This is a genomic window from Fictibacillus phosphorivorans, from assembly GCF_001619875.1.
GTDB lineage: Bacteria > Bacillota > Bacilli > Bacillales > Fictibacillaceae > Fictibacillus > Fictibacillus phosphorivorans_B.
Genome location: NZ_LRFC01000002.1, coordinates 1 through 97806 on the forward strand (window position 1 = coordinate 1; position 97806 = coordinate 97806).

At 38.4% G+C, this 97806-nt stretch carries 104 protein-coding genes, 4 tRNA genes and 1 riboswitch; of the genes, 22 read left to right on the top strand and 86 right to left on the bottom strand.

Features of this window, described 5'->3' with window-relative positions; genetic code table 11:
• Nucleotides 1-45 precede the first annotated feature (45 nt).
• From AWM68_RS04290 to AWM68_RS04315, 6 genes are all read right to left on the bottom strand, one after another.
• A tRNA-Ile gene (locus tag AWM68_RS04290) sits at nucleotides 46-122 on the bottom strand.
• Between the two features lie 25 nt (nucleotides 123-147).
• Nucleotides 148-223: transfer RNA gene (locus AWM68_RS04295), tRNA-His, on the bottom strand.
• A gap of 25 nt (nucleotides 224-248) precedes the next feature.
• Nucleotides 249-325, bottom strand: a tRNA-Met gene (locus AWM68_RS04300).
• Between the two features lie 4 nt (nucleotides 326-329).
• A tRNA-Asn gene (locus tag AWM68_RS04305) sits at nucleotides 330-404 on the bottom strand.
• Nucleotides 405-554: 150 nt separating this feature from the next.
• Nucleotides 555-1037, bottom strand: coding sequence for a DUF456 domain-containing protein (locus AWM68_RS04310; RefSeq protein WP_066237812.1), 483 nt, complete (start codon nucleotides 1035-1037; stop codon nucleotides 555-557).
• A 64-nt stretch (nucleotides 1038-1101) separates the two neighbouring features.
• Nucleotides 1102-2706 (bottom strand): Na/Pi cotransporter family protein, encoded by a 1605-nt coding sequence (locus AWM68_RS04315; protein ID WP_066237815.1) that lies wholly within the window; start codon nucleotides 2704-2706, stop codon nucleotides 1102-1104.
• Between the two features lie 190 nt (nucleotides 2707-2896).
• On the opposite strand from AWM68_RS04315, the gene AWM68_RS04320 reads away from it, so the two are divergent.
• A complete protein-coding gene (locus AWM68_RS04320; protein ID WP_066237515.1) occupies nucleotides 2897-3436 on the top strand; it encodes a DUF1189 family protein in 540 nt (179 codons plus the stop codon).
• Between the two features lie 244 nt (nucleotides 3437-3680).
• Here the strand turns inward: AWM68_RS04320 and AWM68_RS04325 are convergent, their stop codons facing one another.
• A complete protein-coding gene (locus AWM68_RS04325; protein WP_066237520.1) occupies nucleotides 3681-4556 on the bottom strand; it encodes a DUF1002 domain-containing protein in 876 nt (291 codons plus the stop codon).
• A gap of 179 nt (nucleotides 4557-4735) precedes the next feature.
• Between AWM68_RS04325 and AWM68_RS04330 the strand changes: the two genes are divergently transcribed.
• Nucleotides 4736-5065, top strand: a complete 330-nt coding sequence (locus AWM68_RS04330) for a LysM peptidoglycan-binding domain-containing protein (protein WP_066237522.1) — start codon at nucleotides 4736-4738, stop codon at nucleotides 5063-5065.
• A 93-nt stretch (nucleotides 5066-5158) separates the two neighbouring features.
• Nucleotides 5159-6271, top strand: a complete 1113-nt coding sequence (gene ispG, locus AWM68_RS04335; protein WP_066237525.1) for a flavodoxin-dependent (E)-4-hydroxy-3-methylbut-2-enyl-diphosphate synthase — start codon at nucleotides 5159-5161, stop codon at nucleotides 6269-6271.
• Between the two features lie 384 nt (nucleotides 6272-6655).
• Here the strand turns inward: ispG and AWM68_RS04340 are convergent, their stop codons facing one another.
• The 9 genes from AWM68_RS04340 to AWM68_RS04380 form a co-directional block, all read right to left on the bottom strand.
• Nucleotides 6656-7033 carry a DUF4190 domain-containing protein gene (locus AWM68_RS04340; protein WP_066237533.1) on the bottom strand — a complete coding sequence of 126 codons (378 nt, stop codon included), beginning with the start codon at nucleotides 7031-7033 and terminating at the stop codon, nucleotides 6656-6658.
• A 115-nt stretch (nucleotides 7034-7148) separates the two neighbouring features.
• Entirely contained in the window at nucleotides 7149-7361 is a 213-nt protein-coding gene (locus tag AWM68_RS04345) for a DUF1540 domain-containing protein (RefSeq protein ID WP_066237539.1), read from the bottom strand.
• A gap of 70 nt (nucleotides 7362-7431) precedes the next feature.
• Nucleotides 7432-7845, bottom strand: coding sequence for a Fur family transcriptional regulator (locus AWM68_RS04350; protein WP_066237819.1), 414 nt, complete (start codon nucleotides 7843-7845; stop codon nucleotides 7432-7434).
• A gap of 8 nt (nucleotides 7846-7853) precedes the next feature.
• A complete protein-coding gene (locus AWM68_RS04355; protein ID WP_419865571.1) occupies nucleotides 7854-8702 on the bottom strand; it encodes a metal ABC transporter permease in 849 nt (282 codons plus the stop codon).
• 12 nt (nucleotides 8703-8714) lie between these two features.
• Entirely contained in the window at nucleotides 8715-9491 is a 777-nt protein-coding gene (locus AWM68_RS04360; RefSeq protein WP_066237541.1) for a metal ABC transporter ATP-binding protein, read from the bottom strand.
• 132 nt (nucleotides 9492-9623) lie between these two features.
• Nucleotides 9624-10277 carry an HAD family hydrolase gene (locus tag AWM68_RS04365; protein ID WP_066237544.1) on the bottom strand — a complete coding sequence of 218 codons (654 nt, stop codon included), beginning with the start codon at nucleotides 10275-10277 and terminating at the stop codon, nucleotides 9624-9626.
• Nucleotides 10278-10381: 104 nt separating this feature from the next.
• The gene (locus tag AWM68_RS04370; RefSeq protein ID WP_066237548.1) at nucleotides 10382-11302 is read right to left on the bottom strand and encodes a metal ABC transporter substrate-binding protein; all 921 of its coding nucleotides are present in this window, start codon (nucleotides 11300-11302) and stop codon (nucleotides 10382-10384) included.
• A gap of 13 nt (nucleotides 11303-11315) precedes the next feature.
• Nucleotides 11316-12188, bottom strand: coding sequence for a metal ABC transporter permease (locus tag AWM68_RS04375; protein WP_066237549.1), 873 nt, complete (start codon nucleotides 12186-12188; stop codon nucleotides 11316-11318).
• Entirely contained in the window at nucleotides 12185-12934 is a 750-nt protein-coding gene (locus AWM68_RS04380; RefSeq protein WP_066237554.1) for a metal ABC transporter ATP-binding protein, read from the bottom strand. Before AWM68_RS04380 ends, AWM68_RS04375 begins: the two co-directional genes overlap by 4 nt.
• 290 nt (nucleotides 12935-13224) lie before the next feature.
• Here AWM68_RS04380 and AWM68_RS04385 point away from each other — a divergent pair, with 290 nt between their 5' ends.
• Nucleotides 13225-14484 carry an NCS2 family permease gene (locus AWM68_RS04385; protein ID WP_066237557.1) on the top strand — a complete coding sequence of 420 codons (1260 nt, stop codon included), beginning with the start codon at nucleotides 13225-13227 and terminating at the stop codon, nucleotides 14482-14484.
• Nucleotides 14485-14652: 168 nt separating this feature from the next.
• A complete protein-coding gene (locus tag AWM68_RS04390) occupies nucleotides 14653-14913 on the top strand; it encodes a DUF2624 family protein (protein WP_066237560.1) in 261 nt (86 codons plus the stop codon).
• Between the two features lie 67 nt (nucleotides 14914-14980).
• On the opposite strand, the gene AWM68_RS04395 is transcribed toward AWM68_RS04390, so the two are convergent.
• Both AWM68_RS04395 and AWM68_RS04400 read right to left on the bottom strand, forming a co-directional pair.
• Nucleotides 14981-15874 (bottom strand): deoxyribonuclease IV, encoded by an 894-nt coding sequence (locus AWM68_RS04395; protein ID WP_066237562.1) that lies wholly within the window; start codon nucleotides 15872-15874, stop codon nucleotides 14981-14983.
• Nucleotides 15875-15899: 25 nt separating this feature from the next.
• Nucleotides 15900-17183, bottom strand: a complete 1284-nt coding sequence (locus AWM68_RS04400; protein WP_066237566.1) for a DEAD/DEAH box helicase — start codon at nucleotides 17181-17183, stop codon at nucleotides 15900-15902.
• A 176-nt stretch (nucleotides 17184-17359) separates the two neighbouring features.
• On the opposite strand from AWM68_RS04400, the gene vrrA reads away from it, so the two are divergent.
• Both vrrA and AWM68_RS04410 read left to right on the top strand, forming a co-directional pair.
• Nucleotides 17360-17980 (top strand): VrrA/YqfQ family protein, encoded by a 621-nt coding sequence (gene vrrA, locus AWM68_RS04405; RefSeq protein WP_066237568.1) that lies wholly within the window; start codon nucleotides 17360-17362, stop codon nucleotides 17978-17980.
• Nucleotides 17981-18099: 119 nt separating this feature from the next.
• A complete protein-coding gene (locus tag AWM68_RS04410) occupies nucleotides 18100-19044 on the top strand; it encodes a 4-hydroxy-3-methylbut-2-enyl diphosphate reductase (protein ID WP_066237571.1) in 945 nt (314 codons plus the stop codon).
• A 70-nt stretch (nucleotides 19045-19114) separates the two neighbouring features.
• Here the strand turns inward: AWM68_RS04410 and AWM68_RS04415 are convergent, their stop codons facing one another.
• The 37 genes from AWM68_RS04415 to gpr all read right to left on the bottom strand — a co-directional run bounded on the left by AWM68_RS04415 (nucleotide 19115) and on the right by gpr (nucleotide 56572).
• On the bottom strand, nucleotides 19115-20236 hold the full coding sequence (locus AWM68_RS04415; RefSeq protein ID WP_066237574.1) for a Nif3-like dinuclear metal center hexameric protein: 1122 nt from the start codon (nucleotides 20234-20236) through the stop codon (nucleotides 19115-19117).
• Entirely contained in the window at nucleotides 20233-20934 is a 702-nt protein-coding gene (locus AWM68_RS04420) for a tRNA (adenine(22)-N(1))-methyltransferase (RefSeq protein ID WP_066237579.1), read from the bottom strand. The genes AWM68_RS04415 and AWM68_RS04420 overlap by 4 nt, the downstream gene beginning before the upstream one ends.
• A 106-nt stretch (nucleotides 20935-21040) precedes the next feature.
• Complete coding sequence (cccA, locus tag AWM68_RS04425) at nucleotides 21041-21385, bottom strand: cytochrome c550 (RefSeq protein ID WP_066237583.1); 345 nt, start codon at nucleotides 21383-21385, stop codon at nucleotides 21041-21043.
• Between the two features lie 222 nt (nucleotides 21386-21607).
• Entirely contained in the window at nucleotides 21608-23221 is a 1614-nt protein-coding gene (locus tag AWM68_RS04430; RefSeq protein WP_066237586.1) for an AMP-binding protein, read from the bottom strand.
• A gap of 30 nt (nucleotides 23222-23251) precedes the next feature.
• Nucleotides 23252-24391: an acyl-CoA dehydrogenase family protein gene (locus AWM68_RS04435; protein ID WP_066237590.1), complete on the bottom strand. Its 1140-nt coding sequence runs from the start codon at nucleotides 24389-24391 to the stop codon at nucleotides 23252-23254.
• Nucleotides 24392-24643: 252 nt separating this feature from the next.
• Nucleotides 24644-25774 carry an RNA polymerase sigma factor RpoD gene (gene rpoD / locus AWM68_RS04440; RefSeq protein ID WP_066237593.1) on the bottom strand — a complete coding sequence of 377 codons (1131 nt, stop codon included), beginning with the start codon at nucleotides 25772-25774 and terminating at the stop codon, nucleotides 24644-24646.
• A gap of 42 nt (nucleotides 25775-25816) precedes the next feature.
• On the bottom strand, nucleotides 25817-27625 hold the full coding sequence (dnaG, locus tag AWM68_RS04445) for a DNA primase (protein WP_066237596.1): 1809 nt from the start codon (nucleotides 27623-27625) through the stop codon (nucleotides 25817-25819).
• Between the two features lie 58 nt (nucleotides 27626-27683).
• The gene (locus AWM68_RS04450; protein ID WP_066237599.1) at nucleotides 27684-28151 is read right to left on the bottom strand and encodes a YaiI/YqxD family protein; all 468 of its coding nucleotides are present in this window, start codon (nucleotides 28149-28151) and stop codon (nucleotides 27684-27686) included.
• Between the two features lie 418 nt (nucleotides 28152-28569).
• On the bottom strand, nucleotides 28570-29385 hold the full coding sequence (locus AWM68_RS04455; RefSeq protein WP_066237602.1) for a pyruvate, water dikinase regulatory protein: 816 nt from the start codon (nucleotides 29383-29385) through the stop codon (nucleotides 28570-28572).
• Between the two features lie 19 nt (nucleotides 29386-29404).
• A complete protein-coding gene (locus tag AWM68_RS04460; RefSeq protein WP_197468127.1) occupies nucleotides 29405-30040 on the bottom strand; it encodes a helix-turn-helix transcriptional regulator in 636 nt (211 codons plus the stop codon).
• A gap of 115 nt (nucleotides 30041-30155) precedes the next feature.
• Nucleotides 30156-30899 carry a DNA repair protein RecO gene (gene recO / locus AWM68_RS04465; RefSeq protein ID WP_066237608.1) on the bottom strand — a complete coding sequence of 248 codons (744 nt, stop codon included), beginning with the start codon at nucleotides 30897-30899 and terminating at the stop codon, nucleotides 30156-30158.
• 42 nt (nucleotides 30900-30941) lie between these two features.
• Nucleotides 30942-31085, bottom strand: a complete 144-nt coding sequence (locus AWM68_RS20965; RefSeq protein ID WP_077359092.1) for a YqzL family protein — start codon at nucleotides 31083-31085, stop codon at nucleotides 30942-30944.
• A 334-nt stretch (nucleotides 31086-31419) separates the two neighbouring features.
• The gene (era, locus tag AWM68_RS04470) at nucleotides 31420-32328 is read right to left on the bottom strand and encodes a GTPase Era (protein ID WP_066237611.1); all 909 of its coding nucleotides are present in this window, start codon (nucleotides 32326-32328) and stop codon (nucleotides 31420-31422) included.
• Complete coding sequence (locus tag AWM68_RS04475) at nucleotides 32321-32719, bottom strand: cytidine deaminase (RefSeq protein ID WP_066237614.1); 399 nt, start codon at nucleotides 32717-32719, stop codon at nucleotides 32321-32323. Before AWM68_RS04475 ends, era begins: the two co-directional genes overlap by 8 nt.
• A 25-nt stretch (nucleotides 32720-32744) precedes the next feature.
• Nucleotides 32745-33122 carry a diacylglycerol kinase family protein gene (locus AWM68_RS04480; RefSeq protein ID WP_066237617.1) on the bottom strand — a complete coding sequence of 126 codons (378 nt, stop codon included), beginning with the start codon at nucleotides 33120-33122 and terminating at the stop codon, nucleotides 32745-32747.
• Nucleotides 33119-33556, bottom strand: a complete 438-nt coding sequence (gene ybeY / locus AWM68_RS04485) for an rRNA maturation RNase YbeY (RefSeq protein ID WP_419865572.1) — start codon at nucleotides 33554-33556, stop codon at nucleotides 33119-33121. The genes AWM68_RS04480 and ybeY overlap by 4 nt, the downstream gene beginning before the upstream one ends.
• A 26-nt stretch (nucleotides 33557-33582) precedes the next feature.
• Nucleotides 33583-35703 carry an HD family phosphohydrolase gene (locus tag AWM68_RS04490; protein ID WP_066237623.1) on the bottom strand — a complete coding sequence of 707 codons (2121 nt, stop codon included), beginning with the start codon at nucleotides 35701-35703 and terminating at the stop codon, nucleotides 33583-33585.
• A gap of 248 nt (nucleotides 35704-35951) precedes the next feature.
• Nucleotides 35952-36914, bottom strand: a complete 963-nt coding sequence (locus AWM68_RS04495) for a PhoH family protein (RefSeq protein WP_066237625.1) — start codon at nucleotides 36912-36914, stop codon at nucleotides 35952-35954.
• Between the two features lie 5 nt (nucleotides 36915-36919).
• Nucleotides 36920-38110, bottom strand: a complete 1191-nt coding sequence (yqfD, locus tag AWM68_RS04500) for a sporulation protein YqfD (protein ID WP_066237627.1) — start codon at nucleotides 38108-38110, stop codon at nucleotides 36920-36922.
• 23 nt (nucleotides 38111-38133) lie between these two features.
• On the bottom strand, nucleotides 38134-38415 hold the full coding sequence (gene yqfC, locus AWM68_RS04505) for a sporulation protein YqfC (RefSeq protein ID WP_066237630.1): 282 nt from the start codon (nucleotides 38413-38415) through the stop codon (nucleotides 38134-38136).
• A 183-nt stretch (nucleotides 38416-38598) separates the two neighbouring features.
• On the bottom strand, nucleotides 38599-39015 hold the full coding sequence (locus tag AWM68_RS04510) for a hypothetical protein (protein ID WP_066237633.1): 417 nt from the start codon (nucleotides 39013-39015) through the stop codon (nucleotides 38599-38601).
• Between the two features lie 2 nt (nucleotides 39016-39017).
• On the bottom strand, nucleotides 39018-40028 hold the full coding sequence (gene floA / locus AWM68_RS04515) for a flotillin-like protein FloA (protein ID WP_066237637.1): 1011 nt from the start codon (nucleotides 40026-40028) through the stop codon (nucleotides 39018-39020).
• 15 nt (nucleotides 40029-40043) lie between these two features.
• A complete protein-coding gene (locus AWM68_RS04520) occupies nucleotides 40044-41372 on the bottom strand; it encodes an NfeD family protein (protein WP_231868368.1) in 1329 nt (442 codons plus the stop codon).
• 176 nt (nucleotides 41373-41548) lie between these two features.
• Nucleotides 41549-41992, bottom strand: a complete 444-nt coding sequence (locus tag AWM68_RS04525; protein WP_066237639.1) for a GatB/YqeY domain-containing protein — start codon at nucleotides 41990-41992, stop codon at nucleotides 41549-41551.
• Between the two features lie 20 nt (nucleotides 41993-42012).
• Entirely contained in the window at nucleotides 42013-42186 is a 174-nt protein-coding gene (gene rpsU, locus AWM68_RS04530) for a 30S ribosomal protein S21 (RefSeq protein ID WP_066237650.1), read from the bottom strand.
• Between the two features lie 145 nt (nucleotides 42187-42331).
• Nucleotides 42332-43006: a deoxyribose-phosphate aldolase gene (gene deoC / locus AWM68_RS04535; protein WP_066237652.1), complete on the bottom strand. Its 675-nt coding sequence runs from the start codon at nucleotides 43004-43006 to the stop codon at nucleotides 42332-42334.
• Between the two features lie 200 nt (nucleotides 43007-43206).
• Nucleotides 43207-44559: a tRNA (N(6)-L-threonylcarbamoyladenosine(37)-C(2))-methylthiotransferase MtaB gene (mtaB, locus tag AWM68_RS04540; protein ID WP_066237654.1), complete on the bottom strand. Its 1353-nt coding sequence runs from the start codon at nucleotides 44557-44559 to the stop codon at nucleotides 43207-43209.
• A gap of 5 nt (nucleotides 44560-44564) precedes the next feature.
• Nucleotides 44565-45317: a 16S rRNA (uracil(1498)-N(3))-methyltransferase gene (locus AWM68_RS04545; RefSeq protein ID WP_066237657.1), complete on the bottom strand. Its 753-nt coding sequence runs from the start codon at nucleotides 45315-45317 to the stop codon at nucleotides 44565-44567.
• 20 nt (nucleotides 45318-45337) lie between these two features.
• Nucleotides 45338-46279, bottom strand: coding sequence for a 50S ribosomal protein L11 methyltransferase (prmA, locus tag AWM68_RS04550; protein ID WP_066237660.1), 942 nt, complete (start codon nucleotides 46277-46279; stop codon nucleotides 45338-45340).
• Between the two features lie 328 nt (nucleotides 46280-46607).
• Entirely contained in the window at nucleotides 46608-47720 is a 1113-nt protein-coding gene (gene dnaJ / locus AWM68_RS04555; protein WP_066237662.1) for a molecular chaperone DnaJ, read from the bottom strand.
• 171 nt (nucleotides 47721-47891) lie between these two features.
• Nucleotides 47892-49727, bottom strand: coding sequence for a molecular chaperone DnaK (gene dnaK / locus AWM68_RS04560; RefSeq protein ID WP_066237664.1), 1836 nt, complete (start codon nucleotides 49725-49727; stop codon nucleotides 47892-47894).
• 31 nt (nucleotides 49728-49758) lie between these two features.
• Nucleotides 49759-50331, bottom strand: coding sequence for a nucleotide exchange factor GrpE (grpE, locus tag AWM68_RS04565; protein ID WP_066237668.1), 573 nt, complete (start codon nucleotides 50329-50331; stop codon nucleotides 49759-49761).
• 26 nt (nucleotides 50332-50357) lie between these two features.
• The gene (gene hrcA / locus AWM68_RS04570) at nucleotides 50358-51383 is read right to left on the bottom strand and encodes a heat-inducible transcriptional repressor HrcA (protein WP_066237670.1); all 1026 of its coding nucleotides are present in this window, start codon (nucleotides 51381-51383) and stop codon (nucleotides 50358-50360) included.
• A gap of 80 nt (nucleotides 51384-51463) precedes the next feature.
• On the bottom strand, nucleotides 51464-52609 hold the full coding sequence (gene hemW / locus AWM68_RS04575) for a radical SAM family heme chaperone HemW (protein WP_066237672.1): 1146 nt from the start codon (nucleotides 52607-52609) through the stop codon (nucleotides 51464-51466).
• Between the two features lie 73 nt (nucleotides 52610-52682).
• On the bottom strand, nucleotides 52683-54518 hold the full coding sequence (gene lepA, locus AWM68_RS04580) for a translation elongation factor 4 (protein ID WP_066237675.1): 1836 nt from the start codon (nucleotides 54516-54518) through the stop codon (nucleotides 52683-52685).
• A gap of 522 nt (nucleotides 54519-55040) precedes the next feature.
• Nucleotides 55041-55391 (bottom strand): DUF3679 domain-containing protein, encoded by a 351-nt coding sequence (locus AWM68_RS04585; protein WP_066237677.1) that lies wholly within the window; start codon nucleotides 55389-55391, stop codon nucleotides 55041-55043.
• A gap of 71 nt (nucleotides 55392-55462) precedes the next feature.
• Nucleotides 55463-56572 (bottom strand): GPR endopeptidase, encoded by a 1110-nt coding sequence (gene gpr / locus AWM68_RS04590; protein WP_066237681.1) that lies wholly within the window; start codon nucleotides 56570-56572, stop codon nucleotides 55463-55465.
• 158 nt (nucleotides 56573-56730) lie between these two features.
• Here gpr and rpsT point away from each other — a divergent pair, with 158 nt between their 5' ends.
• The gene (gene rpsT / locus AWM68_RS04595; protein ID WP_066237684.1) at nucleotides 56731-56997 is read left to right on the top strand and encodes a 30S ribosomal protein S20; all 267 of its coding nucleotides are present in this window, start codon (nucleotides 56731-56733) and stop codon (nucleotides 56995-56997) included.
• A gap of 291 nt (nucleotides 56998-57288) precedes the next feature.
• Here rpsT and holA read toward each other — a convergent pair whose 3' ends face one another.
• A complete protein-coding gene (holA, locus tag AWM68_RS04600; RefSeq protein WP_066237686.1) occupies nucleotides 57289-58314 on the bottom strand; it encodes a DNA polymerase III subunit delta in 1026 nt (341 codons plus the stop codon).
• Between the two features lie 288 nt (nucleotides 58315-58602).
• Here holA and AWM68_RS20970 point away from each other — a divergent pair, with 288 nt between their 5' ends.
• Complete coding sequence (locus AWM68_RS20970; protein ID WP_082820577.1) at nucleotides 58603-58734, top strand: YqzM family protein; 132 nt, start codon at nucleotides 58603-58605, stop codon at nucleotides 58732-58734.
• Nucleotides 58735-58770: 36 nt separating this feature from the next.
• On the opposite strand, the gene AWM68_RS04605 is transcribed toward AWM68_RS20970, so the two are convergent.
• The 3 genes from AWM68_RS04605 to AWM68_RS04615 form a co-directional block, all read right to left on the bottom strand.
• A complete protein-coding gene (locus tag AWM68_RS04605; protein WP_066237689.1) occupies nucleotides 58771-61059 on the bottom strand; it encodes a DNA internalization-related competence protein ComEC/Rec2 in 2289 nt (762 codons plus the stop codon).
• On the bottom strand, nucleotides 61056-61517 hold the full coding sequence (locus AWM68_RS04610) for a ComE operon protein 2 (protein WP_066237692.1): 462 nt from the start codon (nucleotides 61515-61517) through the stop codon (nucleotides 61056-61058). The genes AWM68_RS04605 and AWM68_RS04610 overlap by 4 nt, the downstream gene beginning before the upstream one ends.
• Nucleotides 61518-61588: 71 nt before the next feature.
• Nucleotides 61589-62224, bottom strand: a complete 636-nt coding sequence (locus tag AWM68_RS04615; protein WP_066237695.1) for a helix-hairpin-helix domain-containing protein — start codon at nucleotides 62222-62224, stop codon at nucleotides 61589-61591.
• 92 nt (nucleotides 62225-62316) lie between these two features.
• Here AWM68_RS04615 and comER point away from each other — a divergent pair, with 92 nt between their 5' ends.
• A complete protein-coding gene (comER, locus tag AWM68_RS04620; RefSeq protein WP_066237698.1) occupies nucleotides 62317-63153 on the top strand; it encodes a late competence protein ComER in 837 nt (278 codons plus the stop codon).
• Nucleotides 63154-63212: 59 nt separating this feature from the next.
• On the opposite strand, the gene AWM68_RS04625 is transcribed toward comER, so the two are convergent.
• The 13 genes from AWM68_RS04625 to AWM68_RS04685 all read right to left on the bottom strand — a co-directional run bounded on the left by AWM68_RS04625 (nucleotide 63213) and on the right by AWM68_RS04685 (nucleotide 76044).
• On the bottom strand, nucleotides 63213-64265 hold the full coding sequence (locus AWM68_RS04625) for a ribonucleotide-diphosphate reductase subunit beta (RefSeq protein WP_231868369.1): 1053 nt from the start codon (nucleotides 64263-64265) through the stop codon (nucleotides 63213-63215).
• Nucleotides 64255-66480, bottom strand: coding sequence for a ribonucleoside-diphosphate reductase subunit alpha (locus AWM68_RS04630; RefSeq protein ID WP_066237701.1), 2226 nt, complete (start codon nucleotides 66478-66480; stop codon nucleotides 64255-64257). The genes AWM68_RS04625 and AWM68_RS04630 overlap by 11 nt, the downstream gene beginning before the upstream one ends.
• Nucleotides 66481-66607: 127 nt before the next feature.
• Nucleotides 66608-66811: riboswitch (cobalamin riboswitch) on the bottom strand.
• Nucleotides 66812-66877: 66 nt separating this feature from the next.
• Nucleotides 66878-67663: a 3-hydroxybutyrate dehydrogenase gene (locus AWM68_RS04635; protein WP_066237703.1), complete on the bottom strand. Its 786-nt coding sequence runs from the start codon at nucleotides 67661-67663 to the stop codon at nucleotides 66878-66880.
• Nucleotides 67664-67692: 29 nt separating this feature from the next.
• On the bottom strand, nucleotides 67693-69087 hold the full coding sequence (locus AWM68_RS04640; RefSeq protein ID WP_066237707.1) for a GntP family permease: 1395 nt from the start codon (nucleotides 69085-69087) through the stop codon (nucleotides 67693-67695).
• A gap of 316 nt (nucleotides 69088-69403) precedes the next feature.
• The gene (locus tag AWM68_RS04645) at nucleotides 69404-70771 is read right to left on the bottom strand and encodes a sigma-54 interaction domain-containing protein (protein WP_066237710.1); all 1368 of its coding nucleotides are present in this window, start codon (nucleotides 70769-70771) and stop codon (nucleotides 69404-69406) included.
• 232 nt (nucleotides 70772-71003) lie between these two features.
• Nucleotides 71004-71744, bottom strand: a complete 741-nt coding sequence (locus tag AWM68_RS04650) for a class I SAM-dependent DNA methyltransferase (protein WP_066237713.1) — start codon at nucleotides 71742-71744, stop codon at nucleotides 71004-71006.
• On the bottom strand, nucleotides 71745-72113 hold the full coding sequence (rsfS, locus tag AWM68_RS04655; RefSeq protein ID WP_066237716.1) for a ribosome silencing factor: 369 nt from the start codon (nucleotides 72111-72113) through the stop codon (nucleotides 71745-71747).
• 14 nt (nucleotides 72114-72127) lie between these two features.
• Nucleotides 72128-72700: a bis(5'-nucleosyl)-tetraphosphatase (symmetrical) YqeK gene (gene yqeK, locus AWM68_RS04660; protein WP_066237719.1), complete on the bottom strand. Its 573-nt coding sequence runs from the start codon at nucleotides 72698-72700 to the stop codon at nucleotides 72128-72130.
• On the bottom strand, nucleotides 72687-73271 hold the full coding sequence (locus AWM68_RS04665; RefSeq protein WP_066237722.1) for a nicotinate-nucleotide adenylyltransferase: 585 nt from the start codon (nucleotides 73269-73271) through the stop codon (nucleotides 72687-72689). The genes yqeK and AWM68_RS04665 overlap by 14 nt, the downstream gene beginning before the upstream one ends.
• A 15-nt stretch (nucleotides 73272-73286) precedes the next feature.
• Nucleotides 73287-73577, bottom strand: a complete 291-nt coding sequence (gene yhbY / locus AWM68_RS04670) for a ribosome assembly RNA-binding protein YhbY (RefSeq protein ID WP_066237725.1) — start codon at nucleotides 73575-73577, stop codon at nucleotides 73287-73289.
• A gap of 2 nt (nucleotides 73578-73579) precedes the next feature.
• Nucleotides 73580-74407, bottom strand: coding sequence for a shikimate dehydrogenase (gene aroE / locus AWM68_RS04675; protein ID WP_066237728.1), 828 nt, complete (start codon nucleotides 74405-74407; stop codon nucleotides 73580-73582).
• Between the two features lie 12 nt (nucleotides 74408-74419).
• Nucleotides 74420-75523, bottom strand: coding sequence for a ribosome biogenesis GTPase YqeH (yqeH, locus tag AWM68_RS04680; protein ID WP_066237832.1), 1104 nt, complete (start codon nucleotides 75521-75523; stop codon nucleotides 74420-74422).
• A complete protein-coding gene (locus tag AWM68_RS04685) occupies nucleotides 75520-76044 on the bottom strand; it encodes a YqeG family HAD IIIA-type phosphatase (protein ID WP_331710029.1) in 525 nt (174 codons plus the stop codon). Before AWM68_RS04685 ends, yqeH begins: the two co-directional genes overlap by 4 nt.
• A gap of 563 nt (nucleotides 76045-76607) precedes the next feature.
• Here AWM68_RS04685 and AWM68_RS04690 point away from each other — a divergent pair.
• A complete protein-coding gene (locus AWM68_RS04690; RefSeq protein ID WP_066237834.1) occupies nucleotides 76608-76751 on the top strand; it encodes a sporulation histidine kinase inhibitor Sda in 144 nt (47 codons plus the stop codon).
• Between the two features lie 16 nt (nucleotides 76752-76767).
• Here AWM68_RS04690 and AWM68_RS04695 read toward each other — a convergent pair whose 3' ends face one another.
• Nucleotides 76768-77178: a hypothetical protein gene (locus AWM68_RS04695; RefSeq protein ID WP_066237734.1), complete on the bottom strand. Its 411-nt coding sequence runs from the start codon at nucleotides 77176-77178 to the stop codon at nucleotides 76768-76770.
• A gap of 182 nt (nucleotides 77179-77360) precedes the next feature.
• On the opposite strand from AWM68_RS04695, the gene AWM68_RS04700 reads away from it, so the two are divergent.
• The 7 genes from AWM68_RS04700 to pssA all read left to right on the top strand — a co-directional run bounded on the left by AWM68_RS04700 (nucleotide 77361) and on the right by pssA (nucleotide 83319).
• Nucleotides 77361-79703 carry a Na+/H+ antiporter subunit A gene (locus AWM68_RS04700; RefSeq protein WP_066237737.1) on the top strand — a complete coding sequence of 781 codons (2343 nt, stop codon included), beginning with the start codon at nucleotides 77361-77363 and terminating at the stop codon, nucleotides 79701-79703.
• On the top strand, nucleotides 79703-80041 hold the full coding sequence (locus AWM68_RS04705; protein WP_066237739.1) for a Na(+)/H(+) antiporter subunit C: 339 nt from the start codon (nucleotides 79703-79705) through the stop codon (nucleotides 80039-80041). The genes AWM68_RS04700 and AWM68_RS04705 overlap by 1 nt, the downstream gene beginning before the upstream one ends.
• Nucleotides 80034-81509: a Na+/H+ antiporter subunit D gene (locus AWM68_RS04710; RefSeq protein WP_066237742.1), complete on the top strand. Its 1476-nt coding sequence runs from the start codon at nucleotides 80034-80036 to the stop codon at nucleotides 81507-81509. Before AWM68_RS04705 ends, AWM68_RS04710 begins: the two co-directional genes overlap by 8 nt.
• A gap of 4 nt (nucleotides 81510-81513) precedes the next feature.
• Nucleotides 81514-81990, top strand: coding sequence for a Na+/H+ antiporter subunit E (locus AWM68_RS04715; protein WP_066237746.1), 477 nt, complete (start codon nucleotides 81514-81516; stop codon nucleotides 81988-81990).
• Nucleotides 81987-82277: a Na(+)/H(+) antiporter subunit F1 gene (locus AWM68_RS04720; RefSeq protein WP_066237749.1), complete on the top strand. Its 291-nt coding sequence runs from the start codon at nucleotides 81987-81989 to the stop codon at nucleotides 82275-82277. Before AWM68_RS04715 ends, AWM68_RS04720 begins: the two co-directional genes overlap by 4 nt.
• On the top strand, nucleotides 82249-82602 hold the full coding sequence (mnhG, locus tag AWM68_RS04725) for a monovalent cation/H(+) antiporter subunit G (RefSeq protein ID WP_066237757.1): 354 nt from the start codon (nucleotides 82249-82251) through the stop codon (nucleotides 82600-82602). Before AWM68_RS04720 ends, mnhG begins: the two co-directional genes overlap by 29 nt.
• Before the next feature lie 171 nt (nucleotides 82603-82773).
• On the top strand, nucleotides 82774-83319 hold the full coding sequence (gene pssA, locus AWM68_RS04730) for a CDP-diacylglycerol--serine O-phosphatidyltransferase (RefSeq protein WP_066237759.1): 546 nt from the start codon (nucleotides 82774-82776) through the stop codon (nucleotides 83317-83319).
• Between the two features lie 336 nt (nucleotides 83320-83655).
• Here pssA and AWM68_RS04740 read toward each other — a convergent pair whose 3' ends face one another.
• The 3 genes from AWM68_RS04740 to sigK all read right to left on the bottom strand — a co-directional run bounded on the left by AWM68_RS04740 (nucleotide 83656) and on the right by sigK (nucleotide 86905).
• Nucleotides 83656-85437, bottom strand: coding sequence for a M3 family oligoendopeptidase (locus AWM68_RS04740; RefSeq protein ID WP_066237766.1), 1782 nt, complete (start codon nucleotides 85435-85437; stop codon nucleotides 83656-83658).
• Nucleotides 85438-85838: 401 nt separating this feature from the next.
• A complete protein-coding gene (locus AWM68_RS04745; protein WP_066237769.1) occupies nucleotides 85839-86120 on the bottom strand; it encodes an alpha/beta-type small acid-soluble spore protein in 282 nt (93 codons plus the stop codon).
• Between the two features lie 77 nt (nucleotides 86121-86197).
• Nucleotides 86198-86905: an RNA polymerase sporulation sigma factor SigK gene (sigK, locus tag AWM68_RS04750; protein ID WP_066237772.1), complete on the bottom strand. Its 708-nt coding sequence runs from the start codon at nucleotides 86903-86905 to the stop codon at nucleotides 86198-86200.
• 171 nt (nucleotides 86906-87076) lie between these two features.
• On the opposite strand from sigK, the gene AWM68_RS04755 reads away from it, so the two are divergent.
• Together AWM68_RS04755 and AWM68_RS04760 are read left to right on the top strand one after the other, a co-directional pair.
• Complete coding sequence (locus AWM68_RS04755) at nucleotides 87077-87406, top strand: hypothetical protein (RefSeq protein WP_419865570.1); 330 nt, start codon at nucleotides 87077-87079, stop codon at nucleotides 87404-87406.
• A 19-nt stretch (nucleotides 87407-87425) separates the two neighbouring features.
• Nucleotides 87426-87821 (top strand): DUF350 domain-containing protein, encoded by a 396-nt coding sequence (locus tag AWM68_RS04760; protein WP_066237777.1) that lies wholly within the window; start codon nucleotides 87426-87428, stop codon nucleotides 87819-87821.
• 27 nt (nucleotides 87822-87848) lie between these two features.
• On the opposite strand, the gene AWM68_RS04765 is transcribed toward AWM68_RS04760, so the two are convergent.
• The gene (locus AWM68_RS04765) at nucleotides 87849-88295 is read right to left on the bottom strand and encodes a hypothetical protein (protein WP_066237780.1); all 447 of its coding nucleotides are present in this window, start codon (nucleotides 88293-88295) and stop codon (nucleotides 87849-87851) included.
• Between the two features lie 77 nt (nucleotides 88296-88372).
• On the opposite strand from AWM68_RS04765, the gene AWM68_RS04770 reads away from it, so the two are divergent.
• Complete coding sequence (locus AWM68_RS04770; protein ID WP_066237783.1) at nucleotides 88373-89614, top strand: glutathionylspermidine synthase family protein; 1242 nt, start codon at nucleotides 88373-88375, stop codon at nucleotides 89612-89614.
• A 38-nt stretch (nucleotides 89615-89652) separates the two neighbouring features.
• Here AWM68_RS04770 and AWM68_RS20975 read toward each other — a convergent pair whose 3' ends face one another.
• Nucleotides 89653-89805 (bottom strand): YrzI family small protein, encoded by a 153-nt coding sequence (locus tag AWM68_RS20975; protein ID WP_082820580.1) that lies wholly within the window; start codon nucleotides 89803-89805, stop codon nucleotides 89653-89655.
• A 514-nt stretch (nucleotides 89806-90319) separates the two neighbouring features.
• On the opposite strand from AWM68_RS20975, the gene menA reads away from it, so the two are divergent.
• The gene (menA, locus tag AWM68_RS04775) at nucleotides 90320-91210 is read left to right on the top strand and encodes a 1,4-dihydroxy-2-naphthoate octaprenyltransferase (RefSeq protein WP_066237786.1); all 891 of its coding nucleotides are present in this window, start codon (nucleotides 90320-90322) and stop codon (nucleotides 91208-91210) included.
• A gap of 38 nt (nucleotides 91211-91248) precedes the next feature.
• Here menA and AWM68_RS04780 read toward each other — a convergent pair whose 3' ends face one another.
• The 8 genes from AWM68_RS04780 to AWM68_RS04815 form a co-directional block, all read right to left on the bottom strand.
• On the bottom strand, nucleotides 91249-92040 hold the full coding sequence (locus tag AWM68_RS04780; protein WP_066237791.1) for a glucose-1-dehydrogenase: 792 nt from the start codon (nucleotides 92038-92040) through the stop codon (nucleotides 91249-91251).
• Nucleotides 92041-92055: 15 nt separating this feature from the next.
• Nucleotides 92056-92910 (bottom strand): GRP family sugar transporter, encoded by an 855-nt coding sequence (locus tag AWM68_RS04785; RefSeq protein ID WP_066237836.1) that lies wholly within the window; start codon nucleotides 92908-92910, stop codon nucleotides 92056-92058.
• A 142-nt stretch (nucleotides 92911-93052) separates the two neighbouring features.
• The gene (locus AWM68_RS04790; protein WP_066237794.1) at nucleotides 93053-93289 is read right to left on the bottom strand and encodes a YrhC family protein; all 237 of its coding nucleotides are present in this window, start codon (nucleotides 93287-93289) and stop codon (nucleotides 93053-93055) included.
• A 366-nt stretch (nucleotides 93290-93655) separates the two neighbouring features.
• Nucleotides 93656-94789 (bottom strand): bifunctional cystathionine gamma-lyase/homocysteine desulfhydrase, encoded by a 1134-nt coding sequence (locus AWM68_RS04795; protein WP_066237795.1) that lies wholly within the window; start codon nucleotides 94787-94789, stop codon nucleotides 93656-93658.
• A gap of 1 nt (nucleotide 94790) precedes the next feature.
• Nucleotides 94791-95714, bottom strand: a complete 924-nt coding sequence (locus AWM68_RS04800) for a PLP-dependent cysteine synthase family protein (protein ID WP_066237798.1) — start codon at nucleotides 95712-95714, stop codon at nucleotides 94791-94793.
• A 12-nt stretch (nucleotides 95715-95726) separates the two neighbouring features.
• Nucleotides 95727-96194, bottom strand: coding sequence for an S-ribosylhomocysteine lyase (locus tag AWM68_RS04805; protein ID WP_066237801.1), 468 nt, complete (start codon nucleotides 96192-96194; stop codon nucleotides 95727-95729).
• A complete protein-coding gene (mtnN, locus tag AWM68_RS04810; protein WP_066237804.1) occupies nucleotides 96191-96895 on the bottom strand; it encodes a 5'-methylthioadenosine/S-adenosylhomocysteine nucleosidase in 705 nt (234 codons plus the stop codon). The genes AWM68_RS04805 and mtnN overlap by 4 nt, the downstream gene beginning before the upstream one ends.
• 15 nt (nucleotides 96896-96910) lie before the next feature.
• Nucleotides 96911-97549: a class I SAM-dependent methyltransferase gene (locus tag AWM68_RS04815; RefSeq protein WP_066237807.1), complete on the bottom strand. Its 639-nt coding sequence runs from the start codon at nucleotides 97547-97549 to the stop codon at nucleotides 96911-96913.
• Nucleotides 97550-97806: the final 257 nt, after the last annotated feature.

Sequence of the window (97806 nt, forward strand, 5' to 3'; positions counted from 1 at the left end):
AGACCGATCCCTTCAGCCGGACTTGGGTATACCTCCTCGATTATATGGTGGACCCTGTAGGACTCGAACCTACGACCAATCGGTTATGAGCCGACCGCTCTGACCAACTGAGCTAAGGGTCCAAAGATGAAACTTATGTAAGTGTTATGGGGCGGACGAGGGGAATCGAACCCCCGAATGTCGGAACCACAATCCGATGCGTTAACCACTTCGCCACGACCGCCATCGTGATTAAAATATAAACATTTTGGTAGCGGCGGAGGGAGTCGAACCCACGACCTCACGGGTATGAACCGTACGCTCTAGCCAGCTGAGCTACACCGCCAAAATGGCTCCACAGGTAGGACTCGAACCTACGACCGATCGGTTAACAGCCGATAGCTCTACCACTGAGCTACTGTGGAATAACGTCTTAACTTTGTTAAGGACAAGAACTACTATATCACGTTACCGTAATTAATGTCAATAACATTTTTAAAATGCATGTGTAACGAACACATGTTTTTTACAACAAAAATAATATAACACGCTTAACAGCTTTAATCAATGACGTTTTATAATACTTGATAATAAAAGTAACCAATCATTAAAGCTTGAGTAAAGACTTTGATCAGTGTTGTTCCTACGAAAGCAAGCACTGTACCAATACCGACAGAAACGGCTGACTTCATTCCTTTTCTTTGAAAAAGAAGTTCTGCGATTACAGCACCTAGAAATGGACCAATGAGAATCCCGGCAACAGGTATTACAAACGGCCCAGCAATCAATCCAATCGTACTTCCCCATAAAGCCGCTTTAGATCCTCCTTTTTTCTTTACTGCATATGCATTTCCTAAGTAGTCAACAACAAACAAACTAATAAACAATAAAATCTGCACCGTAAGAAATAATGGCGTAAACGGCTCAAAAGAAAAAGCGAATCCATAAATTAAAAAACCAGCAGCTAAAAATAACACTCCAGGTAGGATTGGATAGATTAAAGCAATAAAACTGATAACAAACGCTAAACCAATTAAAAACCAAAATAAATAGTCCACTTCTTTCTCCTTTCGCATTAAAGACCAAATAAATAGCCAGGAGGATTTGCCTCCTGGCTTCATTTTACTTTTCTAATACAGCTTCTGCAATGTTAACGGCGTGGTCCCCTATTCTTTCTAGGTTACTTACGATATCAACAAACACAATACCGGCATTTCCGTCACAAAGTCCTTCGTTCATACGCATAATGTGCTGTTTACGAAGTGTACGTTCCATTTTATCGATTTTATCCTCTAATCCGAGTACTTCGTTAGCGAGTTCAATGTTTCCTTCTTCTAATGCTTTAACGGCCTTATCGACTGTTGAAACCGTAAGAGCAAACATTTCATCTAAATCTTGTTTAGCCGTGTCTGTCAAACGAACATTATTACGCAGTTGATAATCAACAAGTTCAATAATATTCTCCATATGGTCCCCAATACGTTCAATGTCACGGGATGTGTCTAGCAACATTGAATGTTCATTTGATTCTTGAGGTGTTAACGGATGTGCAGAAAGTTTAACAAGATAAGATGTTATCTGGCGATCTAAATTATTGATTGCTTCTTCATATTGAAGAGCAAGATCAGAATTCTTTTTATCTTTTTCATTTAAATAGGCGATAGCTTCTTTCAATCCTGCCTGAGAATAGTTAGCCATACGAATAATTTCTTGTTTAGCTTGTCTGATTGCTAATGATGGTGAAGTCTCTAATACGATCTCGTCAAGATGTTTCGCTTTGTACTCGATCAATACATCTTCACCTTTAATTAATTTTGTTACGATTATAGCTAATAATCCTATGAACCAGAATTGTATCAAAACGTTCGTGATATTGAATGTACCGTGTGCAAATGCAATTTGCATTGCTGGTTCCAAGTTAAGCTTCCCTGATAAGAATTCAATATAGTGCCTGAAAGGAACAAGTACGATTAAAAAGATAACTGTTCCAAGCAAGTTGAAGATTACATGCGTAAGAGCAGCACGTCTTGCTGCAACTGTAGTACCGATAGCTGCTAAAATTGCCGTAATCGTAGTACCAATATTATCACCGAACAATACAGGCAGTGCCGCTTTAAGGTCAATCATATTTTGAGAATAAAGTTCTTGCAGTATTCCAATGGTTGCACTTGAAGATTGAACAATTACAGTGAATAGCGTACCAATCACAACCCCAAGTATTGGATTGTCACTCATTGAGACTGTTAAATCTTGAAATGCTTGAAGGCTGCGTAGCGGTTTCATTCCGTCACCCATAAGTTCAAGACCTAAGAATAACGCACCAAAACCAAACGTAATCTGCCCAAAATAGTTAAACTTCGGATTCTTAAAGAAAAAGATTAAGATGGATCCTACTGCGATAATTGGTAATGCATACTCACCAACATCGATACCGATGATAAAGGACGTAACCGTAGTACCAATGTTTGCTCCCATGATAACACCGATCGCTTGCCTTAAGGTTAAGAAACCTGCGTTTACAAGCCCAACTGTTAACACGGTCGTTCCTGAGCTACTTTGTATTAATACTGTTACAAATATCCCTGCTAAAACTCCCATAAAAGGATTTGTTGTTAATTTATCAAGTATTTCTCGTAATCGGTCTCCTGCTGAATTTTGAAGGCCATCTCCCATGTACTTAATACCAAATAAGAAGATCCCCAGTCCTCCGATAAATTGAAATAACATTTCTTGATAATTCAATGTTTACAGCTCCTTATTAACTATCATTTATCAACCTTTGCCATTATCTCTATTTGTATAGTTTGTGTAAATAAAAAAACGCAATTTGTAACATTACCTTTACAATTGATTCTTATTGTCGAAAGGGAAGGGTTCATGTAAACTATTTAAGGTCAGTAAACAAAGGAGTATTTTGATGAAACTACATATCCGTTTTGTTAAAAGTTTATATTCATTTACGTCGATCGCTCAGTTAAGATTAGTTGGCGTAGGCAGTACGATTCTTTATGTCTTATTACTTACTTTATTATGTATCGCACCTGTATTAATCGTTTTCTTATTAACCCTTTTTTCCGATAAACAGCCATTGTCCAATTTTGATAGCTTTGGCTTAAATCCAGATCAAATGCAAAATTTCGCTTCTTCACTGGATGGTATTTTTCCTATTATCGTTGCCGTTATATATGTAGTAATGTATGTTCTATTCTCTGGTCTATTGTTTACAGGTTCTTCTATATTAGCGGGTATTGCAATTCCTGCAGCAAAATTTTTTGGTAAAAGACTTTCGTATAGACATCTTTGGGTCATGTCCTGTTACTCCATTACCTTGCCATCTGTTTTGTTAACAATACTTTTTACTCTAAATGTACAGATTCCTTACTCTTTTATCTGGTTTTGGCTCATATCACTCGTTATTTGCATACTTGCTATTTCCAAGACACCTTCAAAAAAATGAGGGCTTGTAGACACATCATGTATGGCCAGAAAAATCATTTATAGGTCTTCAAAATTATTTATAGGTCTTCAAAATTATTTATAGGTCTTCAATTTTTTTTATAGGTCTTCAAAAAAATTTATAAGTTTTCAACACATTTTATAGGCTTTTCGACAAAAGGTTGAACTGGAAAAACGAGTGTGTTGTATGCATTTAGAAATAAGAAAATAAAAAAAGCGGCCACGAAGCCGCTTTTTTTTACTGTCTATTTAAAGAGTGATTTTACCGCATCAATCAGTGCGATAAGAAAGTCGATGATTTTTTGAATGAACGATTGTGTCTCTTCCTTGTTTAAGAAGTCTCCAAGGTTTTCACTAATGTTCTTAAGATCGCTCTGAACTTGATTCCAGTCAATGTCTAACTCTTTCATCTTATTGAATAGCGCAAGAAGCCCATTTAATTCATCTTGAGTCAGTTCAATCCCCATATCTTTTGCCACTTTTTCGATTAAAGCTCGCAGATCTTCTTCTGACTGAACCGGATTTTTTGCGATTTCTTCTTTAACACGAGTCATTAACTCAGTTGCCTCTTCTGTACCGATTCTTTCTCCTAATTTAGCGGTTTTAACCATTTCTTCGTTAGCTACTTGTTTTTGTGCTTCTGGAATCTCAATCTGAGCTGTTGTTTCATATGCTTTAAGAATACCCGTTAACGCTGCTGTTCCTGACACTTCAAAAGGTGCTGTTACATAGATCTCAGCATCTGTAACACCTGCAGTCGTTAATGCATTCATATACATCTCTTCTGTTACCCAGTTTATATTGTTTGTTTCAACAGACAATCCCTGATCTTTTTTACCAATTGTGATCTTTGATGATGAGATCGCTTTTGATCCAATCTGAGCTTTTGATATATATTCACCTAGATATTGGTGTTCTTCTTCATTTGTAACTGTAACAGTCTCTACATCAGCAGATACATCCATCTCTTTTAATAAACTGTTCTTTTGTTCTTCTGTTAAGTTTTGTCCAAGTGTAACGATAACATCCCCAGGTGCTGCGTCTGCAAACATTTTTAACGGGGCAATAAACAATGCTGCAGCCATTACAGAAAGCAGCGCAAGTACTTTTGCCTTTTTCATTCTTTTCACCTCTCCAATCGGTACATCTACAAAGATACGCAGAAATGTATTTTTTTCTGTCCTTCCTGCCTTTCCATTTTACACCAACGTTTATCTAGAAGTCACTTTTAACTTGTCATATTAAAGATGGACAAGCATATAGTCTTATATGGGAAATTATGCGAAAGGAGAGGGAATTTATGAAACGATTCTTGAGAGCTTGTGCGATCATGCTTATTTTGTACGTTGTAGCCTACGATTTAAAAATTGGTACACTCCCTCAGTCTACTTCTGCAAATGCAAACGCGGAAATAAAAACAGAAAAAAAGCAAAACAAATCATACGAGGCATATGAGGTTAAACCTGGAGAAACTTTAATCTCTGTTGTTGAGAAGCTAAATACGAGTGGGAATTATTCGATTGTGTCGATGATAAAAGACTTCAAATCACTAAATCCTGGGGTGAACCCAGAAAATATTCAATTAGGAAAATCATATAAATTCCCGCTATATAATAAAGTGGATAGATAACATTACTTGTCAAAACAAAATAATCCCTGCTAAAATGAACTGATGATAGGACAGACTAATACTGTCAATTTGAAAAAAGGAGCGATTCACCAAATGAGTGAAATCACCCACCGTTCTAAAACAAGACCTGTAAAAGTAGGACCATTAACAATAGGTGGAACTAACCAGGTTATTGTTCAGAGTATGACAACAACGAAGACACATGATGTAGAAGCTACAGTAGCTGAAATTAAACGCCTAGAAGAAGCTGGCTGTCAGGTCGTACGTGTAGCATGTCCAGACATGCGCGCTGCTGAAGCGATAGCAGATATAAAGAAAAGAATTAATATCCCGCTTGTAGTGGACATTCATTTTGATTATAAACTTGCTCTTAAAGCGATCGAAGGCGGAGCTGACAAGATCAGAATCAATCCAGGTAACATCGGACGCCGTGAAAAGGTCGAAGCTGTTGTAAAAGCAGCAAAAGCTAAAGGGATTCCCATTCGAATTGGTGTTAACGCAGGTTCTCTTGAAAAGAAATATCTTGAAAAGTACGGATATCCAACGGCAGATGGCATGGTAGAAAGTGCACTGCACCATATCAAAATTCTAGAGGAACTTGATTTTCATGATATTATCGTTTCAATGAAAGCATCTGATGTTAATTTAGCGATTGAAGCTTATGAGAAAGCTTCAAAAGCATTTGACTACCCGCTGCACCTTGGTATTACTGAATCTGGTACACTTTTTGCTGGTACAGTTAAGAGTGCTGCGGGACTTGGAGCTATTCTTCATAAAGGCATAGGGAATACACTACGTATTTCGCTAAGTGCCGACCCCGTTGAAGAAGTGAAAGTAGCTCGTGAGTTATTGAAATCATTCGGACTTTTATCTGACGCAGCTACCTTGATCTCTTGTCCAACTTGCGGCCGAATTGAAATCGACTTAATTTCAATAGCTAACGAAGTTGAAGAGTATATCTCTAATGTACGTGCTCCAATTAAAGTAGCAGTACTAGGCTGTGCTGTAAACGGACCTGGTGAGGCACGTGAAGCAGATATCGGAATAGCAGGTGCTCGAGGAGAAGGATTATTATTCCGTCATGGAGAAATCGTACGAAAAATACCTGAAGATCAGCTTTTAGATGAACTTAAAAAAGAAGTTGATATTTTAGCAAAAGCACATGAAGAAAAGTTAAAAGCTGAAGCAGCTGCACAGCAAGTATAATTTACGAAAGCTCCCTCTATTGGGGGCTTTTTTGTTGAACAGGATTTATTAAGTGTATGTAGTTCCGTTTTTCTGCAGGAAATAAGCGAACATGAACGCAAATCTCATTGATTGAGAAAAACGTTGCTCATTTTATAATGGGCGTGTACGCGAGAAACATACAAATTATATCTATGTTCATCTCATTTATACAAACAATGATTAGTACTTCTTAATTTCATGTTATTTGAAATAATTTCAGGTTAATTGAAATAATTTCACATTATTTGAATTTATTTCACATTAATCGCTATAATTTCATATTAACCATTATCTATCAATAAATTCCTCGAAATTACATACAAAAAAGAAGAAGCCTCAGCTTCTCCTTTGCTCCTTCATCCTTTAAAAGAATGGTGCGAAAAACAACGAAATGATTATCGATACGATACCAATTCCGATCGCCCAGTTACCAAGCGAATGTGCACCTTGTCTTCTGGCAATAAAACCAACGATAATACCTGCCGCTCCAAATAACACGGGTAGTATGAACAGGGATAAGACAGAAAGAATAATTGCGATCATTCCAGCCGCTTTTCCGCCTGCCCTTTCACGGTTTCCTTCGTGTTCATGTCGGTGATCTTTGTCTCTATCTGCATAACGAGGCTGCTCATTTTCAGGTAGTGTCAGATCACTTCTCACAGGAACAGGTACAGCTTCAGCCGCCATCTCTTCACGAAAGTCAGCTTCATTTAAATTACGTTCATCTCTTTCGTATGCCATGATGATTCCCCCTCTTTTAGTCTTAAGGAGCGTTCTTATTATGGCTTTAAAAGAGATATTTCATAGATGTTAAGTTATGGGCAAAAAAAAAGAGGCCACATAATGGCCTCGTCGTTTAGTGCTTTGGTTTAAATGTATGACAACAAGTTTCAGCTGTTTCATAAGCAGAATCTTTATGAGCGGCATCTCCATGGAGGTTACCATCAGCGCTCATATCAATAGACATATTTGCATGCTTGTCGATCTCAACAAGAATGGCATCTGCTACACAGTTATTGCCTTCACCCCAATAGGTACAATTCGATACATTACATTTTACTTCAGGCATAAAAAAACCTCCTTTCACTTTAGCTTGGCTAAATAAAAGGAGGAACATACTTGTTTTACAAACAAAAAATTTAATCTCTGCAATCCGTACAATACCCGTAAATCTCAAACTTATGACCTGTTACGTCAAACCCATTAAGTTCACTGTTCAAAACTTCCATCGGGCAAGTGTGAATCGATTTTGTACTGCCACAGGTGAGACAGATCAAATGATGATGGTGTTCATTGTGTGCACACGTAAATCTAAACTTTCTTTCACCTTCCCATTCGGTTTCTTCAAGCAATTCTAAATCAACGAAGGTTGTTAGATTTCGATAGATCGTATCAAAACTAAGACCAGGATATTTTTCTTTCAGGGCTTCTTGTACATCTTTTGCTGAAAGATACCTTTTTTCTTCGGCAAATAGCGAAATCAGGTCTTTTCTTTTTTCTGTATACTTATAACCGTTCTCTTTAAGAATCTCCATTGCTTTATCGATCGTTATGGAAAATTTCACAAGTGACCCACCTTTCTGGAACCTGTAAATTTTTTATAAAGGATGCTTAAACATAAAATAACAACAAGGCATAAAACAATGGTTCCTCCAGAAGCCAGATCGAGATAGTAAGAAAGAAACATCCCTGAAATTACAGCAATCTCTCCAAAAAGCACGGATAACCAGATTGCCTGCTTAAATCCTTTTGCAATTCGGATACTTGCCGCAACCGGCAGCGTCATAAGCGCAGAGACAAGAAGAATACCCACTATTTTCATTGATGCTGCAATAACCAAAGCCGTAATGGCCATAAAAGCAACTAAGATCCAACTGCTTCGTATACCAGAGAGTTTCCCTTGTTCTTCGTCAAAAGAGAGGACGAACAGTTCTTTGTACATAAAGAAAACAAATAAAAGTACAACAATAAGAATAGCAAATACAGTCCAAACATCTGACTTCTTAACCGCGATAATACTCCCAAATAGGTAATTGAACAGATCAGTGTTGAATCCATCTGCCATTGAAATAAAGATAACACTTAGACCTATCCCCGCTGACATGATAATCGGTATAGCAAGTTCTTCGTAATGTTTGTACACCTTTCTAAGCTGTTCGATAAAAATAGCTCCCCCAACTGAAAAAGCCATCCCGAGATATATAGGGTTAGCTGCTGCAAAGAATGAAGACCACTTTCCTAATAACAAGTTTGCTGCTATTCCCGCTAAAGTAATATGAGAAAGTGCATCTGCAATTAAAGCTTGCCTCCTAACTACAATAAAGACTCCTAACACAGGAGCAAGCAGTCCTACCATTATTCCGGTTAAGAAGGCGTTTTGTAAAAATTCATATTTTAAAAACGGCACGATTCATTCATCCCCTTACTTCTGCTCATGATCATGGTGGAGAACATGAACATGATGTCCATAAAAAGCAGACATTTTATCAGAAGAACTCTCCTCAAATTCTTTTGTATTGCCATGAAAGTGAACTTGCTTGTTTAAGCAAGCTACATCTGTTACATAACTTGTCATAACCCCTACATCATGTGTAACTAAGACAAGTGTCATATTGTTATCATGATGCAGATCTTTTAACATCTTATAAAAGGATTCTGTTGACTCTGTGTCAACACCGACAGTCGGTTCATCTAAGATTAAAAGCTCAGGGTCGCTAACTAACGCCCGAGCGATAAAGATTCGTTGCTGTTGACCGCCAGAGAGTTCACCAATATTCTGGTGTGCAGATTTATCCATGTTCACAGATTTTAGAGCATCCCATACTTTCTTTTTATCCGATGGTTTTAAAAAACGAAACAAACCAACTTTACCGAAAAGTCCCATGGAAACAACTTCAAATGCTGTTGCGGGAAATGCGGTATTAAAACTGTTTGCTTTTTGCGAAACGTAGCCGATCTTATCCCAATCATTAAATTTATTTACTTTTTCTCCAAAAAGGTAAACTTGCCCCTGCTGAGGCTTCTGCAGACCTAAGATACATTTAATCAGTGTAGATTTACCTGACCCATTCGGACCAACAAGCCCTAAAAAAGATCCTTTTTTAATTTCCATTGTTACATGCTGAAGTACATTCTTATCACCATAATGGAACGATAAATCATCTACACGAATGGCTATTGAATTTCCGTTGTTCTCCATGACTAACCTCCGTGAAAATGAATAATAAGTAGTAATGAGTACGATTTAGACTGTCTCATAGTATACACGAAATCTTAACAAAGTAAAACAACATGCCTAAGTGACATGCTGTCAATTGAAGATGGACATATTTTACTCAACGCCTTTTAACAGACTTTCAACGGTCCGTTCTAAGTCTTTTGATTCTACGATTTGATCGGCACCTTTTAAGTACTTTTGCTCAAGCGTTGTTTCTACGGCTAAACAATAAGCACCAGCACTTTTCGCAGATTGGATGCCAAGTGGTGCATTCTCAATAACCAGCCACTCGGATGGGCTGAACGGGTGTTGCTCCATGGCTAATAAATACGGTTCAGGCGCAGGCTTTCCTTCTTTCACGTCATCGCCCGTAATGATCGTATGAAATGTGATCGGAAGTTTTTGCAACACTTCAGCGACGAATTCTTTTCTGCTTCCTGTTACTAAAGCGATCGGAATATGGTGTTTTTGCAAAAGGTTAAGCGTTGAAATGGTTTCTTCTATAAACTCGTATTGGGCATTCTTTTTAAAATAGTCTCTCTTTTGTACATATATATCTTCAATGATTTCTTCCGAAGCATCTACATTAAAAACTTCAAAAACATCCTTAATTGTCTTCTTACCCGGCATTCCTTCTCTTATGTAAAAAACATGCTCATCATGATCATAGCCTTTTTTATTAAATGCATAACGCCATGCTTCAACATGATGATGCATTGTATCAACAACTACACCATCCATATCGAAACAAACCGCTTTTAATTTCATACAATAACCACCTTACTTTTGAACTAACATCTCCCATTATAAAGTAAATTTATAGAAAATAAAAAAATAGAAGCTGAAGGCTACTCAGCTTCTATATTTGATTCTTAGTTTAATCCTTCAATAACGGTTTTTGTGTTCCATTCCATCATTTTTTTGTATGTGTCTCCATCTTTACCTGGTTTCCCTAGTGAGTCTGTAAACACTTTTCCTGAAATAGGTATACCTGTTTCTTTAGAGACAGTTTCCATACTTCTAGCGTCGACGCTTGTTTCTACAAACAAGGAAGGAACGTTTCGTTCTTTGAGCAGATCAACCAGCCTTTTGATCTGTTGTGGGGAACCTTGGTTTTCTGAATTGATCTCCCAAACGTAAGCTGTATCCACATTGTAAGCTTCTCCAAAGTATTTAAATGCTCCTTCACTCGTAACAAGTACACGTTTTTCTTTCGGGATTTTATTTATCTCTGAAACAGTCTTGTCGTGAAGTGCTTTTAATTCACCAATGTACTTTTCAGCATTATTCTTATAGTACTCTTTGTTTTCTGGATCCTCTTTCATTAGTGCATCCCGAATGTTTTCCACATAGATTATGCCATTCTCAATATTTAACCAAGCATGCGGATCATATTGTTTTTCAAGTCCTTTTGATTCTAAGTGGATAGCTTTAACGCCTTCACTCACACGGTAGACAGGCGCATCTTTCCCATCTTTATTAGATGTTTTTAATAACTTATTAAACCATGAATTTCCTTCTTCTAAATTTAACCCGTTAAAAAAGACAACATCTGCGTCAGTTGTTTTTAAAACATCTTCTGGCAGCGGATCGTATTCATGCGGATTCGAACCGATCGGCGCTAAGCTATGAACGTCGACTTTGTCTCCACCAACATTTTTAACCAAGTCATAAATGATGGAGTAAGTAGTAACGACTTCTACTTTTTCTGAATCATCTTTGTCAGAGCTGCAGCCTGCTGCAGCTGTTAATAATGACCCAGCTAAAATGAGACTTGCTATTCTTTTGAACATATAATCATCCTCCCTACTTCTCCATCAGCTCTAGTCTGTTTTTTCTTGATTTATGCGCTTTCCATACTAAGCCTTGAGACGGGCTGAAGAAAAACGCAAGGGCAAAAAGAAAAGCTGATACTAAAACGATCGTGGCACCTGATGCTAAGTTGTAAGTAAAGCTGAAATATAAACCGAATACAGATGAAATAACTCCGATTATTGCAGACAGATAAATCATCACCGACAATCGGTTTGTTAACAGGTAAGCTGTTGCTGCAGGCGTGATCAACATGGCAACGACAAGAACGATTCCAACGGTCTGAAGAGAAGCAACCGTAACCATTGTTAGTACAGCCATCAGCGCATAGTGTATCCATTTATTAGGCAGTCCGTAGCTTTGTGCCATTGTTGGATCGAAAGTTGAAACGAGCAGCTCTTTGTAGAAAAGAACGACCAGCCCGATCACTAATAAGCCGATGCCAAGGGTGATCCACATGTCACTCATCCTTACAGCAAGAACATTACCAAAGAGAATGTGATATAAATCTGCAGAACTTTTCATCATCGTGATGATTACGATTCCCACAGCAAACATGCTTGTGAACATGATGCCGATCGCCATATCATGCTTAATCCTGCTGTTTTGGCTTACATAGCCGATTCCGATAGCTGTAAGCACACCTGTCAGGACGGCTCCAAAGAAAAAGTTGATGCCTAGCATATAGCTGATTGCAACTCCTGGTAACACCGCGTGAGAGATGGCATCACCCATTAAAGCCATGCCTCTTAAGATGATAAAGCATCCTACAATTCCACAAATGATCCCTACTACCACTGACGTAAAGAGTGCTTTTTGTAAAAATTCATACTGCAGCAGTGCTTGAAAGAATTCAAAAATACTCATGTTGTCACATTCACCCCTTTAGGCTGAAGAAATGAAAACTGATTAGCGTAAGCTTTTGTAATCACCTCTGGCTGAAGAACTTCTTCAGAAGCACCGTAATGAATCATATTTTTGTTCAGCAGAAGCAAGTGATCAAAATAAGACTCTGCTTTGCTTAAATCATGATGCACGACTAGTATCGTTTTTCCTTCTTTTTTTAGATCCCTTAAGATATGAATGATTGTTTCTTCACTTGCGACATCAATACCAACAAATGGTTCATCCAGAAAGAACAACTCTGCATTTTGAGCAAGTGCTCTGGCAAGGAATACCCTTTGCTGCTGTCCTCCTGAAAGTTCACCGATCTGCCTGTTACTGAATGATTCCATCCCTACTGTCTTCAAACATTCATAAGCCCATTGTCGATCACCTTTTGATGGTCTTTTAAATAGTCCTAGTTTTGGATAAGTACCAAGAAGAACGACATCAAATACTGTGATCGGAAAATCCCAATCGATGTCTGAACGCTGCGGAACATAAGCAATTCTTTTTTTCCACTTTCTCAGCGGCTCACCAAAAATTTGGATTTCACCCTTATCTTTAGATATTAAATTTAATGCCGCTTTCATCATACTGGACTTACCTGCTCCGTTCGGTCCTATAATACCGACTAAACTTCCTCTTTCCACTGAAAAGGATATATCTTTAACAACTTGATTTCCTAAGTATGAAACATATAATTGTTCAATCTTTAATGCACATTCCACGGAAAAAAGACCTCCTTTTTTCGCTCGGTAACTTTTTTTGCCCCAGAGCAACTTTTAGATAAAAAAATAGTTCCACCACAATGTATGAAATAAAAAGAAGGATAGTGACTATTTTGACATGAGAATTGTTTCCTTCAGGCAACTTTTTTACTTAAGTCAAATTATATAGGGTGGACACAAAATTGTAAACGATTTTTTCTAGCCTTATTTCTACATTTGCTATATAATCAATTCTGGCAGGAAACTGCTGGGTGGGAGAGGGTTGTTTTACAGTATTAAGGAAGGAACAAATGGAACAAAATAATGTTTCACTTAAAAAAGAAGTATTAGCAGGTCTTACATCATTTTTCACAATCGCTTATATTATTGTCGTTAACCCACTAATATTAGCAGATGCTGGAATGCCCTATGAGGGTGTTGTACTCGCTACAATTCTTACTTCTGTTGTAGGATGTTTAATCATGGGGCTATATGCAAATGCTCCGATCGTTCTGACACCGGGCATGGGTGTTAATGCATTTTTCACGTATACCATTGTCCAAGGTATGAACCTAAGCTGGCAAGAAGCTCTTGCAGCAGTCGTTATGTCTGGTATTTTCTTTTTAATAGCAGCTTCGACACCGTTAAAAGATATACTCTCTAAAAGTATTCCTCAATCATTGAAACACAGCATTACAGTGGGAATCGGGTTGTTCTTAACGTTTATAGGACTTCAAAAAGGCGGAATCATTGAAGCTAGCTCTGCTACTTTCGTGAAGTTAGGGCATTTAAATCATCCTGACGCCATTCTTACAGTTGTTGGATTGGCTGTTACGCTAGCCCTGTTCTTGAAGAACGTGAAAGGAAGCTTCTTAATCGGTATTGCTTTTACCACTCTTATCGGCTTTCTTATGGGTCATACACAAGCAGTAAAAGGAATGTCTGATGGATTTTCTTTTAAACCGTTTGGGGAATTGCTATTCGCTTTTGATTTTTCAGGTATTACAGAGCTGTCCTTTTGGATTGCAACATTTTCACTAACCATGATCATTACTTTTGAAAACATGGGGTTGTTGTATGGATTGTTGCCTGATCAAAAGAAATTCCCGAAAGCTTTTCAAGCTAATGCTGCTTCATCTATCGTCTCAGGACTCTTTGGTACAAGTCCAACAATTTCGACTGTAGAGAGCGCGTCTGGTATTCAAGAAGGCGGCAGAACGGGGATTACAAGTATTACCGTTGCTGTATTGTTTATCGGTTCAATATTTGCAGCTCCTTTCATTGCTTATATACCAGATGGCGCCATTGCACCGATCTTAATCATTATTGGCGGCTTGATGGTACAGCAGATTCAGCATATTCCTTTTGCTGATTTTACAGAGATGTTTCCATCGTTTCTAATCATTGCGCTCATTCCATTAACATACAGCATTGTCGATGGTCTTGCTTTTGGATTTATCGCATATCCGCTTGTTAAATGGATGTCCGGGCAAAAGAAACAAGTTACAGCGCCAATGTATGTTATTGCCTTTTTATTCTTTATGAATTTTATCCTTCATACAATCGTATAAAAATATAAACAAAAAGACTTTGGACAATTTCCAGAGTCTTTTTTAGGTTGTTTTCTTAAGCTTTGTTGTTATTGAAAGTATAGTTGATTCTCTTAGAAAAAAAGTCTTTTTTTAGCACTTTCTCCCCTTTTCACTCATAGAATGAGAAAGTCGGGAGGGGGTTACTAAATGAATCCAATTATCGTTCATTTTGTAAATCAAAAACTAAATTCGATCAGTCCGAATGAACTGATTACTCTGGCAGCGCAATATCAGCTTCCAATTTCTCAAAAAGAAGCCGTTCAAATCGTAAACATTCTGCGAAGGCAGACCATCGATATTAAAAACCTTGGACAGCGTAAACAGATCATTGCTACTATTGCAAAAGAAGTCAGTCCTGAAAAAGCGAACTATATTCAATACTTAATTCAGACTTATATTGATAGGTAATACAAAAAGCCGCAAGAACGATTGCGGCTTTTTGTTATGATTTGATTCATTTGGCATGGCTTAAATCTTATGCGTTTAACAATTTATTCTGAAGTTCAGGGTCAAACGCCTTTGCTTTTATCATCTCGATCTCAAGTTGATAAGGAGGTCTTTTGTTATTTTTATCAGTACCTACATAAGGTGTTTCAAGGATCTTTGGAATATCCTTGAATTGATCATGATGTACAATATAACTTAATGCATCAAATCCAATATGTCCGAAGCCGATGTTTTCGTGTCTGTCTTTTGCAGCCCCGCTAACATTTTTACTGTCGTTAATGTGGAACACTTTTATCCGATCCATACCGATTATTTTATCAAACTGATTCATAACTCCATCAAAATCGTTTACGATGTCATAGCCTGCATCATGTGTATGGCACGTATCAAAGCAAACAGAAAGCTTTTCGTTCAATGTAACGCCATCAATAATCTGCGCAAGCTCGTCAAACGTCTTTCCGCATTCAGATCCTTTTCCGGCCATTGTCTCTAGCGCAATTTGAACATTTTGCTCTTTTGTCAGCACTTCATTAAGCCCTTCAATGATCTTTTTGATGCCGACCTCAGAACCTTCACCAACGTGCGCCCCAGGATGAAGCACGATCTGTTTTGCTCCAAGTGCATCTGTTCGTTCGATCTCTCTTCTTAGAAAATCAACACCAAGCTCAAAAGTTTCAGGTTTAACGGCATTCCCGATATTGATAATATATGGAGCATGAACGACAATATCAACGATGCCATTTTCAAGCATGTGCTTCGTTCCTGCTTCAATATTAAGGTCTTCTATTTTTTTTCGTCTCGTGTTTTGGGGTGCACCTGTATAGATCATAAAAGTGTTGGCACCATATGAAACAGCTTCTTCACTTGCAGCGAGAAGCATTTTTTTACCGCTCATTGAAACGTGAGATCCTAGTTTAATCATATTTTCCCCTCTTCTCTAACAATAACTATCTGATGTTTCTTCTTTTCTTCTTCATTAATTTCTTTTTCTGCTCGTCCATCTTCTTCTTATATCCAGGTTTTACTTTACGTGGTTTTGGAACGTACACGCCGTCTTGTTCTTTTGATCCTGTGCTTTTTTTACTAGGTTTTACAGGCACCCATTCCCCATTTTTATATTGTTCTAAATGGAAAACAATTTTTTTCTCTTTAAGTTTTTGAATGGCATGCTGATCTGTCTGTTCAAAAAGAGAAGCACAGATTCCTGACATTCCAGCACGGCCCGTTCTTCCAGCTCTATGAATGTAGAAATCAAGGTCTTTCGGAAATTCATAGTTAATGATGTGGCTGACACCTTTAATATCGATTCCTCGTGCTGCAAGATCTGTTGCAACTAGGTATTGAAATTCCGCTTTTTGTACACGTTTCATGATATTTTTTCTTGTTCGTGGCGGAATATCACCATGCAAGCGCTCAACACTCATACCTTCTGCACTCATTGCATCCGCAATTTCATCGACTGCTTTTTTCGTGTTAGCAAAGATTATCGCAAAATAAGGATTATAATTTCTCGCTGTTTTAATTAACGTAGGAAGCTTGTCATTATGCTTCGCTTGAATAAGGACATGCTTAATGTCTTTTGCCGTAATATGCTGTGGCTCAACATGAACGTGTTTCGGATTTTGCATGTATTTTTTCAAGAAGGGCTGCAATTTTTCAGGTACAGTCGCAGAAAACACCATCATCTGAAGTTCGTTTGCCATACGAGATGCAATCAAGTCTACATCTTCAATAAAGCCCATATCAAGCATCTGATCTGCTTCATCTACTACGAGCATATTCGCTGTAAATACAACCAGCTCTTGCGCGTTCACAAGATCTTTAATACGTCCCGGAGTACCGATTACAAGTTGAGGAACGGTCTTCAATTTTTCGGCCATTCTCTTTCTGTCTGTTCCTCCCACGATTGCTTTTGCACGGATTTGTTTTCCTTCTGGCAAATGTTCAGAGATTTTAAGAAATTCGTTATGAATCTGCTGAGCTAATTCACGAGTTGGAGCTGTAATGACAGCTTGTACTTCATTTTTTGTTACATCGATTCTGTGCATAAGAGGTAACAGAAAAGCAAATGTCTTTCCGGAACCTGTTTGTGACTGACCGATCATGTCTTGGCCATTAATAATTCCAGGAATAACACGTTCTTGTATATCCGTTGGTCTTTCAAATCCAATACTGCTTAACGCAGTTTGGAGCGATTCGTTTATTTTTAACCGTTCGAACGGAGATTTCATACGCTCACCTTTTCTTTTTCAATATAAATTCATTCACTTTTAGTATTATAGAGTAAGTTTTGCATTTCCGCCAACCATCCTTAAGATTAGGAAGAAAACAGGGATAAATATCACACATGTTTTTCTAATTTCATATTCTGTATATGAGCGTATTATTTTGGAAAGGAGGGGGAATTATGCAGCCATTTTATAGATATCCAAATCAACCTCAGCATCCGATGCAGCCGTTTCAAGTAAATCCTTATATGCAAAACATGCATGGAATGCCTGGAATGAACCACATGCCTCGTCAGATGGGTTCAGTAGATCGATTTTTAGGAACAATTGGAAACGGTGGAAGTGTGACAGGCGGTACTAATGTCTTCACAATGCTGAACAATGTTCAAAAGGTACTAAAAGTTGCTGAAACGATGGGACCAATGATCAAGCAATACGGTCCTGCTATGAGGAATCTGCCATCCATCATGACAGCGCTTAAGGATTTCCAGAACGGGTCGAGCAAAAAGTCGGACAGTGATACTGAGGCAGATACCTCCGAAAAAGCGGAAATGACCGTAGTGAAAAATGAAGTTAAAGAAAATGCTGAGTCCAAGAAAAAAGAGAAGAAAGAAAAAAGAAAATCAGACTCAGAGGAGAAGATCGTTGTAGCAGGTCCTAAATCATCAAAAGCTCCCACCCAACCTAACGCAGCACCAAAAGGCAAAGTAGCATCACCAGGAACAAAGTTCATACCGTCTGCACCAAAACCAAACGTTCCTAAAGGTTATCAATTGCAAGGACCTAAGCTATATGTATAAGTATTGTGTTTGAGTTCTAATGATCTCTCCTATATAATAAGAGACATACAGAAGTAAATCTCCCAAGACAGCATAGATCTCTGTGCTGTCTTTTATATGAATAAAGGAGAGAGCCAAACATGGAAATAATAAAAATATCTCCGAGAGGGTATTGTTATGGCGTTGTGGATGCAATGGTAATGGCAAGGCAAGCTGCGAATGATCCAACACTGCCAAGACCTATCTATATTCTTGGTATGATCGTACACAACAAACATGTAACAGATGCCTTTGAAGAAGAAGGAATCATTACACTCGATGGAAATAACCGCTTAGATATTATCCGTAATATTGATTCAGGTACAGTAATCTATACAGCTCATGGAGTTTCACCAGAAGTGAGACGCATTGCTCACGAAAAAGGCCTTTATGAAATAGATGCAACATGTCCAGATGTAACAAAAACGCATGACCTTATACGTGAAAAAGAAAAAGAAGGTTATGAAATTATCTATATCGGAAAAAAAGGCCATCCTGAACCTGAAGGTGCAATCGGAATCGCTCCACACATTGTTCACCTCGTTGAAAATATGGATGATTTAGAAGCACTAGATGTTCAAAGCGAGAAGATACTTATTACAAATCAAACGACAATGAGTCAATGGGATGTAGCTGAACTCATTAAACACTTGCTCGTGAAGTATCCTTCGGCAGAGGTTCATAAAGAAATTTGCTTAGCGACACAGGTAAGACAGGAAGCTGTTGCGAATCAAGCTGGAGATTGCGACCTGGTTCTTGTGGTTGGTGATCCTAGGAGCAATAACTCAAACCGTTTGGCACAAGTTTCAGAAGAAATCGCGGGTACAACTGCTTATCGAATCTCGGATGTTTCAGAAATTGACCTTGCATGGTTAGAAGGTGTCAAAAAGGTTGGTATCACATCTGGTGCTTCTACTCCTACACCAATAACTAAAGAAGTTATTGATTTCCTTAAAAATTATGATGCCACGAATGAAGAAACGTGGAAAAAAGAACGGAAAGTTACATTAAACCGCATTCTTCCTAAAGTAAAAGAAAAAAAATAACAAGAAAGCAAAGCTGATTTTTTGTCAGCTTTGCTTTTTTTTATTGTCCTCATAAAGGTAGAAGAGAATTCTACATAAACGTGAAAGGATCAGTTTTCACATTGGACTCTACAACAACAGTCTCATATTTTTCAGACGCAAGCTTGTTCTCTAAGACGCTTTTAAGTTCGCTTTTCATGATTTGTTCAATGTGATGTCCTGCATCAATGATCGTCAGTCCTTCTTCTTGTGCATCATGTGCATTGTGATAATAAATATCACCTGTGACAAGAACATCAGCACCTTTATGAAGAGCCGAATGGATATATTTGTTCCCATCTCCGCCGACAACAGCTACTTTTTTTATGAAAGACTTATTTCCCTTAATGACACGAACATTTGAAATCTGAAAAACCTTTTTAACATGATCTACAAACTCTTGAAGATTCATTTCTTTAGGCAGCTTTCCGATTTTACCTATTCCGAGCTCGTTTCCTCTATTCAAAAGCGGATAAAGGTCGTACGCTACCTCTTCGTATGGATGAGCTTTTTTCATTGAAGCAATTACAGCTTTTTGAATGGATATCGGCAGGATTGACTCAATCTTAACTTCTTCTGTCCGCTCTAATTGACCTTGTTTTCCAATGTAAGGTGTCGTTCCTTCTAGCGGGGTAAATGTCCCAAATCCATTAGAAGTGAAGGTGCAGTGGCTATAGTTGCCAATATGCCCTGCGCCTGCGTTGCCAATCGCTTCCCTTACCTGCTCCTCATGTGAAACGGGTACAAAGACAGATAATTTTACAAGCTGATCTCCATAGGTAGTTGAAAGCACTTCTGTTTGTGTTAACTGCAGTTGATTTGCCAGCCACTCATTAACTCCTAAAGCAGTAACATCAAGGTTAGTATGGGCGGCATATACTGTGATGTCGTTTTTGATCAGCTTTTCAATCACTCTTCCTTTAGAAGTACTTATATCTAGTTTCTTTAAAGGGCGGTATAGCAATGGATGATGTGCAATGATTAAATCTACATCCCCTTCAATCGCTTCATCTACAACACTTTCTAATACATCTAGAGTAATCATTACTTTTTTTACAGGTTTATTTAGTGTACCGACCTGTAAACCAATAGGATCACCTTCCATTGCCATCTTTTTTGGTGCAAAACTTTCTAAGAGAGAAATGATATATTGCCCGCTTGCCGCTTTACTCAAAGAATCCACTCCTCTGCTAGTCTTACGTTTTTTTCAATCTCTTTTCTTTTTTCTTCTGATGCTTTCCCTTGGCTATTTTCCATCTGATTTAATATGGCTTTCCATTGGGCGACTTCCCCAGTCCATTTTTCTTTAAACACTTCATTTTGATCTTTTAATAAAAAGGGTCCGAATAAAATTTCTGCATCCATGCTATCCGTATACGGCTGGCTGCCTTCTCGGTCAGCAACTAGAATTTCGTAAATTTTTCCGTCTTCTTTTAGGATTTCTTCATCTACAAGTACCCAACCCTCTTTTAGTAGCCAGTTCCTAACGTTCCTAGCACCAATATTAGGCTGAAGAATAAGACGTTTAGTACTTCCGAGTTTTTCTTTTCCTTTTTCAAGAATAGATGTTATTAGGGAACCACCCATTCCGCATATCGTTACGACTTCTGCTTCATCTTCTTCCAAAACAGAGAGGCCATCACCTTTTCTAACTTCAATCATATCGTTTAATCCATCTAATGTTATTTGTTCTTTAGCAGATAGGAATGGTCCATCTGTGATTTCCCCAGCAATTCCTTTTTTGATCACTTTTTTCAGTCCCAAAAAGCAAGGCAAATAAGCATGATCAGATCCAATATCCGCTACAATTGCGTTATGTGGTACAAAGGATGCAACTCTTTCCAACCGTTTTGATAATTTTTCAGAATTCATTTTTTATCACCGTTTCATTAGTTTGTTCACTTTAGTATTCGTCACTTATTCGATTTTTTGCAAATAAAAAAACTTCTTGTTATAGAAACAAGAAGCTTCTCTTATTTTATTTTTTTTCTGCTAGCCAATCAACTAGAATTTTCGCTTCTTCACCTTTTACTAGCCCTGCTGGCATTCCAGATCCTTTACCGTTTTTTACGATATCGGCAATTTCTTCTGGCTTGTACTTTCCGCCAATCTTTTCAAGTGCAGGACCAACGTTACCTTCTAAATTTTGCCCATGACAAGAAGAACAGTTCTGCTTATAGATTGCTTCAGGATCCATAGCAGCCTTTTCTTTATCCTGACTCGCCGTATGAATTTTGTTAATACCATATCCGCCCATTGTAAGCATAAGAACAATCCCGATAACTCCAATAATGGCAAAAGGAATGAGTGGATTACGTTTCATGCAAATTCCTCCTTCGTCTGTACAGGTACATTTGTTGTCTTGATAATCTTAATATGTATTGGTTAACAATCCATAACCTATTGTACTGTAAAAGCGTTTACTTGGGAAGTACAAACTCTATTTTTCCCAGTTTTGTCACAGTATTAACGATTTAAACGTATCATTTTCATTGATCGAGTTGCCGAGAACTTCTTCAATAAAAAAAACAGCCACACCAGGTGGCTATTCATGGGTAACAGACAAAGCCTCGATTGCTTGTTCTCTTAACTTAAACTTTTGTACTTTACCAGAGGCTGTCATAGGATACTGTTGAAGAAACATATAGTATTCAGGAATCTTAAAGTGAGCAATCTTTCCTTTACAAAAATCTTTTAATTCGTTATCAGAAAGAGTGTGCCCTTCTTTCAGCTGAATGCATGCTGCTACTTTTTCACCAAACTTTTTATCAGGAACTCCGATGACCTGAACATCTAAGATTGAAGGATGAGAATAGAGAAACTCTTCTACTTCTCTTGGATATACATTCTCACCGCCACGAATGATCATATCTTTTAAGCGCCCAGTAATCCTGTAATAGCCTTCTTCATCCACCGTTGCCAAATCACCTGTATGAAGCCATCCTTCTGGATCAATAGCATCCTTTGTGGCTTCAGGCATCTTGTAGTAGCCTTTCATCACATGATACCCTCTCGTACACAGTTCCCCCTGTTCCCCTGCTTTAACCTCTTTACTTGTAACAGGGTCTATGATTTTAGCCTCTACTTGTGCATGCTTTTTACCAACCGTCTCAACTCTTCTCTCAATCGGGTCATCTGTTCTCGTTTGTGTGATAACAGGTGAAGATTCAGTCTGGCCATACGCAATCGTTATTTCTGACATCCCCATTTTTCCGATTACGTTTTTCATAACTTCGATCGGACATGGTGATCCTGCCATGATACCTGTGCGCAGTGTACTTAAATCATATGAATCAAAGTTTGGAAGATTCAGTTCTGCAATGAACATCGTCGGAACTCCATGCAAACCTGTACACTTTTCATTTTCTACTGTTTCTAATACTTCTTGGGGATCAAACTGTACGATTGGTACCATCGTTGCTCCAACAGAAACAGCCGCAAGCGTTCCAAGAACACATCCAAAACAATGGAAGAACGGAACAGGAATACATAATCGATCGGCATTTGTGAGATTCATGCTATCAGCAATCTGCCTAGCGTTATTCACAATGTTGTAGTGTGTCAGCATCACACCTTTAGGAAATCCAGTCGTACCTGATGTGTATTGCATATTGATCACATCATCATAGTGCAGAGAGCTTTCTCTTTCCTGAAGGGCTTCATCTGATATCGTATTACCTGCTTCTAAAATTTCTTGGAACGTTTCATATGATGTAGAATTTGATCCAAGTAAAACAAAGTGTTTTAGCAATGGAAACTCATCAGGTCTCTTCTTAACAGAGTCAACCATTTCACGATAGGAAGTGGAACGAAATTCTTCTATAAAGAAAAGTGCCTTTGCGTCAGATTGTTTTAATAAATAATCAAGTTCTGAGCGCTGATAGTTCGTATTTACGGTCACTAAAACAGCTCCTGCTCGAGCTGAACCAAATTGAAGAAGCAGCCATTCCGGTACATTTGTAGCCCAAACGGCAATGTGGTCACCTTTTTCGATTCCCATTGCCATCAAACCTTTTGCAACTTTAGTCGTTAATTCATAAAATTCCTTGTAGGTGTAGCGAATTCCAAGTTTACTGTAAACCATAGCTTCTTGATCTTTTAGATTCAATGCTTGTTTCTTTAAACAATCTCCTACAGTTACTTTCATTAACTCAGCCATAATTCACCCCATCACCTTATATTATGAACGTTAGCAACCAATCTCTCTAGCGATAACAATACGTTGGACTTCTGAAGTACCTTCTCCGATTTCTAAAAGTTTTGCATCTCTAAAATAACGTTCTACATGATAATCTCTCATGTACCCGTTACCACCATGAATTTGAACAGATTCAGAACAAATCTGCATACAAGCTTCAGACGCGTATAATTTCGCCATCGAAGCTTCTTTCGAGAACTTTTTACCTTGGTCTTTTAACCAAGCTGCTTTGTATACCATCATTCTTGCAAGTTCAATCTTCATCGCCATATCCGCAAGTTTAAATTGAATAGCTTGAAATTTCGAGATTGACCTTCCAAACTGTTTGCGTTCCTTTGCATACGCAAGAGCCTTCTCATAAGCCGCTTGTGCAATACCAACTGCCATAGCACCAATTCCGATTCTTCCGCCATCCAGCGTCACGAGAAACTGTTTAAAGCCATCTCCGCGCTTTCCGAGCAAGTTCTCTTCTGGAACGGTTACATCTTCCATGAAAAGTTCAGTTGTATTAGAAGAATGCAGACCCATTTTTTCATAATTATCTATGACACGGAAACCTTTAGCATCAGTAGGAACGATAATCGCTGAAATTTCCTTATCACTGCCATTTCTGTTTGTTATAGCGGTTAGTGCTAGATGCTTTGCATAGCTTGCATTCGTAATATAACATTTACTTCCATTTATAACCCATTCTCCGTTATTTAGTACCGCGGATGTCTCCGTACCTCCAGCATCTGATCCCGCATTCGGTTCAGTTAAACCAAATGCACCGAAAGATTCACCTGTACAGATTGGAGTTAGATACTTCTCTTTTTGTTCATGTGTACCAAATAAGTTTAATGGAGCTCCACCTAAAGAAACGTGTGCAGAATATGTAATTCCTGTAGATCCGCATGCACGGCTTAGTTCTTCAACAGCAATAGCAAAACTAATCGTGTCAGCGCCGCCTCCCCCATATTCTTCTGGAAAAGGAAGTCCCATCATGCCAAGCTTAGAAAGCTTTTGGAAGATTTCTAATGGAAATTCTTTATTTTTATCTCTTGCTTCAGCTCCTGGTGCTACGACTTCATCTGCAAATTCCTTCATCATCTTTTGGATCATTAACTGCTCTTCTGTTAATGTAAAGTTCATGGCTGCATCCCACCCTTTAATAATTTACGCCTCACAATTGTATGCGCTTACATATTTATTATAGATATAAAGGCGGAATTTTTACAAGATTTAAAGAATTTTAAATTTAATATACAGCAGAATGCGTAAGCAAAAATAAGGATATTGCAGAAAAAAGCCATAGAAAATGAGTTTTTGGCCAATTTGCATTGAAGTGGAATAATCAGTAAAATAAAAGAAATAAAAAAAGCTTGCCCGCTTGGGGCAAACTTTCTATTCTAAGAAATCTTTTAATCGTTTACTTCTGCTTGGATGGCGGAGTTTTCGGAGAGCTTTAGCTTCAATCTGACGAATACGTTCACGTGTTACGCCAAATACTTTACCTACTTCTTCAAGAGTGCGAGTGCGTCCGTCATCAAGACCAAAACGTAAGCGAAGAACATTTTCTTCTCGATCTGTTAACGTATCTAGGACATCCTCAAGTTGTTCTTTTAATAGTTCGTATGCAGCAGCTTCAGAAGGTGCAAGTGCATCCTGATCTTCAATAAAATCACCAAGATGGGAGTCGTCTTCTTCACCAATAGGTGTTTCTAATGAAACTGGCTCTTGTGCAATCTTAAGGATTTCACGTACCTTTTCAGGTGTTAGTTCCATTTCAGCACCGATCTCCTCTGGTGATGGTTCTCGGCCTAGATCTTGAAGAAGCTGGCGCTGTACACGAATTAATTTATTGATCGTTTCAACCATGTGAACAGGAATACGGATCGTACGGGCTTGGTCTGCAATTGCACGCGTAATGGCTTGACGAATCCACCACGTAGCATACGTACTGAATTTAAAACCTTTGTCATAGTCAAATTTTTCAACAGCTTTAATCAATCCCATGTTTCCTTCTTGAATAAGATCCAGGAAAAGCATACCACGTCCGACATATCGTTTCGCAATACTGACAACGAGACGCAAGTTAGCTTCTGCAAGACGGCGTTTTGCTTCTTCGTCACCGTTTTCAATACGCTTAGCTAGTTCGATCTCTTCATCTGCAGAAAGCAAGTCCACACGTCCGATTTCTTTTAAGTACATACGAACGGGATCATTGATCTTTACTCCTGGTGGAACACTTAGATCATTCAGATCGAATTCTTCTTCCTCTTTTTCCATTTCGAACTTAGGATCTTCTTCATCGTCGGAATCATCAGATGCTTCTGCAACCTCAACACCTTGCTCTTCCAAGTAATGATAGAACTCATCCATTTGATCAGAATCTTGTTCAAATGGAGCTAACTTACTTGTAATTTCAGTATATGTGAGCCGCCCTCGCTTTTTACCGGCTTCAACTAATTGTTCTTTAACTTGATCGATGGTTAAATCGCCTTCCGTCCCTTGACGGTTTGGTTTCTCAGCCATTCGATCCCCTCCTTCCAAAACTTCAACCATCCTACATCCCGATTATTTAAGAGATCTTTTCATTCTCATAATTTCTTGGGCAATTTGGGCTGCCAGTTTTATTTCATTCCTTCTTATCGCGTCTTCTTGCTGCTTCTCTTTTTCTTGTATTTCCCGCAATAAAGGATAACTAGAAATAATACGAATATAATCTGCGAGCTCTACCTCATTTAATTCTTCACTGATTGTGAGCATCGCCAATTCTGAAGCTAATTTTCTTAACTTGTCATCGTCAATACGCTGCATGAACAACCCTACATTGGGTTTATTTCCTTCTTCATAAAAGGCATATAAGTATGCGGCGATTGCATTGTGTTCTTCAACATTAAAGCCCGAGCCCAACTTTTCCTGAATCAAGAAAGCGGCGTCCTCACTCTTTAACATGTGAGCAAGAACAATTCGTTCAGCATTAAGATTTCTCGGCAACAATGACTTCTGCAAAAGTGTTTGTATTCTAAAATTATTATCCCGCTTTTTAGGGCCGTTATCCTTAGACCTTTGCAGTTGCTTGAAAGTCTGGGTTTGTTGCTGCTTTAATGCATCTAATGACAAATTAAATTCAGAAGCGATTTGCCGAAGATAATGATCTCGTTCAACCGCTTTTGGCAGACGGGCTATTTCCTTGATAATCTCTTCGATATAGATCATCCGTTCTCCTTCATCACGAAGGTTTTTGCCCCGTCTGTAGTATTGTATTTTAAATGCCATTACGGTCAGGCTAGCCCCTATTATATCTTTTAGAAACGAATCGTTTCCAAATTTTGTAATATAGTCATCGGGGTCCATTCCATCTGGCATTTGTGAAATTTTCACGGCACAGCCTTGTTTCGTCAAAATTTCAGATGCACGAAACGCTGCCTCTACTCCTGCTCGGTCAGAATCATAGCAGATTGTGACTGATTGAACATTCCGTTTCAAAATTGCAGCATGATCTTCGGTAAGCGATGTGCCTAATGTTGCAACACCATTTGTTACGCCTGCTCTAAAAGCTGCAATTGTATCTACATATCCCTCAAAAATCACAGCATGCTGCTTCTGTCTCATATCTGCACGGGAAAGATTCAATCCGTAAAGTGTTTTTCCTTTTTGAAAGATTTTAGATTCAGGACTGTTTAAATATTTCGGTTCGTCCTTCCCATCTAAAACTCTTCCTCCAAAAGCTACAACTGCACCTGTACGATCCCAGATTGGAAACATAATACGATTTCTAAAACGATCATATGGTTTTCCATCTGATTGCCTTTTTCCAATCAGTCCAACTTTTTCAGCTGTATTCAGATCCATACCTCTTTTTTGAAGAAACTGAGAGGCTGTTTCCCATGAATCTGGTGCAAAGCCTATTTGAAAACGTTCGATGGATTCTCTTGTAAATCCTCTGTTTTCCAAATATTCCAAAGCGGGTCTGCCCTGTTTTGTGTGGAGTAAGCAATGGTGATACAATTTAGCCAATAACTCATGAACCTCAGCCATTGTCCTTTTTTCGTCTGTGCTTTTTTCGGAGAAGTTTTGCTGATGAATCTGAGGCAATTCAATGGCGCTTTTTTTCCCTAGTTGAGTCACAGCTTCAATAAAAGAGTACCCTTCAATGTTCATCATAAAAGAAAAAACATTGCCTCCTGCTCCACAACCGAAACAATGATAGATCTGCTTTTCAGGAGAAACAGAAAAGGAAGGCGATTTTTCCCCGTGAAAAGGGCAAAGGCCAAAATAGTTTCTGCCTTGTTTTTTTAGAGGAACATAATCACTAATCACATCTACTATATCGTTTGATGACCTGACTTTCTCTATTAAATCTTCAGGTATTCGTTCCATATTACCACCACAGAATCTTTGTTTCTTTAGACACTAGATATATATTCGTGGCACAACTCTATTTTCCTTCAACATTCGACAGGATTTCGCAAAAAACTGTGCAGAACCTTTCTGTGTCCTCCTTCTTAAATTTTGCAGGTCCCTTTGAATGCTTGCCTGACCGTCTTGCTTTTGCAGACATATAACGTTCATGCAGTACTCTTTCCATTTCATTCTCTTGGAATTGTTTCCCTCTTGGGGTAATAACGTAAACCCCTTTTGAAAGAAGAAGACTAGCCAACGCATGATCTTGTGTAACAACAAGATCATTTTGTTTAGAATGATTATGTATGTACAGATCAACTTCCTCAGGACTTGCATCAACCAAAATCCAGCGCCCGGGCTGGTCAGTGCTGCTTGCGTGTGCATAAGAAGTGACAAAGATAGGTTCAAAGTTAAACTTTTTAGAGAACTTATTAATCTCTTCTTTTATAACAACAGGACAAGCATCTGCATCAACAAATACATTTCCAATTAATTTTTCCATATTCTTATGTTCTACTTTAACAGTGATTCTCCTTCATATAAGAGCATTTGTCGAAAAAAAGCATAGTCAATGTATCACTATTTTGGACAAACTTATAAATTTTAATCACAATGTAATATTATAATGAATGTCTGCCTGTTTTACCAGCGAAAAGTTTAAAAATAAAAGCTTCTTATTTGTTAAATCGCTGGGCATACTCTTTTTATTCATTCTCATCATAGAAAGGTGTTTGGAATTACAAGGTCCTTGCCTTAAACTAGTGGTACTTTCTCACAAAAACATGCCATGAGATTTCAGTCCATTTTGCATTCACTTTTAAATGCAGGGAAGAGTTTTTCACTGCAATATAAAAAGCGCAATCCTCTGCGCTTTTTATTTCTGAATCATAATGGTACTTGGGAGAAACGATTTTACAAATCTATTTATACGACTTACCTTGAAACAGATTGTAGATAACATTTGCAGATTCCTCTACTGCTTTATTAGACACCTCTACTACTCTGCACCCAATTCGATCTACGACTTTGTTAAAATACACAAGCTCTTGCTTAATTCTTTCCATGTTGGCGTAGTTTGCCTCTGAATTTAATCCTAGTGCTTTTAACCGCTCACGACGAATGTCGTTTAACTTTTCAGGCGTGATTTTTAGGCCGAAGCACTTATTAGGCGATACCTTAAATAATTCTTCAGGCGGTTCTACTTCAGGAACGATTGGTACATTCGCAACCTTTAATCGCTTATGTGCTAAATATTGTGATAGAGGTGTTTTTGACGTTCTAGAAACACCGATCAATACAACATCTGCTTTTAATATACCGCGTGGGTCTCTTCCATCATCATACTTTACAGCAAACTCTATCGCTTCTACTTTTCTAAAATATTCATCATCGAGTTTGTGTACAACACCCGGTTCATATCTTGGAACTTGATTCAATCTCGATTGTAGCTGATTCATCATTGGTCCCATAATGTCCACAGTCGGGATGTTAAGTGATGCAGCCTGTTGGGCAAGATAGTTGCTTATTTCAGGTACTACAAGTGTATAAGCTATAATGCCATTATGGTCTTTCGCTAAAGAGACCACTTCATCAATTGTTTCTTTATCTTCTACATAAGGTACACGTTTAATCTCAATTCCGGTAGAATTAAACTGGCTAGCTGCTGCTTTTACAACCAACTCAGCCGTTTCACCGACTGAATCGGAAACGACGTATACGATTGGACGTCCTGTCATGTTGGCCTCCCCATTTTAGTTATAGTAATTCGTCATGCGCTAGTTCTACAAAAGCTTTCGTGATATTGGTCTTCGTTATTCTGCCAACAACTTCAAGCCCGCTCTCTTCGTTCGAACGCTTAACTACTGGAAGACAGTCGATTTGTTTTCCAATTAAAATGTGAGCGATATCTAATAAGTAATCCTCTTTAAAACAATACGTTATATTAGGCATTCTTGTCATGATAATATTTATTGGAATGCTATTTATTTCTTGTTTTCCCATACTTGCTCTCAATAAATCTTTTCGTGAAGCAACCCCTGCCAAATGTCCGTTTTTATTAATAATAAATAGTGTTCCGACATCTTCTAAAAACATCGTGCAAATTGCTTCATAAACAGTAGCTGAGTCCTGAACAACCACTGGAATGGAAGTAAACTCAGCAACTTTAATCTTTTTCACCTTTTCGGTTAACAATTGTGAACCTGTTTTGCCTGTATAAAAATACCCTACTCTTGGTCTTGCATCCAGGTAGCCTGCCATCGTTAAAATAGCTAGATCTGGCCTTAAAGTCGCTCTTGTTAAATCCAGCTGATCTGCAATTTGCTCTCCAGTTATCGGTCCATTATCCTTAACAATCTCTATAATTTTTTGCTGCCTCTTATTTAGTTCGATTGTTTACACCACCTTTTGCCGCATCCAATGTGTTATACTTATTTTTATTATTATAACCTATTAAAGGAAGAATGCGAACTAAAAAAACTGCAAAGATTTAAGGCTTCACAGTTTCTTAAGATAGTTCATCTAATTGTTTAAGAAATTTCTTTGATTTTAAAAACACACCTGAATATTCATCCATGTATGCATCAAATATCATTCGAAGTTCTTTTTTTGTTTCTTTTTTTAATGATACATTGCCAAGCCTGGCTAAATCTAAGTGGTAAAACATATTTAAAAGCTTGGCCGAACCTTTAGAGATCTTGATTCGATAAGGGTCTTTATAAGAACACCTTTCACAAAGAAACCCACCTTCTCGAATAGAAAAAGAAAAATCTCCTTCTGCGGAGTGACAAGATACACATTTTGTTAATTCGGGGACAATTCCAGATGTTTTCATCATTTTCATCTCAAATAAAAAGGTAATCACTTCCGGGTCAATACCGTGATTAATATATTCCAACGATTGTTTGATCCAGCCAAAAAGGTCTGGCCGTAAATCATCCTCAGAAGTATGTCTATCTAACAATTCTGCTAGATAGGCAGCATAGGCGGTCTTAACTAAATCTTCTCTTATTTTACGAAAAGAAGACAATGCTTCACCTTGCTGAAGGGTACCTAGCCCTCTTCCTTTTTGAAAAACAAAGATTCCGTATGTAAAAAGCTGCGTAATGGACGTGAAACGGCTTTTTGGTTTTTTAGCCCCTCTTGCCATTACGCCGATCTTTCCTAACTCTTTTGTATACAGAGTAATAATTGTATTAGATTCACCATACGGAACGGTTTTAATGACTATTCCTTCCACTTTATAAAGCAAGGTAATCACCACCCTCTCATCAAGAAGGCACCGTAGTTACAATTAATGAAATGGAGGTTCCTCAAGAGACTCTTCATAAGGAATAACTGCTGATAAAGCTGTTATTTCATGGTCTAGCTCTTTGTATAACAAATAGGTATCAATATTGCCCGTTTCACAGAACACTTTCCAAGTAAATTCTTTCATGGTTTGGACACACCTTTCTATTTGTTTTTCTCCTGTTATAACTAGGTTCACCTTAATTGTTTTTTTCATGTGAAGGAAATTTTAACAGTTTTAAATAATTGCTGTTGTTGCAATCAGTGTTGTCATTGAAAGGAGTTGATCTACGTTTCAGATGCTCGCTTTCCGTGGGGCAAGCGGTGAGCCACATTCGGGCGTTTCACTTTTAAGTGTCTCACCCGCCCGCCTGTCCCACAGGAGTCTCGCATCTTCCACTCCAATCAACTTATCAATGAAGAGAATTAAGAAGTACAAGCAGCTAATTTTAAGCAACAATCTTTAGAGAAAATCTTTATTATTAGTACTCATCCTCGTTAAAACCAAACTCAACGAGCTGCTTTTGTCGGTTTCTCCAGTCTGTTTGTACTTTTACGTACAATTCTAAGAACACGCGGGAGCCTAAAAGTGTTTCAATATCTGTTCTGGCTCTTTTCCCAATCTCTTTAAGCATCTTCCCTTGTTTACCGATAATTATGCCTTTTTGTGAAGAACGTTCTACGATTATTGTCGCATTAACAAACACGACGTTCTTTTCTTCTCGCACTTTCATCTCTTCGATGACAACAGCGACGGAATGAGGAATTTCTTCTCGTGTAAGGTGAAGAACTTTTTCTCGAATCAGCTCTGCGGTAATGAAGCGCTCTGGATGATCTGTAACCTGATCTTCAGGATAAAATTGCGGTCCTTCTTCCATGTAGGAAACAATCTGATCAAGTAGTGTATCGACATTATTTCCGTTTAAAGCAGAGATTGGCACTACTTCAGCAACATCCAGTTTATTTCTGTACATGTCAATAAGCGGAAGCAGCTGATCAGGATGTACTTTATCAATCTTATTTACCACAAGAAAAACAGGATTCTTAACATGCTCTAGTCTGTCGATGATAAATTGATCCCCACGGCCATATCCTTCTTCAGCATTGATAACAAAGAGAATCAAATCCACTTCATTTAACGTCTGCTGAGCGGTTCTTGTCATAAAGTCCCCCAGCTTATGCTTAGGCTTATGAATACCAGGCGTATCAATAAAGATAACTTGTGCTTCATCAGTTGTATAAACCGCTTGTATCTTATTTCTTGTTGTTTGTGGCTTATCGCTCATAATTGCGATCTTCTGCCCGATCACTTTGTTTAACAATGTGGATTTTCCAACATTCGGTCTACCTATGATGGTAACAAATCCAGATTTATAGCCTTCTTTATTCATTTAAATCCTCCGGTGAAAAAGCACCTGGCAATAGATCCTTTACTAAGATTTCTTGAACGTCACCTTTTAAGTTTGTTAGATAAACTGGCATTTCCTGCGGGCAAAGCTCTGAGATCACTTGGCGGCATGCACCACATGGAGGGACTGGTCTCTTTGTGTCTGCTACTACTGCAATGGCACTGAACTTCTTATCGCCTTCTGTATACGCTTTAAATAACGCCGTTCTTTCAGCACAACACGTCATGCTGTATGCAGCGTTCTCAATATTTGCACCCAAATATACTTTACCTTCAGCCGTTAATAGTGCTGCACCAACTTGAAATTTAGAGTAAGGTACGTAAGCCCTTTCACGTGCAAGTTTCGCTTGATCCATTAATTGTTCCTTATTCATTACACATTCACCTTCTTAACAATTATTACTTTATACTGTTTATGCTGTTTAAAAGCGGTTCAATAAATAGCAGTATACCGATTATAACAGCAAATATTGAAAAAACCAAAACTGCACCTGCAGCAGCATCTTTCGCTCTCTCTGCTAAGAGATGATACTCTGGTGAAATTAAGTCCACTATGTTTTCAATAGCTGTGTTGATCAACTCTAATGCTAAGACCAAGCCAATAACAATAAATAAAATGATTAATTTCACTGAAGAAAAATCAAGTGCAATCGCTATAGAAATAACGATTACACTTATAAAAGCATGGATACGAAAATTTTGCTCAGTTTTAAAGGTTGAAACAATGCCCGCAAATGCAAACATAAAACTTGAGATCAACTTTCTCCATGAAATCATCTTTTTAATCCGTATTGCTCCAGGATTTCTTCTTGTCTGCCAAACATTCTTTTTTCATCTTCTTCATTCATATGGTCGTAACCTAGCAGGTGTAAAAAGCCGTGTACAGCGAGAAAGCCCATTTCTCTATCTAAAGAATGCCCATACTCTTCAGCCTGTTCTTTCGCAACATCTAAGCATATAATAATGTCTCCTAAAAACCTTGTTTCTTCTCCGCCAATAATTTCTGTCTCATCTTCTCCCAACTCTTCCATGGCAAAAGAAATAACATCTGTTACACTGTCTTTTTGTCTGTATTCACTGTTAATTTCTTGAATTCTTTCTTTTGTTACAAGGGTTACCGAAACTTCTGATTGGCCTGTTTCTTCCATTTCAGCCGCTTTTTCAAGTACATTTGTTAATAGTTCCTGAAATTCTGTACTGCTTTCATCCATTTCATTTAAATACTCTACATGTAGGATCATTGTTTTTCCACCTTTTTCGTTTCTTCTGGATACTCTATTCTGGAATGAAAAATCCCTTTTAATGTTTCGGTCAACGTCTTAGCAACCGTATCCAATTCTTTAAGGGTAATATCACATTCATCGAATTGACCATCCTCAAGTCTATCATTTATTATCTTTCGAATAATTCCGTCGATTTTAACTGGTGTTGGCTTAGATAGAGATCGAACAGCCGCTTCTACCGCATCTGAAATACCGATAATTGCAACTTCCTTGTTCTGAGCTTTTGGCCCTGGATATCGAAAATCCGATTCAGCTACTTCCTTATCAGTTAGTTGGCAAGCTTTATGGTAAAAGAATTTTAGTAAAGTCGTTCCATGGTGCTGTTCAGCTATGTCTATAATTTCTTTTGGTATTTTTTCTGCTCTAAGCATATCTGCCCCATCATAGGGATGGGCTGTAATGATCGTCTTACTTAACTGTGGAGCAATCTTATCATGCGGATTCTCCATATTCATTTGATTCTCAATAAAAAAATGGGGACGTTTCGTTTTTCCAACATCATGATAGTAAGAACCCACTCTTGCCAAAAGTCCATTAGCACCAATAGACTCACACGCAGCTTCAGAAAGATTCGCTACCATGATGCTATGGTGATAAGTACCAGGTGCTTCCATAAGCACTTTTCGTAATATAGGATGATTTGGATTAGATAATTCGATAAGTTTGGTTACTGACAAGATGTTAAAAGAAGACTCAATAACAGGCAACAAGCCTAGTGTAAGAACAGCAGCTACAAACCCCGAAATAGCGGCACAGCCAAGGTCTAGTCCGATCTGCAAGGATGTAAACTTACCGTTTTGCAGCAATAGAACACTAGCTACAGTTAGGATGGCTATAAAAGATACGAAAAATCCAGCTTGAAGAATTTTCGAACGCTGCTGTGTTTTACCTAGAAACACAATCCCAGAAATTCCGTTAAATAAAATATACATGCTCATAATAAAGTTAAAGTTCCCTGTTGTTTGTTCGTTAAAGATTAAGGCTGCACTAAAAGCAAAGATAATCGTTGAAACTACGGCTAGCTCTTCATTAAATAACATCTTGATCATCATCGCACCAGCGGCAACAGGAACTGCATACATAAGACTCGTTAGACCTAGCTCTGTGCTAATGCTTAACACTTTCATTACGACAAGGGTAAGCGTGAAAAGTAAGGCGTAAATCGTAACATATTTTCTGAAATGTTCCTTCTCCCGCTCTTCTTTCATAAAATAATACAAACCAGCCATTACGATCAGCACAAAAAGGAACAGACCATAATACGGATAGGTTTTCATTTCCTGATCCAATAAACCTACCTTTTTCAGCCTATCGTAGACCTCTGGCGTAATAACAGATCCACTCTTAACCAGGACTTCTCCTTCTCTGATGAAAACCTCTTCTACTTTATCGCTTGCTTCTTTTCGTTTTTGTCTCGTTTTTTCCGGATCTAATGTTCTGTTAGCAATGATAAAACTTCTCGTGATTTCTTCGGTTGCATTTCTTAACGAGTAGGACAAGTTGCTGTTTTCACGAATCAGTTGAACTGCTTCATTCCTAGCCTCTTCTACTTCTTCCACCATAATTGGATTAGACAGAATCTTATTTACAACATCCGGTCCCAAATTTTTCATATTGTTTAATTCTGTCTCACTCGCTTTTGAAAGTGCGGTATATGTCTCATCAGAGATATCCGATTTATCTATTGTTGTTTTTATCTGCTCTAGCTTTTGATCCATGGTTAATTGAGCTTCATCTTCACTTTTTTTCTCTTCAGACTTATTAATCGTTATGACTATGTCAATTAAATCCTTCATAGCCTCTGCTTGCAGTAAAGCGAGATCTCTGTTGAATGTATACTCATTCTTCACACTCTCTTCAGCAAGCCTTTTCCTCGCTTCCGTTTGTTCTTCCAGCGGAATCGTGATAGGAGATTGGATATCCCTAGGAGCACGTTCATAAACATTAACGTCCACTACATTTGGGGTTACATTGCTGACTAACAAAGAAAACAAGATAATGCCCATTATAATAAAGGAAACTGTTGCTACACTTAAACGAAAGTAATTGGACAAAAGATGCCTGAAATTGGCCAAGCGATACCACTCCTTAAACTTGTACATCCTATTCTAATCTTAGCAAAAATTGTACAAATATGGTACTTATCAAAAGAAAAAGATAAAAGTAATCATTTTCATAAATAGGCAGTTTACATATTGATTTAAACTGGTTGATTTCGTTACAAGTATTTGTTTTCCAAGGTATCAACGCGTTGTATTCCTACTCATTAGCATCTTGTCCATTTCTTACCCCATGTAAAAAAGCCTCCATAGAAATAGAGGCCTTAATCTTCGTATGTTTCATATGCTTCAATAATTCGTTGGACTAGCGGATGACGTACAACATCCAGTTGTTTTAAGTATATAAAATCGATTCCTTTTACGCTTTCGAGTCTTTTTTCAGTTACCTTTAACCCAGATTCCTTTCCACGAGGAAGGTCGATCTGTGTTAAATCACCTGTAATAACCATCTTTGAGCCAAATCCAAGACGCGTTATAAACATTTTCATTTGTTCTGGTGTTGTGTTTTGGGCTTCGTCTAATATAACAAAGCTTTCATCAAGTGTACGGCCTCTCATGTACGCTAAAGGAGCTATTTCAATCGTTCCTCGCTCAATCAGCCTTTCCGTGTGTTCAGCCCCTAAAAGGTCGTGCAGAGCATCGTAAAGAGGACGCAGATAAGGATCTACTTTTTCTTTTAGATCACCCGGCAAAAAACCAAGGCTCTCACCTGCTTCAACAGCAGGACGGGTAAGAACAATCTTCTTCATTTTACCTTCTTTTAAAGCATTAACGGCCATAACAACCGCAAGATAGGTCTTTCCAGTACCAGCAGGACCTATACCAAAGACAAGGTCGCGCTTTCTCATGGATTGGACGTAATGTCGTTGGCCAAGAGTCTTTACACGGATTGGTTTTCCTTTTGCAGTAACTGCAATATCTTCTTCATAAAGCTCACTTAATTCATCCAGCATATTTTTTTCAGCAAGCTGAACAGCATAAACAATGTCTCTTTCTGAAATCTTGATTCCTTTACGCACCAATTTCAGCAAGACAAACAAAGTCTCTTCAACCATTTCTGCTTTAGCGAGTTCACCTGAAACTAGAATATCTTCCCCTCTAGTGACTATACTCACGTTGAGCTTGTCTTCAATCACCTTCAAGAAAGCATCGTTCGGCCCAAAAAGTGAAGCTGCTTCAGTCGTATTTTCGAGTTGTAATGAATTAAGTCTTTTCGTTTCTGACAAACTACTCATTCTCCTTGTTGGATAGGTATAGGTTGTTCAGATGCAATATTTTCAATTACTTGGTAGAGCATCGTTAATTTTACTTTACCATTCGAGACGTTTTGTTGCCAAACTTTTTCACCTTTAATTTTTGCATCTTCAGGCAACTTCTTTCCCAATTCTTTCTTTGCCATCTTCTTACCAACTTCAATAGCTTCTGCCTTCGTGTAGGATCGTTTGACCCCATCTGTTTCCCTTACTTCTTTTTTTATATAAGAAAACGGCATCTTCCATTTCGCTAGGTAAAGAGGTGTTTCATTTAGTGTTTCCGTTTTGTCTTTAAATTCTCCATCGGAAAATCCGTATACAGGAAGATTTAGACCAAACAAGGAAACATAGTGTCTGTTTTTGTATTTTCCTGTATATGTTTGAAAAGAAGTATTTAAAGGAACTTCAACCTCTGTCTGATACCATACTTCTCCCCAAATCTTTCCTTTTGCACTTACGAGCTGTGGTTTTTTCTCTTTTCCTATAAGCCCTGAAACCAATAAGGACCCCTTCTTCACATAATCGTTAACACCTACGATAGGTTGTCCTTTTTCAACGAATACAGAATGAATGACAGCTTCTTTTGTTGCCACGAGATGTCTTGGACCTGTGATCGGTTTTGCTTCAGGAATCTCCTTTTCAACTACTTCCAATCGATAGGAGGTTCCATGTTGTGTGACACCAATCCATGTGACATTGTCCATCTTTTCGGTTAACTGCCGCTGGATCTCTCTGACATTTGGCAAAAGGAAGATAAACTTTCCTTTTGTGACCCCAATTTCAACAGCGGCTTTTCTTAACTCATATTCAGTCTTAGGATTCGCCCCCGTAACATTTATATTCCAAATCATATTTGATAATAAAAATAGAACAAAGATAAAAGCGGCCATACCAAGGATAAAACCATTTCTCTTCCACATTTTTTTCAAAAGAAAAGGTGTACCTTTCTTTTCCTTAATTCTGATCTTTAATTTATTTTCCTTTAAGATAGCTTTGGCTTTTCTTAAATCAGATATGGAAATAGAAACGAGTACACGGTTATGATCAAGTGGCTGGATATCCCAGATCTGTATATCAGATTGTAAGCACGTGTTTATAAATGAGCTAGAATCTTGTCCAATAATTTCAAGCCTTACATAGCCTTTTATATGATTCCAATTGGTTTTCATCATGTCCCTCCCTATTCAAAAAGTTATTCTTTTCCAAAGTCTACTGAAGATATTGTGCCTTCAAGCAGGATTTCTTCAGGTAAGATGGTTTTGATTACAAATTCACTTCCTTTAATAACGAGAGTCCCTTGTTTTAATTTGAGTGTAAGTTGTTCATTTGAAAAAGCTTTTACACCCCTGTGGTTTTCTATATATATGTGTAGTTGTCCAATCATCGTGATCCGGGGTAAATCCATCACTACATCTGCTGGTAGTTCAAGGTTCTGCATCATCCATTTGTTTACTTGCTGCCGCAATTTTCCCATAAAAAAACCCCCTCTCTCCATTTTTATGAGAGCGGGGGGGAAACTATCACTATTTCATTGTTTTCGTTTCGCTGTTTTCGCCTAAATGGTTCCTCCTAAAGTAGGTGATCAGAAGAGAAAAACCAAATAGCGACATTCCATTAGTAAACAACTTAAGCGAAAGAGTCTTTCGGGTTTAATACACTATCGCTTTTGCAGGGCTTTCGGCTTAGAAAGAATCTCAGACCAGATTACCGCTTTTTGCAGTTCTTGTTGATCTACTTTAAAGCCGCTCAAAATTTCTTCCTCTTTGTCTTGGTAACGGTTTGATCGATTTGAAGCAGCATTAACTTGTCGTTTAGCAGCTGGCCTTTCGTATTGCTTGCCTAAGACCTCTGCAGCTTTACTCTCAGTGATTTCATTATGTTCAAGCTGTATTGGACTGCCAAATGGAGAGACTGTTTGTTTCGGCTGTTCCGCTACACGTTTACTAGGCACTGGCCTTGAGGTATTTTGAGTTTCTTTCATTCTTTTAAAGAAGCTAAATATCCCACCTGCAACCAGAATAACAAAAAAGATATTCGCAAACAGCAGTTCAAGAATCGCTTCTAAGATTTTCATCTTTAAATCTTCCGTCCTTTATCATCGTTGTTCTCTTTATCTGAATTAGAGAACTTGCTGATTGATTCACGCATCGTTGTGTCTGCCATGATATTCTTCATGTTCATATAATCCATAAAGCCCATGTTTCCTGATCTAAGCGCTTCTGCTAAAGCCATTGGAACCTCTGCTTCTGCTTCCACAACTTTTGCTCTCATTTCTTGAACCCTTGCCTTCATCTCTTGTTCATTAGCAACGGCCATAGCGCGTCTTTCTTCAGCTTTTGCTTGAGCGATATTCTTGTCAGCCATAGCTTGATCTGTTTGAAGTTCAGCCCCAATATTTTTACCGATATCAATATCCGCAATATCAATGGACAGAATTTCGAAAGCTGTACCTGCGTCCAGCCCTTTTGATAATACCGTTTGAGAGATTAAATCTGGATTTTCAAGAACTTTTTTATGCGTTTCAGAAGAACCGATCGTACTAACGATTCCCTCACCAACACGGGCTATAATCGTTTCTTCCCCAGCTCCCCCTACAAGGCGATCGATGTTGGCACGAACCGTAATTCTAGCTTTTGCTTTTACTTCAATTCCATCCAAGGCTACACCCGCAATGAAAGGAGTTTCAATTACTTTTGGATTAACACTCATCTGAACGGCTTCAAGTACATCACGTCCTGCAAGGTCGATTGCAGCTGCTCTTTCAAAGCTCAATTCAATGTTAGCACGGTGTGCGGCAATCAGTGCATTTACAACCCTGTCTACATTCCCACCTGCCAGGTAATGGCTCTCAAGCTGATTGGTACTCAAACCTAACCCAGCTTTTACAGCTTTAATCAAAGGGTTAACAACACGATTCGGAATAACCCTTCTTAACCTCATCCCTACTAAAGTAAAGATCCCAACCCTAACACCTGCAGCTAATGCCGAAATCCATAGCATAACAGGAACAAAAGTAAATAATACTGCTAAAGCAATAACAATAAGGCCGATAATAACAATACTTGCGATAGAACCGAATTCTAACATTCACACACACTCCATTCATTCATTATTTTCTACTGATCTTACGACGACACGTCCACCACTAACTTTTACAATCTTTACGAGTTGACCTTTCTCAATATAAGATCCCTCTGTTACAACATCGAGATATTCATCATCAACTTTTACACTTCCAGATGGTCTCAGTGGTGTAGCTGTTAAACCAGTTCTCCCAGTTAGATCTATCCGCTCTTGGTGGGAGAGGTATCCTTTTTCAGAACTGGTTGAATCAAAGAGTACTAAACGTTTCAATGGTCCATTGTATCCAAAAGATCTAATGAAGAAGTATGACCCAATGATTGTTACAACTATCGCGATTGCAATGGCGATTAAAATACCTGATAGTGAACCACCTGCGAGTATCAACCCCGTTAACATTGCCACCACCCCCAGTATGCCCATAATTCCTCCAGGCAGAAATAACTCCAGTATAATGAGAACTAATCCGACACCAAATAATATAACTGCTTCCCATCCAGCAAGACCTGCTATCATATGGCCGTAAAAAAATAACATTAGTGATAGTGCACCGATTGAGCCTGCAATTCCGAATCCAGGCGTATATAATTCTAGAACAAGACCTAGACTGCCTAAAGATAGCAAGATTGGTACCACTACTGGATTTGTAACGAACCGAGCTATCTTATCAGCAAACGTAGGACTGGACTCTAAAATTTTGGCATCTTCTAAGTTTAAGTACGCTAAAAGCTCTTGTCTGTCTTGTGCAATATTTTCAGCATAACCTACCTTTAAAGCTTCACTTGCTGTTAGCGTCAGCAGATCTCCTTTTTTTACATGCAGCTCTTCTATTTCAATGTCCGGATCTACCATGGCTTCTGCATACAATGGATCTCTGTCATTCAGCTCAGCTGCTGCGAGCATTTCTGCCTTCCATGCAGATTCTGCTTTTTGACCTGCTGCATTTCCTTGAGCATCAATAACAGCTGCTGACCCAATGGTTGTAGAAGGCTTCATAACTATTTGATCGGCATTAAGAGCGATATAAGCTCCTGCAGAAAAAGCATTCTTAACGACATAAGCCGTAATCGGAATCTCAGTTTCCCTCATGATTTTTGCGATATGTAATGCGGCGTCTACTCTGCCTCCTGGTGTGTAGATTTCAAGTACGATATGATCAGTACCATCTTCTTCTGCTTTTTTAATATTGCGTTCTAAAAAAGCTTCGAGACCTCTCTCTACTTCATGTTCCACTGGAATAAAAGTAACTGTCTTTCCCTTTCCAGCAGAGAAAACATGCTGTGAAAAAATCAAACCATATATACCCCAAAAGAGACAAAGCATATATATGAATAAACGGGTCTTTTTCACAATACCCCCCCCTTCATTGTTAGTTTACGTTATTTTGTGGGAAAAGTTTCAAAAAGGATAAGATTAGATGAATACCTTCATGCTTTGACCGCGAAAAGATCTTGCAAAACCTTTAAAACCCTCTTATACAATAAGAAAACGCTCTGTATTGTATACAGAGCGTTTGTCATTTTCAATTATGATAATTGTTGCTGCACTATACGGTTAACGAGTCCGCCATCGGCTTTCCCTTTAACTTTCGGCATAAGTGCACCCATAACTTTACCTATATCAGCTTTTGAAGCAGCACCAGTTTCAGAAATCGTTTGAGCAACAATTTCTTGCAGTTCTTCTTCTGTAAGCTGTTTTGGCAAGTATGGCGTAAGAACAGCAATTTCATCTTGAAGACCAGCGACTAGATCATCGCGGCCAGCTTTTTCGAATTCTTGGAGGGAGTCTTTCCTTTGTTTCATTTCGCGTACAAGAACGGTAAGCTCTTCTTCCTCATTTAATTCGCGTCCTAACTTGATGGCTTCATTTTGAAGTGATGCCTTTAGCATACGAATAACGGAAAGCTTTTGCTTGTTCTTGTCCTTCATCGCTTGTTTCATATCTTGATTTAAATCGTTAAGAAGACTCATAATACTTACTTACACCCCGCTTAGAACTTACGCTTTCTTGCTGCCTCAGCCTTCTTCTTACGCTTTACGCTTGGCTTTTCATAATGCTTGCGCTTTTTAACTTCAGCCAATGTTCCATCTTTGGAAACGGATCTTTTAAAACGACGAAGAGCATCATCAATGGATTCATTCTTGCGAATACGTGTTTCTGCCATTTGTATTTCCCTCCCTCCAGACCACCCTTACATAAAGTAAAGATGCGTCACATATCTTTTGCCATTATAATATATCCTTCCAATACGGTCAACTTAATTTAAACAAGTTGGTCGGAGAGAGCAGGTAATTATTCAAAAGCAGGTATTAATAATCTGAAGTGGATGTTCCGCCTTCAACAATTGCAATCCCTGCACTTGCACCAATTCGAGTCGCACCAGCTTCGATCATAGCTAGAGCTGTTTCACGGTCACGAACCGCTCCAGATGCTTTCACCCCGATGTTTGGTCCAACTGTTTCACGCATTAGTTTAATATCTTCTGCTGTAGCTCCGCCAGTAGAGAAGCCTGTTGAGGTTTTCACAAAATCAATTCCAGCTTTTACAGCGATTTCACACGCTTTTACTTTTTCTTCATCTGTTAAAAGAGCCGTTTCAATAATCGCTTTCGTTAAAGCCTTTCCTTTTGCAGCTTCAACAACAGCACGAACATCTTGCTCAACTAGTTCGTAATTTCCGTCTTTTAAAGCTCCAATGTTAATAACCATATCAACTTCGGTAGCACCATTCTCGATAGCATTTTTTGTTTCGAAAGCCTTAACTTCAGGAGTGTTTGCCCCAAGAGGGAATCCGATAACCGTACAAACCGCCACATCAGAACCTTTTAGTTGTTCAAACGCCGTATAAACCCAAGTAGGATTTACACATACAGAAAAGAAATTATATTTTTTAGCTTCTTCACAAAGAGTTAAGATCTCATTCTTTGTAGTTTCAGCTTTTAATGCTGTGTGGTCAATCATTCTTGCAACGTTTAAATTGCTCATTTCAACAAACCCTTTCTTAAATAAAAAATTAAACACCGTTTGTATCATATCAAATATTTCAACAGAAATCGAGGCGCTTCATAATTATATACATAAAGGCAAGATTATTGCGGCTGATGCTTCCATATCAAAAGCAACATTTCATACGAAACGGATACGAAACAGCCTAAAAAAAACACCCTGGAATGAACTCTAGGGTGTTAGCTTGAAACAGCTTGCTTCAGGATTTCTTCCACTTCTTGTTTTACGAAAACACCTTTATTATAAGGATACCCAGCTTCGGTAATTTTCACTTTCACCAATTTACCAATCATTTCTTCATTGCCTTCAAATACAACTTTTAAATAATTTGGCGTGTATCCTACATATAGGTTGCTTCCAGCTTCCTCTTTAAATGCTTCCTCAGGAATAACTTCAACAACGGTATCTTCATAGTTAGAAGCGTATTCTTTCGCTAATTGGTCGGATAATGAAATTAGTTTGTGAACACGTTCATTCTTAACTTCCTCTGGAACCTGATTCTCCATCTTAGCTGCTGGTGTACCTGTACGTTTTGAATATGGGAATACATGAAGTTCCATAAATTTATGGTTCTCAATGAACCGATACGTCTCCATAAACTCTTCTTCTGTCTCTCCTGGAAACCCAACAATAACATCTGATGTGATCGCAAGACCTGGAAGGGCCTCTTTCAAGCGATCTAATCTTTCTCCGAACATTTCCATCGAATACTTTCTTCTCATTCTTTGCAGAACTGAATTAGAACCAGACTGAAGCGGGATGTGAAGGTGAGGAACCACTTTGTCAGATCTCCCCATAACTTCAATCACTTCATCTGAAATCTGGCTAGCTTCGATAGAAGAAATACGGATTCGTTTAAGCCCAGAAATATTGCGATCTAGATCATTAAGCAGTTTTGCAAACGAATAATCCTTCATATCTTCGCCGTAACCTGCAGTATGGATCCCAGTTAGAACGATTTCCTTGTATCCTGCATCAACTAACTGCTGTGCTTGAGATAGAACATCTTCTGGTTTTCGAGAACGAAGAAGACCCCTTGCCCAAGGGATAATACAAAATGTGCAAAAATTATTGCAGCCTTCTTGAATCTTCAATGATGCTCTTGTTCGATCAGTAAAGGCTGGTACATCTAATTCTTCATATACACGTGCCTTCATAATGTTTGAGACACCATTAATCGGCATACGTTCTTCTTTGTATTGTTGAATATATGAGAGCATTTTAGAACGATCTTGTGTTCCAACAACTACATCTACTCCCGGAATCGCCATAATTTCGGCTGGTGAAGTCTGAGCATAACAACCGGTAACACAAATAACAGCGTCCGGATTTTTACGGATGACTCTTCTGATTACTTGTCTGCTTTTTTTATCACCAGTATTCGTAACCGTACATGTATTAATCACATAGACGTCTGCTGTACTGTCGAAGTCAGCTCGGTCGTATCCTTCAGCTTGAAAAAGCTGCCAGATCGCTTCTGTTTCGTAATGATTTACTTTACAACCTAATGTATGAAATGCAACGGATGGCATATTGATCACCCCTTTAATTCAAAATGATAAGAAATCGCAGATAACATATATAATGGTGCTGTTTCTGTCCTTAATATTCTAGGACCAAGCCCGCACAATACAAACCCGTGTTCCCGAAGAGAAATCGCTTCTTTTTCACTGATTCCTCCCTCAGGTCCAATAACACATAAGATCGAATCTTCCCTAGATGCAGAATTAAGTACAGAAGCAAACCGTGACGATTCCCTTTGTTTTGCTTCTTCTTCAAACGCAACGATTTTTATATTATACTGTTCTGCCATTTTTAGCAAATCAGAAAAAGAACCTGGCTTCTGAATCTCTGGAACCCTGCTTCTATGAGACTGTTCAGCAGCTTCTTTCGCGATTTTTTCCAGGCGTTCTTGTTTCTTCACTGCTTTTTTTTCATCCCATTTAACGACTGATCGGTCAGCTGCAAACGGGAAAAAGGAAACCGCTCCAAGTTCTGTGCCTTTTTGGACGATATACTCAAGCTTATCTCCTTTTGGAAGTCCTTGTGCAATGGTAACAAAGACAGGCATTTCAGCTTGTGTCTCAACATCTTTTACTACCTGTACCTCTACAATGTTACCGCCAAGCTCCACGATTTCACACAATGAGGTGCGACCGCCGTTATCCGAACAGATGATTTGATCTCCATCTTGCATTCTCATCACTCTTAAGATGTGTTTCGCATCTTCGCCTGTTATGATTACGCGGTCATCTCTCCAGTTATCTCGTGGAACAAAGTACCTTTGCATGAGACGCACTTCCTATCTTCTTATTTCTGATTTTGAGCAACGATCGCTACCCAATCTTCCATTTCAAGAACCTCTACGATAGTAAAGCCTTGTTGTTCTAACTTTTCTTTCACATCACGTTTTTTCCCTTGGATGATACCTGAAGTAATAAAGTATCCGCCTGGCTTCAATACTTTTGCTGTATCTTCGACAAATAATAGAATGATTTCAGCCAAAAGGTTTCCTACAACAAGATCGACAGGACCTTCAATGCCTTTTAAGAGATCGTTTTGATCTACGAGAACTTTTGTATGAACCTTATTCAGCTTCACATTTAAACGAGCAGAGTTCACAGCTACTTCATCAAGGTCGTATGCTTCAACTTGTTTTGCACCTAACATGGCTGATGCGATACTTAACACACCTGAACCTGTTCCAACATCAATAACAGAATCGCCTTCTTTGATGTATTTTTCTATGGCTTGCAAGCTCATAACAGTTGTAGGATGTGTTCCCGTACCAAAAGCCATCCCAGGATCTAATTCGATTATAAGTTCATCAGAATTTACAGGCTGGTAGTCTTCCCAAGTAGGAGTGATCGTGATTCTCTTTGAGATTTTTACCGGTTTGTAGTATTTTTTCCATGCGGTTGCCCATTCTTCTTCATTCACTTCAGAAATAGAAATCGTATTTGCCCCAATATCTATATCGTACTTAACTAGATTCGTTATCGCTTGCTTGATTTCTTCGACGGTTTCCCCTAAAAAACTGTTTACAGGTAAGTACGCTTTTAGAATAACGCCTTCAGAAGGATAATCAGATGGATTCAGCTGATAGATTTCGCCAAATACGGATTGACGCTCTTTAGAGAGGTCATCAACATCCTCAATCACAACTCCGCTTGCTCCTGCCTCATGTAAAATATTCGATACTGGTTCAACAGCTTCCTGAGTAGTGTGGATGCTAATCTCTGACCATTTCATCATATCAACTCCGTTTATTAGTTTGGCTTTTAAATAATGACAGAAAGCTGCTTTGCAATCACCGTTGCTCTTGAAAGTAGTTGATTTCCGCTTCAGAACGCTCGCTTTCCGGGGGGCGTGCGGTGAGCCTCCTCGGCATTTCGTGCTATAGGAGTCTCACCTGTCCCGCTACCCCCCCAGGAGTCTCGCATCTTCACTCCAATCAACTTTTCAATGAAGTTCTGATAAGGAATTAATTTGAAAGCAACAATCTTTAATAATACAGCACTTAAAGAAGGCACATAATTTCAAATAAGTGAAATTATACTCACTTGATTTTAGAAGGGTTTTACTCGCCTTTAAACGCACGCTTTACTTTATCGAAAAATCCATCCTGTTGTTCGTCAGGTAAGCTGCCGCTTATTTCTGAAAAGTCACGAAGCAGCTGTTTTTGTTTTTCTGTTAAATTTTTAGGCGTAACTACCTTCACTTGAATATGCTGGTCACCTTGACCTCTTCCGTGAACATTTTTTACACCTTTTCCTCTTAAGCGGAAATGAGTTCCTGTTTGGGTTCCTGCTGGAATCTTCAGCTTAACTTTTCCATACAAGGTTGGGACTTCAATCTCATCTCCAAGAGCGGCTTGAGAAAATGTTAGTGGCATCTCACACAGTATATCATCTCCATCTCGCTCGAAGAACTCATGATCTGCCACTTGGAACACGACATAAAGATCACCTGCAGGTCCACCGTTCACCCCTGGTTCTCCGTGTCCAGACATACGAATCTGCTGACCGTTATCAACTCCGGCCGGCACTTTAACCGAGATCTTTTTGTTTTTGCGTACTTTTCCAGCACCATGACATGTATTACATTTTTCTTTAATAATCTTTCCTTTTCCGCTGCAATGGTTACATACTCTTCTGTTCACAATTCGACCAAAAGGTGTATTTTGTTCAACGTTCAACTGGCCGCTGCCATTACAATGCGAGCATGTTTCCGGTTTTGTTCCAGGCTTTGCACCTGATCCGTGACATGTAGCACATGATTCCTCTGTAGGGATTTGAATTTCAGTCTCTTTTCCGAAAACAGCTTCTTCAAAAGAAAGACGCAGTCCGTACTGAAGGTCATTCCCTTGGCGAGGAGCATTAGGATTTCGTCTTCCTCCGCCACCGCCGAAGAACATATCAAATATATCGCCAAAACCGTCAAAACCGGCTCCTCCACCACCGAATCCTTGATTTGGATCCGTATGGCCAAATTGATCATAGTGTGCTTTCTTTTGAGGATCGCTCAGGGTTTCATATGCATCTTTTACTTCTTTAAATTTTGTTTCCGCATCTGCCTCTTTATTTACATCTGGGTGATACTTTCTGGCAAGTTTACGGTATGCTTTTTTCACCTCATCACCTGAGGCGTTTTTATCTAATCCAAGTACTTCGTAATAATCTCGTTTACTCATATAGGACACTCCCGAATTCTCACATAAAAGTTATCTTACCATTGAATACCACCTGACTCAAGACGAAAACTGCAACACTTTTGTTACGTCTTTAGCCCGATGTTCTTATCCTTTATTCAGAAAAAAAGTCAAAGTCAAGATGACCTGACTTTGACTTTTATCTGCAAAAAATTACTTTTTATCGTCATTAACTTCTTCGTAATCAGCATCAACGATGTTGTCATCGTTCTTGCTTGAAGATTGTCCTGTTGCATCCCCTTGTTGAGCTTGGGCTTGTTGTGCAGCTTGCTCATAGAGTTTCACAGAAAGCTGTTGAACGATTTCACTCAAAGCGTCTTTTTCTTTCTTGATCGCTTCAATATCATTGCCTTCAAGAGCTTTTTTCAAGCTTTCTTTTGCTTCTTCAGCTTTTTTCACTTCTGCTTCGTCAACTTTACCTTCTAAATCTTTCAACGTTTTGTCAACCGTGAACACAAGCTGATCCGCTTCGTTTCTCGTATCGATTTCTTCACGTTTCTTCTTGTCTGCTTCAGCGTTTTCTTCTGCATCTTTTACCATGCGGTCGATCTCTTCGTCTGAAAGACCAGTTGAAGATTTAATCGTGATCGATTGTTCTTTGTTCGTACCAAGATCTTTTGCACGCACATTTACGATACCATTCGCATCAATATCAAAACTTACTTCGATTTGAGGCACACCGCGTGGAGCTGGCGGAATTTCAGACAACTGGAATCTTCCAAGTGTCTTGTTGTGTGCTGCCATTTCACGTTCCCCTTGAAGAACATGAATATCTACTGAAGTTTGGTTGTCAGCCGCTGTAGAGAATACTTGTGATTTTGATGTAGGAATCGTTGTGTTGCGATCGATCAATCTTGTAAATACGCCACCCATTGTTTCAATACCTAATGAAAGTGGTGTTACATCAAGAAGGACAACATCCTTAACATCACCAGCAAGCACTCCACCTTGAATAGCTGCACCTAGTGCTACAACTTCATCAGGGTTTACACCTTTATGAGGTTCTTTACCCGTGAACTTCTTGATTGCTTCTTGCACAGCAGGGATACGAGTAGATCCACCAACAAGAATTACTTTATCAAGGTCAGAAGGTGACATTCCAGCATCTTGAAGTGCTCGGCGAGTAGGTCCCATCGTGCGCTCTACTAACTCAGAAGAAAGATCTTCAAACTTCGCACGTGTTAAATTTAATTCTAAGTGCTTAGGTCCAGAAGCGTCCGCTGTGATAAACGGCAATGAGATTTGAGTAGATGTTACACCTGAAAGATCTTTCTTCGCTTTCTCAGCTGCATCCTTCAAACGCTGAAGTGCCATTTTATCTTGAGAAAGGTCAATGCCGTTCTCTTTTTTAAATTCGCTAACTAAATGGTCGATGATTACTTGGTCAAAATCATCTCCACCTAGCTTGTTATCTCCAGAAGTAGCTTTTACTTCAAAGAAACCATCGCCTAGCTCAAGGATAGATACATCAAACGTACCACCACCAAGGTCAAATACTAGGATCGTTTGATCTTCGTCTTTTTCAAGACCGTAAGCTAAAGCTGCTGCAGTAGGTTCGTTTACGATACGCTCAACTTGAAGTCCTGCGATTTGTCCAGCATCTTTAGTTGCTTGACGCTGTGCATCATTAAAATAAGCAGGTACTGTAATAACCGCTTTTTCAACTTTTTCTCCAAGATAGTCTTCTGCATGAGACTTTAACTTTTGCAAGATGATCGCAGAGATCTCTTGAGGCGTGTAATCTTTACCTTCAACTGTTTCTTTATGATCAGTTCCCATATAACGTTTGATCGACATGATTGTATTCGGGTTCGTTACAGCCTGACGCTTTGCTACTTCCCCTACTGAACGATCTCCATCTTTGAATGCTACTACTGATGGTGTTGTACGGTTTCCTTCCGGGTTAGGAATAACTACCGCTTCTCCACCTTCCATAACAGCTACACAAGAGTTTGTAGTACCTAAGTCAATACCGATGATTTTACTCATGTTTTTTCCCTCCATCATACATATGTAGTTTTTATGCGTTTACTTTTACCATCGCTGGTCGAATTACTCGATCTTTTAACATGTACCCTTTTTGCAATTCCTCAATAACCGTGTTGGATTCAAATTCAGAATCCTCTACTTGCATAACAGCTTGGTGCAGATTCGGGTCAAATGTTTGACCGACTGACGGAATCTCTGTCAGACCTTCTTGTTTCAGTGCGTCTGCCAACTGACGATAAACCATTTCCATTCCTTGAATTAATGTCTTGGTTTGCTCATTCGTAGCTTCAGTCTTCAAAGCACGCTCAAAGTTATCGAGTGCAGGTAATAACTGTTCTAAAAGACTTTGAGATTTATATTTAAGGCTCGCAGCCTGTTCTTCTCTTGTACGGCGACGGAAATTATCATAATCCGCTTGCAAGCGAAGATTTTTTTGACTAGCTTCCTCAAGTTTTGCTTCTAATTCTGAGATACGTTGCTGTTCATCGCTAAGAGTGTCCTCAGTTGAAGTTTCTGAAGATTCTTCTACAACTTCTTCCGTTTCCGTCACTTCTTCATTCACATCTATTTGTGATTGATCTTGTGTGATGTCCTCTTTGTTCATGCTTTCACCTCCCTATACGAATACACTTATTTAGAAAAACCGTTTAACCGGTTTGTCATTTCTTTGGATAACGAATCTAGCAGTGAAATAACTTTCTTGTATTCCATTCTTGTTGGACCAATCAATGAAATTGTTCCTATATGTTTACCATGCATGGTATAGGAAGCATTTATCACACTGCAGTTTTTCATAGCTTCATGTTCATTTTCAGTACCAATTCTAATAGTTAGTCCCTTATCAGTAGAGGAAACAAGCTTCTCCATAAGATCTCGCGTTTCCAAAAAGTCGAGAAGCGGCCTAACCTTATCAAGATCACGGAATTCCGGCTGAGATAACATATTTGTTTTCCCGCCATAAAAAAGCTTTTCTTTCTTGCTCCATAATAGAAGCTGATCTAGGAAAACACCCATATTCAAATCATTTCGAAGGTGTTTTTTAAACACAGCTGATAGTTCTTTTTTTATACGTGTATTCAGCTCTATCAATCTAACACCAGCAAGTCTATCGTTTAGAATATTAACGAGCTTCTCAAGATCGGATGGTTCGATCGTATCAGGAAGAACAATCTGTCTGTTTTCAACATGTCCGGTGTTCGTTACAAATATAGCAACAGCCATCTGCGCTGATATCGGAATAATCTGCATGTTCTTAAGCTTCATGTCAAGGGCGTTTGGCCCTAAAACAACAGAAGTATAATTGGTCATATCTGATAGAATTTTAGCTGATTGATCAAATAACGCTTCTGCCTCCTGAACCTTTTCGGTAAATAAAAATTCAGAATGTCCCATCTCATTTTCTTCCATGAAAAGAGAAGGTAGAAGATGATCTACATAAAACCGATAACCTTTTTCAGAAGGTATTCTACCAGATGATGTATGGGTTTTTTCTAAGAATCCAAGATCCTCCAAATCCGCAAGTTCATTCCGAATGGTTGCAGGACTGTAGGTAATGTCCTCTCGCTTAGAGATCGTACGGGAACCTACAGGCTCAACATGCTTAATATAATCATCTATTAAAACACGCAGAATAAAGAGTTGACGTTCCGTTAACATACCATCACCCCATTTGTTAGCACTCATGAAGAGCGAGTGCTAAATCTATAATATAAGTTACCAAAAGGTACTCTTTGTTGTCAATCTAAAACTACACCAATAAATTCTTGAAAGACTTCGTTCCCTAATGGAATACCATCTTTTGTTAAAGAAAGAGTATCCTTCCTTTTTTCAAGCCATCCTTTTTGAATCAATCTTCTAATCGGCTCTCTGTAAACGTCAAACATTGATACGCCATAGCGATTAAGGAAGGTCTCGTCAGAAACTCCTTCCTGTTTTCGAAGGCCCATGAACATTTCTTCTTCCATCTTTTCAGATAAAGGAACTATATGTTCTTCAATATAAGGAAAACCATGTTCCTCAATTAATTTCATATATTGTTTTAGTGGACCCGCATTTCTTCGTCTTGTACCCTCAACATAACTATGAGCCCCTGCACCGATTCCAAAATACTCGTTATTATTCCAGTATTGGAGATTATGCTTGCTCTCAAACCCTGGGATCGCAAAATTGCTGATTTCATATTGCTTATATCCTCTTTTTTCAAGGGTTTCTATTAGATATTCGTACATAGCTGCTTCAAGCTCTTGCTCTGGCAAAACGAGCTTTCCTTTTTGGGCTAAATTATAAAATACCGTTTTCTTTTCAATCTGCAATGAGTAAGAGGAAATATGCGGGACATCAAGTGCCAGTGCCTCATCTACTGACTCCTTAAACATATCCATCGTTTGCCCTGGCAAACCAAACATCAAATCGATCGACATATTGTGGATGCCAGCTGCTTTAGAATCAGCAACAGTTGAATACACATCTTCCCTGTTGTGTGTTCTGCCTAATTTTTTTAATAAAGAGGATTGAAAGGCCTGTACGCCTATACTCAGCCTGTTAACACCATTATCTTTTAAAACTGCTATTTTTTCTTTTGTTGTTTGTTCTGGATTTGCCTCAACTGTGAATTCTTTCACGTTTTTGTTTCCCAGCACCACGTTTACATCATTTAAAAAGGTTTCCAGTTGCTTTTCACTTAAAGAGGTTGGCGTTCCCCCTCCTACAAAAATCGTTTCCATCTCATAATCCTTAAATCTGGACGTCGTATTCACCATCTCTTTTTTCATAGACATTAAATACTCATCTACTGGCTGTTGATGAATAAAAATCTTATTAAAATCACAATAGTGACAAATTTGAACACAGAATGGAATATGAAGGTATGCCGCTTTCAGCACGATGTTCACCGCCTTTTTTTCTCAAAATATAGGAAAGACCGCTAAAATTGCCTTTGCGGTCTTATAAAATCTTTTATTTATTGTTGTTGGAATCATCCATACGAAGAACGGCCATAAACGCTTCTTGAGGAACATCTACTCGACCAATTGTCTTCATACGTTTCTTACCTTCTTTTTGCTTATCGAGTAGCTTACGTTTACGTGAGATATCCCCTCCGTAACACTTGGCTAAAACGTTCTTTCTTAACGCCTTGATGTTTGAACGAGCAACAATCTTCTGACCGATTGCAGCTTGTATTGGCACTTCAAACTGTTGACGCGGAATCAACTCTTTTAGTTTTTCAACGACAACTTTACCGCGTTCATATGCAAAGTCTTTATGAACGATTACAGACAACGCATCAATCTTTTCATTGTTCAGCAATATTTCCATTTTAACCAGCTTTGATGGTTTATAACCGATCAACTCATAGTCAAGAGATGCGTACCCTTTTGTGCTTGATTTTAACTGATCAAAGAAATCATAAACAATCTCAGAAAGCGGAATCTCGTAAAGAACGTTTACGCGATTGTTTTCTAAATAATCCATCGTCATGAAGATTCCGCGTTTCTTTTGGCAGATCTCCATAATTGTCCCAACATAATCGTTCGGTGTCATGATTGAAGCTTTTACATATGGCTCTTCAACAACAGAAATCTTCTGTGCTTCCGGCATATTCGCTGGATTATCAACGATTATTTTTTCCCCGTCCGTCATCGTAACGTTATAAATAACACTAGGCGCCGTTGCAATAAGATCAATGTTAAATTCACGTTCGATACGCTCCTGAATGATCTCCATGTGAAGGAGTCCTAAGAATCCGCATCTGAATCCAAATCCAAGGGCTTGAGATGTCTCTGGCTCATATTGAAGAGCAGAATCATTCAAAACAAGTCGTTCTAATGCTTCACGAAGATCGTTATATTTTGCCGTGTCTACTGGATATAGTCCGCAATAAACCATTGGGTTCATCTTTCTATAACCTGGAAGTGGCTCTGTTGCCCCTTTTACGGAACTAGTAATCGTATCACCAACTTGTGTATCTCCAACGTTTTTAATAGATGCGGTTAAGAAACCAACATCCCCAACTGTTAAAAAGTCTTTTTGAACCGCTTTAGGAGTGAATACTCCAAGTTCAAGCACTTCAAACTCTTTTCCAGTTGCCATCATTCTAATTTTATCGCCGACCTTAACTGTACCTTCTGCCACACGTATATAGGTAACTACGCCTCTATATGGGTCATAAAGAGAGTCGAAGATAAGTGCTTTAAGCGGCCCTTCTGGATCTCCCGGCGGTGCAGGAACCTTCTCAACAATCTGTTCTAAGATGTCTTGAATTCCGATACCCGCTTTTGCTGAAGCAAGTACTGCTTCAGATGCATCCAATCCGATTACATCTTCAATTTCCTGACGGACGCGCTCTGGCTCTGCACTCGGCAGGTCAATCTTGTTGATAACCGGCAAGATCTCTAGATCATTCTCAAGAGCCAAGTATACGTTAGCGAGCGTCTGTGCTTCAATCCCTTGGGCAGCGTCAACGATAAGCAGTGCTCCCTCACATGCTGCTAAGCTTCTCGACACCTCGTATGTAAAATCTACGTGTCCCGGTGTATCAATCAAGTGGAACGTATAAATCTCACCATCTTTTGCTTTATATTGAAGCTGCACGGCATTTAATTTAATCGTAATTCCACGTTCACGTTCTAAATCCATAGAGTCTAACAGCTGTTCTTTCATCTCACGCTGTGTTAGAGCACTTGTTTCTTCTAAAATCCTGTCAGCTAAAGTAGATTTCCCATGATCAATATGAGCAATGATGGAAAAGTTTCGTATTTTAGCTTGTCTTTTTAATTTTTCTTCTCTGTTCATTATACGTTCACTCCTACAATTTTAGGAAAAGTCACTAGCTTTGATTATAGCAATACAAGATACCTGTTTCAATCACAACCTCAAAAAATACAATTAACAGTTGTTGATAATTAAATAAAAGGCCATTTAAAAAAGCTGTATTGGGAAACATCCTTGTGTGTTTGAAAGTGTTGATTTCCGCACTAGGATGCTTGCTATCCTTGGTGCAGGCGGTGAGCCACATTTGTACGGCTTAAGTGTCTCACCTGCCCGCTTTCAAGGAAGTATCCTTGCTCCTGCGTCTACAAGTTAAGGCTAACGTAGCGAGCTTCCTCGTCGCATGTCTTGCGAGAAGCTTCTCAAGAAGTATCCTGCTCCTGCGTCTACAAGTTAAGGTTGACGTAGCGAGCTTCCTCGTCGCATGAATTGCGCTCGAATCAACCTAGCAATGGATGCAGATCTCAAAATCACCCTCTAAGTTACAATTTTTTAGAAGTAAGCCAAACAAAAAGAACCTCTAAAGGAGAGAGTCCTTTATGGTTCTTATGGCGAAAAAACAGCTAACATCTCTTGTATAATGATGCCGAAAACAGAGATCATGACACTAAAAGCTGAAGAAATCCAAGAGGTCAGATTTTGACCTAGTGCAGAAAACACATTAAATGAGTCAATTTTATTTAATGTCTCTTGTTTTGTTTTAATATCATGACTCGTTACAGCCTCGGCATCAGTTGCTTTAGATTGTTCTTGTGCTGTTGTTGTTAATGATTCGATACTCTTTTGAGATGGTGACTTTAATTCATTCATCTCAAAGTGTGCTTTCTGAATACCAAATAAGACTCCGAATAACAGGATAATTACCAGTCCGAAACACTTTAACATAAATTTTGCCATGATTTTTTCCTCCGCGTGGGAATATACAATTTAAATTTATGCACAAGCTTGTCCAAACATGACTATAGAACTTAGTGTGTATAGGAGGATGTATTTCCTTGATCAATTTCACCATGAAGAGCTGTATTTAACCCATTGGCTAGGACGTTCGCCATATCTTCTATAAATACATCCACTTCCTTTGGCGTAACCATCAAGTTATGTCCAAGAGGTGCTAAAACTTCACGGATCAATCGCAACTTCTCATCATCCTCTAACACACCGACAATACCTAAAAACGATTTTCGGTGACCTTCTTCAGGCATGTCATCATCGGTTAATACTTTCTTTTCTCCGAATGTCATGCCAGCAGGCAATAAAGATTTTGAAGGCTTGTCTTTCTCCTTCATCTCCCGCCCGAAGTGTTTTAAGATAAAATCGATCGTATCACTCGTAATGGTTGCTGCGTCAACAACCGTAGGAATACCTATTGATATAACTGGGATTCCCAATGTTTCTTTGCTCAACTCTTTACGTTTATTCCCGACACCTGAACCCGGATGGATACCCGTATTAGATACTTGGATCGTAGCGTTTACCCTCTCGATCGAACGTGATGCTAAAGCGTCAATAGCGATTACAAAATCAGGGTTCACCCTTTTTACGATGCCATCAATAATATCGCTAGTTTCAATTCCTGTAATCCCCATTACTCCCGGAGAGATCGCACATACAGGCCTGAATCCTTCTTCAACGTTTTCAGGAGCTAATTCAAAAAGGTGTTTTGTAATCGTTAAGTTCTCAACAACAAGAGGACCTAGTGAGTCAGGTGTCACATTCCAGTTGCCTAGACCAACGACTAAGCAGGTATCATCTTTTTTTACACCTTGTTCACTTAAAAACTGATTGAATTCATGCGCAAAAACTTCTTGAACCCTCTCTTGGAGCTTCGAATCTTTTTCACGAATTCCTTGTACTTCAAAAGTTACATACACACCTGCTTTTTTACCGGTTGTTTCTGCACCCTTCTCATCAATTTCTACTCGTACACACTTGATACCATCTTTGTCTTTTTCATGTATAATGACACCCTCAAGAGTACTTTTATTAACGGCCGCATCTTCTTTTAACAGCATATCGTGAGCTTCAATCGCCAGATCAGTTCGAACTGAATAGGCTTGTAGATCTAAATCTTTACCCATAATCTACCACCATCCTTTATCATGTATTTTTGCCGCAACTCATCCTTTTCATTCTTGTATTGCATTTAAAGGGCGATTTTGATAGAATACTTTGTGTCCTATTTTTTGCAACGGAAAGTAATTTTGTTGCTCATGGTTCATTTAGGGAGGTGAATGGATTGGCTAATATTAAATCAGCGATTAAACGTGTAAAAACGAACGAAAAGCGTCGTGCTCACAACGCTTCACTTAAGTCTGGCATGCGTACTGCAATCAAAAACTTTGAAGTTCTAGCAGCTTCAAACAATGCAGAAGGTGCTCAAGCAGCTTTTGTTACTGCTTCTAAGAAGATTGACAAAGCAGCAAACAAAGGACTTATCCACAAAAATGCAGCTTCTCGCCAAAAGTCTCGTCTTGCTAAGGCTTTAAACGGTGTTAACGCATAAATTGAAGGATGAAACCTGAAAAACGGCCTTACACCAATAGGTCGTTTTTTTATTTTGCAGATTTTAATTTTAAAGTGTAATGAATGCCAGCATTTGCTGGCTTTTTTGTTTGTCTAAAAATGTAGAATCGCCTTTATTTTGGTATTATCGCTTAATCTCATAACAGAATCGCTTAATCATTTATTAAATCGCTTAATTCTTAGAAGAAATGAAGTAATCTCTCTAAGCACTAACTAAAAAACCCCTTTTCCATTTTGGAAAGGGGTTTGCTACAGTATTTCGTTTTCGCTCCTATGAACCTTGAGATAGTGCTACAATCTCTAGCTCTAATAATAGTGTTTTGTCCATCTGACCTGTTTTTAACTTATAATCTGTGTCTGCAAAGTTATTCAGACAATTCCTTAAAAAAGCCTCATCATAACGTTTAGCGTGTTTTGAAGCAAGTTTTACAGCGTATGGATGTAATTTTAATGATGACGCAATCTGCTTCTCGCCATATCCTTTCTTTTGAAGCTCTTTTACTCCGTTAATCATTCGAAACTGCCTCGTGATTAATGCGTGAATCTGGATGGGCTCCTGATTCTGTTTCATAAGGTCATAAAAACTTCTTAGCGCTTGTTCTGTTCTTTTATGAACAACATGATCGACAAGGCCAAACACATCATCCTCAAGTGTTCTTGCAACCAAATTTTCCACTGTGTCTTTCGAAATCACACCATTTTCGCCAACAAAGAGAGCCATTTTTTCCAACTCTTTTGCCAATACAGCCATATGTGTTCCCAGCCTAGAAAGAAGAAGCTGAGTGGCTTCCCCGTCTATAGAAACCCCTAAACTCACAGCCTCTTTCTGAAGCCATTTCTCAGCAGTATCATTGCTAAGCTTGGACACTTGTATGACTTCTGCCTGTGTTTTTAGCTGTTTAACAATCTTTTTACGTTCATCCAGCTTTTCATAGGGTACAACAATAATTAAGATCGTATAATCCGCTGGGTTTTGTATGTAATGTTCAAATATTTTATAGTCGTGTTCTATTTTTGTCTTTTCTTTCGCAGCAGTTAAAAATGCTGCGTTTTTCATCACTACAACTCGGCGGTCTCCTAAAAAAGGCATCGTCTCTGCATCTTCAATTACTTCTTGAACGGAGATCTCATCCAAATTATGTACACTCAAATTAAAGTCCTTCTCGTCAGGAGACAAGAGGCTTGTTATCGTTTCTATAGCATTCTCTGCTAAATAAAGCTCTGTTCCCCAAATGAGATAGATCGGAGACAATTCTTTATTTTTAACTCTCTTTTTTAATGATTCAACTGTTAGCACCTATTTCACCTCTCATTATAATCCTATGGTGAACGAACGGCATTTGCAAGCAAAAGAAGGAACAGAGCCATAAGCCCGTTCCTTCATTTATGATAAACACTAACACCTAAACGAGCATATCGTTTACGGTTAGCTTTAATTAGGATATCCTATGCATTTTTATATTATTGGTGACAACGAATCTCATCTCTGGTAAGTTTTTGATAAAAGCAAGAAAAGAAAGCATTTTCAGTATGGATTTTTTAAAAATGATAACGTATACTAAGGATGGATTAGGAGGGTTGTCACATGAACCATTTTGAGAAAGATGTACAGAGCAAGCGTAACGACCTTATAGATTCCGGTATGGGCTTTGTTGTATCATTTGGATTTTTTACAGTTATTTTTGCCATCGGAGTCATTCTAAAAGCAATTGCATAATACATAAAAAAGGACCGTATCGTATTCGGTCCTTTTTTATTGTGCCGTTTTTATTTTCAAACTCTCTTTACCTACTTCAAACGTTATATCACCATGCTGGTCCGTGCGATATACCAAGATCCTATCATTTTTTAACCGTTCTATCACCTCACGAGCAGGGTGACCATAACTATTATTTTTTCCAGCCGAGATAATGGCATAATGTGGCGATATTTTTTTAAGAAAGATTTCAGTGGACGAAGTCGCGCTTCCATGGTGGCCGATTTTGAGAACGTCTGCTTCCAGATTATTAAAATGATTGATCAGCTCTGCTTCTCCTTCTTTTTCAAGATCACCAGTAAAAAGGAAACGCTGATTATAAAGACTAACCCATAATACAATAGAGCCATTGTTAGAGGAGTAAAGATTTGAACCCGGATGCAATACGTAAAATACCGACTGATCGTTCTCCCATCGCAACCCTTTCCTCAATCTTGTTAATTTGATGTCTTTTTGTTGAGCTGCTTTCTGAATCGTTAATTCAAGGTCATTATCTTCTTGCTTAAATGGCAGAAAAACACGACTTACTTTAATATGATCGGTCAAAAACACAGCTCCCCCCGCATGATCCATATCTCCATGACTGATAATCATTCCGTCGATTTTCCTTATGCCTTTAGCTTTTAAGAAAGGAAGAAGAACTTGTTTTGTGACGTTGAACTCTTCTTCACGTTTTTCCCATTCCTCTTTATCAAAAGGAATTGTTCCGCCTGTATCAATTAGATAGACAGCTTTTCTATAAGGCAGTTCTATTAAAATGCTGTCTCCTTGACCAACGTTCAAAAAGGTTACAGCCGCCTTTGAATTGAGAAAAGGGGTAATCGTGTGTATGAAGATGACCAGCAAGAAAGGTATAGCTATTTGAAAATGAAATCGCTTATTTACCTCCCATTTATATAAAAAATAAAAGATAGATATAAAATAGAAACCAAATAACCACATGGCAGGCCTGCCAAGAACGATGCTTCCTTTTAATAACTGAGCTTTAGAAAGAAGGGTTACTGAACATCCATATACAAATTCAATGAAACATGACACGTGCGGAATAGCCTCTGGTACAAAATATGAAAGAACAAGCACTATACACGAGACAGGGAACAGCACAAAGGAAACAAATGGTATATAAACCATGTTAAAAGGAATAGACCAAATGGAAAACTCGTAAAAATGATAGAGGATGATAGGAAAAGAAAATAAAGAGCATATAAAAGATGTCATGATCAGCAAAATTGTATAGGATCTGCCACGAAATAATGAAATTGAGGTAATTAATACGAAGGTCATTAAAAATGAGAGCTGAAATCCAAGTTCAAAACTATATGCAGGATGCAAAAAAAGCATTCCTAAGAAAACACATGACAGAAGAGTCGCTGGACTGACCTTTTTTCTGAACATCATGATCAGCACCACAATCATACCCATCAAACCAGCTCGAACGATAGAACTTTCTCCTCCCGTTAACACAATGTAAATCGGCAAGAAAAAAAAGATGATTACGTAGGCTAATTCTTTTACAACACCCACTCGTACACAGAAGAAATATAAAATAAATGAAACGATTCCAACGTTAAATCCTGAAACAGCTAAGAGATGTGTCAATCCAAGCCTCTGATAGGCTTGAAGTGTCTCTGACTCTATCCCATCTCTGTAACCAAAAAGAAGAGCATTCATCAGACCAGCCGTGTTTTTTGAAAATTGGCTTTCGATATTCTGAATCGCCCTGCTTCTCCATAATTTTATTTTATCTTGAAGATCTTTTTTTTTCGTCAACTGACAATGATTCAGATTAAAATCCCTCGTCTCAAGTACCCAATATATATTCTTATTGTTTAAATACTCTTGATAATTCATTCCATAAAAGTGACTTTTTTGTTCAGGCTTCTTTAGATATCCTTTTAGCCTGCATGTCATGTTAATCTCAAGGTTGTTTAGCTGTTCTTTTTCAATTGAAGATTTCATTTTGTGCTGAACAACGATCTTTTCATTATTTGTATCAAATTGAAAACGGAGCATCTTTCCATCCATTTTTGGGATTGTGTCTATTTGACCCGTGAATGCCATTTGATCATGAGGTAATTTGGATATGCTGTGCTTCGAGTCATATTGAGAATAGATGATGAAGCAGGGCAAGAAGAAGAGGATAAGAAGTGATTTTCTTTTAACTTGTAAAACGATTGCGATAACCAGAAAAGCAGTAACAGCGATCCCGGTTATCGTTTGATATTTTGTCAGCCAAATCCCGCAAAGTGCAACAAGTGCACTTAAGACGGCGTATCGAGGATTCATGCCTGGTTCGTGATAAAGGCTGAGGGTGGAGTTTTCAATTCCACTTTTTCTACAATCACACCCGCTTCTTTAAACTGTTCAATGCTATACGGATGATTTTTGTAATCTTCCCCATAATAGAGCTTTTTTATACCGCTTTGAATAATTGATCTGCAACAATGCAAGCATGGAAAATGCGTCACATACATTTCCGCACCTTCTGTCGGTACTCCAAACTTTGCGCATTGCAAAAGAGCGTTCATTTCAGCATGTATCGTCCTTACGCAGTGTCCATCAATGACGTAACAACCTTCGTCAATACAATGTACTCCACCTGAAATAGAACCGTTATATCCACCTGCGATAATCCGTTTATCCCTTACAATTGTTGCTCCTACTGCTAACCTTGTACAAGTACTTCGCAGAGCAAGCAACTGACTTTGTGCCATGTAATATTCATTCCAGGAAATTCGTTGCAACACCAACCGCCTCCTCTATTTTTGTATAACATAAGTGTAGACTTCGTTATTTATAGGGTCAATAAAAACCCCTATTGAAAATTGATTTTATCTTTCCATTGTTCGATCGTTTTTTCTCCAATACCTCTCACTTCCATTAATTGTTCCAATGAAGTAAACGGTCCATGTTCTTCTCGATATGCAATGATGTTCTGTGCTTTGGCAGGACCTACGCCGTTTAACGTCTGCAGCAACGCTTCATCAGCAGAATTTATGTTTATGACATCGCTGGTTTGAGAACGATTATTTTCTTCTCCCCTTTGAACCTCATATTCCTCACCTTTAGAAGCAACATAAACAATCATCTCATCAGATATTTTCATAGCCTGATTAACTGAACGAAGCTCTGCCTGCTCATTGAAACCGCCAGCCTTTTGAATAGCATGCACAATGCGGTCTCCAACTCTCATCTTATAAACACCTGGATTCTTCACACTTCCTTGAACATCAACCATAATATCTACCTGTACTTCTTTAGTCTCCTTTTTCCTCTCTTTTATTGGAGTTTCAGGTATTTTTACTTGGGGTTCATTCATTTCAGGTAATTGGGAGGTTATAGGCATATTTTCTTCACTTTTGAAATAATTGAATAGAGATAAACTTAAAGCAAGTAGAAAGACGACACCTATGCCAATGAACCAATTCAGATGTTTTTTTATTTTCTCCAATATTTCACCTACTTAGATAAGCTTGTACTAGCAAAAATCATAATCAAAACATCGTGTGCATAGATTTTAAGGTAGAGGAAGGAGGTTCAGGTATGAAGGTTGGAATTATCGGAACCGGAAACATGGGAAGCGTTCTTGCTTCTTCTTTCATCGAATCTTCAGCCGTTTCACCATCTAGGCTGATGGTTACTAACCGCACCCTGTCCAAAGCAGAGAGGCTGCAGCATGCCTATCCAAAATTAAAAATTGGAAATACACCTGAAGAAGTTTTTCGCTTTGCTGAAATTGTATTCATCTGTGTAAAACCTCACGAATTTTATTCTTTGCTGTCAACCAACAAAAATCATATTTCAAAACATCAATTAATCGTATCAATCACAAGCCCTATTTCCTGTGAGCAGCTTGAAGATTTACTTGATTGCAATGTTGCCAGAGCCATACCTAGCATCAATAACCGCGCATTATCCGGATCTTCTCTATTATCATTCGGAAAAAATTGCCACACTGACTATAGGGAAAAACTTCTTTCATTGATGTCTTATATTTCTACGCCACTGGTAATTGATGAGAATATCACGCGGATTTCCTCGGATATCGCTAGCTGCGGTCCTGCATTTATAGGCTATGTGCTGCAATGCTTCGTTAACTCTGCAGTTAATCAAACAGATATCACAAAAGCCGAAGCAACACAGCTTGCTAGCGACATGATCATCGGGATGGGTAAGTTACTCGAAAAAGACATTTACACATTGCCCACACTGATTCAGAAAGTGTGTGTCAAGGGCGGCATTACAGGAGAAGGCATAAAAATTTTAAGTAAAGAGGTTGACGAAGTGTTTGATCATGTAATCAAACGGACACATGAGAAATACTATGAAGAATGTGAAAAAGTAAGTCAGCAGTTTGAAGTGAAGGAAGAACTGAAATAAGGGTTATCGTCATTATAAACAATTCATTAGAAAAAAGCCGGAATGAATTTCCCGGCTTTTTATAGTTCATCAAACCCATTTTCATCAGAAACCTTTGTGTATTGTCTCGATTTCTGTTCGAAAAAATCACTTTTTCCAGAATTCACATCAGAATATGCTTTGATCCAAGGAAGAGGGTTCTTACTATGCTGTGGGTAGATCTTTTCAAACCCTAGCTCATTTAAACGCTTATTAGCCATAAACTTAATGTAAGCTTCTAAATCAGATGCATGTATGCCATCAAATGAATTTCCTATAATATACTTGCTCCATTTAATCTCCAGCTCTGCTGCTTTTTCGAACGTATTCTTTGCGAATTCTTCAAGTTCTTCGTTTTTTAAGTGCGGATATTCAGCTAAGACTGCTTTAAACACTTGGCAGAATAAATACACGTGCAGCTGTTCATCTCTATTAATATAGTTAATCATCGTCGAAGTAGAGACCATTTTTTGGTTTCTAGCTAGATTATAGAAGAAGCTGAATCCGGAATAGAAATTCAATCCTTCAAGAATCACATCGTAAATAATAGATTTTACAAACGTTTCAGGTGTGGGGTGATCTATAAACTCCTCATAGCCTAGTACAATAAAATCGTTTCGTTCTCTTAGAACAGCATCCGTCTTCCAATACTCAAATATTTCATCTTGTTTTGCTTTAGGGACCAAGGAAGACAAAACATAAGAATAAGACTGATTATGAATGACTTCTTGAAAAGATAGAGTTGCCATTAGTGCTGCTAGACTGGAGTCAGTTAAATATTCGGCCACTCTGCTCGAATAATCCGTTTGTACACTATCTAAAAACGCTAACAATCCAATAATCTTATTAAACGTATCTTGCTCTTTTTCAGAAAGATTTACATATTGCTTGCTGTCACTAGACATATTGATTTCAAACGGCGTCCAAAAGTTAGACAGCATATTTTTATATAATGGATAGGCCCATTTAAATCTTACATCATCCCAATTTAATATATTTGAGCTTTGCCCATTTATAATACCAGTTGAAGCGTTAGGTGCTTGTACATCATAGATTTTTCTCTTCTGCAAATGTTCAGTAGCTTTAACTTTCACAGCTTTCACATCCTTCTAGCTCAATTGAAGTAGATCTCGTATAATAGGTGGTCTTTAACCCTTTTTTGAAGCTCAACATGTGCAGATGAAGCAACTCTTTCGCTTTTATATTGTGATTTACATAAAGGTTAAAAGAAATCGATTGATCCACATGTTTTTGTCTTACAGCATTCTGCTCGATGCTCCAAGTTTGATCAATATGAAAAGCAGATTTATAGAACCATGTGGTTTCAGCATTCAGATCTGGTGCTGTTACAGGAATTTTATAATTCTTCTTTTCTTCTGAATAAAATTTTTTAAAGATCGGATCAACACTAGGTGTTGAATTCGCAATAATTGAAGTAGAAGAGTTTGGTGCAACGGCAATCAAATATCCATTTCTTAGGCCGTGTGTTCTTACTTTTTCTTTTAAGCACTCCCACTCTTCAGAAGAATATCCTCGTTTCACAAAATAGTCTCCTGTGGACCAGTCTGATCCATCAAATGCGGGATACTCACCTTTTTCTTTTGCGAGCTCACAGCTAGCATTTACTACATAGTAATTGATCTTTTCATAAAGTTTGTCTGCATAAGAGACCGCCTCATCACTTTCCCATTTAATACCCTCTTTTGCTAATAGATGATGCCATCCGAATGTCCCTACCCCTATCGCTCTGTATTTTTTATTCGTAAGCTCGGCTTGAGGTACATCAATACGGTTAAGATCGATCACATTATCAAGCATTCGAATCTGAATATCGATTACTCTTTTTAACACATTGTCTTGGATTACCTTAGCGAGAGAAAGAGAAGATAAGTTACATACCACAAAATCTCCTGGTGTTTTTCTGATTATAATTTCTCCATCAGAAGTTTCCTCAGACGAAACGACGGTTGCAGACATGTTTTGCATAATCTCTGTACAAAGGTTAGAAGCATAGATCATCCCTTTATGAGGGTTGGGATTTAAACGATTAACGGTATCGCGATAAAACATAAAAGGAGTACCTGTCTCTAACTGCGATTTCATAATGCGTTTCATGATTTCAATTGCTGGGACACATTTTTTAGAAAGTCTTTCGTCTTGAAGACATTCCATGTATTTTTCCCTGAAGCTTCCCATTCCCTTTGTTTCATCGAAGAAATCCTCCAAGGAGTATCCCTTTATCTTTCTTACTTCATGGGGATCAAACAAATACCAATCTTCCCGTTTTTCCACTTGTTCCATGAATAGATCAGGCAGACACACACCTGTGAAAAGATCATGCGTCCTCATTCGTTCATCACCATTATTTAACTTAGCATCTAAAAATTCTAAAATATCCTTATGCCATATATCCAAATAGACAGCAATTGCTCCTTGCCTTTGGCCGAGTTGATCAACAGAAACAGCTGTATTATTTAACTGCTTCATCCATGGGATAACACCTGATGAGTTCCCTTTAAACCCTTTAATATCTGAGCCTCTCGCACGAATTTTCCCTAGATAAATTCCTAGGCCTCCACCACCTTTAGAAACGGTAGCTGCGTCCGTATTTGAATCGAATATACCTCTAAGACTGTCGTCGATCGTGTCTATAAAGCATGAGCTTAGCTGACCGTAACTTTTACCTGCATTCGCTAATGTAGGAGTGGCGACCGTCATATATAAATTAGAGAGCGCCCAATACGCTTCTTTCACTTGTTGAAGTCTATTCGTTTTATCCTCGTCTCTCATTAGAAAAAGAGCAATCAGCATCCACCGTTCCTGAGGCAATTCATATAATTCATGATCAAACCCTTTTGCCATGTATCTGTCAGCTAGTGTTTTTAACCCGATGTATGTAAACAGTTTATCTTTCTTAGGATCTATCATTTTTTCAGCTTCTTTAATCTCTTGCTCATTATAAGAAGTCAGAATCGTAGAATCATAGATATTCAAATTCACTAATTTTTGAATCAATCCATACAAATTTGTATAAGGCGCGTTCTCTATTTCTCCTCTGTTACGCATTACTTCTTCATAGAGCTGCCTCAAATAAATTTGTGCCGCTACAAACGTCCATTCAGGCTCTTCGGCAGTTAAACCATTTAATGCATCCATTACCAACTGTCTGTTTAGAGATGCAGAGTCGGTTGTTTCATTTTCTAGTTTCTCTGCTTTTGCTAAAAATGCTTTTGCATCAATTCCTGGGAAATTCGCGACACATTCTCTTAACCACTCCCCGAGTAAAGAGTTTTCAGTAATTAGTTTCATAAATTAAACACTCCTAAGTTCATAATAAAAACCCTCTTCCATCAGGAAGAGGGTGAAAGAATCGTGTAATTGCCGCAAAATTGCTTGTTTACAGCCACTATTCTTTCTCCCAATCCCCGAGGAAAAGAAAATAGGAGTCGTTCAGGCAGGTCTACTGGCTTTTGCTTCTTCCTACTTTGGGCCTTCCCATACAGCAGCCATAAGATTATAGCTTATCTGTACAGTGGCAATTCCATTTCGTCCACAATTACAGTTGCGGGGACAGCTTCGGTTTCTCACCGAATTCCCTTTTAAGCCGGAACGTTCCGGCACCTGAATTCTCCATATATAGTTTTGTATTATTCACTTTGACACTAAATATAGTAAATGTCAATGGATTCTATCATAATTTTATTTTTTATTGTGCAACATACCCGCCATCGATGACAATAGCCTGCCCTGTAACACCTTTTGCACTTTCACTCGATAGAAACAATGTGTAATCTGCAATTTCTTGAACATCAAGCAAGCGTTTTTGAGGCACAAGCGGGTAGATGACTTCTTCCAAAACTTTTTCGAGTTCAACGTTTCTCGTTTTTGCAAGATCCTCAAGCTGTCCTCTTACAAGGGGTGTATCTACATAACCAGGGCAGACAGCATTAACAGTAATGCCATGTGGTGCCCCTTCTAAAGCTGCTACTTTCGTTAATCCGATTACTCCATGTTTTGCACTATTATAAGCAGATTTTCCAGCAAAACCTACTAATCCATTTATTGATGCCATATTAATAATGCGACCAAAACCTTGTTTTTTCATGATTGGAAACACATGTTTTGTTGCAATAAATGGAGCAGTAAGCATGACGGAAATCAACTGCTGAAATTTTTCAGTAGGAAACTCTTCCAGGGGTGCAACGTATTGCAATCCCGCGTTGTTGATCAGGACATCAATCCGATTATAATGTTGGAAGGCTTGATCTAATGCCTTTGTTATGTCTACCTCTTTTGTAACGTTGCATCCCAGCCCAATTGCATCATGGCCACTCTCTACCAATAATTGAGCAGACTTCTTCGCCTTCTCATCATCAAGGTCACTGATTACGACCTTTGCACCTTGTTCGGCAAATGCTTTAGCTAATTGCAGCCCAATACCGCTTGCAGCCCCAGTAATAAAAACAACTTTTTCTTCTACGAATGATCTCATGATTCATTCCTCCTTTCCGGTAAAAATTCTTAAATGATACCAAGCCCGTAATAAAGGCCAATGATGACAAATACAGCTATTGTTTTAATAATTGTCATTGCAAAAATATCAATATAAGCTTGTTTATGAGTTAATCCTGTAACAGCTAATAATGTAATGACCGCCCCATTGTGTGGAAGTGTATCCATACCTCCACTCGCCATAGATGCAACACGGTGAAGGACTTCTGGGTCAATACCTAATTTATTCGCTTGTGCAATATACGTTTCACTCATCGTTGCGAGTGCAATACTCATACCACCAGAGGCGGATCCTGTAATACCTGCTAAAGTTGTAGTCGTTACAGCTTCATTAATCAACGGATCTTTAATCGTATTAGACATCGCAGTATTTACAGCAGCAAAGCCAGGAAGTGCTGCGATTACTCCCCCAAAACCATACTCAGAAGCCGTATTTAAGGTAGCAAGCAGCGCGCCGCCAATAGATAGGTTGATACCCTTGTTAAAGTTGTTTTTAATTCTTTTAAATGAGAACAGCAGTACCGTGATAATCCCAATAATCAATGCACCTTCAACAGCCCATACTGCGGCAAGTGCCGGTATTTGAATCTCAGGTACATTCTTCATGCCGATTGCAGAAAAATCAAATGTTTTACCGTAATACTTTGGAATAAGAACCGTGAACCATTTGTTGAACACCCCTACCAAAATAAGTGGCAGAATGGCAATAAAGGCGTTAGGAAGATTTTCAGACTCTAGTTTTTCAGGCTCGTTGCTATGACCCGTGCCATAGCCTTCACCCTTTGCTGCCGCTTGTCTTCGTCTCCATTCCAAGTAAATCATACCAAGAATGAAAACAAACATTCCTCCAATAAAGCCAAGCCATGGGGCTGCCCAAGTCGTCGTTCCAAAGAACGACGTTGGAATGATATTCTGGATTTGAGGGCTTCCAGGGAATGCGTCCATCGTAAATGTAAAAGCACCTAATGCAATGGTTCCCGGTATTAGCCTCTTTGGAATATCTGCTAGTTTAAAGAGTTCTGCTGCGAACGGATAAAGAGCAAAGGCAACTACAAATAACGATACCCCTCCGTATGTTAGAATGGCTCCAACTAGCACAATAGCAAGCATCGCTCTTGCTGGCCCGATCAATTTGATAACAAACTGCGTAATCGATTTAGCAAACCCTGACATCTCAATTACCTTTCCAAAAATTGCTCCTAACAAGAACACTGGAAAGTATAATTTAATGAAACCAACCATCTTCTCCATAAAAACGCCAGAGAAAAACGGAAGTACATGCCCTGGTTCTGTTAGTAACACAGCAAAAAGCGCAGCGATGGGCGCGAACAATATAACACTAAAACCTTTATACGCTACAAACATTAAGAAAAATAATGCCAATAAAATAATAATAATATCCATTTTTATTCCCCCATTTCATTCATCTTACTTATTTATGAAGCGCTTACATTTTTCTTTGGCATCATCCTTTCCTTATCGGCTACACCCTTTTATATAGTTGCAAGTTTCATGCCAATATGAAAATACCTTAATTTTCAAAACAACAAACTATAATTTTCCGAAAAATCGGAATATAATAATGGGGTATGGTTATTCCAGAGATTTATATTTCCTAAAAGAATGTGTCTATAGCTTCTTACCTTTCCCTTTAATTAACCATATAAACAATTCCGAAAAAACGGAATGGGTTTCCGTTTTTTCGGAAAGTAACAGTTCATTAACGAATCTTATATTTTTTGATTTTGTCGTACAAATTGGTCTTTCCTATTCCTAGTTGTTTGGCAACAGCCATAATATCGCCATTCATCTTCTCTAGATAATAAGTAATCACGTTTTTTTCTGTTTCTTGCACATGTTCTTTAAGTGTCATTCCTGTTTTATGAACACCTAATTTTTCTTTTAGAAAATCTGGAAAAGAATCTATCATCAATCGATCGCTTTGTGTAAGCTGAATAGCTGCTTCCACGAAATTTTTTAGTTCTCTAGCATTTCCTGGCCAGTTATATTCTAGAAAAGCTTCTTTTACATCATCATCAATGCTTAAGATCCTTTTACCTGTCTCTTTGCAATTCATTGTTATAAACTTCTCTGCCAACGGCCATATATCTTCTTTTCGTTCACGAAGTGGCGGTATCTTTATTTGAAGGACATTGATACGGTAGAACAGGTCTTCACGAAACTTGTTTTCCACTATCAACTTTTCAAGAGGGCGGTTTGTTGCTGCAATTACTCTAACGTTCACCTTCTGAGTATGTACAGCACCAACAGGCTCTACTTCTTTTTCTTGAAGTACACGAAGCAGTTTGATCTGCATACTTTGAGGAAGATCGCCAATTTCATCTAAAAATAATGTTCCTCCATCTGCAAGCTGAAATTTTCCTAATTTCCCGCCTTTTTTTGCTCCTGTAAAAGCGCCTTCTGAATATCCAAATAATTCTGACTCAAATAAATGCTCAGGTACAGCTCCGCAATTAAGCTTTATAAAAGGTTTTGCACTTCTTTCGCTTAACTGATGAATGCTATGAGCAAGTAATTCCTTACCCGTTCCGCTTTCCCCTCGAATCAATACAGATAGATCACCACTAGCAATGTTTTTAACATGTTTTTTTATTTTTTCAACTTCTGCAGAGGTTCCGGCAAAATCATTTAAGGTATACGATGCTCCATTGATCTCTTCCCACTCATTTTTATAAAAGTTCAGCTCATGAAGCAATGCTTTGATATGGGAGTTCATCTTTTTCCATTGTTCGGTGTCCCTAAAAATGACTGTTCCGACTGCTCCTATTACTTTCCCCTCATTAAATATGGGAATACGATTAGCGATCATGTAGTTACCTCGAATGAATTGCAGATCGGCAATTTCTATCTTACCTTGTAACACTGCTTTATCCATCCTTGTATTTTCAATAACATTCGTTACGTGTTTACCGATAACTTCTTGAGGATCTTCTCCTAAGAACTTACAGTATGTTTTGTTCATATAACGGACGATGCCTTCATGGTCAACTACTACGATCCATTCGTAAGCGCTATCAATAATCGTCTCTAAGATATTGTTTTTAAATAACGGATCTTGAACTAACAAAATACCCACCCATTTTCTGTAAGGAAGTCATACTCTTTAATGGTATTGTAACGTTTACTACAACAAAAGACAGCACTTAGGCTGTCTTTTAAAAATTAACTCTCTTCATATTTAAAACTTGTAGCCAACTACATAGTGAGTGAAACGTACGAATGTACCGCCTGCCCCGCGGAAAGCGAAGCAACTGAAACGGAAATCAACTACTTTCAATAACAACAATGAAGTCTAACTATTATCTTTTCTTCGCAACGAATAAGATACGGTCACTTTCATCTGATGGATTTTCTGGTTTAAAATCAGCAGAAACATTTAATAGGTCGTAGCCGCATTCGAGCAACCAGCGTGAATAGTCTTCTACTGAAAATGTTCGCTGCACGTGAAGTTCATCATATCGATCATATGTAGTTCCATTTTGAATAAAAAAGGACAAATCATGTTCCACACTGTTTTCATATTCCCCTTGATAACACTGCCATATGTATGAGAGCTTCTCTTCATTGCTGCCAAAAGTTTGTCCGATAAAAATTTCGTTGATCTTATGTATAGAATGAACATCGAACAGCAGCAGTCCTCCAGCTGTAAGATGGTTCCCTGCTGAAGTGAAGGTACGTTTTACATCTTCTTCTGTCAAAATGTAGTTAAGCGAATCACAGAGGATCGTGACACAGTCGAACAAGCCTAAACCTTCAAGATCCCTCATATCCTGCTGAAAGAAAGAGATTGCAACCTTTTCTCTTTCTGCTTTTTCCTTAGCCACCATAAGCATGTCTGAAGATAGATCAACTCCAGTTACATGAAAGCCCTCTTTTGCTAAAAGAATAGTCATTGATCCTGTTCCGCAGCCTACATCTAAAAAACGTGTTCCATCTTTCAGATAGTTTGAGACAGACGTTTTGACAAAGTAAAGCCATTCTGAATAAGGAGCATCCTCCATTAACTCATCATAGAGGTATGCGAATTGCTGGTAGCTCATCTACAAATTTTGTTGAGGAGCAAGAATAGCATCTACATCAACCTTGTTGGCATCTCCCCAAAGTTTTTCTAAATTATAATAGCTGCGGTCATCACGATGAAAGACATGAACAACAATATTTGCCAAGTCAATCAATACCCAGCGAGCATGATCGTAGCCTTCCATACGGCGAATTTGGATATCATTTTCTAAAGCTACATCCTTCAGTTCCTTCGAGATAGCCTGAACTTGTTTTTCTGAATTACCGTGACAGATAACAAAGTAATCTGCAACTAGTGAGATTCCTTCCATATCCAAAACAGCTATGTTTTCTGCTCTTTTATCATCTGCTGTTCTAACTACCAATTCCATTAGCTCTTTAACGTTCATCCAGTGCACTCCTCCTAAAATTTTTGTTTGATTTCTTGAAGCAATCCGTTATACGTTTCAAACGTGAGTGGGTAGATTTTTTGATTTTGTTTCATTAGAAATCCAATTGTATTCTTAACTGCCATTAAACAGGCTTGATCCAGATCTTGCTGTGCCGTCTCTCTAACAGCATCAACTCCAGGAAATTGACGATTCGGCTCAATGTAATCTGCTAGAAAGATCACTTTTTCGAGTATGGTCATATTTTCTTTACCCGTTGTATGATAATAAATTGCATTTAAAATTTCTGGATCTGCAATTCCTACTTCTTTTTTGACTAAAAATGCTCCAACAGGCGCATGCAATACTTCACTGCCATATAGAAGAAGATCTTGAGGAAGACCTTCATTTTGGACAATCTGTCTCATTTCGTCTTTTGGACGGAATTTAGCGTAGTCGTGAAAGATTGCAGCCGTTTCAGCTTTTTTAGGATCTGCGCCAAATTTATTCGCTAAACGTATACTTGTTTCTACTACTCCTAAGGTATGAATAAAGCGGTGATCAGTAAGCTGCTTTTTAACGATTTCCAATGCTTCATTTTGTTCCATAAAGGTGGTTCTCCTTAATATGTTTCCAGACCTCATCCGTAACATAATAACGGATGTTACCTCCAGCTCTCGATCTTGAACGGATGAAAGAAGATGATATATCAATAGTAGGTATTTCAACATGTTTTACTGAATACCTCTCCCAATGTTGGTCAATGGGATATCCTTCACGTCCAACACCTGCAAATTGAACAAGATTTTTTAGCTCGTCAATTTCGTGCCAGCTGCTTAATGAATGAACCATATCTCCACCCATAATAAAAGTGAACTTTATTTGCGGATATTTTTGGGTGAGAAGACGTATTGTATCAATAGTATATGAAGGACCACTTCTCTCAAACTCAAGTAAAGAAAGGGAAAATTGATTATTGTTACCAATTGCTTTTTTCACCATCTCAATACGCTGTTCATCTGGCACTTCGGCATCTTTCTTTTTGTGAGGTGGCTGAGAGGAAGGCATCCACCACACTTCATCTAAATTCAACTGCACTAATGCTTCTTCGGCAATCAACAAGTGTCCGATGTGCGGAGGATTGAACGTTCCACCAAAAAGCCCGATCTGTTTTTCCATTCTTTCATTCACTCCTTATGGGAGTTCAATGCGTTTTTGATTTACGGATTCTTTGTACAGCACGATTGTACTTCCGATTACTTGTACCAATTGCGCCTTAGAGCCTTCAGATAATTCTGATGCAACTGTATCTTTATCTTCATCACAGTTTTGCAGTACACTTACTTTTATTAATTCTCGTGCTTCTAAAGCTTCTTCAACTTGCTTGACTAAATTTGAATTAACCCCACCTTTACCAACCTGAAAAATGGGTTGAATATGATGCGCCTTTGAACGCAAAAAGCGTTTTTGTTTACCTGTAAGCATAGTTACCTCCTAAGTTGTTCAATAACAATTTGTTTCATTTTATTTGTATCAGGAAAGATACCTGTCCACTTTTCAAAAGCCATTGCACCTTGCATAACCAGCATTGAAACACCGTTATCTGTTATAGCGCCTCGCTCTTTCGCTTCTTTTAACCATTTCGTAACAAGAGGATTGTATACGATATCACATACGACTGTTTCTTCTTTCAGATGAGTCAGCTTTAACGGCACCGAATTCACCTCAGGGTACATCCCTGCATTAGTCGTGTTAATTAGTACGTCAAACCGATTAAGATTTTCTTCTGCCCTTTGTAAGGTCAACCCTTCAATTCGCTCATCTTGCAGATCATTTATTAAAGAATTAAGCCGGTCCACTGAACGATTAGCAATTGATAGTTGATTTGGGTTTTCATTTTTCAATGCGTAGCAAATCGAACGAGCAGCACCACCTGCACCAATTATCAGTACGTTAAGATCAGAAAGAGGTCTACTGATTTTTTCCTTTAAACTTAGTAAAAAACCATTGCCGTCCGTATTATATCCTATTAATTTACCGCCTTGATTTACAACGGTATTAACAGCACCAATCTTGCGCGCTTCCTCTTCAATCTCATCCAAAAAAGGAAGAATGGCTACTTTGTGAGGTATGGTTACATTACATCCTGCATAGTTGCTTTCTTTAAGGGTCTTAATAAAGACTTCTAAATCCTCTGACTTTACTCTTTGTTTTTCATATGTTCCAGAGATGCCCGTTTGCTTAAAAGCTTCATTATGCATAACCGGTGACAAAGAATGTTCTATTGGATCTCCGATTACTAATGCTTTTATCATGATGAGTCCTCCTTAAATTAAGGATTTCCGAACAGTGACCGCTACACCTTCAGGAGCATGGAAGACAACCTTTGCTCCGGCTTCTGGAAACGTAACCCATCCGAGTCCTGAGATCACTACGTCTGTTTTACTTTCTTTAATCATGAATTCATATCGCTTAAGCTTAGGAAAGTTTGCAGCATCTTCTGGTGGTGCCAGCATCTCTCCCAAGTGATTTTCATAAAGCTCGTCTGCTTTTTCCGTTTTTGTTCGATGGATGTTTAAATGGTTTGAGAAATGACAGACAAAGGATTGCTTTCCGCCTTTTATATAATCCATTCTCGCAAGACCGCCAAAGAACAACGTTTGCATTTCGTTTAGTTGAAACACCATCGGCTTTATCTCTTTTTTCGGCATGATAATATTCAGTTCTTTTTTAGAAACATAATGTGCCATCTGATGGTGGTTAATGATTCCTGGCGTATCATACATGTGACTCCTACCATCAAGCGGAATATCAATTAGATCAAGAGTTGTGCCCGGGAAATGAGAAGTTGTAATAAAATCTGAAGCATCTTCTCCATACTGCTTAATCAATCGGTTAATAAATGTAGATTTCCCTGTATTCGTACAACCTACAACATACACATCTTTTCCTTGACGATAATGGTCTATCGCTTCTGCTAGTTCTTCAATTCCATATCCTTTTTCTGCTGAAATCAGCTGAACATCAATCGGTTTTAGTCCGAGTTCTTTCGCTTCTTTCTTCATCCAATGGATAACTTTGTTTGGATTTACTGACTTCGGAAGCAAATCCAGTTTGTTCCCTACGAGAAGTATAGGGTTTTTGCCTGCATACCGATGTAATCCCGGCAGCCAGCTTCCACTAAAATCAAAGATGTCTACAATCTTAACGACAAGCGCATCTTCATTACCAATACTAGAGACTATTTTGCGATAATCATCATCTGTTAAACTAACGTCATGGATCTCATTATAGTGTTTTAAACGAAAACAGCGCTGACAAATAGGCAGCTCCTTCGTTAGTGCTGAAAGAGGTGCGTATCCGAGCGCTTCTTTGTCCTCTGTTTGTATGGAGACTCCACAACCCACACATTTTATTTGTTCCAAACTTATTCCTCCCAATGCAACATGCCTTTTCTTTTCATCCAAGACAAGATGATGCGTTCGATCTTTCTGTTAAACCTTGTCCAAAAACCGTCACTGCTTGCTACAGGAACAACAAGAATAGTATGCAGTCCTAAACGGTTTCCACCTAAAACGTCAGTAAGAAGCTGATCACCGATTACAACAACTTCTTCGTTTTTTAGCTTCATATCTTTTAAAGCTCTCTTAAACGCTTTTGTCATTGGCTTTCTTGCACTATAGATAAACGGAATCCCTACAGGATCTGAGAAACTTTTCACTCTATGTTGTGTGTTATTCGATACGATGGTAATTAAAATACCTTTTTCTTTAATAGAAGTAAACCACTCAATTAATTCGGGAGTTGCTTCAGGTCTATCCCATTCAACAAGCGTATTATCAAGATCTGTGATAATCCCTTTTACTCCTCGTTCAACTAACATTTCCGGTGTAATGTCCAATATATTTTGAACATGCTGATCCGGCAAAAAATGTTTTAACATTTCAAGCACCTCTTCACATTTCCTTATGAACGTTTCTATTTTACCAGTAATGAATGGAAGTACAAACGATTTTTCTGCAATTCACACCATTTTAAGATGATTCGTGATGTTATTGCTATAAGAATGAATGTATAAAATATATTACAATCACCCTTAAAAGTGGATGTATATAGCATGATGAGTGTCTAAGAAGAGAAGCTTCTCGCTATGTCTGCGAAGGAATAACGCTGAAATACTTGCATCACTTTTAAAGTAAGCAAAAAAGCAAAAAAGTTTTCGACAAATTGTTCCCCTTCACAACAATGTGGATAATCTTATACACATTATTCACCTTGATATAGGTTATTTTTCTTTAAGATGTTAACATTTTACCCACAACTTATCCACCAAACACTGTGGATAAACGAACGGTTGTTCCTTTTTACAATACATGGTAAGCTTCAAATACACAAAGCGAGTACATAAAACATAAACTTACCATTTTATGATTTTTATACGAATTTAGAATAGCTGTTCCATTATTTTTTATAAAAAAACAGGAGGTGACCATGCCGCTTCTTAAGGGCTATATTATGGAAAAACTTTCGGACGACCTGTTGATTGAATCCTACTTAAAGGCAAGAGAACTGAAACTTAGCAAAGACTTTATTCTACTTATAAAAAAAGAGATCGATAGAAGATCACTTCATGCTAGATTACAGCAAGTGATCATGTAGAGCGTATGCGTACGCTCTATTTTTTTGTGGCTAGCAACTTTTCTGCTTTTCTGTAATCACCTGGGGTAAAGGTAATTTCCACAGGAACTCTCCATTTTTTTTCCCACAACCGCTTATATTTTTTACTCATTTCTGCTGCCTCTTTATGATGATAAGCTTTCACCTTTATCGCGACTACATACTTTTCTTCATCTTTTAGCACAATTGCATGCTTAATATGTTTGTCTTTTGTTATTTCCCTTTTCATTTCTTCAGCAAGGGACGAAGCGTTAAAAACGCCTGTGTCAGAAAAGCTTATGTGTTTTCTGTAATATTCTCTTGGCTGAAAACTAGGGCTTCCTTCTTCTTTTTTATATACAGATCCATTTAAACATCCTGTTAATTGAAACAAAATCAAAAGTAACCCGTATATATGTAATAGTCTCATTATCATTCACCTCTCAAATAGGTTAGGTATTTTTTGGGAAGGATATTCAAGAGATATTAAAATCTAGTGTCAAAGAGAGTGTTTCTCCTTAGTAAAGTATTTGCTAAAACGGAAAGGTTTTGCTTACAATGTAATGGACTATCATGATTATTATTGGGTTTTAAGGAGGTTTGCCGGTATTCATGTTACATTTTTACATATTTGCGCCTTTTTTTGCAGCACTGTTGATCGGGTTATTTGCTAAAAAAGGAAGCCGGATACATACTGGCTGGTTTGTATTGCCTGTTCCAGCCGTACTGTTTATTCTATTTTGTTCGAAACTGCCTGTATTGGCTGAGGGAAAAATTGTTCAGAGTGTCGCTAACTGGATTCCATCACTGGATATCCAATTGAGCTTTTACTTGGACGGGCTTAGCATGCTTTTTTCTTTATTAATAACGGGAATCGGTTCGCTCGTTGTTTTATACTCCATTTATTATTTATCGAAAAAAGAGCAGCTGGTCCATTTTTATGTGTATTTGCTCTTATTTATGGGCTCAATGCTAGGTGTCGTGTTATCGGATAACGTATTTGTACTTTATACGTTTTGGGAATTCACGAGCATTTCATCGTTTTTATTGATCGGTTTCTGGTTTTATCGCGAACGATCAACATATGGTGCTCAAAAATCAATGCTCGTAACGGTCTTTGGAGGACTAGCGATGCTTGGGGCTCTGATTCTCCTTTCTATTACAGCGGAGACAAACAGCATTCGAGAAATCATTGCAAATCGAACTGACATTATTGAAAGCGATTTGTTTATTCCCATCCTGATATTGCTGCTGATCGGAGCGTTTACTAAATCAGCACAGTTTCCGTTTCATAGCTGGCTTCCTGATGCAATGGAAGCACCAACACCTGTCAGTGCATATCTCCACTCGGCAACGATGGTAAAAGCCGGAATCTACTTAGTGGCTAGATTCTCACTCATTTTTAGCGGTACTGATATATTTTTTATAATTGTTACCGGTGCAGGTCTAATCACACTCTGTATTGGGTCTTTTCTCGCGTCACGCCAAACCGATTTAAAAGGGATCCTTGCTTATTCTACGATCAGCCAGCTTGGTATGATCATGTCGATGCTAGGCTTTGGCACAGGAGTTGCGACTCTCGCTGCTATTTTCCATATCTTTAATCACGCCACTTTTAAAGGCAGTCTTTTTATGATTGCAGGTATTGTAGATCATGAGACAGGAACAAGAGATATTAGGAGACTTGGCGGACTATACACGTTTATGCCCATCTCTGCTACTCTTGCCTTTTTTGGGGCGTTTTCAATGGCAGGGATACCACTTCCGATCTTCAACGGCTTTTTAAGTAAGGAAATGTTTTTCGATGCCTCGCTAAAGCTAGAACAAACGAGTGGATTTGCTGCAACGTTTGCCCAGTGGGTTCCATTTCTTGCAGTAGCCGGTAGTATTTTTACTTTTGTTTATTCCATGTATCTTGTTTTTGGTACTTTTACTGGAAAAGCAAAGCTTGATCAGTTAGAGAAAAAGCCTCATGAGGCACCAATCGGCATGCTTATATCACCAATTGTACTTATTGGATTAGTCGTATTGATCGGATTGTTGCCGAATTTAATCAACGAGCCTATTCTTGCACCAGCGGTAGCTTCTGTAAGGGGGGATCTTGCTCTTATACACCTTAAATTTTGGCACGGATTGAATACACCGCTTTATATGTCACTCATTGTTGTCATTCTTGGGATCTTGCTTTCTCTAACATTAAAAAAATGGCAGCCTGTCTATAACAGGGTACCTGGGAAATTTTCAACAGATCGTGTATATCAAGGATTAGTAAACGGGTTATTGACGTTTTCAAAGATCTTAACAAAATCTTATATGACCGGATCTTTGCGTTTATACACATCTATCATTCTTGTTTTCTTGGTCATTTCAACATCGGCTTTTATCTACATGACAGACGGATTTAAAATTTCATTTGATAATTTAGCACCCGTTACATGGCCTGAGGTGTTAATAGGTTCTGTTATGGCTGTTGCTGCTATTGCAACCATTTGGATGAACCAGCGTATTGCCGCAATAATCGTAATCGGGGTCGTCGGGTATGGTCTTTCTTTGCTGTTTGTATTCTTCAGGGCACCTGACTTGGCATTAACACAGCTAATCGTTGAAACGATCACTGTAGCTTTATTCTTGCTATGCTTTGCTCATTTACCAAAGTTAAAAAAGTCGGATAAAAAGAGTTTTGAAAAACTGCTCGATTTTGTAATTGCAGCTTCGACAGGTGCTTTGCTAACCATCGTAGCGATCTCATCACACAGCTCACAATATTTTGACAGCATCGCAAAGTATTTTGTCGATAACTCTTATAAACTCGGCGGAGGAGATAATATCGTAAACGTAATCCTTGTTGATTTCCGAGGATTAGATACTCTATTTGAAATAGCAGTACTTGGTCTCGCTGCTTTGGGCATTTTCGCCATGATAAAATACCGGGATAAAGGAGACATGAATCACTAATGGAAATACTTATGTCTATACTTGCCGGAACTTTATTTGCAGCCGGCGTTTATCTTATACTTCAAAAACAGCTTTTAAAAATTGTACTAGGCACAGCGCTACTATCACATGGGGCACACCTGTTTATTTTAACAATGGGAAAATTGAACCGTGGTGCGCCTCCCATTTTAGAAAAGGGGATCAAAATCTATACTGATCCTCTTCCTCAAGCGCTAATACTGACATCTATTGTTATAAGTTTTGGGGTAACGAGCTTTCTTCTTGTTCTAGCTTACCGTACCTATCAAAGCAATAAGACGGATATGATGGATCAGCTAAGGGGAACGGATGATGAGTAATTTAGTATTTTTGCCAATCTTTATACCATTATTTTTCGGTGTTTTGCTCGTGTTCTTTAATAAGAAACGTAAGTTCACGATCACTACTTCTTTTTTTGTGGTCTTATTAAGCTTAGGGATATCTATCTTTCTTACTTATTATGTTTTTACAGATGGACCGCTTGTTTTAGAGACAGGTGGATGGAGTGCACCATACGGAATCGTCCTGGTTGCTGACCAGTTGTCAGTCATTATGATACTTGCCGTCAATATCATTGCGGCAGCTGCAGCGATTTTTGCGTTAACATCCGTTACGGAGAAGATGATTCACCACTACTTTTATCCCCTGTTCTTTTTATTGATAGCAGGAGTAAGTGGCGCATTCTTAACAGGTGACCTGTTCAACCTTTTCGTATTTTTCGAGGTACTATTGATGGCCTCATATGGATTGATTATAATCGGCGGGTCTAAGCACCAATTTCGAGAATCTGTTAAATATATCTTATTAAATCTATTTTCTTCCATACTATTTGTTACAACAGTCGCCTTTTTATACTCTGTAGTTGGGACTGTAAATATGGCACAGCTTGGGGAAAGAGTTGCAGAAGTTGAACAGCAAGGGATCTTAACGGGGATTGCCATTCTATTATTCATCGTTTTCGCAACAAAAGGAGCATTATTTCCTTTGTATTTTTGGCTTCCTAAGTCCTATATCGTTCCTTCGCCAATTGTTTCAGCACTTTTCGGAGCCTTGTTAACAAAAGTAGGCGTATACTCCATGCTAAGAGTCTTTACTCTCATTTTTTCTCACAAACTTGAGCTGACTCATACCTTTTTCATCTGGGTAGCCACCTTAACGATGATAATTGGAGTAATTGGAGCACTGTCTACATCGAATGTAAAATTAATTATTGCTTATAATATCATGCCTGCCATAGGCTTTATGCTGCTTGGTATCGGAACTTTCTCAGCTGAATCAATCGCTGGTACGATCTATTATTTAGTTCATGACATGGCAATCAAAGCTGCACTATTTTTCTTGGTGGGATTACTTGCTTGGCATGCTGGAACTTCAAACCTTCAAAAAATGGGAGGTTATATTAAAACTGCGCCACTTATGGGCTGGATGTTTTTCATAGCATCCCTTGTTTTAGCAGGAATCCCTCCTTTTAGCGGATTTATCGGTAAGTATCTTCTTTTAAGAGGCGCAATGGACGAAGGTCACTATATCGCTGCTGGTGTCGGATTGTTATCAAGTCTGTTAATTTTATTTTCAGTCATCCGCATTTTCATTGGTGCTTTCTGGGGAGAGTTAAAAGAAGATCCTCAACAAAAAGTAAAATCTTCTGGATTAACAGCTTCTGCTATTCTTCTAGCTATCTCTATTGTTTTAGGAGTCGGTGCGGAATGGTTTTATCCATATATTCAGGCCGCAGCAGACAGTCTAATTGATCCGCAAATCTATATTGATTTTGTATTAAAGGAGTAATCCCATGACATTTCAACTTATTCTAAATTTGCTGATCGGCGTTATTTGGATGTTTTTATCTGAGAGCTACTCTTTCGCAAGTTTTTTAGTTGGATTTGTGATCGGGGCAGCGCTGCTGTTTTTATTAAATCGGTTCATTCCAGACTCTTACTACTTTAAATATGTAAAGGCGATCGCATTTTTGATCTTTTTGTTTATTAAAGAGCTGATCTTATCAAACATAGAAGTACTAAAGTGGATCTACAAACCTCGGCTTGATTTTCAACCAGGAATTTTAGCACTCCCCATTGATGTAAAGAAGAATTGGGAAATTACGCTACTTGCTAACTTGATCACTCTTACACCTGGAACTCTTTCTGTAGATGTTTCTAAAGATCAAAGATTCATCTATATACATGCCCTGGATTTACCTGATGTGAACGAAACGATCGTTTCCATTAAAGATTCTTTCGAAAAAGCAATAAGGGAGGTAACACGATGACAGATTGGTTCTCTATCGTTGTCTATATATGTTTATTCGTCACTACCATCTCTATTCTGCTTCTTCTATATCGAGCAGTAATTGGTCCGTCCAATCCAGATCGTGTTGTGGCACTCGATACAATTGGAATTAACTTAATAGCGATCACTGGGTTAATGGCTATCATTTTAGATACGGTCCAACTAAACGATATCATCTTGCTGATTGGAATATTGACTTTTATTGCAACAGTTGCTGTTGCAAAATTCTTAGAAAAGGGTGTTATCATTGATCAAGATCGTGATTAGCTTTTTCCTTATCATCGGCACCTTTATCATTTTTTCCGGTACGCTTGGCGTTCTTCGATTTCCAGATGTTTATTCAAGGCTTCATGCAGCCAGTAAAGCTTCGACACTAGGCGTTTCTGGAATTCTTATTGGATCGTTTATCTATGTGTTAGCTGAAATGAACTTGTTCAGTGGAAAACTAATTCTAGGAATCCTCTTCGTACTTATGACAGCTCCTGTTGCAGGTCATATGATCTCTAGGGCTGCTTACCGGACAGGTGTCCCACTGTCTGATAAAACGGTTTTTAATGAACTTGAAAAGAATCATAGGTCTAACGGTCAATAAGCAGGCAACGTCAATCAGCTCCTCTAATGACATATAATGAATAAAGTGGGTATATACTTTTAAGCAACGTAAATTACAGGTGAGAATGGGGAGCTGACTTTAAGTAATGACCCCTTTTCCACCTAAATTCATTATCACTTTAGCTCTGCTACCCATTTGAGGAGTGATTATATGTTCATGCTTGAGAGAGAGAGGATTGATTCATCATTAAAGAAAGTGAAGGGGCAAACAGCTAACTTCTTAACGCTGATTAACTTATCACTTGGTGTTTTAGCATTATTGTTTATCATTTCAGGCCACTTGAAAATAAGTTTTATCTTGATCTTTTTGGCAGGTTTAATTGATCGATTCGATGGGATGGTAGCTAGAATGCTGAATATTGAATCCGAGTTTGGAAAGCAATTAGATTCACTCTGTGATTTAATATCATTTGGCATTGCACCCGCCTTTTTAATCTATCAAGTTGTTCTCTATCAATTTGGTGTACCTGGTTTGATATTTACAATGATCTTTATCGTATGCGGTGCCATCCGTCTTGCCCGCTTCAATATTACCGAGTTTACCGGCTCTTTCGTGGGACTTCCCATTACCGTGGCAGGCTGTTTAATGGCTGCTGGATATTTGACGGTTCATTTCGTACCAGGATTTCTTTATATGTTCCTTATCTTTGGATTATCTATCTTGATGATTAGCAATATCTCTGTTGAAAAGAGATAAAGGGATTTTCTTGTGGGGTGCAGTGAAACAATTGATTCGGATAAGAAAAAGCTTGGCGATGTGCCAAGCTTTTTTCATTTTACAAAGCCCTTGTTTTAGTAGTAAAGACACTAGTAAGTGGAAATCTGGAAAAACAAGCTGTGATCACGGACTTTTGTGGGGTAATCACGGAATAATAGGATATAATCACGGAAAAAACATGCTCCATCACGGAAAAAATCAATCCCCCCTTAAATGTGTACTCCTCAAAAAGACACCCCCAGCACAAACTCTGCACAAAAAACGGCAGCTCCCATAAAGGGAACTGCCAGTAAAAAAATCAAATAGCTTTCAAAATTACTCTTCTGTTAGTGCCAAAAATTCTTCTACATCTGCTGCTGCTAATTCGATTCCTTTTAACCAGAAATCTTGTTTTGTTACATCAATCCCTAAATGCTTTTGTGCGAGCTCTTCCACTTGCATCTTACCAGTGTCTTGTAGAAGCGCAATGTATTTTTCCTCAAACGATGGCCCTTCTTCTTTTGCTTTTGCATAAATACCTGCAGAGAATAAATAGCCGAACGTATACGGGAAGTTGTAAAACGGAACATCTGTAATGTAGAAATGAAGCTTAGACGCCCAGAAATATGGGTGATACTCTTCAAGTGAATCGTTAAAGGCTTCTTTTTGTGCTTCTTCCATCAATTCGCACAATCGCTCGACAGAAAGTTGACCAGTTTTTCTTTCTTCATACATTCTTGTTTCAAACAAGAAACGCGCATGTATGTTCATAAAGAACGCTACAGATCTTTGTGCTTTGTCTTCAAGAAGCGCAATTTTTTCCTCTTTTGTTTTCGCGTTTGTAACTGCTGCATCTGCAACGATCATCTCAGCGAATGTAGAAGCTGTTTCTGCAACATTCATCGCATAATTTGTTGCATAATAAGGCATTTCTTTTAATACATCTGAATGAAATGCATGACCTAGTTCATGTGCAAGCGTGGAAACATTGCTAGGTGTTCCAGAGAATGTCATAAAGATACGAGTTTCTTTTTTTGTAGGAAAACCTGTACAAAATCCACCAGGTCTTTTTCCTGAACGATCTTCCGCTTCAATCCAGCCATCCAAAAACGCCTTTTCTGAGAAATCGGCCATTTTAGGTGCTAATGTACGGAAATGTTCAACAATAAACTGGGCAGCTTCATCATAGCTCATTTTGCTGTTAGCTGAAGATAATGGTGCATCAACATCATACCAGCTTAATTTATCAAGATTTAAGAGTTTCGCTTTACGGTCAAGATAGTTTACGAAGATGTCTTTTTTAGAAGCGATCGCATCCCACATTGCTGTAAGTGTCTCTTCTTTCATACGATTGATCGCAAGAGGTTCTTTTAATGTCTCTTCCCATCCTCTGTGCTTGTAAATTTCATTTCTAAAACCAGCGATGTGATTAATAGAAGCTGCACAAAATTCTCCTTCATGATCCCAAGCTTCAACAAACTTTTTGAACGTATCTTTTCGAACTTGACGATCAGGGCTAGAGAACTTGTTTTCTGCCTGACCTACAGATAGTTGTTCTTCTTTGCCATCGATCTCTACTTTAATATTGATTCTGCCCACTACTAGATCATATAGAGTTGACCATGCATGGTAGCCGTCAACTGCTAGATCATTGATTAAGGACTCTTCTGAAATACCAAGCTTTTCTTTCGCTTTTGTTCTTCTCTCGTTTAAATAGAACGCAATATCTTTGTATTCAGGAAGGCTCATAAGATCTTTCCAGGCATCTTCAGAGATTTCCATCAACTTTTGATCGATTACAGAACCAACGTTAGAGAAAGCTGCGTAAACCGATTCTAATCTTCCACGAAGAGCCATCGCCTTCTTATCTTTTACATCTTGAGCGATCAAACAACCGATAAAGGCTCCTGCAGTTGATAACCTCTCAGAAAAACTTTGAAGTTCCTCGACCAGACTTAGGAAATTTTCGTTTGTAAACGTGAATGATTCTGCTTTTTTCGCAAGTTCTTTTGCTTCATTTTCAGTCCAATTTATTTCAGCTAATAACTCTTTTGAATCACTTCCGCCAGGAAAAACGGAATCAAGTTCCCAAGTTTGTCTCAAATCTTGTAATAGCATATTTCTCCCCCATTATGTACATATTTCCACTCTTTTCTTATTATAAAAAATATTCAAACAAAAATCGACTATGAAGTTTATTTTTGTGTATTTATTTTTTTAGCTTTATAGATAACCTTGCCGCACATGAGGAAACACCCTATCAGTTAACTACTTTTAGGTGATTCTTGCTAGTCATTTAATTAGTGTAAGACACGAATTCAATCTGTGGCATAAAAAAACTCTCCAGTCATGGGAGAGTTTCACTTCATTATTATTCAGCTATTGCAGCATAAACAAAATAGGCCAACACAACGACGAAAGATCCATATAACACAGCTTCTTGCATAATAACGCCTCCTGGTTTTTTTACCTATTCTATTCCCTGTTTTATTGATTTAAACACAGTACAGGTGATTTTCTTATCTCACTTGTTTTCCTAAGTTTGCTTTTGCCTGCTGTATTAATTCTTTTACCATTCTCCCGCCAATCTGCCCGCCAACACGTCCAGCATCTTTAGAAGTGATCGTTCCGTTATATCCTTTTTCTAACGATACGCCCATATCTCTTGCCACTTCATATTTCACATCATCTGGTGACTGATCAGATACTTTGTATCCTGCTTCTCTCATCACTTTCGCTTTTAGCCGATCAAGACCTTCTCTAGCTTCAGGAACAATGGGCTGTCTTTTTCTGCGTGCCATATATAAAAACTCCTTTTTTCTTTAGTTTGCCCGAAGCCAAAAATAAAAAGGCTGTAAATGTTACCAGCCTTAGTGTGTTACCGTTCAGATTGCTGACGGCTTCTATAGAACTCATGAAAAAGCTTCATTAGTGCTCTTTTTTCGATTCTTGATACGTAACTTCTTGAAATACCAAGCTGTTTTGCGATCTCGCGCTGCGTTTTTTCTTTTTGAAGATCTAGACCAAAACGTCCCACAATGACTTCTTTTTCCCTGTCATCTAGTACATGAATATAATCGTAAATTTTCTTTTTCTGCATCTTCAATTGAATGGCATCCACTACATCTTCCGTTTCCGCTTTCAATACATCGATCAACGTAATCTCATTTCCTTCTTTATCCGTTCCGATCGGATCATGGAGGGATACATCTTTTTTGGTCTTCTTTAACGCCCTTAAATGCATCAAAATCTCATTCTCTATACAACGAGCTGCATAGGTCGCAAGCTTCGTTCCTTTGCCCCTGGAATAACTCTCGATCGCTTTAATCAGGCCGATGGTACCGATGGAGATAAGATCCTCTGTGTCTTCTCCTGTGTTCTCAAACTTTTTTACGATATGCGCCACAAGCCGTAAGTTGTGCTCGATCAGCATGGCTCTCGCGTGTTCGTTTCCTTCCGCCATCTCTTTTAAGTACTGCTTTTCTTCATTTTCAGAAAGGGGCTGGGGAAATGCATTGTTCTTAACATATGACACAAACAGCATGACTTCTTTAAAAAAATAGGCCAACACACCTACTAATGACATAACAGCACCTCCAAGACGTTCTGTTTTCCCTTATGTTTATGCAAAGTTGGGCTTGGGTGTGTCTGTACATCAAAAATCACACGAAACCTTTTTAATTTTTATTTCGTACTAGAAATAAATGGTTTAAAACCACAATGATCCATACTATAATTGAGCATAGAATGAGGTGAGATGATGAATAAAACCAAGAAACTTATCGCCGGTGTATCTTCTGCATCTGTTGTTGTTATGCTTTCAGGCTGCAATGATTATTCAGCAGAAGAGCTTCCACCAGAACCAACCGATACAGAATGTCAGGATTGGGAGTGGGATTCAGAAGACGGTGTTTATGAATGTGATGACACAAATTCCCGCTATTTTGGCCATTACTTTTTTGGCGGAGGGTATTACAAAGGAAAAAGCAGCTTGTTAAAAAGCTCAGCATATAAGTCTTACAAAAGCAGTTCCAGCTTTAAAGGTGGAGGGTCTGGTTTTGGAGGAAGCAAAGGATTTGGCGGATAAATCATGAGGAGTTGTGAAGATGAACTTATTTCTTAATTTTGCCCTTTATGCAGCAACGGGCCTTGGCTTACTATTTATTGGTTTTATCATTTTCGAACTAACGACAAAAACAAAAGAACTTCAGTTGATCAGCAAAGGAAACTCTGCTGCTGCTCTGTCACTTGGCGGTAGGCTTTTTGGGCTCGCTTTTGTCATTGGATCTTCCATTGCCAATTCATTGAGCATTATTGATTTGCTGATTTGGGGATCTGTGGGTATTATTGCTCAAATACTTGCCTTGTTTGTTGCAGAACACTTAGCAATCCGTTCGAGCATCTCAAAAGCGATTGATGCAGATAATAAAGCAGTAGGACTGCTAGTCATGTTTCTAAGCCTCTCTGTCGGCTGGGTTATCGCTCAATGTCTTACATATTAAAAAAGCATGCGGCATTTGTCCGCATGCTTAAATTTTTTCTCCTACGTACACAACATAAACTGCACGGTCTTCGTCAATTTCCGCTGAATCGCGTAAGTACTGACCTTTCCCTGGAATATCAACGACATCTTTTAATAAATAACGCATAACATCCCAGTGGCTGTTTAATGCTTGAACATGCAGGATGGGCATATCACCCGTTTTGTTGTACGTTCTGAACTCTAAAAATATCCCTCTACCTTTGTAACTCGGTTCTTCCGCAAACCGTCTGACCTGCCCTAACTCTTTTATAACTAAGATTTCTTCGCTGCCCTTCATTTCGTTGGATTGAAGTTCGTACTCCATTCCTCCAGAAACAAAAAATTCACATAGCTGCCTCGCATATTTTTCATCGTTATGCATATTTTCGGGTATTTTGTAGGTTAAGAAGGGTTCATAATTTTCTTGTTTTTCTATGTAATACGTAAGTTCCATTGTTCTCATCCTCTTTATTCTTTGTTATCTTTATAATACCAGTTATCGTTTTGAATGTATGTTCGGAGGTATTTCACTTGAGTTATGCAGAAAACAGAACAAATTTTTATAGACAGCTTCCCGAGTTTTGGGCTGACATGTACGGACAAGAATATGCGTTATACACCCCATATAAAATCTCTGAAGGCGTGCCAAAAGCCATAAAGAATCTAGGTGAAAAAGCGGGGCAAATCCTATTCAAGACAGCTTCATTATTGCAGTCAGAGAGTATAGAGGATGATACGTTAAAGCTTTTAGGCTTTCCAGAATCCATTCTCCCTTTTCTTCGTTATCAAACACCTTTGCCTAAAACGGTGATCGGAAGAATCGATTCTATTGAAACACCGTTTGGACACAAGATCATGGAGTTCAACAGTGATACCCCTACCTTTATCTATGAATGCTTTAAAGTTAATGGATTACTCAGCCAACACTTTGGATACAGCGATCCGAATAAAGGTACGGAAGAACAATTAAAACAAGCAGTTCGGTCGGCTATCTTAACATCTTATCGTCATCTAAAAACATCACATGCACCCCATATTGTTTTTACAGCACATGATGAAAATTTAGAAGATAAACAAACGGTGCTTTATTTAAAAGAACTATCTGGATTCCCTTCAAAATTTGTACCTTTGGATAAGTTGATCATTAAGAAAGATATGGGGTTGTTTGATCAGCAAGGGAAGAAAATCGATGTATTATACAGACAGACGTTTCCGATTGAACTTTTAATTCAAGATAAAGATAAAGAGACCAATGAAGATATAGGGCTTCAACTGACTCAGCTTGTTATACAAAACAAATTGGCCATTGTAAATCCTCCCTCTGCATTCCTCTTACAAAGCAAAGCTGTACTCGCTGTAATCTGGGGTCTTCATGAAGAACAATCGCCATTCTTTACAAAAGAAGAACATGAATGGATCGGTCGTTATTTTCTTCCTACCTATTTAGAGCCTGATATTTTCTTAGTTAATAAGGAAAAATTTGTGCAAAAGCCGGTTTTTGGTCGCGAGGGAGATACCGTTCGTGTATTTGACGAGAAAGGTTGTTTGATTGACCAAGATCAGCATACCACATATGATAATTATGTAAGTATTTATCAAAAGCATGTACCACTACCTAAAATGAAATTTGAATCACAGCAAGGTGAGCAAGAAGGCTATCGAATGACTGGTACATTCATCATTAACGGAAAGCCAAGTGCTTTTGGTTATCGTGTCGGCAACGCCATAACAGATAATTTATCTTATTTTCTACCGTCCTATTTAAAGAAATAGCGCCATACCATTCTTCTGGCAGGCGCTTTTTTTTTATCTTACAGCCAAGATGACATATTATATACGGTCTTTTCTTTCGCACGATCATAAAGAGATTTTACTTCTTCATCATGAGCATATAATTCTTCTGAACGTCGGTTTGTCTTTATAGAAAAGGTTATTGTTACAAAAAACAAGTGTAGTGTAAACATATTAATTTACTCCTCATTTCAATTATTTTTTTCCTTAGGTCGAATCTTTCTCCGTTAAAAGCCATGTAAGCAGGTTAATTCCAATCATTATCATTTCCATCTCCTCCTTTAGATTTATAAAAAAAACACCGCAGAATGAATCCTGCGGTGTTTGATAAGCACACAAAAAACCGCAGGCATTCGACCCGCGGTGTCTTTTAAACAAAATTAAACAGACATAATGCTCCATAGGGCGGTCGAACGTTTAATATTTAATTGTTTAATCATTTTCAATCTCATCATTGTGTCCAACCTCCTTTTGTTTTTTTTTACTTTACTTAGCAAATCATACACAAATTACCAAGTGTTGTAAAGAAATATTTTTAATCCTTTAAAAGAATATGCTGAAGCTTGATAAATGTTTACAAATAATACGGGGAATCCGTAAAAATAGGTTCTTCTCTACTGGAAGATTTTTATGTGTACACTTTCACAAACTTTTACTATAATAAGTATTGTAAAGGGGGAAACACGAATGATACATCCTAAGGTCATCTTTGCTTCAACACGACCTTTTTCATTAACTGCTTCAGTCATACCCGTCCTTTTTGGGACGATTTTAGCCCTGCAATGGACAAACATCCATTGGACTACTTTTTTATTAACACTTCTTGGTGCGTTATTTCTACAATGTGGAACTAACCTTGTTAACGACTACTTCGACCACGTAAAAGGTGCAGATATTCCTGGATCATTGAGTCCTTCAGGGGTAATCGATCGTAAAGAGATGACACCTCGCCAAGTTTATATAACAGGTTTAATCTTCTTTGGTCTTAGCATAATTGTTGGACTTATCTTAACAGCTTTAACGGGCCCTGTAGTACTTTATATTGGTATTCCTTCTTTGTTGGTGGGTTATTTTTATACAGCTACTCGATATGCCCTAGCTTATAACGGTTTAGGTGAACTAGCATCTGGAAGTACGTTAGGAATACTCGCTGTTGTAGGTTCTTTTTACACACAAACATTAAACGTAAATCTTGAAATATTTTTAGCTTCAATACCTAATGCTCTCTTAGTAATGGCCATTCTTCATGCCAATAACTTACGAGATTTTGATACGGATAAACAGATCGGCAAAACGACAGTCGCTGGATTGATCGGCAGAAAAGCATCTAGAGTTGAGTATTACATTTTGATGCTTGGAACTTATATCAGTTTAGCAGCACTTGTTATCACGAATATTTTACCAGTGTGGAGCCTCATAGCTGCTATCACCTTACCCATTGCGTTAAAAGGTTTACAAATTGCCATTTCTACATGGGATGCGAAAGAATTAAACAAAGCACTTGGTTTAACAGCTCTGCTTCATATGGCATTTGGAATTCTTCTATGTATGGGTACACTTACAGGAATTCTTCTATAACACGAAAAAATGTCCGCCTTCAAAAGGCGGACATTTTTTTAGCCTTTTCCCGCTTGAAATCCTGGATACAGTGTCATTCCGCCGTCAGCTATCAGCGTTAATCCGGTTACATAGCTTGCTTGATTGGATGCGAGCCATACCGCCGTAGCTGCGATCTCTTCAGGTTCACCAATATACCCCATCGGGATCAGCTTTAGAACTCCTTCTCTTTGCTTAGGATCTGCAAATTTTTCTGCATTGATCGGTGTATTAATCGCACCGGGAGCAATGCTGTTTATTCTAATCTTTTTAGGAGCATATTCAAGTGCCAGTGTTTGTGTCATTAATTTTATACCGCCTTTACTTGCTGCATAATGAACAAAATGCGGCCACGGGATAATCTCATGAACACTCGACATATTGATGATCGCACCTTGAATATCGTGGTTTAAAAAGTAATCAAGCGCTTCTCTGCAGCCTAAAAATTGTCCGGTCAAATTTGTTGAGATTACCTTATTCCAATCCTCTAGTGATAGTTCATGTGAAGGCACCTCGTTTTCTATGCCTGCATTATTGATCATGATATGGAGTGACCCAAACTCTTCTGTTGCTTTTTTAATAAGTTGTTTGATGTCATCTTCTTTCGTGACATCCCCCTGAACGGAAATTGCATTTCCGCCGCTCTTCTTAATTTCATTTATCATTTCATCTGTTTCTTTTACTTGTTTTTCAGAATGGTAATTGATAACGACATTCGCTTTTTCTTGGCCAAACCGTAACGCACATGCTTTACCAATACCTGTAGCTGCTCCCGTAATGATAACCGTTTTACCGTTTAAATCTGGATACATTGCCATTCAGCTCCTCTATGATTTAGTGAACCCTAACATAACGCCGCCTGCTATGATAAGCACACATCCTGAGACCACCCATATGATTTCTTTTTTGCTTCTTTTTTCACCTAATAGAAAAATACCGCCAAGCGTCGAGATAATGATACCGGTTTGTGAAAGCGAGAAGCTTGTGGCGATTCCAATGAGAGGCAATGCAAGCAGGAGTGTTAGATTTCCCGTACTCCAGATCAGGCCAGTTAGAATGTTTCTAACTGAATATTTATTGAAGGGTTTATGTTTTAGTGAGAGTACAAGTGCCCCTATAAACATGCCAACAGCTTGAGGTAAGATCGCCTGCCAGCCATTAACTTCAAACCATCTGATGATCACCACATATGTAACGTATCCAGCCGTTGAAATTAAAAGAAATGTGATTCCCTTTTTAAAGTTCTGTTTGTCATTTTCGTCGCCCTGCTCGCTTCTTCTCGACGTTAACAGAGCTCCCGATACAATCGCTGTTATTGCAACTACTCCTATAATAATTTCCGTCGTCGTTTTCCACTCATGAAACACGATGACACCAAACAAGGTTGTTCCAAACAACTGCATGCCTGTTGATAAGGGTACGATTTTAGAAACTCCTAAATAATCAACACTTGCAAATTGGTTTCGCTGTCCGATGACCCAAAAGATACCTGAAATAACCCCAATTGCAATAACTGACATGTTTAGATCAGGTTGTACAATAAAAAAAGCTACAACTGAAAACAACAAGGCTCCTAATGTCATCCCAAATGTTTGACTGTGAAAGTCACCACCGAGCTTTTCACTCACTAATACGATGCTTCCCCAACAAACTGCTGTAATAAGTGCCCAGATGATACCCAAATACTTCACTTCTTTCTCTCTTAAGATCGTTATCTCTTAGTATGGCCATTAGCGGCCATTCCGTATCCATTCCCCAATTTTCACTTCGTAAAAACAAAAATACCGCCCTTTTTTAAGGACGGTACGTGAAATTTTTATATTTTTATTCGCTTAGTTCTTGTAATTGTGTTTTGCACTTTCGAACGACATTATACATAAGTGCAGTGAATCCTAAACACGTGGTAGAAGCAATACCTAGCGTGATGGATTGGATAAAGTTTTTGTCTTCAACAGGTAGTACTAGTCCTAAATAAAAGAACGTGCTAACAGCCAACAAAATAAACCCGAAACGCTGGTAGTCAGAAATCTTCTTTTGTAATTGTTCAACCTTGTTTTTCATAGCAGTCTCTACCTCCTAACCTCTACTAAGAGGATAACATAGGTAAGACAGTGACCTACCAAGCAGTTTTTGACAAAAACGTGAAGAAACTTTGTCTAAATCGTGATCATAATTCAATATACAGGTTGGGGTATCTTAAGCGCTAATTTTAAGAAAGAATAGAAATAATACTAGAAATTTTGCAGTTAATCCAGCGAGTTTTCGCTATAATAAGGCAAGTTTTGTTCATATATCAGCAAGTCTACATAATACGACAAACCTTATATGTCATATCCCCCTATCCTCACATTTTAATCGCTTTCAAATTAACTCTACTATATAAAAAAAACAAGCACCTGCTCAGGCACTTGTTCTTCAAATTTGTTATTAGCTTAATGCATTTTTAAGATCATCAATCAAATCATCAGCATCTTCTATACCTACAGAGATACGAATTAATCCATCTGTAATGCCAAGTTCTGCTCTGCGTTCAGCTGGTATCGACGCATGCGTCATTCTAGCTGGTACTGAGATTAAACTCTCAACTGCACCTAAACTTTCAGCTAGAGTAAAGTATTTTACTTTTTTCAGCACAGCATCAGCATTCGCTTGGGATCCAACATCAAATGAAACCATTCCACCAAAACCGCCTGCTTGTTTTTTTGCAATTTCGTGCTGCGGATGATCTTCAAGTCCTGGGTAATAAATTTTTTCGACAGAAGGATGCTCTTTCAAAAACTCAACAATCTTCTTTGTATTGCTTTCATGAGCTTCCATACGTATACCTAGTGTCTTGATTCCACGGATTAATAGCCATGAATCCTGTGGCCCTAGAACGCCTCCCGTAGAATTTTGAACAAAGTGGAGATCTTCTCCTAGCTTTTCATCATTTACTACGACTAGACCTGCTACAACGTCACTGTGACCGCCAATATACTTCGTTGCAGAATGAAGAACGATATCTGCACCTAGTTCAATCGGGTTTTGCCAATACGGTGTATTGAACGTATTATCCACCATGAATAAAAGGTTTTTCCCTTTTGCCCATGAAGCTACTGCTTCAATATCTGTAACTTTTAGCAGTGGATTTGTCGGTGTTTCAACATAAACGGCTTTTGTGTTTGGTTTTAGAGCCGCTTCAATCTGGTCAATATCTGTGGTATCTACAAAAGTAGAGTCAATTCCAAGACGATTTAATACTTTACTCATCACACGATAGGTTCCGCCGTAAACGTCATCTGTTAATATAACATGATCACCAGAATCAAAAAGCATCATGACAGCAGTGATCGCAGCCATACCAGAGCCAAACGCAAATCCGCGCTTCCCGCCTTCTAAGTCTTTTATCAATTCTTCTAGTGCATGCCTTGTTGGGTTTCCTGTTCTAGAGTATTCAAAACCGCTATGAACGCCAACATCTTCTTGTTTATATGTGCTTACTTGATAGATTGGAAAAGACACAGCTCCTGTGGTTTTATCAGAAGGAATGCCTCCGTGGATCAGTTTAGTCTTACGTTTCATATCAGATGCCTCCTTCATAAATTTTCTTGCTTAAATAACGCTCTGAACTGTCTGCAAATATCGTTACGATGTTCTGCCCTGATTGTGCAGATTGTGCTTCAATCAATGCAGCGTGGAGCGCGGCTCCTGAGGAACTTCCAACGAGCAATCCTTCCTTTTTAGCCAGTTCAGCTACCCGTTGAAAAGCATCAACATCGGTAACGGTATGAACGCTGTTAAAATAGGCAGTATCCATATAGTCTGGCAGAAACTCCATTCCTATTCCCTCAGTCTTATGAGGTCCGGATTTTCCCCCGTTAAGAATAGATCCTTCAGGTTCCACGATTACGGTTTTTATAGATTTGTTCTTTTCTTTCAAATAGCGAGCCGTTCCCATAAAAGTTCCGCCCGTACCTGCACCTGCCACAAAAACATCAACGTTTCCATCTAAATCGTTCCAAATTTCTGGCCCTAATGTTTTATAGTAAGTGTTCGGATTGTCAGGATTTGAAAATTGAGAAGGAGAAAAAGAGTCCGGAATCTCATTTATAAGCTCGTTTGTTTTCTTGATCGCACCTTTAATCCCTTCAGCTGTTGGTGTGTGAACAATTGTTGCACCTAACGCTTTCATAAGCTCTTGTTTCTCAATGCTGAATTTTTCTGGAATAACAAAAATGACGTTAATTCCTTTATTGATTGCTGCAAGGGCAAGGCCGATCCCAGTATTTCCTGCTGTAGGCTCTATAATGGTACCGCCTTTAACCAGCTGCCCCTTAGCTAAAGCAGAATCTAAAAGTTCCATCCCAAGACGGTCTTTCACGCTCCCCCCTGGGTTCATAAATTCTAACTTAGCAAAAAGACGTACACCTTCTGGAAGTGGAAATTGAGTGATCTCCAACAAAGGTGTATTGCCGATCAATTCGTGCACATTTTTATAATAATTCATTTCAATCGTCCTCTATTCTGAGAAAACAATATGCCACTCATCTTTTTTAGCAAGCATCTTGCGTGCAATTTCTTTCGCGCCTTCAAGACTGTGATTTGCTGCCCATCCACATTGTACTTCGTTACAAGCAGGTACTTCTGTAGCTTCTAATACGTCATTTAAAGTCTTTTCGAGCACCTCTAAAATCTCATCATAGTTATCGTGGTTAATGACAGAGAGATAGAAACCAGTCTGACAACCCATTGGGCTGATATCAACAACTGTTGAATGATGGTTGCGAATATTTTCTGCCATCAAGTGTTCGATGGAGTGAAGTCCTTCCATTGGCATATGGTCTTTGTTAGGCTGGCAGAATCGGATATCGTATTTATGAATCACATCACCGTTTGCGCCTGTCGTTGTACCCGCTAAACGGATATAAGGTGCAACAACTTTTGTATGGTCAAGGTTAAAGCTCTCTACATTCATTTTCTTTGTCATAATGATTTCAGCTCCTCTACAATTTGTTGTACTAGTTCTGCTGAGTTCTTTGATGCCGTTTGTAAAAATTGATCATAAGAAACGCGTGCATCTTTCCCTGCAATGTCCGACAAAGAACGGATAATAACAAAAGGAACAGAAAACTGATAGCACGTTTGGGCAATTGCTGCCGCTTCCATTTCAGCAGCATATAAAGCTGGAAACTTTGCTCTAATGTCCTCTACCCGTTTATGGTCACTCATAAAAGAATCACCCGAAGCAATCAATCCTTTTGCAACTTGGATGTTTTGTACACGCTCTCCAGCCTTTACAGCCGCCTCGACAAGCTTTTGATCAGGCAGATAGTTCGGCGGCATCTGAGGAACTTGCCCATGCTCATATCCGAAAATTGTTGCATCCACATCATGATGACGAACATCTGTTGAGATGACGACATCTCCAACATTTAGATCAGAGTGGAAACCGCCGGCAGATCCTGTGTTTAAAATAACATCTGGACTGTACAGCTGAATTAATAGCGTTGTTCCGATTGCTGCATTTACTTTTCCAATTCCTGATTTTAAAAGAACCACTTCTTGATCGTTCAACAAGCCTTTATAAAATTCACAACCTGCAAGTTTTTTCTCTTCAAGTCCTGTAAGCTGCTCACGTAATAGAACAACTTCTTCTTCCATTGCACCGATAATTCCGATTCTTTTCATGTTATTCTCCAATGTCTATTTTTTTACCGCTTCCATCAGCCAGACATATTCATTCAGCTTTTCAAACGAAACGTCAAAGTCATATTTCTTAAAGATATCTTCAAGGACACCGATGGTCGTATAATATTCTGTCTGCAAATCTTTTAGTAGATTAAGGTAGCCTTGGGATCTAACTTTTTCATGACGTTCTTTTTTATCGTCTTCATGAAGATAAGCGGTATCTGCAAAGACAATTTTACCATCTTTTTTGAGCAGCTGGCTATACTGTCCAACCGCAGTATCTTTTTCATCATCTGTTAAATGGTGAAAAGCATACGTACTAACAATTGTATCAATTTCTTGATCAAGTTTTGGAAAAGATAAAAAATCTCCATCATAGAGCTTTAAATCTGGATTTCGGATTACCGCTTTTTCCCGCATTCCTTTTGAAGGCTCGATGCCAACAACTGTTTTTCCGCTCTTAAGAAGCTTCTCACTCAAGTTGCCGGTACCCACTCCGAACTCTAATACTACATTGCCGGAACGCTGCACAACAGTTTCTAAAATTTCATCGTATCTATGAAAGACTTCTTTATATTCTTGATCGTCTCCTGAAACCGTTTCGTCATAAGAAGAAGACCACTCATCAAAAAGATCAATAAATTCTCGTCCCATTTTTCCCACTCCATGTTTTAAATTATATAATTCCTATCAATATACTATGAATTAAAATCTTACAGGTTCCAAATTAGCATAGTTTCTAAAAATTTTCAAATAAAAAATCTCTTAGATTAGGTAGGTATTAGAACTGTAAGAAAAAATGAAAAGTGAAACGTATGAATGTGGCTCACCGTTTACCCCGCTGAAAACTTTCTAAATCCGAAATCATCAACTTTCAAAACCAACAGCGTTATTTCAAAAAAAAAAAAAAA

Excerpts from the sequence above, each read along its gene's own strand:
- AWM68_RS04315 (WP_066237815.1), bottom strand. The coding sequence starts at position 2,706 with ATGTTATTTCAATTTATCGGAGGACTGGGGATCTTCTTATTTGGTATT.
- AWM68_RS04320 (WP_066237515.1), top strand. The coding sequence starts at position 2,897 with ATGAAACTACATATCCGTTTTGTTAAAAGTTTATATTCATTTACGTCG.
- AWM68_RS04325 (WP_066237520.1), bottom strand. The coding sequence starts at position 4,556 with ATGAAAAAGGCAAAAGTACTTGCGCTGCTTTCTGTAATGGCTGCAGCA.
- AWM68_RS04330 (WP_066237522.1), top strand. The coding sequence starts at position 4,736 with ATGAAACGATTCTTGAGAGCTTGTGCGATCATGCTTATTTTGTACGTT.
- ispG (WP_066237525.1), top strand. The coding sequence starts at position 5,159 with ATGAGTGAAATCACCCACCGTTCTAAAACAAGACCTGTAAAAGTAGGA.
- AWM68_RS04340 (WP_066237533.1), bottom strand. The coding sequence starts at position 7,033 with ATGGCATACGAAAGAGATGAACGTAATTTAAATGAAGCTGACTTTCGT.
- AWM68_RS04345 (WP_066237539.1), bottom strand. The coding sequence starts at position 7,361 with ATGCCTGAAGTAAAATGTAATGTATCGAATTGTACCTATTGGGGTGAA.
- AWM68_RS04360 (WP_066237541.1), bottom strand. The coding sequence starts at position 9,491 with ATGGAGAACAACGGAAATTCAATAGCCATTCGTGTAGATGATTTATCG.
- AWM68_RS04365 (WP_066237544.1), bottom strand. The coding sequence starts at position 10,277 with ATGAAATTAAAAGCGGTTTGTTTCGATATGGATGGTGTAGTTGTTGAT.
- AWM68_RS04370 (WP_066237548.1), bottom strand. The coding sequence starts at position 11,302 with ATGTTCAAAAGAATAGCAAGTCTCATTTTAGCTGGGTCATTATTAACA.
- AWM68_RS04375 (WP_066237549.1), bottom strand. The coding sequence starts at position 12,188 with ATGAGTATTTTTGAATTCTTTCAAGCACTGCTGCAGTATGAATTTTTA.
- AWM68_RS04385 (WP_066237557.1), top strand. The coding sequence starts at position 13,225 with ATGGAACAAAATAATGTTTCACTTAAAAAAGAAGTATTAGCAGGTCTT.
- AWM68_RS04390 (WP_066237560.1), top strand. The coding sequence starts at position 14,653 with ATGAATCCAATTATCGTTCATTTTGTAAATCAAAAACTAAATTCGATC.
- AWM68_RS04395 (WP_066237562.1), bottom strand. The coding sequence starts at position 15,874 with ATGATTAAACTAGGATCTCACGTTTCAATGAGCGGTAAAAAAATGCTT.
- AWM68_RS04400 (WP_066237566.1), bottom strand. The coding sequence starts at position 17,183 with ATGAAATCTCCGTTCGAACGGTTAAAAATAAACGAATCGCTCCAAACT.
- vrrA (WP_066237568.1), top strand. The coding sequence starts at position 17,360 with ATGCAGCCATTTTATAGATATCCAAATCAACCTCAGCATCCGATGCAG.
- AWM68_RS04410 (WP_066237571.1), top strand. The coding sequence starts at position 18,100 with ATGGAAATAATAAAAATATCTCCGAGAGGGTATTGTTATGGCGTTGTG.
- AWM68_RS04420 (WP_066237579.1), bottom strand. The coding sequence starts at position 20,934 with ATGAATTCTGAAAAATTATCAAAACGGTTGGAAAGAGTTGCATCCTTT.
- cccA (WP_066237583.1), bottom strand. The coding sequence starts at position 21,385 with ATGAAACGTAATCCACTCATTCCTTTTGCCATTATTGGAGTTATCGGG.
- AWM68_RS04430 (WP_066237586.1), bottom strand. The coding sequence starts at position 23,221 with ATGGCTGAGTTAATGAAAGTAACTGTAGGAGATTGTTTAAAGAAACAA.
- AWM68_RS04435 (WP_066237590.1), bottom strand. The coding sequence starts at position 24,391 with ATGAACTTTACATTAACAGAAGAGCAGTTAATGATCCAAAAGATGATG.
- rpoD (WP_066237593.1), bottom strand. The coding sequence starts at position 25,774 with ATGGCTGAGAAACCAAACCGTCAAGGGACGGAAGGCGATTTAACCATC.
- dnaG (WP_066237596.1), bottom strand. The coding sequence starts at position 27,625 with ATGGAACGAATACCTGAAGATTTAATAGAGAAAGTCAGGTCATCAAAC.
- AWM68_RS04450 (WP_066237599.1), bottom strand. The coding sequence starts at position 28,151 with ATGGAAAAATTAATTGGAAATGTATTTGTTGATGCAGATGCTTGTCCT.
- AWM68_RS04455 (WP_066237602.1), bottom strand. The coding sequence starts at position 29,385 with ATGACAGGACGTCCAATCGTATACGTCGTTTCCGATTCAGTCGGTGAA.
- AWM68_RS20965 (WP_077359092.1), bottom strand. The coding sequence starts at position 31,085 with ATGAAAGAATTTACTTGGAAAGTGTTCTGTGAAACGGGCAATATTGAT.
- era (WP_066237611.1), bottom strand. The coding sequence starts at position 32,328 with ATGAATAAAGAAGGCTATAAATCTGGATTTGTTACCATCATAGGTAGA.
- AWM68_RS04475 (WP_066237614.1), bottom strand. The coding sequence starts at position 32,719 with ATGAATAAGGAACAATTAATGGATCAAGCGAAACTTGCACGTGAAAGG.
- AWM68_RS04480 (WP_066237617.1), bottom strand. The coding sequence starts at position 33,122 with ATGATTTCATGGAGAAAGTTGATCTCAAGTTTTATGTTTGCATTTGCG.
- ybeY (WP_419865572.1), bottom strand. The coding sequence starts at position 33,556 with ATGGATGAAAGCAGTACAGAATTTCAGGAACTATTAACAAATGTACTT.
- yqfD (WP_066237627.1), bottom strand. The coding sequence starts at position 38,110 with ATGAAAACCAATTGGAATCATATAAAAGGCTATGTAAGGCTTGAAATT.
- yqfC (WP_066237630.1), bottom strand. The coding sequence starts at position 38,415 with ATGGGAAAATTGCGGCAGCAAGTAAACAAATGGATGATGCAGAACCTT.
- AWM68_RS04510 (WP_066237633.1), bottom strand. The coding sequence starts at position 39,015 with ATGAAAATCTTAGAAGCGATTCTTGAACTGCTGTTTGCGAATATCTTT.
- floA (WP_066237637.1), bottom strand. The coding sequence starts at position 40,028 with ATGTTAGAATTCGGTTCTATCGCAAGTATTGTTATTATCGGCCTTATT.
- AWM68_RS04525 (WP_066237639.1), bottom strand. The coding sequence starts at position 41,992 with ATGAGTCTTCTTAACGATTTAAATCAAGATATGAAACAAGCGATGAAG.
- rpsU (WP_066237650.1), bottom strand. The coding sequence starts at position 42,186 with ATGGCAGAAACACGTATTCGCAAGAATGAATCCATTGATGATGCTCTT.
- deoC (WP_066237652.1), bottom strand. The coding sequence starts at position 43,006 with ATGAGCAATTTAAACGTTGCAAGAATGATTGACCACACAGCATTAAAA.
- mtaB (WP_066237654.1), bottom strand. The coding sequence starts at position 44,559 with ATGCCATCCGTTGCATTTCATACATTAGGTTGTAAAGTAAATCATTAC.
- AWM68_RS04545 (WP_066237657.1), bottom strand. The coding sequence starts at position 45,317 with ATGCAAAGGTACTTTGTTCCACGAGATAACTGGAGAGATGACCGCGTA.
- prmA (WP_066237660.1), bottom strand. The coding sequence starts at position 46,279 with ATGAAATGGTCAGAGATTAGCATCCACACTACTCAGGAAGCTGTTGAA.
- dnaJ (WP_066237662.1), bottom strand. The coding sequence starts at position 47,720 with ATGAGTAAACGAGATTATTACGAAGTACTTGGATTAGATAAAAACGCC.
- dnaK (WP_066237664.1), bottom strand. The coding sequence starts at position 49,727 with ATGAGTAAAATCATCGGTATTGACTTAGGTACTACAAACTCTTGTGTA.
- grpE (WP_066237668.1), bottom strand. The coding sequence starts at position 50,331 with ATGAACAAAGAGGACATCACACAAGATCAATCACAAATAGATGTGAAT.
- hrcA (WP_066237670.1), bottom strand. The coding sequence starts at position 51,383 with ATGTTAACGGAACGTCAACTCTTTATTCTGCGTGTTTTAATAGATGAT.
- lepA (WP_066237675.1), bottom strand. The coding sequence starts at position 54,518 with ATGAACAGAGAAGAAAAATTAAAAAGACAAGCTAAAATACGAAACTTT.
- AWM68_RS04585 (WP_066237677.1), bottom strand. The coding sequence starts at position 55,391 with ATGGCAAAATTTATGTTAAAGTGTTTCGGACTGGTAATTATCCTGTTA.
- gpr (WP_066237681.1), bottom strand. The coding sequence starts at position 56,572 with ATGGGTAAAGATTTAGATCTACAAGCCTATTCAGTTCGAACTGATCTG.
- AWM68_RS20970 (WP_082820577.1), top strand. The coding sequence starts at position 58,603 with ATGAACCATTTTGAGAAAGATGTACAGAGCAAGCGTAACGACCTTATA.
- AWM68_RS04605 (WP_066237689.1), bottom strand. The coding sequence starts at position 61,059 with ATGAATCCTCGATACGCCGTCTTAAGTGCACTTGTTGCACTTTGCGGG.
- comER (WP_066237698.1), top strand. The coding sequence starts at position 62,317 with ATGAAGGTTGGAATTATCGGAACCGGAAACATGGGAAGCGTTCTTGCT.
- AWM68_RS04630 (WP_066237701.1), bottom strand. The coding sequence starts at position 66,480 with ATGAAACTAATTACTGAAAACTCTTTACTCGGGGAGTGGTTAAGAGAA.
- AWM68_RS04635 (WP_066237703.1), bottom strand. The coding sequence starts at position 67,663 with ATGAGATCATTCGTAGAAGAAAAAGTTGTTTTTATTACTGGGGCTGCA.
- AWM68_RS04640 (WP_066237707.1), bottom strand. The coding sequence starts at position 69,087 with ATGGATATTATTATTATTTTATTGGCATTATTTTTCTTAATGTTTGTA.
- AWM68_RS04650 (WP_066237713.1), bottom strand. The coding sequence starts at position 71,744 with ATGAGCTACCAGCAATTCGCATACCTCTATGATGAGTTAATGGAGGAT.
- rsfS (WP_066237716.1), bottom strand. The coding sequence starts at position 72,113 with ATGAACGTTAAAGAGCTAATGGAATTGGTAGTTAGAACAGCAGATGAT.
- yqeK (WP_066237719.1), bottom strand. The coding sequence starts at position 72,700 with ATGGAACAAAATGAAGCATTGGAAATCGTTAAAAAGCAGCTTACTGAT.
- AWM68_RS04665 (WP_066237722.1), bottom strand. The coding sequence starts at position 73,271 with ATGGAAAAACAGATCGGGCTTTTTGGTGGAACGTTCAATCCTCCGCAC.
- yhbY (WP_066237725.1), bottom strand. The coding sequence starts at position 73,577 with ATGCTTACAGGTAAACAAAAACGCTTTTTGCGTTCAAAGGCGCATCAT.
- aroE (WP_066237728.1), bottom strand. The coding sequence starts at position 74,407 with ATGATAAAAGCATTAGTAATCGGAGATCCAATAGAACATTCTTTGTCA.
- AWM68_RS04690 (WP_066237834.1), top strand. The coding sequence starts at position 76,608 with ATGGAAAAACTTTCGGACGACCTGTTGATTGAATCCTACTTAAAGGCA.
- AWM68_RS04695 (WP_066237734.1), bottom strand. The coding sequence starts at position 77,178 with ATGAGACTATTACATATATACGGGTTACTTTTGATTTTGTTTCAATTA.
- AWM68_RS04700 (WP_066237737.1), top strand. The coding sequence starts at position 77,361 with ATGTTACATTTTTACATATTTGCGCCTTTTTTTGCAGCACTGTTGATC.
- AWM68_RS04705 (WP_066237739.1), top strand. The coding sequence starts at position 79,703 with ATGGAAATACTTATGTCTATACTTGCCGGAACTTTATTTGCAGCCGGC.
- AWM68_RS04710 (WP_066237742.1), top strand. The coding sequence starts at position 80,034 with ATGAGTAATTTAGTATTTTTGCCAATCTTTATACCATTATTTTTCGGT.
- AWM68_RS04715 (WP_066237746.1), top strand. The coding sequence starts at position 81,514 with ATGACATTTCAACTTATTCTAAATTTGCTGATCGGCGTTATTTGGATG.
- AWM68_RS04720 (WP_066237749.1), top strand. The coding sequence starts at position 81,987 with ATGACAGATTGGTTCTCTATCGTTGTCTATATATGTTTATTCGTCACT.
- pssA (WP_066237759.1), top strand. The coding sequence starts at position 82,774 with ATGTTCATGCTTGAGAGAGAGAGGATTGATTCATCATTAAAGAAAGTG.
- AWM68_RS04740 (WP_066237766.1), bottom strand. The coding sequence starts at position 85,437 with ATGCTATTACAAGATTTGAGACAAACTTGGGAACTTGATTCCGTTTTT.
- AWM68_RS04745 (WP_066237769.1), bottom strand. The coding sequence starts at position 86,120 with ATGGCACGCAGAAAAAGACAGCCCATTGTTCCTGAAGCTAGAGAAGGT.
- sigK (WP_066237772.1), bottom strand. The coding sequence starts at position 86,905 with ATGTCATTAGTAGGTGTGTTGGCCTATTTTTTTAAAGAAGTCATGCTG.
- AWM68_RS04755 (WP_419865570.1), top strand. The coding sequence starts at position 87,077 with ATGATGAATAAAACCAAGAAACTTATCGCCGGTGTATCTTCTGCATCT.
- AWM68_RS04760 (WP_066237777.1), top strand. The coding sequence starts at position 87,426 with ATGAACTTATTTCTTAATTTTGCCCTTTATGCAGCAACGGGCCTTGGC.
- AWM68_RS04765 (WP_066237780.1), bottom strand. The coding sequence starts at position 88,295 with ATGGAACTTACGTATTACATAGAAAAACAAGAAAATTATGAACCCTTC.
- AWM68_RS20975 (WP_082820580.1), bottom strand. The coding sequence starts at position 89,805 with ATGTTTACACTACACTTGTTTTTTGTAACAATAACCTTTTCTATAAAG.
- menA (WP_066237786.1), top strand. The coding sequence starts at position 90,320 with ATGATACATCCTAAGGTCATCTTTGCTTCAACACGACCTTTTTCATTA.
- AWM68_RS04780 (WP_066237791.1), bottom strand. The coding sequence starts at position 92,040 with ATGTATCCAGATTTAAACGGTAAAACGGTTATCATTACGGGAGCAGCT.
- AWM68_RS04790 (WP_066237794.1), bottom strand. The coding sequence starts at position 93,289 with ATGAAAAACAAGGTTGAACAATTACAAAAGAAGATTTCTGACTACCAG.
- AWM68_RS04795 (WP_066237795.1), bottom strand. The coding sequence starts at position 94,789 with ATGAAACGTAAGACTAAACTGATCCACGGAGGCATTCCTTCTGATAAA.
- AWM68_RS04800 (WP_066237798.1), bottom strand. The coding sequence starts at position 95,714 with ATGAATTATTATAAAAATGTGCACGAATTGATCGGCAATACACCTTTG.
- AWM68_RS04805 (WP_066237801.1), bottom strand. The coding sequence starts at position 96,194 with ATGACAAAGAAAATGAATGTAGAGAGCTTTAACCTTGACCATACAAAA.
- mtnN (WP_066237804.1), bottom strand. The coding sequence starts at position 96,895 with ATGAAAAGAATCGGAATTATCGGTGCAATGGAAGAAGAAGTTGTTCTA.
- AWM68_RS04815 (WP_066237807.1), bottom strand. The coding sequence starts at position 97,549 with ATGGGACGAGAATTTATTGATCTTTTTGATGAGTGGTCTTCTTCTTAT.